We start from the raw sequence: 113,727 nt of genomic DNA on the forward strand, positions 1-113,727 counted from the left end.
GGTTAAGCTATCTAGCGAGCCGACTATCTTATCATAATGATTGGGATTGTCAAGCTTTTTTATAATTTGTTTCAGTAGGTTATTCAGGTTATTTATATGTAATTACATATAAGCTTTCCTGCTTTGCCTTAATGAGGTGCGTATTATAGACGCTTTATTTATGAAGTCAAGAGGTTATTTTATTTAGTTTGAAAGTCTTGTCTAACTACCTAAGTAGTCGCTTTGAATCTTTAGACTAATCGCTAGCTCTTCTAAGTGGTAAACCACTTATCCAAACTGCCTTCCCTTTCGACTGGGTGGCATTATACGTGGTTTGAAGTGTGGGTCAAGGGGGTTTGGAGATTTAAATTAATATATATCCTAACCCCTTGATTACTTACGATTTAACGCTTCCACTTCAACTTTGCTCTTACATTTTACTTTTTAACGTAGTAAAAATACCTGATAGCGCATAAATGATACCAATGGCTAGAATACCTACAGGTATGTCATATAGCACGATGCTCATGACCAATACACCGATAATCAAGACTACAAACGGTACTTTCTTCTTGTCGAACTCTTTAAAGCTATAGTATTTAACGTTACTAACCATGAGCAAGCCGCAAATAACTACCCAAGCCGCGAATAAGAACATCACTAGTGTGTCGTATTCGCCTATCCACTGATTGTGATCGATGGCTACCATAACAGCCGCAGTGACCAGAATTGCAGCCAGTGGACTGGCTAAACCAACAAAGTATTTTTTGTCAACGATACCAACCTGCACGTTAAAGCGCGCCAAGCGAAATGCACCACAAGCCGTAAACACAAAAGCACAGGCCAGACCGACGCGACCCAGAGGTTGCAGCGCAAAACTATAAATCAAAATAGCTGGAGCCACACCAAATGCCAACATGTCAGCTAACGAGTCGTACTGCTCACCAAAGGGGCTTTGCGCATTAAGCATACGCGCAACCCGCCCATCTGCACCATCTAGGATGGCAGATAAGAAAATGGCTAGCGAGGCTTTATAAAACTCGCCTTGGGTACTGGCCAAAATCGAATAAAAACCGGATAGCAACGACAAGGTGGTAATCAGATTGGGCGCTAGATATACGCCGCGACTGACCACGCGCTTGCCTTCGGCAACTTCTGCTTCAATCACCTCAAAAGTCAGACCATCATAATTATCATTGTCCGCTAAGCGAATGTTAAATTCATGCTCATCAACAAAAGGCGGCGACGTTGCCGCATTGTCCTGTAACAGTGGCTCTTTTACCAAACCATCATTCAGATGCTCGCTATTTGATTGACCTTTAGGTGGTTGCTCAGTAGTCATCTTAATACCCTCATTCACCGACATTGCTATTCATTGACACCGCTATCTACTGACGTCACTATTCGCCGACTAGCCAGCGAACGTTGGTGGCACTATCAGGCGTTAGGTCTGGCGCATCAGCCACTTTTAGTACTGGCTGTAAGAAACGTAGAATTTCACGAGCATGGTTATCGAACTGCCACGGCGGATTAATAACCAGCATTCCCGTGCCATTAAGACCCACGGCGATATCATTTGGATAGATATTCAGCTCACAAACCAACTGACGTCTCATTTCAGTACGTTTTAACTTCTTATAGAACAGCTCTACCGCCTCGATATTTTTAATCGGAAACCACAACGCATAAGTACCCTGTGGCCACTTATTATAAGAGTGCACCAATAGATCAATCAGACGGGTAAAGTCTTTGTGTTCTTGCTCGTAGGGAGGGTCTAAGAATATCAGACCGCGACGTTCTTGTGGTGGAATAACCGCACGAATACCTTCAAAGGCGTCACGATGATGAATACCGATTGGCAATTTATGCAGCTGATAGTTCAGAGCATCGTACTCACTGGCTTTGGCTTCAAAAGCTTCACCGCGTACGCCCGCATCAGGGTTCTTTTCGACATGATGGGCGATCCACCACGGTGAGCCAGGATAGACTTTTTTGTCGTAAGTGAAACGGGCTTGCTTGATCCCTTCCATATACTCTTTGACAGCAGGTGGCGCTTTTGCGACATCGGCGTTTACTAACGCTTGGATGCCACCTTTAGCTTCCCCTGTTTTGCGAGCCTCTTCACTGGCAAGTGAATACAGGCCACGACCGCCATAAGCATCAAGCACATAAAAAGGTTTGTTTTTTTGCCCCAGTTGATTGAGCAATTGTACCAATAAAATGTGTTTAACCACATCAGCAAAGTTACCAGCGTGGTAGGCGTGTTTATAGTTCATAAGTTCAAAAGTTTAAATAAGAAAAATTGCATCTATGGTAGCATAGGCAGAGTAAAAGATAACGATGGTTTTGGTAAAAAGGCGTTGATTGACGCTGTATTGCAAGCGAATTGACTGTTTACTGATAACGGCGAGACGAAATGACAAAGATTATTAGCAATCTTGAGGTGACACAGTTGGTGGTCGATAATCCTATTGGTCAGGATAATCCGCCCATGCTTTTTTTGCCGACTCTGGACAATGGCGCGAAGCCACCAAGTCAGCACATCCTAAACATGTCGGACTTTGACGTCAATTGGTCAGACAAGCTAACAGATGCGCAGCTTGATAAGTTTGTAGATGACGGTTGGATAGTTATTGATGATATCTTTAAGGATAAAGCACTATTAGCATTGCAGGCAGAAAGTGGCTTTATCGACTACCGTGATGCCGAGCTGACGGCTGGTATTCGTGTGAGCAATATTCGTGGTGACCGCATTCGCTGGATCACCGAAAATTTCTTTGCAGGCTATTATTATTTGCAAAGTATCAATGCGCTTGCCGCCTTATTCAATCGCAGTTTGTTCGCCGGTATTCGCCATAGTGAAGCACATTACGCCTGTTATCCTGTAGGCTTTGGCTATCAATGGCATAGTGACAATCCGACTGGTCGTGATGAGCGCGTTATTTCAGCAGTATTTTATCTTAATGATGATTGGAGCGATAGTGATGGCGGCGCTCTAGAAGTCGTTGATAAACATGGCATTCATCATAATGTCATGCCAGTTGCCAATAGATTAATCATATTTGACAGTGACTTACAACACCAAGTACAAATCGCCCATCGTCAACGCTACTCTATCGCGACGTGGATGCGCCGAGATGGTTTGGTGCCGTTTGTTGAGGGCTAGAAAAAGTATTATTGACCACTTACTCCTAACTTATCAAAAACGGTTGTAGTTGTAAGCTAAATTTTTAATCCAATCTACGCGCATAAAAATATACGATTTGAAGTAAATTAATAATTTAACTAAAAATAAAAGGTTTATCCATGTCTGACGCCAATAAACAAACCCTTACCCATCAACAAGCGACCCTAGACTTAAGTATCGCCCTACTTGAGCGTCCATCCGTCACACCCGATGACGATGGCTGCCAAGATATACTATCGTCTCGACTAAAACAGGCCGGATTTGACTGTGAGTTTATGTATTTCGGTGATAGAAAGCAAAGCGGTGAGCATGCCGAGGTCAAAAACCTTTGGGCACGCCGTGGCACAGCCGATCCAGTCATTTGCTTTGCTGGTCATACCGATGTCGTACCAACCGGCGATATAAATAATTGGACCTATCCACCATTTACGCCAACCATTGCTGAGGGCTATCTATGGGCGCGCGGTGCCGCTGACATGAAAACGGGCATTGCCGCTTTTACTATCGCCGCTGAACGCTTCGTTGCCAATCATCCTGAGCACAATGGCTCTATCGCCTTTTTAATTACTTCAGATGAAGAAGGCCCGTCCATCAATGGTACAGTCAAAGTCATTGAAGCCTTAGAAGCGCGTCAAGAAAAAATTACTTATTGCCTCGTTGGCGAGCCATCAAGCACTGATACGCTAGGCGATATTATCAAAAATGGTCGCCGTGGCTCATTGGGTGCAGTACTCACCGTCACTGGTAAGCAAGGCCATGTCGCCTATCCGCATCTGGCGTCCAATCCTATCCACGCCGCCATGTCAGCCTTAGCAGATTTGACAAACGCCACTTGGGATAACGGTAATGATTACTTCCCTGCGACTTCCTTGCAAATCTCGAACATCAATAGTGGTACAGGCGCCACCAACGTCATTCCAGAAACGCTTGATGCTGTTTTTAACTTTCGCTTTTCAACAGAAACTACCGAAGATGAGCTAAAAGCAAAGACCCATGCGATATTTGATAAATATTTTAAAGACAGCAAAGCCAGTTATGATATTCATTGGAAATTATCTGGTCAGCCGTTTTTAACGCCAGAAGGTAAATTGGTCTCAGCGTGTCAACAAGCGATTAAAGCCGTCACTGACGTTGACGCTACTCTATCAACCTCTGGTGGCACTTCTGACGGACGCTTTATCGCTCCGACTGGTGCGCAAGTGGTTGAGCTTGGCGTGCGTAATGCCACGATTCATCAGGTCGATGAAAAGGTAGAAGTAGATGACTTGGGTAAATTGGCGCAGATTTATGAGGGAATTTTGGAGAATTTGTTGTTAGGTGATGATTAATCTACAGGAAAGTGGTTATGAAAATTAATAAATCTCATTTACTTTTGGCACTCGTAAGTTTTGGTTTATTAGTCAGTGGTTGTGACAATATCGAAAAAATACAGCCTGAAATATATGCAGAAAAGGTAGGTTCTAAAAAACTAACTGACCCAGATAACAGTAATGATCTCGATAAAGTGCCAACGCCGCAGAGCGAAGTCAACTTTTCAGCTAATTCTGCAGCTAAAACACAATGGTCTACATTCAATAGTGATGAACAAGTTAATGAGATAAAACGTATTGTCGTTAGTTACGGCGGTGAGTTACAAGGCTTAGGTTATAGTGATGCTAAAATCCTAGAAACTGCTGATATTTATGTCTCAAATGCTGATATATCAGACGCTAAACGCTTACAGTTGACTAAAACATTATCAAAGTTGGTAGGAGCACCTATCGTAATAAACATTTTAGACAGTAGGGTCATCGATGCGATGGGAAGCTTGGAAACTTTAGAGCTATCAGCAATTAACCAAGCTCAGGTAGCAGATTTTTCGATTTATAATGACGAACATGTTAACGAAGTTGCACGCATTGTAGAAATGCATGGCGCTAAATTGCAATCTGTCGGTTACTCAGGTGATTCAGAGCTTAGCCTCTCAATTAGCTACTATCCCAAAAAACTGACTAAGTCTGATTTTGAAAATTTAGAAAGAGAGTTAAAGCAGCTAACGGGTGTTAATGTCACCGTGTTTAAAAAGAGTGTGAGTATTAAGCCGCTTTGATGATTACATTTTTATGCTAATTGGTGGGTTACGATTGAGCTAACCCACCCTACATCACATACAATATTGCGTGATAGAGTTGCGACTCTACTCAATACCAATATAGAGATCTACCTGCCCATACTCTAAATTACCGCCAATATAATGCTCAAAATCGACCTTATAAGTGCGTGTATGCTCACAGCTTGGATTATTAAAGTATTCCCAAGCCTTTTCCCATGCATTCATCACAGTGTTAGGCATATTGCCTTTTTCTGAAAATACCAAGTATTTTCCGGCAGGAATACTCACTGTGACCACATCGCTCGCATTAGTCGTATCGTCACTGTCGGCTTTCCAACTCGCCACAACATCAAAAGCGCCCACTAAATCATCGCTCTCGTAGTTATGAAAGACGCCATAAATATCTTCACCTTCAGAAAGGCTTTTCATATGGTTCTGATAAAACTTTTGCCATAATCGACCCAATTTGGCCGTGTCATGGCTGATTTCAGCATTATTAGTGGTACGAGCACTGATGCCTTTGCAAACTATCGCGTCGGACAGCTCTTTAACTTGTGAAGTCATGATATCGCCTATGCTGTGTATTTATTCGATTTTTATTTGAGATAAAGTTAAAACTCTACTATCTAAAGCCATACTTAAATCACTTGCTTAACTTTGCAGCGTTCGTCTAATCCGCTTCATCAATCCAATTCATCTGAATGGCTTCTAAGATGCCTTCATTGGATTTTTGTGGATCATCATCAAAGCCTTCAAGCTCGGTCACCCAGCGATGCAAATCAGTAAAACGTATGTACTGTGGATCAGTCTCTGGGAATTTTTCGTAAAGCTCGATAGCGATATCTAAGCTGTCGGTCCATTTTAGTTTTTGCGGGATCATAGTGGCTCCTTAACTTTTATAATTTTAATAAAAAATGTGATCGAATTAACGGTTGATTTAATAGCCCCTATCCTATCAAAATTCGTCCTATGATTATAGGCAAGTTCGTTAAGCACTCTCTGTTACTTTCGACGACTCAGCAGATTTGGTAGACTTAATCGCCACTTGGTGCTTATTCCACGTCGTAATCACCTCGGTCATCCGCTCCCCTGTCATATCCAATACCTCAGGCGCACATTTCCCTTTTTTATTGGTCAATACAAACTTAGTCATACCAACGCCCATCAACTGGTTTTTTACAAAGAAACGCGTTTCAAAATAGATATATTTTTTATCCCAACCGACCAGCACGCTATTGACTGTCAACTTACTAAGAAACTTAATCTCTTTAAGATAGACCATCTCTTGCATGGCGATGACCCAAGCTAAATTTTTAATACCTTTTTGATGACAGCATGCCATTAGCCAACGGGTAACGTTCAGCTCAATAAAAGACAAGTAGCGATAATTGGGTAGATGATCCCGAAAGCCCATGTCATGTGGCAATACTCGATAATGCCGAATCGTCGGTGCAGTCAAGGATTCAATACTCAGCCGCTCACTCACTGATTGCTGCTTGAGTTGCTGTTTTAGCAAACTGACCATAATAAAAAAGCGTATCAACATATTCATAAATAACCCTCTTAACTTTTATTTTGTACAAACTTATTTTGTATAAATGTACTTGGTATAAACAATGATTGAGTATAAATGCTGCCTACCTTAACGCAAAAAAAGCCACCTCAGTGACTTTTTTATTTGAAATCTTATATTTGAAAGCTCGTATTCAAAAACCGATTCTAGCGATTAATGAGCACCATTGATACTACGTACCATCTCTTCTACCATTTTCTTGGCATCACCAAAGATCATCATAGTTTTGTCCATGTAGAACAAGCTGTTATCAAGCCCTGCATAACCCGTGCTCATCGAACGTTTGATAACCATCACTGTTTGAGCTTTGGTCACTTCCAAGATGGGCATACCAAAGATTGGCGACGTTGGATCCTCTTTTGCAGAAGGGTTGACCACGTCATTGGCACCGATGACCAAGACCACATCCGTACTGGCGAAGTCTGAGTTGATCTCATCCATCTCAAGGATGTCATCGTACGGCACATCCGCTTCAGCCAATAGCACGTTCATGTGCCCTGGCATACGACCAGCGACCGGATGAATCGCAAAGCGAACATTGACACCTTCTTCTTTTAATAGCTCATATAGCTCTTTTACCGCATTCTGTGCACGGCCTTGCGCCATACCATAACCCGGTACGATCACCACGTTGCTGGCATTGGCCATCAAGAAGCCAGCATCTTCTGCTGAACCAGCTTTATAATTCTTTGGTGCACCATCATCGCCACCTGCTGCCACAGCTGCCGTACCCATTCCACCGAACAATACGTTAAGTAATGAGCGGTTCATGGCTTTACACATGATATAAGACAAGATTGCACCTGACGAACCAACGAGCGAACCGGCGATAATGAGCATCGAGTTGCCAAGGGTAAAACCAATACCGGCCGCCGCCCAACCAGAGAACGAGTTCAGTAAAGACACAACGACTGGCATGTCGCCGCCGCCGATTGGGGCAATCCACATCCAACCGAATACCACCGCCAGTACTGCCATCGCGTAGAAAGCAGGCAATGAATCAGTCATAAAGTAGACGATACCAAAGCCAATCATCGCAATGAACAAGATAGCTTGCACGGGTTTGACCCAGCCGCCGACCAATGTTTTGGCCCAACTCTTCGCTGCCAATTTACCAAAGGCGAAGACAGACGCTGAGAAAGTAATCGCACCAATAAAGCAACCGATGAACAATTCTAAACGGGCAACCGTACCATGTTGTTGTTCAGTATGAAGTACCGTTGCTAGAGCAATGGCAACAGCTGCCAAACCAACGAATGAATGCATTAAAGCAACCGTTTCTGGCATCTGAGTCATTGCGACCGTTTTTGCCTTCCACATACCGACGATAGCACCTAACACCATGGCACCAACAATCAACCAAAGCACAGGGCCTTCCGCTAAGAAGAATGTCGTTGCAACGGCAATCGCCATGGCCACCATACCAAAACGGTTACCACGAATGGCGGTTTTTGGGCTAGATAGACCACGTAAGGTCAAGACAAAAAGAATGGCACCGATTAGATAAAACCAGTCAGCATTGGCTGCAATCATACTTGTTAAATCACTCATGCGTCGCCTCCGCTTTCAGTCGTTACCACTGGGGCTTTTTTTGCTTTGGGTTTAAACATTGCAAGCATACGCTCAGTCACGGCAAAACCACCAAATATGTTAATGCTGGCTAAAAATACGGCAAACGCACCTAGCAAACTGGTTGGGGTAAACATAGCGCCGTCAATATTGACAGTCTGTAGCATCGCACCAACGATGACAATACTAGATAAAGCATTGGTCACTGCCATTAATGGCGTGTGCAATGCAGGCGTGACACCCCAAACGACGTAATATCCTACAAAAATAGCGAGCACAAATACGGTAAAAATCGCTACAAATGGTGTGCTACTCATGGCCGCACCGGCTGGCGCTGCAGCTAAAACAGTGGCAATCATCTAATCCTCCTAAAAATTTATTCGTGTCTGGCAAATGTATGGTGACAAATAGTGAAGTGACAGGCGGTTAAAACCTAGCGCTTAGCGAGGCGTACCTGACTCTCATGCGTCACTGCCAGTGCGCCCTGAATCTCATCTTCCATATCTAAGTTCAGTGCCAGTTTAGTTGCTGGAGCGTCATCTGTAGCGGCAGGAGCAATTAAGGTTGTGATAAAGTTAACAAGGTTATTGGCATATAAATCTGAAGACTGTGCTGCCAGTTGCGATGGGATGTTGGCCGCCCCAACAATACGCACGCCATTGGCCGTGGTGATGGTTTCATCAGGCACACTGCCTTCGACGTTGCCGCCCGTGCCAGCTGCCATATCGATCAGCACTGAACCGGCTTTCATTTTGGCAAGCGTGGCTCCGTGCACCAAGCGTGGTGCGTTACGACCAGGAATTTGCGCAGTCGTGATGACAATATCAGCATTGCTTAATGCTTTGTCAACCACTGCTGCTTGGTCTTTGACATATTGCTCCGATGGTGTCCAAGCATAACCACCTGTGGACTTAGCTGTCTCAGCTTCTTCTGCACTCATCGGCACATCAAGCCACTTACCACCTAATGACTCTACTTGCTCACGAGCAGTCGGACGTAAATCACTGGCTTCAACGACGGCGCCTAAACGCTTCGCCGTTGCAATGGCTTGCAAACCTGCAACACCGACACCTAAAATGACGACTTTGGCAGGTTTAACCGTACCGGCTGAGGTCATAAACATCGGGAACGGACGCGAATATTCGTTGGCAGCTAGTAGTACTGCTTTATAACCAGCAAGGTTGGCTTGTGAAGACAATACATCCATATTTTGTGCGCGCGACAAGGTGCGTGGTAATAGCTCCATGGCGAAGGTAGTAACGCCTTTAGCCGCATAAGTATCTAGCTGGCTATTACGATAGGGGTCGAGCATACCAACGACGATCTGACCCGTTGTTAGGCTCTCTGTCACCGCAGCAGGCAAGTCATTCACCGTGGTAATAATCTGAGACTGGGTGACTACCTCGGCGCTGCTATTGGCAATATCGGCACCAGCAGCCTGATACAACTCATCAGCATAATATGCTGCTTGACCTGCACCTGACTGTATGACGACTTCAAACCCAAGCTTACGCAATTTTTTGACCGCGTCTGGGGTTAGCGCTACGCGACTCTCGCTCGCGATATCTGCACTGATTACACCGATTTTCATACCGTCTCCTTACTTACGTCTTAATGACTACCTTTAATACCCTCAACGCACATTTAAAAAGCACAGGGGACAAAAAAACCTTTGGTCACTATTGGTTTAACATTAACCACCAAAGATTATCAATTTAATAAATGATAGCGAATTTGCCATCATGCCTTTTTATTATAGAGATAACGTCCGCTAACTTTCATTGCCTAATGATGACCCACAAGTAAAATAAAAAGTTAGGCATTTACACCATCTGCATAACTTTTATTGTTATATTAAAAAATTTTACTTTTTAAAGAACTCGTTAGACCTTATGATATATAGGCTGAGGGAACTAACTGCGACCTATAGAATAATTGCGAGCTGCCAGTATAGCTTAAAAAACACAAAACTGTGCCGAGTAAGTCAAGTTAAACCTGTGTATATCGTATAATGAGAAAGCTTGACACCTTAATAGGTTGGTCATCATAGATTGATCATGGATTCACTATAATAAGGAATAACTATGTATTTTGTACTCTCCCCTGCCAAATCTCTCAATGAGAAAGACGCGGTGCCAGTCAACTTAGGTAACTACTATAGTCAGCCTGAGCTGATTGAGCACTCACAGGCGCTAATGAAAACATTAAAATCGAAAGAGCCGATTGATTTGCAAGAGCTGATGAGCATCTCCGACGATTTGGCCCAGCTAAATGCTGAGCGCAACCAACAATGGAGTTGGAGCAAAGACAAGCCCTTTACCGATGACGCGTCTGGTAATACCGCTAAACCGGCTGGTTATTTATTTGATGGCGATGTCTATACGGGCCTTGATATGTATCATATGGATAAAAATACCGCCATTTATGTCAATGAACATCTAGGTGTTTTGTCGGGGCTTTATGGGATATTGAAACCTCTCGATTTGATTCAACCATATCGCTTAGAGATGGGCACTAAACTAAAAAACGAGCGCGGTGATAATTTATATGAGTTTTGGGGCGAGGAAGTTACTGATACCATCAATGCGCGTATGGCTGATAGCGATGACAAAGTATTGATTAATTTGGCTTCCAATGAGTATTTTAAAGCGGTGAAAAAAAAGGCGCTAAATGCTGAAATTATCACACCACGATTTGAAGACGAGAAAAATGGTCACTATAAAGTGATTAGCTTTTATGCCAAAAAAGCGCGTGGCCTTATGGTAAAGTATGCGGCAGATAACAAACTGACCAATGCTGAGCAGCTTAAGCAATTTGATTTGGCGGGTTATTATTATTGTGCAGATGTGTCGGATGATAAGACGTGGGTGTTTAGACGGGATGAGGCGGCTCAATAGTTTTTAAAAGCCCTCCAATTTGCATAAAAAAACCCCGATAAGCCAAAGCCTATCGGGGTTTTATTTGAACTAGGTTAAATAGACTTTATGACAAAGTCATACTTCTGGCGAAAAGCGCTTTGTCGCAGATGACGCACGAAAATAGTACCTATTGTAAATTAAGCGCGTCTAACAAAGAGAAATCGCTTTGTAGCAGAAGTAGAGTTACATCATGCCGCCCATTCCACCCATACCGCCCATTCCACCAGCGCCCATGCCAGCCATACCATCATCACCTTGAGCAAGTTCAGTAATCATGACTTCAGTCGTAAGCATAAGACCGGCAACAGATGCCGCGTTTTCTAGTGCTGAACGAGCAACTTTAGCTGGGTCAAGAATACCCATGTCTAGCATATCACCGTATTCGCCAGAAGCTGCGTTGTAACCGTAGTTACCGCTACCGCTCTTCACTTCGTTCACAACCACTGACGCTTCTTCGCCTGAGTTGGTCACGATTTGACGTAATGGGGCTTCCATTGCGCGGCGTAAGATATTGATACCCGCGTTTTGATCGTCGTTATCACCACGTAGCTCAGACAATGCATTCATTGCACGAACTAGGGCAACACCGCCGCCAGGAACAACGCCTTCTTCGACCGCTGCACGAGTCGCATGTAGCGCATCATCAACGCGATCTTTCTTCTCTTTCATTTCAGTTTCAGTCGCAGCGCCCACTTTGATAACGGCAACGCCGCCAGCAAGTTTTGCCATACGCTCTTGTAGCTTTTCTTTGTCGTAGTCAGACGTTGATTCTTCTACTTGACGTTTGATAGACTCAACACGGTTTTCGATGTCAGCTTTGTTACCAGCGCCATCAACGATAACGGTGTTTTCTTTACCGACAGTGACTTTCTTAGCCGTGCCCAATTGCTCTAGAGTAGCAGTCTCAAGGCTCAGACCAATCTCTTCAGAGATAACCGTACCGCCAGTTAGCGTGGCGATATCTTCTAGCATAGCTTTACGACGATCGCCAAAACCTGGTGCTTTAACCGCACAAGTTTTTAAGCCGCCACGCATGTTGTTCACAACCAATGTTGCCAATGCTTCATTTTCTACGTCTTCAGCAATGATTAGCAATGGCTTGCTTTGCTGCATGACTTGCTCAAGTAATGGCACGATCTCACGGATATTGCTGATTTTTTTATCAACAAGCAAGATGTATGGGTTTTCAAACTCAGCGGTTAAGCTGTCTTGCTTATTCGCAAAGTACGGGCTGATATAGCCACGGTCGAACTGCATACCTTCCACAACTTCTAAGGTATCTTCAAAGCTTGAACCTTCTTCAACAGTGATGACGCCTTGCTTACCGACTTTTTCCATCGCTTGAGCAATCAATTCACCAATTTTAGTGTCTGAGTTGGCAGAGATAGAGCCCACTTGAGCAATTGCTTTTGAATCGTCAGCTGGGGTTGATAGCAAATGGATTTGCTCAACAGCAGCGCGAACCGCTTTATCGATACCGCGCTTAAGATCCATTGGGTTCATGCCGGCAGCAACAGACTTCATGCCTTCTTGCAAGATTGACTGAGCCAATACGGTCGCAGTCGTTGTACCATCACCAGCGACATCGTTGGTGCGGCTAGCGACTTCACGGACTAATTGAGCGCCCATGTTTTCAAATTTGTTTTCAAGCTCGATTTCTTTGGCAACCGATACACCATCTTTAGTGATGGTAGGTGCGCCGAAAGATTTATCGATCACCACATTACGACCTTTAGGGCCTAAGGTAACTTTTACTGCGTTTGCTAGAACGTTTACGCCGTCCATCATTTGTTTACGGGCATCAATGCCGAATTTTACGTCTTTTGCCATGTTAAATTACTCCACTATTATAAGTATAGAAATACAATTGAATGAGTCGATACAGTATTGTTAAGAACAATTGTCTTAAATGCGCTGAGTATAAACATACTCAAAAAGGACTAGCCTTCTAGCACACCCAATACATCAGATTCTTTCATAATAAGTAGTTCTTCGCCGTCAACTTTCACGGTTTGACCAGCATATTGACCGAACAAGACTTTGTCGCCAGCTTTTACATCTAACGCGCGAGTTTCACCGTTGTCACGAATCTGACCGTTGCCAGTGGCTAGCACTTCACCTTGTGAAGGCTTTTCTTGAGCAGAACCAGGTAACAAGATACCACCGGCCGTTTTGGTTTCTTCTTCTATGCGGCGGACAACAATACGATCATGTAAAGGACGAATATTCATCAATATGTCTCCAATAAGTTGGTTGTTTGAATTAAAAGTTTATTTGGTTTGAGTGTCTCAATACTTATATCTTCAAACGCTATTTTTTTAAACAGCATAATAAGGATAAGTGTTGAGCTTGTTTCAAAAAGTGGGGGCAAGGTGAGTTCGGTTCAAGTGTAAACGCCAAAAATTTACAAGAATTTTTGAGTTAGTAGCGCATTTATCTACGAATAACCAAGAATCGCTCAAAGCGCCCTAAAATAAAGACCTCAATATAAAAACGATAACCCGTCATAGAAGCTTTAACGAGTTGCCATAATAAGCAAAGTCAGAGCCGTTTTTGCCTATTCTAAAGCGCTTTATAGTAAGGTGCTCACAGTAAGTTACTCTTAGTAATAAGATCAACTGTCAGTAACATCGGCTACAAGAGCCACACGTCTGACTCTGCGGTGACCCTTGAAAATGTAACAGAGTATGACCATTATAGTGCTTAATAACATAATAATAGTTATAAACCATCCTACAGATAGAAATTAAGGAATATCCATGAGTTTTTTATCAATCAATCAAAAACCATCAATCGTTAACGCTAATAATACAACGCGCAGTAAATCTAAATTCTTAACCGCCTTAACCACGGGCGCTAGTATTGCTGCCATCGGAGCTTTGAGTATGACTGCCCCTACCCTTGCCAGCGCAAAAACCATTCAACCATCAAGCGCCAATTATAGCTTTACAGTAGAAGACAAATACAAAGGCACGGCTACTCGCACGCTTAATAAATCAGGCAATACGTGGAAATATAATGTCAGTGCACGGGTAGCCGGTGTCGCAAGCGCCGCACAAAATAGTACCTTTACCATCAATGGTAATAATGTCATTCCAACTCAAGCCAGTACCACTTATAAACTTTTAGGAATTGGGCGTACGCATAAATTAGACTTTAACCCAAGCAGTAAAAAAGTCGTCAGTAACTATAAAGGCAAATCAACAACCCTAAATATGGCGCAGCAAGCTTTTGATGATTTAAGCCTTGAGGTGCAAATTCGCCAAGACTTATTAAACGGTAAGTTCTCGGGCAATTACTATATGGCAAAGAAAGATAAAATTGAGAAAACACCCTTTAAAAAATCTGGCAATACCAAAATCACCGTGCCAGCCGGTACCTTTGATACCGTGCGTGTCGATCGCATCCATGATGACAACAGCCGCTCTACCAGTTTTTGGCTCGCACCAAGCTTAGATTATCTACCAGTAAAAGTAAGCCAAATCAACGATGGTAAAAAGATGGATTTAGAGTTGACCAAAGCTAACTAATTACTTATTTCACAATAAATAATTAACACAAAAAAAGCGGCGCTCTGCATGGGGCACCGCTTTTTTATGGGATTAAATGGATGTCTCAAATTGATAAAGAACGACTAGCGAGAACGAGGCTGCTTAACCACGTTATTCATCGAAGGCAGACGTTTGAGTAGTAAAAACAACCAAGTATTAATCAAGAACAACAGCACGAAATCAAGCAAATAAACCATAATTTCAATCATACTGCTGCCATAGACGCGGGTGAATAACACGACTCCACTCGCCCCTAAATATACTAGGGTCAGCATACTGCCAATCAATAACATATAGGGCGAGCGACCACGTAATATCACTGGTGTCAGGATAAAGGCAGGAATCAACCACAGCGCTTGCCAAGCGATACCACCAATGATATCGGGGCTAGTCGGATTAAAAACACTGATCATAATCGGCAAGGCCAGCAACCGATATGCCACCCAAACCAACCACGTTAGCAGCAAGCGTTGGCGCATCGGTGCAATAGACTTGCCAGTGTCAGCAGTATTCTCTACTGGGGCATTGGCCTTGTTCTTAGAGCGGTTAGTAGCCATTAGAAGGTTTTTCCTTATCAGCAATATATCAATGCAGCTTAGCGACCAAAGTTAGCCTGTGATAAAGCCGTCGCTGTGATAGCCAGTCTACGACCTTGCGCAATTGCCAATTCACGCTCATCAGCAGATACCGGTTGATCATGCAACGCGCCGCTGACATGACTCACGCCATAAGGCGTACCACCGCGATTGGTACGATTGAGGGCGGGCTCTGCATACGGTATACCTACGATCATCATGCCATGATGCATCAACGGTAACATCATGGTCAGCAGTGTCGTCTCTTGGCCGCCATGCATCGAGCCGGTCGCCGTAAATACCGACGCTGGCTTGTTTTGTAGATTGCCTGCCAGCCAAAGGGTGACCGTATTGTCCCAAAAGTATTTCATGGGCGCGGCCATATTGCCAAAGTGCGTCGGGCTACCAAGCGCCAGACCGCTACAGTCCTTTAGATCATCCATGGTGCAATACAGATCACCATCATCTGGTATCGCAGGCTTGCTTGCCGTGGTTTCGGGGGCAACGGTAGGCACAGTGCGGATACGCGCGCTTATGCCAGCATCTTCAATTCCTTGGGCAATCGCATATGCTAATGTCTTAGTCGTACCATAACTAGAATAATAGAGTACCAAAACATAAGGGGCGGTCTGACTCATTAGCAAAACTTCCTCATAAAATCATCGACGTTATTGTCTTCAATTATTATCTTTAATAGCATTGGCAGTGTACCAGCGTTTTAATATGCCAGCAGGTTGTTCATTTTTACACAGCCATTGCGATGCATTTTGCAGAATTTATCAGCAAAATGTATGTGCACATTATGCCCGAGTCATTGACTGACATGCAAACAAACCCTGCTTGACATTATAGCGAGCCAAACACGGTAACGGTTGCTGCTGTGCATTTTGACACAATTATTTGGCAGATGCCTGCGACTCATTTTTGTTACACTATTGTCACTCTTATCGCTGCTAAATGGTCGACATGGAAAACCTATTAAAAAAACTCCCGTTCTTACACCAACGCTGGTTTCAGTTCTTACGATTTTTAACCCGGCACTTTTTTGAAGACAATTGCCAGCAAAAAGCAGCATCGCTTACCTATACCACCATGTTATCTATTGTACCGATACTGACGGTACTATTGATGATTCTGTCCTCGGTACCAGCATTGGCTTCGGTCAGAGCACAGATTTATGAGGTGATTTATAGTAACTTACTGCCACAATCGAGCATGCAAGTCAGTGAGTACATTAATAGCTTCGCTGAAAAATCATCTAATCTGACTATCATTGGTGCGATGGTGTTGTTTTTTACCACCATCATGACCTTGACGACCATTGAGCGTGCTTTTAACCAAATTTGGCGGGTAGAAAATCGTTCAGGTGGCATCAAAAGCATGCTGCGCTATTGGACCATCGTTACTATGGGGCCGCTGGTTTTGGGTACAGCCTTTATCGCCTCAAGTGCCGTGCAAAGCCTGAGCTTCTTAAACCGCCAAATTGCAGGTTATGGTATTGATTGGTCTTTTTGGGTACAAGCCGTCTCAATTGGCATAACCATTGCTGGCTTTATAGGAATGTATTGGTTTATCCCAAAAGCCCGCGTGCCAGCGAAAAATGCAGCGATTGCTGGTATCTTTGTTGCCATCGTCTTTGAGCTGATGAAACATCTTTTTGGTACGGTAATGGCCAACTTTACCAGCTACGAGGCTATTTATGGTGCCTTTGCCGCGCTACCTATCTTTTTATTATGGATCTATTTGTCTTGGAACTTAATTTTATTAGGGGTCGAGATTAGCTATACCTTGACGATTTTTGAAACTGAGGAAGTCTACCCGCGCCATCCGCTACTTAGCTTGCTAGACATGTTGAATCTCGTGTATACCCATCACTTAGAGGGTGAAGCGGTCAGCGAACAAGCGCTGCGTAATGTGCTAGGTCGCAAAGAGCTACCGAAATGGTATATCTATATTAATTATCTGCAGGACTGCAATCTCATTACCATGACCGAAGATGATGATTATGTACTCAAAAGAGACTTGAGCAACATGACGTTATGGGATTTTTATCGCACGCTGCCTTATCCGCTACCCATCAAGGATGAGCTGGATGAGATGAATCAAGAAGATCAAAAGCCTTGGCTAAGCTTATTGGTGGCTCGCTTTGAGAATACTGAAGCGTTTGCCAAACAGCAGCTGAACTTGCCATTGGGCACTATCTTTACCAACAGTGAGCCGCGCAAAAAGTCAGCAAATGACAAAGCCAGCGCTCACTCGCAGAATAAAAACAAACTGTTTAGAAAAACGATGACTACTTCAACTCAGCAATTAGCCAAAGACGACTCAGGCATTCATCATGATGCCCCGCGTTTTGACCCTGCGGCTTATGATAAAGACAGCGATCTAGACTGCGACAATCATAACCACGAAATTGTGATTCCTAAAGATACCGACGAACAACCAGCAGCCCTTGACACTGATAGACGTGGCGGTAAAAGCGCTATCATTACTGAAGCAGACAACCCAAAAGCAATATAAATAAACTAATAAATAAGTAGTAAAAATTATTAGTGAGCGTGATGGCGGTTAATGTGCCTTAGCTAATAAATATCTATTAATTGTCGAATAACTATTATTTTGGATACCTTAAGACTTATGGCAGCCGACAACCATACTAAAAATACTCTTTTTACCCGCGCGGTCGATACAGGGCAGAACGGCTTAAAAAACCTCGCACAGTTATGGTCGCTAAAGACGCTAACCGACTTGCCTGATCGCTTGAAAAACCTGTGGGAGCAATTAATTGGCTCTTATTGGTTTATCCCAACCGCTTGTGTGCTTGCGGGTATTTTACTTGCCCCTATCTTAGTCACGATTGATGAGCACTTTGACCGTGAAACCGTTAGGGAGCTGAGTTTTGCCTTTACTGGTGATGATGATGCGGCGCGCGCAATTATGACTGCGATTGCAGGTGCAGTACTTGGGGTCGCAGGTACTACATTTTCGATTACTATTGCCGTACTGTCGATGGCCTCCTCACAATTTGGCCCTCGATTATTACGTAACTTTTTGACAGATACGCCGAATCAGTTTGTCTTAGGCGCGTTTATCGGTACTTTTAGCTATAGCTTATTGGTTTTAAAGTCGATTCATAAGTATGACGTTGACTTTGGTGTGCCGCAGTTGGCGGTGACCTTTGCCATTATTATGGCGATTATCTGTGCCTTATTGTTGGTATACTTCGTGCAACATATGGTGCATGCCATTCAAGCATCGCATGTCATTGAAAATGCCAGCAACGATGCGCTTAAAAACATTCACTATTGGTATGGCGACCATTGCGATATCGAGCATCAGCGTGATATCGAGCATCATGATGTTGAGCAGTTTCACACTTGGTTAGCGACACCCATCTACTCACCAAGCTGCGGCTACCTGCAACAAATTTATTTAGAATCTCTGATTACTTTGACACAAGACTACGGTGGCGTGGTACAACTCCATACCAATCTGGGCCATTTTGTCACTGATAAAAATGTCATCGGCTATTTCTATCAGCGCCCAGCAGACCATCCAAACAACCTGAAAAAGACTAAGATAAACCATCTTGCGGTGATACCGCGTGCACCCGACGGCATATTTTGGCAGCGCTTTGCCACTTGCATACGCCTTGAGCAACGGGTGACGCACTCTAATGACATCGCGTATAGCCTAGGACAAATGACTGAGATAGCGGTACGGGCGCTGTCTCCTGGTATCAACGATCCTAAAACGGCTGTCAATTGCGTGCAATCATTGACTACTTGCATAAGTACCATGATGCGCCGTCAGCCACCAAGTCCATACCATTTTTACTCACCAACGCAAGATAACGACGAAACCTCTGAAAATTTTGTGCCGCAGCAGCGAGTGCCTATCTTGGCTGTTGTCACTCATACACCCAAGATATCGGACTTTATTGATACTTCGCTTGGCGAGATACGCCGTTACGCGACGGCTGACCTGATGGTATTAAAAGCACTCTGTCAGGCGATGGTCGACCTTAACTACGCGCGCGTGAATGGCGCACAGCAGCAAACCTTACTGCATGAGCTGAGCTTGGTGGCGCGTGCAGGCGAGGAAAATTTGAGCTATAGCGAGTTGGTCAACGATTTAAAGGCCATGTGTCAGCAGGCAAAGCAATTTATTCTTAATGACGATGCTACCCATCAATATTTTGCATACGTGAGTGAGTTTGCCGCCCACATCGATAAAGCGTTACAGACAGAATCAAGCTAGCGATCTGAGTTATTAGCAATACCAAATATTAGTAAAATAAGAACAAACCTCCTATTTATAACACGCTCATAAGCTTTTGGCTTAGAGATACTTTTATATTCACCTGAGACTTCTTTCATGGCATCTACTACCAGTCTGACCATCCTTGAAATCAGCGCGATTTTTTTATCAATTACTGCTTTGTTGACCTATGTCAATCATCGCTTCGTCGGGTTACCCACCACCATTGGCGTCATGGTCATCTCCATTCTTTTGTCTATCGGCGCGATATTTTTGGGGTTTTTAGGCTTTGATCAGCTCATTGATTATGAAGTCAGCCTCTTAGAGCAGCTTGATTTTACGGAAGTATTGCTCGATGGCATGCTCTCTATGCTGCTGTTTGCAGGGGCGCTGCACGTCAATATTAGTGATTTAAAACGTTACAAGCTACCTATTGGTATCCTTGCCGGTCTTGGCACGATAGTGTCAGCATTGCTTATTGCTACTGCCCTCTACTTTATGCTGCCGCTATTTGATTTTGGTTTGCCTTTTCTGTGGTGTTTATTATTTGGTGCTTTGATATCGCCGACTGATCCGATTGCCGTGATGGGTATTCTGGCATCAGCTGGCGCGCCAAAAAGCATCGAAACGGTCATCGCTGGCGAGTCCTTATTCAACGATGGTATCGGCGTTGTTATTTTTGTCTTGTTGCTTGGCATTTTATCTAGCGGTGATATTCCAACGGTCAATTATGTGGCACATACCTTGGCTGTCGAGGCTGGTGGCGGTGTTGTCTTTGGCTTGGTGCTAGGTGCTATTTTGTATTATTTACTAAAAAGCATTGATAGCTATCAAGAAGAGGTTTTGTTAACGTTAGCGGGCGTCATAGGCGGCTACGCGCTGGCCAGCCATTGGCATCTATCAGGACCACTCGCTATGGTAATGATGGGCTTAATGGTCGGCAACCGTGGGCGTGAGCTGGCAATGAGTGATAAGACTCGCCATTATATTGATTTATTTTGGGAGTTAATAGACGAGATTCTCAACGCCATTTTATTTGTTTTGATTGGTCTTGAAGTAGTGATAATCGCTTATTCGGGTAACTTATTTATCGCAGGCGGTCTGACTATTATCATCGCCCTACTAGCAAGATTGATCGTGGTTGGTATGACAACCAAGACGTTCAGTCGTCAACTTAACTTGCCAACGGGTGCGTGGAAGGTGCTGACATGGGGCGGATTACGCGGTGGTATCTCAGTCGCCCTAGTACTGCAATTGCCTATGGGCACAGAGCGCGACATTTTATTGGCGCTTACTTATGCAGTCGTAATTTTCTCTATTTTAGTGCAAGGCCTGAGCGTCGGTAAAGTCGCTAGAAGCATTCGCACTGAAGAGAAAACAGTTGAGCTATAAAAAGTAAAACTATAAACAATAAAGCTATCAATTATAAAAGCTTGCGGATAACAAAAACCCAGCACAAGCGATTAACTTTATGCTGGGTTTTTTAATCAGTATCTATAGTCAAGGAATTTCAGAATCGCTACAAGGCGACCGACCGCAGATAGTACACTAAGTACATCTAGGACGGGTAACACTGTAGAGGTTTAAAAGTGCTCTGACTATAAAACTTTATATTAGACCTTTTTGCTTCATATTACGGTATACCACAATAACGATGATAATATTTAAAACAAAAATAGCCAGTTTAAACCAATCAAACGGACGAGCAAGCAGATAATATAACTCTATGGGAATAAATATTCCATAACCGATGACACTAAACCAATACGCCCATGTTTTATCTTGCCACAAGCCATAAGCCTCAATAAAGCGTATCGCTGCATAAATAAATATCAGTAATAAAAATAGAGGCCAGTTTTTACTGGCTTGTTGGGCAATTCGTACCGTACTCTCTACTTGCGGTGCAAGAAGATAACCAAAGTTCTGCTGCCAGGTTGCTGTGGCGGTGGCAAGCCAACGCTCAAGGTCGGTATGCCATAGCCATAACGCGCCTGCCCCGAGTAGCGCGCCAATGCCTTTAGCCACTTCATAGACGGCCACCGCTTTGATCGACTCGCTAGATTCACCGCGTAGCCTATTATCCCGACCGAGCCTTGCATGACGGCTACCCTTCGAGGATGGCTCTAAAGGCTCATCCCGTTGGGGCAAATTAGCCAAAGAACGTCTCCACGACGCGCCCGTGCAGTTGCTGATTAAAGAATGGCGTGTTTTTACCATTGGATAGCATTGATTGCGCCGTGACTTGCCACTCAATATTCGGATCGACCAAGACGGCACCGCCTGCATTTTCGTATTGCGTATTAATACCAGCGATTTTTGCAGGGTTCAGACAGATTTTATCGACTAGCTGCACTAAAGTAAGTACGTCATCATTGACCAGTTGACATGCCAGCGCCATAAAAGTATCAAAGTTTGAGATGCCAGGCGTACAATCGGCAAACGGTGCTTTTTTAGCAGTACTATTCAAAGGTTCATGATGACTACAAATAGCATCAATAGTGCCATCTTTGAGCCCGCGACGGATAGCTTGCTGATCGGTATTACTGCGTAGTGGCGGTAACACGTAGGCTTGAGCATTAAAACCTTCTAAATTGTCATCGGTTAAATACAACTGATGCATAGCTACATCACAAGTCACTGGCAAGCCTTTGTCTTTCGCCCAGCGCATCAGCTCTATCGAAGACTTGCAAGACAATTGACTAAAATGCGCAGCAATCCCCGTTTCTTCTACCATCAATAGCTGTGTAGACAAGGCAACGGTTTCAGCAATCCACGGTATACCTTGTAGTCCGTGATAAGAGGCAATATAACCCTCATGCGCTACCCCATCTCCCGAGAGACTTGGTTCATCAGGATAAAAGAATACCTTCATCCCAAAAGTCGCGGCATATTCTAAGGTACGCAGTAATACCAAATCATTGGCAAAAGGTCGGCGCGCATTAGAGACGGCAATACAGCCCCCTTTTTTGAGTCCCGCAATATTGGACGGACGCTCTCCTTCCAAACCTGCGGTTAATGCACCCAAGATATGTAAATAAATACCGCCATCTTCAAGCGCGCGCTCACGCAAACCTTTCAAGAGCGAGCCATTTTCTAAAATAGGATTGGTATCGGGTGGGATAACCACATGCAAAAACCCATTGGCACGGGCTGCACGCCCTTCTGACTCTAACGTGCCGTGTTGCTGTTGTCCTGGTTCACGTAGACGGGCGCACAAGTCAACCAACGGTGGCAGCAACCACATCTCGCGTCCAGCTTCAAGACTGGCCAGTTTGGCTTTCACAGTATTTGAAAGTGATGCCTTAAAGGTATCAGGAAGATGATCGATTAGCGGTGCATCAGTATTAAGCATAGTGGACATGAGCGTTATTACCGTATCAATAAAATGAAATAAGTGAAAATAAGACAGTGCAGCAGCTATTATTTACCAGCTGCTTGATGAGCGCGTTGACCTTCCATCGCGAGTGACAATACTGCCATACGAATCGCAATACCGTTATTAACCTGCTTTAGAATCACAGATTGGGCACCATCAGCAACGCTAGAGGCAATCTCAACACCGCGATTCATCGGACCTGGGTGCATCACCAACGCATCAGGCTTGGCTAAAGCTACACGCTCTGGGGTAATACCATAGTGCTTATAGTATTCATTCGATGATGCTAGCAGCGGCGAGCCGATACGCTCGTTTTGTATTCTCAAACCCATAATGACATCGCAGTCGGTCACGCATTCATTCATATTTTCATAAACTTGTACGCCAAAACGCTCAATGCCTTTAGGCAACAAAGTACGTGGCGCACAGACACGAATATCTTTGACACCTAACGTTTGCAAGGCACTGATATCTGAGCGCGCGACGCGTGAGTGCTTAATGTCCCCAACAATCGCAACCGACAGATGTTCAAAGGGGCGCGGCGCTTCGCGGTGAATGGTGAGCATATCAAGCATCCCTTGGGTTGGATGCGCGTGCCAGCCATCGCCACCATTGATGATAGCGATATCAGGTGTGACTTCCGTCGCCATAAAATGGGCAGCGCCTGAGGCAGAGTGGCGTACGACAAAGATATCCGCCGTCATGGCTTGCAGATTCCACAAGGTATCGCGCAGGCTCTCGCCTTTTTTGGTACTAGAGCGCTCGATATCGATATTCAGCACATTGGCACCCAGACGTTTTTCAGCCACTTCAAAGGTCGTACGCGTACGAGTGGAAGGCTCAAAAAACAGATTCATCACCGTGTAGCCTTCCAGCTCAGGACGATTGATCAATTGTCCATTATCATCAAAAAATGTCTCAGCTTTGGCAATAATTGCCTGTAACTGTGCTTTATTTAACCCTTCCACGCCCAAAAAATGCCGGATACCACCATCTACATTAAGCTGTGGACGACTCAATGAGGTATTCAATTTTTGATGAATGGTATCGGGATCGAATTTGGCATAATCTGTCGGTGAAATGCTATGGGCTGCACTGCTATCAGTAGAATTTGACATAATGGCAAGTCTTTATCGTTGGTTTATAGAGTCAATAATAACGGGTTTATTCATCTTTGTTTGTTGATTTATAGCGGATACGCACAGATACGGGGACATTTAGACGCTTATTTGCTACAATTTACTGTAATCATATAAGCGATATAAAACTCACTCAGCTACCCTATTAAATAATAGGCATAGACCGGTACCCACCACAATAGAAAACCAGCATTGTAAAACTATCAATAAATAATAATAGCGATAGTGTAGCTGATTTTGTGGTCAGGACAAAGACGCTATGCCACCTATTTGAAGATTTACTTGTTCAGAGAGTAGCTCGTACTACCTGTTAAATTCCTTTAACGCTTATCTTTTCTCAATTTTTCATGCCATTTATTAGGAAGCCTCATGACGACCTTAGCACATTATTTAAACACCAATGCGAACAGTCCTGCACTGAACGACGTCATTACGACGGTCACAGGCGTTGGCAAAACCATTTCGCAGTTACTTAGAAAAGGGGCGTTAGCAGATATTTTGGGTGAAGCCGGCAATCAAAACGTCCAAGGCGAAGAGCAAAAGAAGCTAGACGTATTGGCCAATGATTTATTGTTAGATGCTTTGGCAAAAAATACTCATTGCGCAGGGGTTGCTTCAGAGGAGCTTGATGATGCGACTCCCGCCAATGCCGATGGCAGCCTCTTGGTCTTGTTCGATCCTCTAGATGGTTCATCAAATATCGATATTAATATGGCGGTTGGCACTATTTTCTCTATTCTCCCCTACCAGCGCCAAGGTCAACTCAGTGAAAATAGCGACTTCTTACAAGCGGGCAATCAGCAGCTAGCAGCTGGCTATTTATTATATGGCACCTCCACTGTACTAGCGCTGACCATCGCAAATAACGTCGTTATGTTTAGCTTAGATCCCGATACTAATGACTATATACTGATTGAAGACAATGTCCAAATCAATGCCGATACCAGTGAGTATGCTATCAATGCCTCAAACTATCGCTATTGGCGCGCACCGATGCAGCAGTATATCGATGAATTAATCGCTGGCGAAGCTGGTGTGCGTGGTCGCGACTTCAATACCCGCTGGGTTGCCGCCATGGTTGGTGACGTGCACCGTATCTTATGTCGCGGTGGGCTCTTCACTTATCCATTTGACACCAAGTATGCCAATAAAGCAGGCAAATTGCGCTTAATGTACGAAGCTAACCCGATGAGTTTATTGATTGAGCGGGCGGGTGGCGGTGCAACGGATGCGGTTAATCGCATTCTGGATATTGAACCGACAGATATTCATCAGCGTGTCCCAGTGGTACTTGGTAGCAAAAACGAAGTGGCCTACATTAAAGACTTACATGTAAAGCATGCTGGTCAATAAATTAGCCGAATCAATCTGATAGCCATCAGTACAAACTTTATTAATTATATGGTTTTATACTGATGGTTCAAATTCTCTATATTTTTTAAGCGATCCATTATGGTAGCAAATCCCACCGAGCTGATTACCTCAGATAAGAATACGACGGTCAAGCTGGTAAAGGCACTATTGGCGCAGGCACGCCAGCGTAAAAAACAAGGTCAGACTGTCATTGAAGGGATTCATCTCATTGATGCGGCTCTGCGTAGTGACTACCCGTTTACCCAAATTTTGCTAGCCGAATCTGCCCATAATAACTCTGAGGTTCAGCAGGTTTTAACTCGTCTGCCGACTTATACGCCTATCTTAACGTTATCAGACTCGCTATATGAGAGTATTCGTAGCTTGGGTACGGGTATCGACATCATGGCGCTTATCAATATACCAATCCATGGCTTAACGATAATTAATGATGATTGCCTGATCCTTAATGATGTCCAGGATAGTGGTAATGTTGGTACTTTACTACGCACTGCAGCAGCAGTTGGCATCAAGAACATACTCTGTACCGATGCCACAGCACAAGCATGGTCTCCTAAGACGCTAAGAGCAGGTATGGGTGCGCAGTTTGCCCTAACTATCTATGAAGGTCTCAGCGTGCAAGATATATTAGATTATGTCCAAGTACCCCTATTAGCAACCAGCTCACATACCGATACAGTAATTTACCAACATGACTTAAAAGAACCAATCGCTTGGATTCTGGGTCATGAGGGACAAGGCGTTTGTGATGAACTGATGCAGTGTGCCACCCCTATTGCTCTACCACAGCCTAATGGTCAAGAAAGCCTCAATGTTGCCATTGCAGGCTCATTATGTCTATATGAGACGTTGCGTCAAAGGAAGTACTGTTAACCTTAATTTTGATTGTATGAAGAAATATTAACCAAAAAATAGCTGAATAACTACATATGGTTATCCAGCTATTTTTTTGGTTTTAGAACAATATTCTATCCCTTTTACCGATAGAACTGTCCGTTGATGCTGTTCTTGATACGAATACAAACTAGCCTATATAAGGGTTAGTACGTAACCACTTAGTAGCCAAGTACTTTGTACCTTTTATCACTGGCATACCAGCGTGCAGACTTAAAGGTTCAACACTACCATCAAACTTAGTGTTAGCAAAATATAAAGCCATGCCCTTTTTGGGTCGCACCTCAAGATTTACTTTAGGAAAACTGGTACCACCCCCAGCTTCTACATCAGATAGGTACATCAGTAAAGTACCTACTCGTTGCCCTCCTTTACCGACATTTCTTTGACAATTTTCATTATTAGGGTCAAAAAAATCATAATGTGGACGATATTCAGCACCTTTCCCATACTGTAAAACTTGCAAACCTTCACCGCGAATGGCTGGCCAATGTAATAAAGCCTCTATTCTATTCTCAATTGTCGTTATCAGAGGCGTAGCGCTGCGTTGAAAGCCGCAGCTTAGACTGGTTCTGGCATGATGCGCGGCAAAAGTGCCATCAGTAGGACTGACGACTCTGGATTCCTTCATTTTACCTTCAGTGCTTTTTATAAGTTGGTCACATTCTTGATGACTCAAAAAACTCTCTATGACAGCCACAAGAGGGGGATGAAAAGTTGATGCCAACTTGACCGTCTTATCTGGCAATTCTATCGAATTGTGAGTCATGTCTATGTAGGGAATATTGATAACATCCGACTGTTGTGACATTAACTCGTAAGCAGCACTGTAAAACCCTCTTTCAAAGAGAGTACTGATAATCTTGTTAGGGGGTACGCCGCGCTCGATGTTTTCTGCAATCCACTGTTGCCAAGTGGGTTCTAGCTGTAAAATTGCGTTCATGTTTACTCCTTGTAATCTTATCCCTGAAAGTTTTAGACAAATAATAGTATCGCACATTCGTTTGTTTAACTAAACCAATCTCCTAATAGAACGTGCCCTCATTTTAAAAATGCTGAGAAAAATGAAAAAAATAGCAACCAAACAAGGAAAATAGCGCAGATAATATCGAGATATTGGCCATAGATTGATAAGTTTAGATAAGATTTTTAGACTTTAACGCAGTTATAAAAAAAGCCCTCGAACCAAACTGGTCGAGGGCTTTATAAATCAGTGTATATTAGTAGCGTAGCGAACCATCAATAATAGTTTGAAACGCTCTATTATCAGCTGTTCAGCAAAAATCATTAAACCTTGCTGGTCAGCTCAGGCAACGCTGTAAACAAATCAGCTTCTAAGAAGTAATCAGCAACGCTTGCGATAGGCGCTTCTGGGTCATTGTTGATAGCAACGATGATTTTAGAGTCTTTCATACCAGCCAAATGCTGAATAGCACCTGAGATACCAGCAGCGATATATAAATCTGGTGCAACGATTTTACCCGTTTGACCGACCTGCATATCGTTTGGTACATAGCCTGCATCAACAGCAGCACGTGATGCACCAACCGCTGCGCCTAATTTGTCCGCTAATGGCTCAATGTACTTGGTGAAGTTTTCGCCATTGGCCAATGCACGGCCACCAGAAACAACGATGCTTGCTGAGGTCAATTCAGGACGGTCAGATTTCGCCATCTCTTCATTCACAAAGCTTGCTTTACCAGACTCTTGCACGTTGTCAATCGTTTCGACGGTGGCTGAACCACCTTCGCTCGCGACTGGATCAAACGCGGTCGTACGTACCGTCAATACCACTTTATCTTCTGATGTTTTAACAGTCGCTGTTGCGTTGCCTGCATAGATAGGACGCTCAAAAGTTTGCGCATCTACGACAGCAGAGATTTCTGACAACATGCTCACATCAAGTAATGCTGCAACACGTGGCATGAAGTTTTTGCCAGTCGTTGTAGCAGGTGCAATGATATGGCTGTAATCACCAGCAATATCAGCAACCAATAGCGCTATGTTACCAGCCAATTGATGCTCATAAGCTGCATTGTCAGCCAATAGTACTTTAGCCACGCCTTCAGCTTTTGCTGCTTCATCAGCCACTGCTTGCGCACCACTACCGGCGACCAATACATGGACATCACTACCCATTTGTTTAGCAGCAGCGATAGTGTTTAAAGTTGCCTTTTTTAGACTGGCATTGTCATGTTCTGCATATACCAAAATTGCCATTGTTTTTATCCTTTATTTGTTCGTATCATCTATTCATGTGGTCATCTGTTCATAAAATTATGCATACGCTTAGCTTTTAAATACGTGAGCCGCGTTATGATAGTTTTACGCAGAATACGCTATAACAAAGTACTAGATTACTTTTGCTTCGTTTCTTAGCTTATCGACCAATTCATCAACTGACTTCACTGTAATACCAGCTTTACGTTCAGCAGGTGGCACAACTTTAATAATTTCTTGCTTAGAGGCCATATCAACACCAAAATCAGCTGGCGTTTTTTCATCGAGCGGCTTTTTCTTCGCTTTCATGATGTTAGGCAGTTTAGCGTAACGTGGCTCATTCAAACGCAAATCAGTCGTAATCACCGCTGGCAAGTCAAGGGCAAGGGTCTGTAGACCACCATCGATTTCACGCGTGACGTTAACTTTATCGCCTTCAACTTTAACTTCAGAGGCAAACGTACCCTGACCAATACCCATCAATGCTGCTAGCATCTGACCGGTTTGGTTGTTATCGTCGTCAATGGCTTGCTTACCCAATAGGATAATATCCGTAGATTCAGACTCAGCGATGCTCTTTAGAATTTTAGCGATTTGCAGTGGATAAGGCTTGGCGTCAGTCAATACTAGAACACCACGATCAGCACCCAATGCTAGCGCTGCACGAATTTGTTCTTGTGATTCTTTTGGACCAATCGATGCCACAATAATTTCATCAATCACACCCGCTTCTTTTAGACGAACCGCTTCTTCTACTGCAATTTCATCAAAAGGGTTGATTGACATCTTGGTGTTGGATAGATCCACGCCAGAGTTATCAGCTTTTACACGAACTTTTACGTTATAATCAATGACACGCTTGACCGCTACTAATGCTTTCATACGTTCCTCGTTTATTAATGTTATGAATTAAAAAATTGTCAGTTCAGAACCAAAGGTTCGTCTTTTTAAACTGTCATTCAAATCGTTGTTCAAAATACTACTTAAGGTTGTGACTAGCTTAACAGAAGAGCGTTGATCAAAAACACCAAACCAATGTTAAAAATGTATTAGTCTGTTATTTCCTACTCATAAAATCTGTTAAAGCCAAGCCAACCGTTATTATCAGACCTATCTATCTTGCGTGAGCATAGCCTTAAGGTCAAGACAACGCCGTGAATAATGCGTCATAAATTTGTCACTATTATTAAAAAAATAGTTTATAGACCTATTATTTACGGTTTCATTCTAATAAGCGGCTTAACCTTTTGCCCTTTATAGCATTATCAACGCCTTATTTACTTAACGTTTTGTTATTATTTATCACCTCAAAGCTTTTTATGCGCTTAAAACACTTTATAAAGTGCTTTTCTCAGGCTTAATTAATAAATGACTGTCACGAATATCATCAAACAGCGACCAGTCAGGAGGGGTGTTATCATTTTTAATGACACTCATGTCCCCTGTCGTTTCCATAATTACTGCAAAGACTTCGCTCTTAGATTTGAGTCCATTTTTGCGTAGTACTTCTTGCACATCACTGGTGCTCAGGTTTGCTTCTTTTAAATTATCCGAAAAATATTCCCCATGCGCCATTAATATGATGGCCTGATTGTCAATCAAGGATTTCAACGGTTTGACTTTACGTCTGATAATTGAGATAACCCCTTGAATCACAAATAGCACAGCAACGGCGAACAAGCCTTGTAACAAAGACGGACTATCAGACAATACTGTTGAGGCCAGTATGCTACCAATACCAACTGTCATGGCAAAATCATGGCTCGAGAGCTTAGAAAAACTTCGTAGCCCCATTAATCGTGTAAATAACATGAGTCCTAAATAAAACCCAAGCGCTGATAATGAAATACCCAATACTTGCTGCCATTCAATTGAAAACCATGTCTGCCACTTCATAAAATACCCTCTTTCCTGCATTTTTATTACGTAAATACGTTACATTATCTGGAATCATCGACTGCTTAAACTGCTAATATTTAACGACTATTAGGGTCTGTTGAATATTTAAATGTGGCACTGGCAGTGGCTATTTTTTAGACAATACGCAGTGAAATTCTTGACGCCTAGTCATTCTAGGTTAGATAATTTCGCCATGTATTGGCAAAAAATAGCCCTGCCCTGAAAGGCTGATACTAAAATCACCCCAAACGTTGTTGTAAACCTAGCTAAGGTCTCGACATTATCGTCGGTTTACGCCTAGTTTGGGACGATTTTAGCAATCAGCAGTCCTAATATTTGAATGTTCAACAGACCCTATTTTCGATGTGAAATAAATGGCACAAAAAAAGCAACCTGATGAGAGGTTGCTTTTTTTTAAAGTCTAAACAGTATTTTTATTTTTTTAACAAACAAAGAAATCTGTACATCTTATTAAGATTAACATTGCCGAGAATACTGTTAACAGTGATACTCAACAGCCGTTAAAATTAGATGGCTTCGATTTGCTCAGCTTGTGGGCCTTTTTTGCCATCACCTAAGATGAAAGATACTTTTTGGCCTTCAGCTAGGGTTTTGAAACCGCCACCTTGGATAGCGCTGTAGTGAGCGAATACGTCTTGTCCGCCATTGTCTTGAGCGATAAAACCAAAACCTTTAGCTTCATTAAACCACTTTACAGTGCCTTCAACTTTATCTGACATAAATTTTCCTGACTCTTTAACTGTTGGCGAGACGTGTGTCATCACCGATTAATTGATATATACTCTAGATCTTTTGCTGAATGCGGCGGCTCAAACTCATAATATATCAAGAAGATAGCTTATGTTTTTTGCCTCAAATCCATTGAGTACAGCTTGATTATAACAGTTTTTTTTGACTGCAACATATTAAATTGCAGAGTTTTGTAAACAATATAAGAACCCTTCAATAACCTTTTGTCACCATATTTTGATGGCTTGTTATCTCATATAGACCCTGTTTATTACTTTCAATTTCAATATTCTTGTTATATATATTCAATAATAAAAATTAAGTCTCCCTATCTTTTGCGCACATTTATTGGGTCAAGGGTAGCCAAGGCGAGGTTAGCACCAGTAAGCAAAGGGCAAAAAATATTAAAGAAAACGATTGGCTATACGCGATATATTTAGTTGGTATGACCAAATCTTTGGGTGAGTCTGGGATACCTTTACGCTTTAACAATCTGGTGCCATAGACCCAGCCAAACACCGTATAAATCCCGTATGCGGCAGGCACTGCAACCGCCAAAGGCGTTAGATCGATCACATATAACATTACCACAGAGATAAAAAACCATGAAGTGTCTAGCAGTGAGCTGATTTGAAAAAACTTAGATTGTGGCAGCTTGCCATCGGTGCCTTTGAGCATCTCACCTTCGATCCAAATTAAAACAGCCACGACAGCACTAAGAGTAATATACACGAATTGCGGCGTTAGCCAGTCTGGAAAAGATATTTGCACAACATACAACCTGTAATCTATGGAAAAAATAAGAAGAGAAATAGTCACCGACATAGTCATGTAACTGAACCGACGCTTGCCTACATTGGGTGTGGGTTACTGGTTTTCAACCGCTATAATGAGTGAAAGGTAATATCGAACCATCACGCACTACTGATAGCAATAAAAACCCCGTGCTATCACTTGATAACACGGGGTCTGTTAAGACTTATTAAGCCTTACCATCATAAGTATTGACTTAGTTTTTGTCTTTATCGATGATTTTGTTGCCGCCAATCCAAGGCATCATGCCGCGCAGTTTAGCACCAGTCACTTCGATTTGATGCTCAGCGTTGTTACGACGACGAGCCGTCATTGATGGATAGTTGGTTGCGCCTTCACTGATGAACATTTTTGCGTATTCACCAGATTGGATGCGTTTTAGCGCATTACGCATAGCTTCACGTGATTGCTCATTGATGACTTCAGGACCAGTCACATATTCGCCATATTCAGCGTTGTTACTGATTGAGTAGTTCATGTCAGCGATACCGCCTTCATACATGAGGTCTACGATAAGCTTAAGCTCGTGCAAACACTCAAAGTAAGCCATTTCTGGCGCATAGCCCGCTTCTGTTAGCGTTTCAAAACCCATTTTTACTAGTTCAACAGCACCACCACAAAGAACGGCCTGCTCGCCAAATAGATCGGTTTCAGTTTCATCTTTGAACGTGGTTTCGATGATACCTGAACGACCACCACCAACACCAGCTGCGTAAGACAAAGCTAATTGCTTGGCTTGACCTGAAGCATCTTGATAGATAGCGATCAAATCTGGAATACCGCCGCCTTTGGTGAATTCGTTACGAACGGTGTGACCAGGTGCTTTAGGCGCAACCATGATAACGTTAAGATCGCTGCGAGGAACGACTTGGTTATAATGAATCGCGAAACCATGAGCAAAAGCTAACGTAGCCCCTTCTTTGATGTTAGGCTCAATCTCGTTGTTATAAAGCTCTTTTTGGAACTCATCAGGGGTCAAAATCATAACCACGTCAGCAGCTTTAACTGCATCAGCCACTTCAGCAACTTTTAGACCAGCGTTTTCCGCCTTTTTCCATGAGCTTGAGTTCGCGCGTAGACCAACAGTCACATCGACGTCTGAATCTTGTAGGTTAAGTGCGTGTGCATGGCCTTGTGAACCGTAACCAATAATCGCAACTTTTTTGCCTTGGATAATCGATAGATCGCAATCTTTATCATAATAAACGTTCATAAATAGAGTCCTTTTCCTCAATCATGGCGTGCCATGGATAGTAAACGCTTATGCAGTAGCCATTATCGTAAAATGGTCACTAACATAAGCGTTATGTTAATGGTAGATAGATTATAACTAAAATGATTTTGATTAACTATTCAGATGCTCAGCCACTAAGCGTATTAAATACTCAGTGTTTTTTCTCCACGTGCAATACCAATCACACCCGAACGTACCACTTCTAAGACACGTTCTCGGCCGATAGTATCGATAAAACCATCCAGCTTAGCCGTATCGCCAACGATCTGAATCGTATAGAGATTGGCATTGACGTCAACAATTTGTGCACGGAAAATATCTGCGCTGCGTTTGATCTCTTCACGTACGCTACCCGTTGCGCGAACTTTGACTAGCATTAACTCACGCTCAACGTGAACGGTGTCTGATAGATTAAGCACTTTAACCACTTCAATCAATTTATGCAATTGCTTGGTGATCTGCTCAATTCTTTCAGGGGAAGTAATGGTGGTTAACGTCAGACGCGAAATACTCGGATCTTCCGTTGGGGCGACGTTTAAGGTTTCGATATTATAGCCACGTTGTGAGAACAAGCCGACTAACCGCGACAACGAACCCGCTTCGTTTTCCATCAATACCGAAATCAGATGTTGTTGTTGCATTAGGTACGCTCCCCTTTGGTTAACCACATATCACGCATTGTCTGTCCAGCGATTTGCATTGGATATACATGCTCATTACGATCGACATAAACGTCAATAAATACCAGCTTGTCTTTCATTGCCATGGCTTCTGCAATCTGTGCTTCCATGGTGGCAGGATCAGTAATCTTGATACCAACATGACCATAACTTTCAGCTAGCTTGACAAAGTCTGGTAATGAATTCATATAAGATGACGCATGACGACCCTCATACAGCATGTCTTGCCACTGTTTCACCATACCCAACTGCGCGTTATTTAGGTTCAATATTTTGACCGGTAGATTGTACTGTAAGCACGTCGATAGCTCTTGGATATTCATCTGAATAGAGCCTTCGCCAGTAATACAAACCACATCGCGATCTGGATTGGCAAGTTTGGCTGCCATCGCATACGGTAAGCCAACACCCATCGTACCTAAACCACCCGAATTGAGCCATTGACCCGGCTCTAAATAGGTGTAGTAAAGCGCGGCAAACATTTGATGCTGACCAACGTCACTGGTGATAATAGCGTTGCTGTTGGTCACTTTATCTAGTGCTTGAACGACCGCTTGGGGCTTGATGCCATTGTCAGTGCTGGTGTCATAACGCAGACCATGACGCTTACGCCATTCATTAATCTGTGCCCACCAGTCTAGTAAGGCATGCTGCTCCAACTCTTTATCTTCGCCGATAATTTCCAACATATCTGTAAGTACTGATTTTACGTCACCAACGATAGGAATATGGGCAAAAATAGTCTTGGAGATAGAAGCTGGATCGATATCGATATGAATGATGGTCGCATTCGGGCAGAATTTTTTGACATTATTAGTGACACGGTCATCAAAACGCGCACCCACTGCCAAAATAACATCTGCATGATGCATGCTCATGTTGGCTTCATAAGTACCATGCATACCAAGCATGCCCAAGAACTGACGATCAGAGCCAGGGAATGTTCCCAAACCCATTAGCGTATTGGTCACTGGCAAGTTTAGACGATGTGCAAGTTCGGTCAGCTCTTTGTGGGCTTTACTCCAAATCACGCCACCGCCCGCATAGATAACAGGACGCTGCGCTGATAATAAGGTCTCAACCGCTTTTTTAATTTGGCCGCCATGCCCTTTCACTGAAGGCTGGTACGAACGTATAAACACCTCATCTGGGTACTCGTAGGCATATTTTTCGCTAGGCGCGGTCATATCTTTTGGTACGTCAATGACGACAGGACCTGGACGACCAGACTGCGCAATAAAAAAGGCTTTTTTGACAATCATTGGGATTTCGCTAGCATGGCGTACTTGAAAGCTATGCTTCACGATAGGACGAGAGACCCCGATCATATCGGTTTCTTGGAACGCATCTTCACCGATTAAACTGCTTGGCACCTGACCTGAAATTACGACCATCGGCACTGAGTCCATGAAGGCGGTGGCAATAGCGGTTACTGTATTGGTAGCACCAGGACCTGACGTGGCCAGCACGACACCTGTGTTGCCGGTCACTCGCGAATAAGCATCAGCCATATGGCCAGCTGCTTGCTCATGACGCACTAAAATATGTTCGATGTTGTCTTGCTGAAACAACGCGTCATAAATGTGCAGCACTGCGCCGCCTGGATAGCCAAAAATATATTTGACACCCTCATCCGTCAGCGATTGCACCAGCATCTCAGCACCAGATAGCATCACAGGCTGCTTGCTACCTTCGGCAAGACGTTGTTGCTTTTCTTCAAAATTTTTGGCGGCATTACCTGTTTGGGTATGTCCCGTCATATTCGGACTTTGCGTGGTTTGCGTCACTGTCATCACCTTTTTTTGCGGCGAGAATTTGCGTTATTTTATAAAAGAAAACAACCACGTTTGGGCGTTATTTTAAGTCTTATAAAAATGATTGCCAATCCTTGTCCATATCAAGAATGTGTGCCCACTATATTTAAGTAATTGCATTGTACAACGCAAGAGAATACTCAAACATAGCAATGTATTTGGGGTCAGTTTTGTGACAGGAGTTTATCGATATACTATGACAAGATGCGAGTGCATCTATAAAAGAGGCTTATTACTTATGAGCGATAGTGTTTATAAAAGAGGCGCTGCTATAGCTAAAGTCATGAAATAATTCTAATAGCCAATACTATTTCATAAGATCATCCGATCTTATAATAAGCTAATAAAAAATATCATAACCGAATATTGTCTTGCATTTAATGCAAGCAATACAACCGCAAAAATCCACACTTAGCGTATTTCAAATAATAAGTTTATCTTAGTCATTGTAGACAGATAAGTCCGGAGACAACATATACAGTTATTAATAATAATCGCTATGATCATCATTTTTGCCATATCATTATCACAAAGAAAATAAAACGACGTAAGCTACCGATAAGTAACCCGTAGTTCTCATTCTCAAGTGCCACGGCAATATCATAAAAGCCGCTCACTGACCAATCAACTGCTATTATATTCAATGGTTTGAGTCCTATTGTCAAGAAAAACTTCTAAAACCCACCCCTAACTATTAGTTATTAAATAATGTACATTCATAAGCATTATTTGCTAAAATCAAACGCTACTGTATTCATATTGTTATTTATCGATGTAAATACTGCCCCTAAATAAATGTCTACCTTCATTTTTTACCCCTTAAGAGGATTGCTACTATGGCATACACGTCTACCATACATACCCCTGCCAAGCTGCTTATCAGTATCAGTACTGCGTGTATGATAATGCTGTCAATGAATGCCAGTCATGCTATCCAAGTGTATAAATCGATTGGTACGCATGGCGAAGTGAAGTACAGCCAGCACTCGCCGCAAGAGGGCAGAAATATTGAAGTCATCGAGTTTCGTAGTGACGGTAGACAGAATAATGCAGGCCAGTTAGCAGGAAAGACAGAGGCTAACCAAAACACGCCTACTCAAAGTGCAGAAGAACAGCGGGTGGCCCAACTAGAAGCACGTATCAAGGATCAAGAAGCGCAAGCCAATGCGCAGCGTTGCCAATCACTACGCAATAACTTGACCAATCTAAACGTTGGCGGGCGTATCTATGAGATGGATAGTGATGGCAAACGTGAATACTTAGATGGTCGCGAAATCGAGCTTAAGCGTGAGCGCGTGCAACAAGCCATCACTCAGTATTGTAATGGCTCTACGACCTAGTTTTTATTTAATACGGCACACTACCCTACTTAATTTTTATTGGTAATCAATTGCATGACATGACGAACGGCTGCTGGCATATCTTGCGCTTGTAGCCCGCGCTGTCCAATCAGTAGTGAGCTATTATGCTGGTAATGGTCAGTATCATTCACCAAAGCGTCTCCTGCTAGCCCGTGTAGCAGAACCGCTTGGTGCAAGCAGCGCGCTTCGTCTTCTAGATCTTGTTGTGCCAACATCCCAGCAATCACCCCAGACAATACATCGCCCATGCCAGCGCTTGCCATACCTGCATTACCCAAGCCGCAAACATAAACATGCGCTTGCGAACCCTTCTGCTCTAATATGCTTTGCTCCAGTACCAATGAACCTGCGCCCTTTAGCACCCAATCACCGCCATAAGTGTTAGCACATTGTTTTATAGCTGCCAATCGATCATCTTCTACAATACTAACTTTCTTATCAAGCAATCTAGCCGCTTCACCGCTATGCGGTGTCAAACAAACCTGATGATCTATACTGTGTTGTCGCAGCTGAGCGATGAGTTCGTGCTCCTGACTCTCCATCTGTAACGATGCCAGATGATAAAGGCCGTCCGCATCAATGACCAGTGGCTTCTTCTCTGTTATGGCAGCCTGAACATAATGAATGAAAAGTGCTTGTGCCTTTTCATCACGTCCCAGTCCCATACCAATGGTAACGACGCTAGCTTCCTTAATTAATTTCCTCACCCCTTCTTTATCATGCAAATCGATTGTCATTGCATCTGGTAATGATGTTAATAGGGCGCCATGAAAGGCGTCGTGACAAGCCACAGTAATTTTGCCAGCACCGGTCGCCATGACACTGCTAGCAGATAGAATGGCTGCGCCGCCCATACCTTGTGAGCCATTAATGCGATTACCACCAATGACCAAGACGTGACCATAGCTACCTTTGTAGCTGTTCTGTCGACGAGTATTCAAAGCATGAGCCACAGTTACCAGTGTGGCGGCTGAGTTGCTGAGCTGAGTCGGTATTAACGGTATATCGATCACGCTCCCGCTATAGTCCATGCCATCTTTGGTATGTAAGCCGAATTTACGGGCAATCAAACACAACGTCACATCAGCTTGTATGGCGATGCGCTCAAATACTTGACCAGTAGAAGCCACTAAGCCACTCGGGATATCAACCGAAATTGCCAAAGCATCATTTAGTTGCGTTATCTTGTTAAAGGCGCTAATAGCCTGCTCATAAACACCTTCAGGTGCACGGTCAAGTCCAATACCAAACAATGCATCGATATAAATATCAGCTGGCCAGTCCGTTTCTCTTATCTCACTTTGACTGGCCCTACTATCCTCAAAGCGTTGGTAAGGCACCTTGGCAGATAGGGCTATTTGTTGCGCTTGCTTAGCATCAGATACAACGTCGTGCTTGTCTGCTTTGTTAAAGGCATTCATTAGATTGTCTGTTTCCAGATCATCGGCAGTATAACCGACTGTGAGGAGTTGTACTTGCCAGCCTGCCTGTTGCAGATAGTAGGCAATAAGCCAACCATCACCGCCATTGTTGCCCTTTCCTACCCAGATACTCGCTCGTTGCTGACAACTATTACGTCGATAAACTTTATGATCAGCTGAGGCACGAGCTTGGAGATATTTTTGCTCATAGAGCCGCTCGATATGCTGCGCCATTTGCCAAGCTGCTTGCTTCATCAGTCCTAAGCTATCATAACCCTCTGCAAACCAAGCTTGCTCCATAGCGTAGACCTGCTCGCTGCTATAGAGCGCTATCGGTCTGGTTGTGTCTGCTAAGAATACTTTAGATTGAGCTTTCATAATGTCCTCTATTATTTTTATTGGTGTTTGATCATATTAAAACTTGCTGGTTACTCGCTTATCTCAGCTTAGCAAAAGCTCACTTTGACGTATGTATCAATATGAAATGTGAGTTTATTTGCTTTTATGCTTGCGCTCTTAGCTCACTGGCTTATCATATCGGTATTCACTCTATCACCTGCTATCACACATGAATAATCCTTCTAAAGCAAACTTGCCTATCTCTTCAACTCAGCAGATATCAGCTCAGCCTAACCCTGCGCCCGAAAAAAAAATTAATGTGAATAATAGCCCAACGTTTGCCACTACCGCAGAGGTAAAGCAATGGATTAAGGCCCAAGCACAGTCTTTAGGATTTGCCGACTGTGGCTTCTTATCCGTACATCATCCTTTATTTACTCAACAAATTGAACAATTGCAACGGTGGCTGGATAAAGGTTATGAAGGCCAATTGCAGTTTATGCATAACAATCACCACCTACGTGCGCATCCTGCCCAACTGGTAGAAGGGGCAAAAACCATCATCAGCGTGCGTATGGATTATCTGACTCAGACACCCACTCCGCGGGCAGTCACTGATAACGATCATCCCAACCAAGGTATCATTGCGCGCTATGCCAGAGGTCGCGATTACCATAAAACCATGCGCAGCCGTTTAAAGCAATTGGCTTTAAAGATAGAAGCGATGCTTGCCGAATGGCAGCATCTGGATATTGGGGCTGACTCGGAATTTATTTTTAGACCTTTTAGTGACTCTGCCCCTATCTTTGAGCGTCCTATTGCAGATGCAGCAGGGCTTGGCTGGACGGGCAAGCATACGCTACTGCTAAACAAACAAGCGGGCTCGTTCTTTGTGCTGGGTGAGTTGTTTATGAGTCTTGAGCTGCCAGATGATGAGCCAGTAAAAGAGCACTGCGGCAGTTGCAGCGCCTGTATTGACATCTGTCCAACCCAAGCGATTGTCGCCCCCTATGAGCTCAATGCTTCTGCCTGTATCTCTTATTTAACGATTGAGCATGATGGGGTGATTGATACCAAATATCGACGCGCAATTGGCAACCGTGTCTTTGGCTGTGATGACTGTCAGCTTATTTGTCCGTGGAATCGCTACGCCAACCTTACAACCGTAGAAGACTTCACACCACGGCATCAGCTTGATAACAGCAGTTTGCTTGAGCTATGGCAATGGCAAGAAGCAGAGTTTATGAAAAAAACTGAAGGCAGTCCCCTCAGGCGTACAGGCTATGTGAACTTTTTGCGCAATATCGCCATTGGACTTGGCAATGCTAACCCCAGTATAGAAATCGTCACTCACCTACGATCGAAGTTAGGCTTGCATAACGACATGCTGGATGAACAAATTGATTGGGCACTTAGCGAACAAACTGAGAAATTGAATACTAGAGCGTGTCCTTAATTCAATAGATAAACCTCTAAATGGGCTAAATTTGCTCATGCTAGACACAAAAATGCCTCTTTAATAAGAGGCATTTTTATGTCTATTAAATATGCTAATGCTAATTAAACTTAAGCATTATGGATTAGGAGCTTTAACTGCATCATTACGGCTTAGGAATACGCAATACTTGACCAGGATAGATTTTGTCTGGGTCAGAAAGCATAGGCTTATTGGCTTCAAAGATTTTTGTATAATCACCCGCTGAACCATAAACTTCTTTAGCAATTTTAGAGAGGCTGTCACCAGATTTTACGGTATACATCGTAGATTCAGGGGCATCCTCTTCGATATCGATATTATCAATCACTTTAGCGACGTTCTGAACGTTACCAATAGCGATAATGGCTTTTTCACGGTCAGCCTGAGTTTTAGCATTACCACTGATTTCGGCAGTATCCGTCGAACCATTATATTTAATTTTTAGGTTACTGATATTGAGATTCTGCTGCTGAATGCGACGCAGCAAAATGTTGGCAACCGATTGCGCTGAAGGCTCACTGCTTTGTACTGGAGTATTGGCATCCGCTTTGGTTTCTGCTTTAGCGTCATGCTTGGCATCATCACGGTTAAAGATTTTATCACCGATGTCTTTTGCAAAACTGAACATACCCATATAACTGCTCCTTGAAGTATTTTTATTCATTATTATTTTAACGATAATTTTTTAATTATTACCATTATTTGCTATTGCTAGCGTTCTGATTGCTATTGCTAGCGTTCTGAGTATAGCAAAGATGTTCCATTTGAATAGTAAGAGTATGTTGAGTAATGTTAAATGAGCCAAGCTTATGTTAATGGTATATTGGCTTTGTTATACTAAATGACAGCCATAAAAAAACCGCCTATCTATCAAGATAAACGGTATTGTAAAACTTGCTAAGTGAATAGCGAATTATAGCTGAGCTTGTACGTAGTCGATTGCTTTTTGAACCGTCGTCAATTCAGCTGAATCTTCATCAGGAATAGTAATGCCAAAATCGCTTTCGAATGACATAACCAACTCAACGAGATCCAATGAATCAGCGCCTAAATCTTCCATAAACGAAGCATCGTTATTGATGTCTTCAACGTTCATACCCAGTTGCTCAGCTACTGCCGCTTTTACTCTTAGCTCGGTATCATTACTCATATAGATTACTCCTTTATCATCTATTATTTTTAATAAACTGCGCTAGCGTGATAATTAAACGCTAGCGCCTAGTATATAAAATGGAATTTGCCAGATCAGCATTGCCGTCTGAGTACTCTATGACACGTTATACGTTCTGTCTAATGTCTAGTAAAGCCCTGCTATCATACAGGGCTTTGACGTAAAAGTATTCGTCATTATAACACCCTTTATTATAGTTTACACTCGTTCACACAGTTTTTTATTATAAGTATGTAACGCAGTTTAGCAAACTACATATACATGCCGCCGTTGACAGGAATAACCGCACCAGTGATATAGCTGGCTTCGTCACTGGCTAAGAAATGTACAGCAGCTGCGATGTCTTCTGGCTGACCGAGACGGCTAATTGGCACTGCGTCTAACATCGAGTTTAGTAGGCGCTCATCCAACTCATCAGTCATATCGGTCTCAATCAAACCGGGCGCCACACAGTTGATCGTGACTTGGCGTGAGCCAATCTCACGTGCCAGCGTACGGCTAAAACCTTCGACGCCCGCTTTAGTAGCAGCATAGTTAGATTGACCCGCATTACCCATCTGTGCGACCACAGAGGTGATATTAATAATACGACCACGGCGCGCTTTCATCATACCGCGTACCGCACGTTTACTCATGCGATAAACTGATGTCAAATTGGTATCAATCACATTTTCCCAATCTTCATCTTTCATACGCATTAACAAACCATCTTGGGTAATACCAGCATTATTGACCAATACTTGCACTGCACCATAGACGCTTTCGATCTCTTCAAATAGCTTATCAACCTGTGCGGTATCACGCACATCTAACACACGGCCAATACCACCACTATCATGTAGATAACCGTCAATGAGTTCAGCGCCTTTTTCAGTGGTCGCTGTGCCAATAACAAAATGTCCTTCTTTTGCAAAACGTTTGGCGACGGCCTTGCCAATACCACGACTGGCGCCAGTCACTAGAGTGATCGTACGGCTCATGATAATACCTCCATTAATTTATCAAGACGGGCGGGTTTGTCAGTAGGATAGCTGGTAATCGGTTGCGCTTGACGCTTGGCCAAATTACTCAGTACATTACCGCTGCCACACTCGATTAAAATATTAATTTGTTTATCAGCCAGCTCTTGCATGGTTTTCGACCACAGTACTGGCTCACTTAGCTGCTCGGTTAATGCCTGCTTGATACCCACGGCACTGCTTTCAACGCGCGCATGACGGTTTTGAATGACCGGAATCGTCGCTTGATCAAACTTAATGGCAGCTAAAGCTTCCGCTAAGGCACTACTCGCTGGTTCCATCAATGCACAATGCGATGGCACGCTTACTTTTAGCGGAATGGCTTTTTTGCCAGTATTTTGTACTTTATCAATAACAGCCGTAACGCCTGCCGCATTTCCTGAAACCACAACCTGTCCTGGGCTATTGAAATTTGCCGCGCCAACAACCGCCCCATCAACATGCTCGGTTGCCTGCTCACACAAGTTTTCCACGCGATGATCTTCTAGTCCCAACACTGCTGCCATCGCTGTATCGATACCTACTACGGCCTCTTGCATTAGTTGACCACGCGTATGTACCAATTTCACCGCATCAGCAAGCGATATCACTCCAGCGGCACAAAGGGCGCTGTACTCACCTAAAGAATGACCCGCCAGGTAGCAAGGCGCTTTTTTGAATTTTGGTTGTAGAATGCGCCAAATAGCAATACTAGCTGTCAATAAGGCTGGCTGAGTATATTGCGTTTGGTTGAGCTTTTCTTCATCCTGACAAATTGCCCATAAGTCTTCACCAAGCGCAGCACTAGCTTCAGCGAAAGTATCACGAATCTCTGGATAAATTTCAGCAAGCTCGCTGGTCATCCCGAGGGCTTGTGAGCCTTGTCCGGGGAAAAGTATCGCAATGCGGGCTGGCTGTTTTTTTATCATATCGGGTACAGAGGCCATAACCAATATTCCTTATGTAATTGGAAACATCCCTAAAGAAAATGGGGAGTATTGTAGAATTAGAGGCAGTCTAGAGTTATATTTTTGATTGGAGCACTCAGACAGCTCAATATAAGTAAACTATACACTGACCACTACTATTATCATAGCTGATGGAAAAATGAGGCGTTGAAGTAAGATATCTTTTGGCGTTTAACTTTCGATAGTTTTTAGGCATACCAATTTATAAAAACCACTTATAAAAACGACAGGATAAAAATTTAATAGCAAAAAGCCAAGTTATCCCAACACCTAATAAAGGGTAGCGGAATAACTTGGCTTTCGTTAGCTCAAAATGTATTGCCTAATAATAGCAGTGCAAAAAATCGTAGAGTGCCATCAGCACTATCGTATCGTTGCATCACTGATTAAATAGTCAATCAATTAAGCGTCTTGACTGACCTTGAACAGCTGACGGCCACGGTAAAAACCATCTTTAGTCATGTGATGACGACGATGTTTTTCACCGGTGGTAGCATCTACGCTCAGCTCAGCCACTTCCATACGATGGTGTGAACGGCGCATGTCACGACGAGAACGGCTTTTACGACTTTTTTGAACAGCCATGATATAGCTCCTATACTTAAAAGGGATAAGCTTAAAATTCAGCTTTAGTCGATACTGACAGAGGCTATATAATCACAACAACCTAAGTCTTACGCATCATTAGTTAAATAGATTGCCACGTGCATTAAAATGCTAACTACGTCTAAAATCTATAGTCAATTTGCCTAGTCAGTTTTTATCTGCAAGTAACGTGTTGCTAGAATGCAATAAACGGGACATTATACGCATGTTTCATCGATTAATAAAGCCCTGCTTGCCACTCTTCTGCACAAAGCCGATAAAAGGTGTCCTAAATCCGCTAAATGCAGAACTTTACACTTATAGTTTGCCTTTTAACGACGCTAAAGCAGCAAAAGGATTCTCATTTTCTTCCTCTTCTGGTATTTCACCAAACTGCTCAACAGTCATTTCACAGTCATCATGCTTCGGCGCCATGGGTGTTTTAAGCAAAATCTCATCTTCAATCAGTTTCTTCAAAGGCAATAAACGCTCAGGCGATTGCTCAGTGACCACTTCATCAAGCAATAGATAATCTTGCTCTTCGTTAATTAGACGCACTTGGCTCTCATCATCGAGTAGAGCGATATCATAATCATCGGTCAAATTAATATCTACCGGCTGCAAGCAACGCTGACAAGTCAGCCATACATCACCTACTAATTTGAACGATAGGTGTAAGACATTGCTACGACGATATAGATTAATACTAAGCTGAATGTTTGCCTGTTCATGCTCGGTCGTCAATATAGCGGAAAGACGCTCAAAAGTAGCAGGGGCTATCTCCCCTTCCCATTCAAAGCCAGTGTCTTCCCATTTATTGAGGGAGATGTGTTCGGGCATGCTGGTCGATATCGGCGTTTGTATATTGTCAGCGTTAACCACTGACGGCTTACTATCTGGGGTGCTTGACATACGCGGCCTCATTCATCAAAAACGGTGTATAATATTGCCTGCCATACTAACGGAAAGCACCGAATAGCGCTAGCGCTAGTATGTTAAGATTTTTGGTACTAATTTTAGTGCTAGGGCATATCTTCATTTCAGAAATGGTGGTAAAAATGAGATAAATTGCAGTCAAACAAGAAAAATAGCGCAGATAATATCAGGATATTAACCAGCTATTTGATGATGTTTGGCAAGATTTAACCATTTTTAACCCATTTAAATGACTATCGAGTGAATTGAAGACACGCTTTAGTTCTCAGTTTACATCTATCTTTATATTGCCTATTACTCGCTTATATCTATAGAGCCCTAGTACTCTCTTTTGTCTTATTTGGTCACCCTTTTATTTATGATATCGCCTGCTACTAATCCTAATTTTTCTGAATTATGGTCGTCTATTGACAAAGATCTTCTGCTCCAGTGTCTGATGAATTTAGAAGATGAAGCGTTAAAATCCTGTTGTAGTACGTCAAAACCTAGCATACCCAATGATAAGACAAACGAAAACCTAAAAGAGTTGGCAGTGCAATGGCAAAATATCTCTAAGAGAGTTGACTCTACAGAAGATAGCGAACAAGCAGCGACTAGCTGGCTTATTGATCTATTTAATACCTTATTTGCCGAACAGCAAGTGATATTAGCTCGCGGTGATGGTGAACCAGAATACTTCCCTGCTCAAGACCAGCAGCCAGCACGAATTGAATTCGCGCATGGATTTTTTGCCAGTGCGCTGCATGAGTGCAGCCATTGGTGTGTCGCTGGTAAAGAACGTAGAGGCTTAAGCGACTTTGGCTACTGGTATGCACCTGATGGACGTACGGCCGCTCAGCAGCAAGCGTTTGAGCGTGTAGAGATTAAACCACAAGCCCTTGAATGCTTATTCACTCTTGTCTGTGGCCGCCGCTTTCAAGTCTCTCAAGATAATTTGTTTGCCGACTTCGATACCAGCGGTAGCACTTTTGCTCGGGACGTTTATCTACAAGTTGAAGCTTATATTACTGACCCTCATACACTACCGCGGGATGCTAAAACTTTACTGTGCATATTACTGCAAGTTTGTAACGATAAATCAACCAGTACCTAGCCACTATAAATTTCTATACCTTCCCTTACGGGCATAATTCTAATCCGTTAACGATTTCCTACCCATCGTAACGCCTTGCCAATAAACTTATATGGGCTTTAGGCTATACTGTTAGATAAAGAGTTTCTATTTCAGTCTCAACAGTATGTTAAGTTGATAAAATTTTAATTTATTACTAAAGATATTTTAATAAAAATAATTGATCGACCATTCTAAAAGCCTATAACTCATAATTATAAAATAAGGAATTGTTATGCAAGTACTCTATATCCATCCAGAAAATCCGCAGCCACGTCTTATTGAGCAAGCCGCTGACTTATTGCGTAAGGATCAGTTGATTATCTATCCAACCGATACCAGCTATGCTTTTGGGTGTCGTCTAGGTGCCAAAGATGCGCTAGAAAAGCTCAAGCAAATACGCGCGCTTGATGAAAAGCATCAATTTACCTTGCTATGTCGTGACCTAAGTGAGATTGCCAATTACGCTGCTGTAGACAATGTACAATTCAAACAGCTCAAGGCACACACCCCTGCCCCTATCACATTCATTTTAAATGCCACCAAAGATGTGCCGAAGAAGTTAGCACACGCGAAGAAAAAAACCATTGGTATCCGCGTACCGAGCAACCCTATCGCTCAAGCGCTTTTAGAAGCCATGGATGAGCCTATTTTAACCAGCTCATTAATATTACCGAATCGTGATGACATACTTGATGATCCATTCGAGATAGAAGATTTGTTAGGCAACCAAATAGATGGTCTCATTAATGCTGGTATCAAAACGACCAAACTTACCACTATCGTTGATATGACTAGCGGCAAACCTGAAGTTATCAGACAAGGCGCTGCCAACGTCGATTCATTACTGCTCTAATAAATGAATAATGTGATTAACCAAATTTAAGACATAAAAAAAAGCTCCAATTAATTGGAGCTTTTTTTATCTTACGAGTAGCGTATAAAATTAGTCGCGATCAACCAATTCTACATAAGCCATTGGCGCATTATCACCATCACGGTGACCGCATTTTACGATACGCAAATAACCACCTGGACGCGCTTGGTAACGAGGACCTAACGTGCCAAATAATTTGCCTACCATAGCTTTGCTACGCATACGGCTAAACGCTAAACGACGATTAGCAACGCTGTCTTCTTTAGCCATAGTGATTAATGGCTCGGCAACGCGACGTAACTCTTTTGCTTTTGGTAAAGTTGTTTTGATCAGTTCATGCTCAAATAATGAGTTGGTCATGTTCTGAAACATTGCCTTACGATGACTGCCGGTACGACCCAGCTTGACTCCACTCTTACGATGGCGCATAGTCAAAAATCCTTAAAGTTTAACGGCTACGATAAGAAAAGCGATCATCAACACGTAAATCAGCTGGTGGCCAGTTATCTAGGCGCATACCAAGCTCCAAATCTTTAGACGCTAACACGTCCTTGATTTCCGTTAATGATTTCTTACCAAGATTTGGGGTTTTAAGTAGTTCAGTCTCTGAACGCTGTACCAAATCACCGATATAGTAAATGTTTTCAGCTTTCAAGCAGTTGGCTGAGCGAACCGTTAGTTCAAGATCGTCCACAGGGCGTAATAGCACCGGATCAACCTCTTCTTTTTCTTTCACAGGCTCAGGCGCTTCTTCAGCTTCTAGGTCAACAAAGATAGAAATCTGTTGTTGTAAAATAGTGGCTGCTTTACGAATTGCTTCTTCTGGATCTATAGTGCCATTAGTTTCAAGCTCAATGATAAGACGATCAAGATCAGTACGTTGTTCTACACGTGCGTTCTCAACCTGATAAGCAACACGAAGCACAGGACTAAAACTTGCATCAAGTTTCAAGCGGCCAATTGCTTTCGTATCACCATCTTCACGGCGCTGGTTTGCTGGCTCATATCCACGACCCATTACTACACGCAAACGCATCTTAAGATGACCACGGTCGCTTAATGTACCTAATACCAATTCTGGATTGATAATATCTACATTATGCGGTAACGCGATGTCTGCGGCAGTAATAGTGCCTGGACCTTGTTTATCCAAGGTCAAAGATACTTCATTTTGGTCATGAAGCGTGATGGCCAAGCCTTTTAAGTTCAAAAGCAGGTCAAGCACGTCTTCTTGCAATCCTTCAAGCGTTGAGTATTCATGGTCAACACCATCAATCTCAGCTTCAATGACTGCAGCACCAGGTAATGAAGATAACAAGATGCGACGTAAGGCATTACCTAGGGTATGCCCAAAGCCGCGTTCTAACGGTTCGAGCGTGACTTTCGCAATCGTTTCGTTAACCGTGTCCACGTTAATGGCATTCGGCGTTAGAAACTCAGTTGCATTTAGCATCATGATGTCACCTCGATTTATTTAACTGGTTTAATTAACGCTATTTAATCAATGTTATTATTATAACATTGATTAATACGTCAGTTATTTAGAGTATAGCTCAACGATCAAGCTTTCGTTGATTTCAGCAGGTAGATCAATACGATCAGGTGCTTGTTTAAAAGTACCTTGTAGTTTGCTGTGATCAACATCTAGCCATTCTGGAATACCACGTTGTGTCGCCAGTTCAATAGCGTTTTTGATACGTAGTTGTTCGCGAGACTTCTCTTGGATAGCGATGACATCACCATCTTGTAGCTGAATTGATGGAATGTTCACACGAACAAACTCATCACGGCCAGCTTTTTTTACCATAACAGTACGATGACTGACTAGCTGACGTGCTTCAGCGCGCGTTGAGCCAAAGCCCATGCGATATACCACGTTATCTAGACGACTCTCAAGCATTGCTAGTAGGTTTTCACCTGTAGCGCCACGCTTACGAGCAGCTTCTTTATAGTAGTTAGCGAACTGACGCTCAAGTACACCATAGATACGCTTAACTTTCTGCTTTTCACGCAGCTGTAGAGCATATTCTGAGGTCTTGTTACGGCTTACACCATGTTGACCTGGTGGACGACCAGCTTTCTTAGTTTTAACGTCGTATGGTTTAACGCCAGACTTAAGACCTAAGTCCGTACCTTCACGACGTGATAATTTTAGTTTTGGTCCAATATAGCGGGCCATTGTTATGTCTCCTATAAGCTTTTGGGATAAAAAGCTTCGTCTTTAATATTAGACGCGGCGCTTTTTCGGCGCACGGCAACCATTGTGTGGGATTGGGGTTACATCAGAGATGCTGTTGACTTTATAACCCAATGCACCTAGTGCTCTTACCGCAGACTCACGACCCGGTCCTGGTCCTTTGACCAAAACGTCGATATTCTTAACACCATATTCTTGAGCCGCTTTACCAGCGACTTCAGCTGCAACCTGCGCTGCAAATGGTGTAGATTTACGTGAACCACGGAAGCCTTGTCCACCTGAAGTGGCCCAAGCCAATGCATTACCCTGACGATCGGTAATCGTAACAATGGTGTTATTAAAAGACGCATGGATATGGGCTATGCCCTCCGATACTGAACGACGAGCCACCTTTTTGCGACTGCGAGTGTCTTTTGCCATCTTTTAGCTTCCTAAGTTAATTATCTTTTGAGAGGGCGTGTCGGACCCTTACGAGTACGAGCGTTGTTTTTGGTGTTCTGACCTCTAACTGGTAGGTTACGACGATGGCGGATGCCACGGTAACAACCGAGATCAACTAAACGCTTGATATTCATTGACACTTCACGACGAAGATCACCTTCCGTCATGTAATTTGCAACTTGTGCACGGATAGCATCTAACTGTGTATCATCTAACTGACTGACTTTAGTAGTAGGGGCAATGCCAACTGCTTCTAAGATTTTCTGAGCAGTGGTACGGCCTACACCAAAGATGTAAGTTAATGAAATAACAGCATGCTTATTATCCGGAATGTTTACGCCGGCAATACGAGCCATTGATTTCTCTCCATTAAAGAAAAATAAGCTTTATTTATCAATAAGGCTTTAATTTTCAGATTTTTTGCTGTCAATACTAAAGCTTCTATAATTATTATCGCTGTTTTGACTTGTGAACAAGTCCGTTCATTGACGCTATTATAAAAGTTTTTGCATAAACTACGGCAAGTGGCGGATGATATCGCATCCGCCGTTGTTTTTCAAGTATTAATTTAACTAGTAGGTTGAGCGTGTTGCTTTACCCTACTCAAATATTAACCTTGACGTTGCTTGTGGCGCGGTTCTGCTGTACAAATAATATGTACACGGCCTTTACGGCGTACAACTTTACAGCTACCACAAATCTTTTTAACTGATGCTTGAACTTTCATAGCATACTCCTTTGAGATATCGTACCGCTCATTTAAGGTTGAGTGGGCGATTGAATTAACGTCTGATCATGATATTGATGGGTCATCAAATGCGCTTGAATTTGCGAGATGAAGTCCATTACCACAACCACCATAATCAGTAGCGACGTACCACCAAGTTGAAACGGTACACCAAACGATGACTGGACGACCATTGGCATTAAACAAATAACCGTAATATACATCGCGCCAATAAAGGTCAGTCGGTTTAATACATGATCGAGATAACGCTGAGTTTGTTGTCCTGGGCGAATACCTGGGATATACGCACCACTACGTTTAAGGTTTTCTGCCACTTCACGCGGACTAAATACCAAAGCCGTGTAGAAATAACAGAAGAAAATAATCATTGCACCGAACAGTACTAAATATAGCGGTTGCCCTGGGGACAATACCAATGCCATATTTTGCAATATTTTTTGTACAAAGGTAGGATCAGTTGATTGACCAACCCACTGCCCTAAACTTGCTGGAAATAACAATAGCGAACTGGCAAAAATGGCTGGGATAACCCCTGCCATGTTAAGCTTCAACGGCAAATGTGATTGCTGCTGCGCATAGATCTTACGACCTTGCTGTTGCTTCTGTGCATAGTTTACTGGTACACGACGCTGGGCACGTTCAATATAGACGATACCCGCGGTAACCGCGATACCTAGCAGTACAAAAATAAAGAGCACAATCAAGTTCATTTGACCTTGATTGACCTGTTCAATAGATTGCGAAATCATACCTGGCGTACCAGCCACAATACTGGCAAAAATCAGCATTGAAATACCATTACCTACACCACGCTCTGTAATCTGCTCACCAAGCCACATCAAGAACATAGCGCCTGCGACCAATGAAGTCACGGCTGGAATATAAAAAGTCAAACCAGAAGATAGGGTAAGATTTTGGCTGATTAAGCCAGCACACATTCCTAATGACTGTACTAGGGCTAAAGCAAGTGTCCCTTGACGGGTATACTTATTTAGCTTGCGTCGTCCTGCTTCACCTTCTTTTTTGAGGGCTTCAAGCGATGGCAACACTGCAGACATCATCTGTACGATAATAGATGCAGAGATATATGGCATGATGCCAAGTGCCATGATGGACATACGCTCTAGCGCACCACCTGAGAACATGTTAAACATGCTCAGAATGGTATTTTCGTTGCGCGAAAACAGATCAGCCAAATTAACGGGGTTAATACCCGGTACCGGAATGTGTGACCCTAAACGATAAACAATCAATGCGCCGATTAAGAATAATAAACGCGTCCATAGCTCATCATACTTACGTATAAAAGCAAATGGATTGAGCGGTATACCAGCCGATGACATTGATTGTTTTGACACGTTACTACTCCTCGATGCTACCACCAGCAGCTTCGATTGCTTGCTTAGCGCCTTTAGTCACTTTGATACCTTTAAAGGTATAAGCTTTGGTCACTTCGCCTGATAACATTACACGAGCACGCTTCATATCATGACGGATAAGGTTGGCAGCTTTAAGTGTTTCAATGCTGACAACATCGCCTTCAATTTTGTTCAATTCAGACAGACGAACTTCAGCAGTCGTCATTGCCATTCTACTGGTAAAACCAAATTTTGGTAGACGGCGATATAAAGGCATTTGACCACCTTCAAATCCTGAGCGTATGCTAGAACCTGAACGAGATTTCTGACCTTTTACACCACGACCACCAGTCTTACCAAGACCTGAACCGATACCACGACCACGACGTTGGGCAGTTTTCTTTGCGCCAACACCTGGTGATAATTCATTTAATCTAAGACCCATTACGCTTCCTCCACTTTTACCAAGTAGTTAACGCGATTGACCATACCACGAGTTGAAGGAGTATCTTCTACTACAACAGAATGATTAATACGGCGTAAACCCAATCCTTTCAAGCATGCTTTGTGGCTCTTTAGGCGATGGGCACCCGATTTCAATTGAGTGACTTTCATTTTTTTCATCGTAACTCACCTAGTCTAAGTTAACCCAAGATTTCGTCTACAGATTTACCACGTTTCGCTGCCATCTTCTCTGGAGTTGACATATCACGTAAACCGTTAAACGTAGCGCGAACCACGTTAGCAGTATTGGTAGAACCATAACATTTAGTCAAAACATCTTTGACACCAGCAACTTCTAACACAGCACGCATTGCGCCACCAGCGATTACGCCAGTACCTTCAGATGCAGGCTGCATGTAGACTTTACTAGCACCATGACGTGCTTTGATCGGATGATACAAAGTTGCATCGTTGAGCTCAACAGTAATCATATTGCGTTTAGCAGCTTCTAGTGCTTTTTGAATAGCAGCTGGCACTTCACGTGCTTTACCACGACCAAAGCCAACGCGGCCATTGCCATCGCCCACTACGGTTAACGCAGTGAAAGAGAAAATACGACCACCTTTAACTACTTTTGCAACGCGATCAACGGTAACTAAGCGTTCTACTAGACCGTCAGTCTGTTCATTTTTATCATTTTTATCATTTCTAGCCATGATTAAAACTCCAATCCGTTTTCGCGAGCCGCTTCAGCTAAAGCTTTTACTCGACCATGATATTTAAAACCACTACGGTCAAAGGCAACTTTAGTAATACCAGCTGCTTTTGCGCGTTCTGCGATTAATTGGCCTACAGACGTCGCTGCATCAGCATTACCAGTCGCGCCTGAACGCAAGCTGCTGTCTAAGGTAGATGCCTGAGCAATCACTTCACCACCGTTCGGAGAGATAATCTGGGCATAAATATGTTTCGGCGTACGGTTAACCGTTAGACGATGTGCGCCTAAATGACGGATATGTGCGCGGGTTTTCTTTGCTCGACGTAGACGAGCTGCTTTTTTATCAAACATTTCAACTCACCTTATTTTTTCTTGGCTTCTTTGCGAATCACATGCTCGTCACTATAACGAATACCTTTACCTTTATAAGGCTCTGGTGGACGGAAAGCGCGGATATTAGCCGCTGCTTGACCAAGCTGCTGTTTATTGTTTGATTTCAAAACAATTTCAGTTTGCGTTGGGGTTTCAGCCGACACACCTTCAGGTAGCGTATATTCTACTGGATGTGAGTAACCAACGTTTAGCGTTACTTTATTACCAGTAGCTTGAGCACGATAACCAACACCAATTAGTTGAAGACGTCTTTCAAAGCCTTCATTCACGCCTGTAACATAGTTGTTAAGCAAAGCGCGCATGGTGCCAGTGTGCATCATGGCTTCTTTTGAATCGACTGTAGGTGAGAAAATGATTGCATCATCTTCCTGTTTCAGCTCGACCAATTCATGCAGGCGTAAAGACAAATTGCCGTTCTTGCCTTTAACTTCGACCTGCCGATCGTTCAAAGTAACACTTACGCCGTTAGGCAGTGCTACTGGGGCTTTAGCCACACGAGACATAGGAATATTCCTTAAAAAATTAACTTACTTCTATTAGCGAAAAAACTAACAGGCTAAAAAGCGTGTTAGTTTAGCATAATTGATGGCGTTAGACACCTATCAATTTGAAATAATTTATAATTACTCAATTGATAGAAGTCTAACAAGCATCAAATAGACTTTATCGTCGTGTAGCTTACGCTACAAATGCAACGATTTCACCACCGATACCAGCAGCGCGTGCAGCACGATCGCTCATGATACCTTGACTGGTTGATACGATAGCAACACCCATACCTTGTTTAACAGTAGGGATAGCGTCTTTACCGCGATGCTGGCGTAAACCAGGACGGCTGAAACGTTGAATCGTTTCGATAACAGCTTTACCTTCGAAGTATTTTAGTTCGATAGTTAGTGTGGCTTTATTGTTGTCTTGTTCAGTGACAACAGCGTTCGCTACATAACCTTCGCTAACCAGTAAATCAGCAATTGATTTACGTAGTTTAGAGCTCGGCATTGCTACCGATACTTTGTTAGCCATTTGTGCGTTACGAATACGGGTTAGCATATCCCCAACGGTATCTTGCATACTCATATAGTTACTCCTTACCAGCTTGCTTTACGAACACCAGGCACATCGCCTTGCATGACACGCTCACGCAGCATATTGCGTGATAAGCCAAACTTGCGGAAGTAACCGTGAGGACGACCGGTGATAGCACAACGATTGCGCAGACGTACTGGTGATGAGTTACGTGGAAGAGCTTGTAGCTCTAGCATCGCTTCCATACGAGTTTCGTCACTTGCAGTCATATCACTGATAGTTTCTTTTAGCTTGATACGCTTTTCAGCATATTTAGCAACCATTTTTTCGCGCTTCAATTCGCGGTTAATCATGCTCTTCTTTGCCATAACGTCTTTACCTTATTTAAATGGGAAGCCGAATGCTTTAAGCAACGCGCGACCTTCTTCATCAGATTGAGCTGACGTGGTGATTGTTACATCCATACCGCGGATACGATCAATCTTGTCAAAGTCTACTTCTGGGAATACGATTTGTTCTTTGATACCCAATGAGTAGTTACCACGTCCGTCAAAGGCTTTAGGTGAAAAACCACGGAAATCACGAATACGAGGAATTGCAATGGCAATGAGACGATCTAAAAATTCGTACATTTGCTCACCGCGTAGCGTTACTTTACAGCCAATTGGCCATTCTTCACGAATCTTAAAGCCAGCAACTGATTTACGCGCTTTAGTGACCACAGGTTTTTGACCAGCAATAGCGGTCATGTCGGCTACTGCACCTTCAAGCAATTTCTTGTCTTGAGACGCGCCGCCTACACCCATGTTAAGTGTGATTTTAGTGATTTTAGGCACTTGCATCACGTTCGCTAAACCAAGGTCTTCTTTGATTTGCTGCTTTAGTTCATCGTTATATAAAGATTTTAATCTTGCCATTACCATTACACCCTTAGTGTCTTACGCAGTCGCCACTACTTCACCGTTCGAACGATAGACGCGTTGTTTATTGCCGTCTTCGCCGAACTGATAAGTAATACGATCAGCTTTTTGGGTTTGCGCATTTAATATTGCGACATTTGAAATATGCAGAAAAGCTTCTTGCTTAAGAATGCCACCTTCAACGCCAGTCGCCTGATTTGGCTTCTGATGTTTAGTAACAATATTAATGCCTTCTACTTTAATACGATCATTTTTTACAGCTTGTACAGTACCTTGTTTGCCTTTATCTTTACCAGCAATCACGATAACTGTATCGCCTTTACGTAATTTTGACATGGATTACCTCACAATACTTCTGGTGCTAGGGATACAATTTTCATAAACTGATCACCACGTAGTTCACGAGTTACCGGTCCAAAAATACGAGTTGCAATCGGTGCTTTGTTTTGGTTCAACAATACCGCAGCATTGTCATCAAAACGCAGAACAGAACCATCAGGACGACGAACGCCTTTTTTGGTACGTACAACTACCGCATTCATCACGTCGCCTTTTTTAACACGACCGCGAGGAATGGCTTCTTTAACCGTTACTTTAATAATGTCGCCAACTGATGCATAACGACGATGAGAGCCACCCAGTACTTTAATGCACTGAACTCGCCTTGCACCGCTATTGTCTGCAACTTCCAGCATTGACTCAACCTGAATCATAGCGTTACTCCACACGTATGAGCAATAAAAACCAGTTGCTGCCGCTAGCACAGTATGAGTAGTCGGCATTTTAATATAAATAACCGCTGCTACTCTTAATGTGAGTGATATACGCTCGGCGCAATCAGCATCCTTAAAAAGGCGGCTATTTTAACAGCTTCTGGCTTTTAATGCAATTTACTTAGATTTTTTCTACTTTTTCAACCACATCAACTAAAGTCCAAGACTTAGTTTTTGAGATTGGACGCGTTTCTTTGATGCGGACAAGGTCGCCTTGTTGGCAAACGTTATTCTCATCATGAGCTTTGATTTTTGTAGAACGACGAAGCTGCTTGCCATACAAAGGATGACGAACCAGACGTTCAATCAAAACTGTGATGGACTTGTCCATCTTGTCGCTGACAACTCTTCCTGTCAATACGCTAGCATTAGCTGTTTGATTGTTATCGCTCATGAGTCGCCTCGTTGTTTCTCGTTAATCAAAGTCTGAATCTGAGCAATCGTGCGACGATTGCCTCTGACTTCATGGGTATTACCCAACTGACCAGTTGCTTTAGCCATACGAATACGGAAAGCATCAAGTTGCTTTTCATCAAGTAACTGGGTCAGTTCTTCTAATGATTTATCACGTAATTTACTGATCTTCATTACATTATCGTCCGCTTAACAATGGTAGTTTTAAAGGGCAGTTTTGCTGCAGCAAGCGTGAAAGCTTCACGTGCAAGCTCTTCTGGTACCCCTTCAATTTCATATAGCACTTTACCAGGTTTGATTTCGCATACCCAATACTCTACAGGACCTTTACCTTTACCCATACGTACTTCTAATGGTTTATTAGTAATTGGTTTGTCTGGGAATACACGAATCCAAATCTTACCACCACGCTTAATCTTACGAGTAATGGTACGACGTGCCGCTTCAATTTGACGGGCTGTCATACGACCGCGCGTCAATGATTTTAGACCAATTTGTCCGAATGCAACGGTGCTTCCACGATGAGCTAGCCCAGTGTTACGACCTTTGTGCATTTTACGAAACTTGGTACGTTTTGGCTGTAACATAGTTTAACCTCTGTCTGAGTTTCGACGGTTTCCGTTTCCACGACCACGGCGTTTTGGCGCACGAGTCTGCTCTTCTTTGACCGGATTATAAACACTGTTCATACCGTCAAGGATTTCTCCGCGGAAGATCCAAACTTTTACACCGATGGTGCCGTAAGTTGTTTCTGCACGTACTGACGCATAGTCAATATCAGCGCGAAGTGTATGTAATGGCACACGGCCTTCACGATACCATTCACTACGAGCAATCTCAGCACCACCAAGACGGCCAGACAGCTCAACTTTAATGCCTTTAGCACCAGAACGCATGCTGTTCTGTACGGCGCGTTTCATCGCACGGCGGAACATAACACGACGCTCAAGCTGACTTCCGATACCATCTGCTACCAAACGTGCATCAAGATCAGGTGACGTGATTTCTTCAATGTTGACCTGAGCAGGTACGCCCATAATTTTGGTCAATTCTTTTTGAAGTCTTTCGATATCTTCGCCTTTTTTGCCGATAACAATACCAGGACGCGCAGTGGCGATGGTAATCTTAGCGGCGCCAGTAGGACGCTCGATCATGATGTTGCTGATCATAGCGTTGTCTAGCTTTTTGCGTAGATACTCACGAACTTGAATGTCGTTGATGAGGTATTCTGAGTATTGTTTAGGGTTAGCATACCAGTTTGCGTTATGCTTTTTGACAACACCAAGACGAATTCCGATTGGATGTACTTTTTGACCCATAACTTATTCTCCTACCTTTATAGTGATGTGACAGGTACGCTTACTGATACGATCAGCGCGACCTTTAGCACGTGGTAGGATACGTTTTAGCGTAATGCCTTCATCAACGTATATAGTTGATACTTTAAGCGTATCAATGTCTAAACCGTTGTTGTTTTCGGCATTGGCGATGGCTGAGTTAAGACATTTCTTAACAAACACAGCACCTTTTTTATTACTATACGTTAGGATATCCAAAGCACGCTCGATAGATTTGCCACGAACTTCATCAGCAACGAGTCTAACTTTTTGTGCCGATATGGCGGCACCGCGTAATTTTGCAGTTACTTCCATGGTAAGCACCTTATTTCTTAGCTTTTCTGTCAATGCCATGACCACGATACGTACGAGTCGGGGCAAATTCACCTAGTTTATGACCAACCATCTGTTCGCTCACGATAACCGGTACATGAGTACGGCCGTTGTGAACAGATAAAGTTAGGCCAACCATTTGTGGCAGAATCATCGAGCGGCGCGACCAAGTCTTAATTGGCTTGCGTGAGTTGGTGTCTAATGCATTCTCAACTTTAGCAAACAAGTGCGCGTCTATGAATGGACCTTTTTTCAATGAACGAGGCATGAAATTCTTCCTTTATTTCTTCTTGGCGCGACGGCGGATGATCATGTTGTCAGTACGCTTATTATGACGCGTTTTAAGTCCTTTAGACTTCTGACCCCAAGGGCTGGTTGGATGGCGACCTTTGTTACGACCTTCACCACCACCGTGTGGGTGATCAACCGGGTTCATAGCGACACCACGAACAGAAGGACGAATACCGCGCCAACGTGAAGCACCGGCTTTACCAAGTGATTTCAAGTTGTTTTCAGTGTTCGATACTTCACCAATAACAGCACGGCAATTCACATGAACGCGGCGAGTTTCGCCAGAACGCATACGTAGAATAGCATAAATACCGTCACGACCTAGTAATTGAACACTAGCACCCGCAGAACGAGCCATCTGTGCACCTTTACCGATTTTAAGCTCGATATTGTGAATCACAGTACCCAATGGGATGTTTTTCAACGGTAAACAGTTACCTGGACGGATAGGTGAAGTTTCACCTGACATCACGGTATCACCAACTGCTTGTTTTTTAGCAGCAATGATATAGCGACGCTCACCATCAGCATACTTAAGTAAGGCAATATGTGCAGTACGGTTAGGATCGTATTCAATACGCTCTACAGTAGCTGGGATATTGTCTTTGGTGCGTTTAAAATCGATAATACGATAATGTTGCTTATGACCACCACCGATGTGACGAGTCGTTATGCGACCATTATTGTTACGACCACCTGACTTACTTTTTGATTCGAGAAGCGCTGCATAAGGACGACCTTTATAAAGGTGTGGATGCACCACTTTTTCAACAAAACGACGGCCTGGTGATGTTGGCTTTGCTCTTACGATAGGCATGAGTGTAATCCTTATTCGTTATTCGCTGTTTCACTAGTAGAAGCAGTCGTATTCGCGACCTCTTCACCAGCATCAGCCATTTGTACATCTTGACCAGCTTTTAAGGTAACATAGGCTTTTTTGTAGTCATTACGACGGCCGATGCTTTTACCAAAACGCTTTGTCTTACCTTTAACGTTCAAAGTGTTTACTTTTAAAACTTCAACACCTTCAAACATCATCTCAACTGCTTTTTTAACTTCAAGCTTAGTAGCGTTAGAGTCAATTTTAAATACTTGCACACCAAATGAGTCGCCAAGCATTTGAGATTTCTCTGAGAATACAGGTCCTCTTAGGATCTGATAAAGTCTTGCGTTATTCATGCTAGTGCTTCCTCAAATTGTTTCGCAGCTTCAACTGACATGATCACTTTATCAAAAGCGATCAAACTCACTGGGTCCACTTCGTTTGTACCAAGTACATTGACGTGTGGAATGTTGCGAGCGGCTAAGTATAAGTTTTCGTCAACGTCTTTGGTAACGATTAGTGCACGAGGTGCGCCCAAATCATTTAACTTGGCGATAAGCTCTTTGGTCTTAGGCCCAGAAACGCTCAACTCTTCAACCAAAATCAGACGCTCTTGGCGAATCAATTCGGCTAGGATACACTGCATAGCACCGCGATACATCTTACGGTTAACTTTCTGTGACCAATCTTGTGGTTTGGCCGCAAATGCACGACCGCCCCCACGCCAGATAGGGCTACGAATAGAGCCTGCACGAGCGCGACCAGTACCTTTTTGGCGCCATGGCTTGATGCCACCGCCAGAAACTTCGGCACGGGTTTTTTGTGCACGTGTACCCTGGCGAGCACCAGCAAGATATGCGGTGACGACTTGATGCACTAATGCTTCGTTGAATTCACGACCAAAAGCCGTATCAGAAAGCTCAACCGCCGCACCTGTAACTGTTTTTAAATCCACGTTAATCCCCTTGCTTAGGCTTTGACTGACGGACGTACGATGACATCGCCACCGGTGGCACCAGGGATAGCACCCTTGATGACAATTAACCCATTTTCAACATCAACCGATATCACTTCTAGGCCTTGAACGGTAACGCGTTTGTTACCCATCTGACCTGGCATTTTTTTGCCTTTGAAGACTTTACCTGGTGACTGGTTTTGACCAGTTGAACCGATAGCACGATGTGATACTGAGTTACCGTGAGTGGCATCTTGCATGCTAAAGTTGTGACGCTTTACGCCGCCTTGAAAGCCTTTACCTTTACTCTGTCCTGTGACATCAACCATCTGACCTTGTTCGAACAAGTCAGCTAGGATCTCACCGCCAATCTCACGACCTTCAAGATCGCTGTCATTGGCACGAAATTCCCAAACACCACGACCAGCTGCAACACCAGCTTTAGCGAAGTGACCTTTTTGTGCAGCGGTTACGCGGCTGTCACGACGGGTACCTGTGGTGATTTGGATGGCTTGATAGCCATCTACATCAGTATTTTTTACTTGAGTAATGCGGTTTGCATTGACCTCAACCACTGTTACAGGGATAGATGCGCCTGTTTCAGTGAAGACACGGGTCATGCCGCATTTTTTACCGACTAAACCGATCGCCATTTTAGACCTCTTTATATCTTATATTAATGGGTTGGGTGTGTAGTGTGCATTAACCCAAAGCAATTTGAACGTCAACACCCGCCGCTAAATCTAACTTCATTAGCGCATCCACAGTTTTGTCAGTAGGTTGAACGATATCAACCATACGCTTATGAGTACGGATTTCGTACTGATCACGAGCGTCTTTGTTAACGTGTGGTGAGGTTAGAACGTTGAAGCGCTCAATGCGAGTCGGCAACGGTACAGGACCACAAACTTGCGCACCGGTGCGCTTTGCAGTATCAACAATCTCTTGTGCAGATTGATCAATCAGACGATGATCAAAAGACTTAAGACGGATACGGATTCTCTGGTTAGCCATGCCAGCAAGCTCCTAATATGTGCTTTCGTCATTCTTGCTTTGCAAAGATATGACCAAAAGCCGTTTGGTTAAATATTCACTTAAAGCGGCCTTCTGTTCTTAACCAGAATGAGTTCTTTATCCGAACTTATAGCATGCCAAAAGTAAAATAGTTTAAAGCCCCGCCGACCCTTCCATAATAGGATGTCAGCAAAGGCATAATGAAATAGTGCTAGAAACGATGCTCTAGCTGTCATAGCGCCAGCTTTATTATTGGCTGCGCATATATAATTCAGTGGTGTATATTATACATAGTATTTCGTTCATTGCAAGAGCAATATCCACGGCATTTAAAGATATTACGCTTTATAAACAACACCATTCATACTCAATAATAGGTGTTAAATCCCCTACTGATGTACAAATTATCAGTCTAAAACAATATCGTACTGCTCTTGTGTATAGAGGTTTTCTACATCAAAAGTAATAACTCTACCTAACAGATACTCTAAATCCGCCACCGTGTCCGACTCTGAAGTGAGTAGTAAATCAATGACTGCGGCATGAGCAACTACTGTAAACTTCTTCGGTGAATTATAGGTGCGCGCGCAGCGCATGATTTCGCGGAATATCTCAAAGCAAACGGTCTCAGCAGTTTTGACAAAGCCACGCCCTTGACAGGTTGAACACGGCTCACACAGTTGCTGCCCTAATGATTCACGGGTACGCTTACGGGTCATCTCTACCAAGCCAAGCTCACTAACCTGAGTAATCTTAGTCTTGGCATAGTCTTGTGCCAGTTGTGACTGTAAACTCTCCAGCACGTCATCTTTATGCTGCTGCTCCAGCATATCAATAAAGTCTAAGATAATAATGCCGCCCAGATTGCGCAAACGCAGCTGCCGAGCGATGGCATGCGTGGCTTCTAAGTTGGTCTTATACACGGTATCTTCTAATGAACGTCCCCCAACAAAAGAGCCCGTATTAACATCAATCGTGGTCATCGCTTCGGTCTGATCAATAATCAGATAACCACCTGACTTTAAATCAACGCGACGTTTTAAGGCATCTCGTAAATCGTCTTCAACACGATGGACGTCAAATAAGGATTGCTCAGCGGTATAATGCACGATCCTATCGTAAACGAAAGGCACGAACTCTTTGGCGAAATGCCTGACCTGCTCATAGATTTGTGCATTATCGATAATGACCTTTTCAGTATCGGTATGTACCAAGTCACGAATCGAGCGTAGTGGCAGAGCCAGCTCTTGGTAAATAAGCTCTGAGCTTTGATGATGGTTGATCTCTTGACGCCGCGCGCAGATAGTCCGCCAAAGCTGTAATAAATAATAAATGTCTTCTTCCAGCTTATCGACAGGCACGCGCTCGGCAGCCGTACGGGCAATCAGCCCACCTTTTAGGTTGACGGTTTGCATCAAACTATTCAGCTCAGTCTTGAGACGGTTGCGCTCTTCTTCGCCATCGATACGCTGCGAGATACCGATATGATCGCTCGATGGCAGATACACAAGATAGCGTGATGGCAGAGAAACATTGGTGGTTAAGCGTGCGCCCTTACTACCCAGCTGGTCTTTGGTCACTTGTACCAAGATACGTTGGCTTTCGTGCAAGCGGTGTTGGATAAGGGTTTTAGAGACAGGAGAGACATCAGCACTTTGCACACTGACCACTGGTGGGCTGACTTCTAGGCCATCAATGCCATTTTCTACCACAGTGTTGTCTGTACCGGTATCAGGGTTCTTATTGCGCTCTTCATCTGTCTTATTCTTATTTTCGGCGACTGGACGCGGTTCACGCTGCATATCATTGACGTGTAAAAACGCTGTCCGTGACTGACCGATATCGACAAAGGCCGCTTGCATACCCGGCAGGACACGCACGACGGTACCCAAATAGATATTGCCGACCAGACCCAATTTATGATGGCGCTCAATATAGATTTCGCCTAGGACACCGTTGTCTAACACGGCGACACGTGACTCCATTGGACTAATATTAATCAGCAGCTCTTCGGACATAATTTTTTCTCTTATCTTTCAGCTTTCTTATTGGGCGTTCATCGCCTACTGGCTTCATAGTGTAACAAATGCGACTTGCTCTTGCCCATTACCCTAGCGTGTCGTTATGTGCAGACAAGCAGTTAAGGGCTTGTAGCGTATTAATAAAATTGTCCCTGCCCTTCTGACTATCTAATGAATGCCACTCTCGGTGATATTTTTAATCAATGCCAGCGTTTGCGGCAGTGGCAAGCCCACGACATTGGTATAGCTGCCGTTAATACGGCTCACCCAAGCCGCGCCCAACCCTTGAATACCATAGCCACCTGCTTTATCAGCAGGTTCGCCACTTTCCCAATAACGGCTCATCATCTCCATCGTCAGCGGGATAAAGGTGACTGCTGTGCGCTCGGTGATTTGCTGTTGTTTGATGATTTGGAATACTGTCTCATGGTCTGCTGTATTGGCACCCTTGGAAGCTAAAGGCACACGAGATACGTGAGTAGCTTGTACCGCTGTCCATACTTCATGGGTATTATCTGACATTTGCTGCCACATGCGATAGGCGTGCTCACGGTCAGTTGGTTTTACCAGTACCGTCTGACCATCTGGCAGTACACCAATGGTGTCTGAGGTCAAAATGATAAGCTGCTCAGCGAGATTGGCCTTGCTCGTTTTAAGTGTGTCGTTTAGCTGTTGTACTGCGGCGGCAGCTTTGGTAGCGACCATGCGCTCGATATACTCTGTAGGCGACTCATTACTTTGTGGCGTTTCATCGATATCGACGCTCATAATCGTAAAATCTAGCTGCGCTTTGGCTAGCAGCTCACGACGACGCGGCGAACCAGATGCTAAAATAATATCCATCGCTATTCTCTTATTTTATGATTGCTATAGTCGATACTAAATAAAATAGATACACAACCTTATGATGCGTGACTGGTACAAATTTTTCTTGCTTGCTGTATCTACGCAGACAGAGGCGGCAAAAAATCTATATCAGTCATGCTGTATCTTTTTTATATTCAACTGACTGTATCATCTTGCTGATAAAGACATAACGGAAAGGCACTCCACACTAATTATCGAATGGAGGCTTAATTGGTTAACGCACAAATTTGCGTAACGCTAATAGCACTAGCGGCCAGCTGACTATGCTCATCAATAAAGACAAGGCGGACTGCGCCACAAAGATATCTTGAATAAACATCTGTAGCATCCACAAGCTCAGCTGAAACAGTAGCAAGCTTAATGAGGCGATAAGCCATGCATTGACAGTATTTAATTGTCTGACATAGATACTACTGATTTTGATGACCAGTGCCACCATGACCGCCGCAAAGGCTTGCTGACCTAAATGGGTGTCCATCAAGAGATCTGCGACTAAACCAATAGTAAACGCGGTAAAGATACCAACGTAACGCGGTTGAAACAGCAACCAAAAAATCAGCACCATGATCATTACCATGGGACGCAAGGTAGCCATACTAGGACTTAATGGATAGACATTGAGCGATGAGGCAACGATGAAGCTTGCAACAATGGCAAAGAGCAAGAGCCCAATTGGGTGCTTAGAGTCAGAATACGCCATGGATACTTACCTTTAGGAATGTTTGGCGGCGGCTATTTAGCAGAGAATAGGGCTAAAAAGGTATGGGTATACATGATGCTATTGGTACAGCAAGGCCAAGTGGCTAAGTGCATAAATGGCTCACTAGGTATGATGTGAGTGTCAGCTGCCATTGCCATTAGTACCGAGGTTGTTTTTGCCTATTAGTTTGTCTTGTAGCACTAATACGTACGCATTATCGATAAAGTTGGCTGCTGGCGTGACTTCAATACTTCTAAAATTATCAGCTTGGGTATCTTTGATATGAGCGATACGACCAACTCGATAGCCTGCTGGAATACGCCCGCCTAGACCTGAAGAAACCAGCTCGTCACCCACGCGCACGTCTGAGGTTTTGAATACATAATTAAGACTTAACGAGGTGGGTATGCCTTGACCGGTCACAATCGCCCGCTGACCCGTACGCTTGACCGTGACCGCTACCGATTGCTGCTCATCAGTAATGAGCAGTAAGCGACTGGTATTGGGATAGACATTGATAATCTGTCCCAATATACCGTCTTCGTCGATGACTGTCTGTCCGACTTGCACGCCATCTTGCGCACCTTTATTAAGCACGACGATTTGGCGGAGTAAGTTGGTGTCGGTACCGATAACCTGTGCCAAATTTAGCTCAAACTGTTCAGGCTTGGTGGTCGACAAGATACCCTGTAAGCGCGCATTTTGTGCCAAGATATAGTCTTGCTGCTGAAGCTTGGCTTGCGCGTGGATCAATTGTGACTTTAACTGCATGTTTTCGCGGCGTAGCGCTTCTTTTGATTGTAAGCTGCCACTTGCCCAATGTTTGGCATAGCTGGGCAATAAGGACAACTCATAGATAGGCTGCATAGCGGCGTGGCTGGTGTTGCGCACTGGATTGAACCATTCTGGATTTTTGCTATCGAACCACATCAGTATTAACGCTACTATCAATACAATAGCAGCCTTACGAAGTGCAAGTGGCTGGCGTGCAAAAATACTTGGCGTCATAAGTCATCTAATTAAGGGTTTCTAATGTGAGCAGTAGCCAGCGCTAGTGATAACAATCACATTGTTATCAGCATTTACGGACAATGCTTGTAGCTGGCATTCATTAATGCGATTAAAGGCAGCACAACTGGCTACCTTTAATTTATCGTTTTTTACTTTTATCGTTGCAGCGACTGTTCACTGCTAGTTTTAATGGTCATTGGAACATCAATATAGTCAGTGAAAAGTAATATCGACACAATCAACAACGAACATCAACAATAAAAACTGTTTAAACAAAAATCATGTTTAAGCTTTTATTATTGATAAAGTCGAGAGCGATACCACCACCACGACTGACACAAGTCAATGGGTCTTCAGCGACCGTCACTGGCAAACCAGTTTCTCTTGAAATAAGTTTGTCTAAATCACGCAATAGCGCACCGCCACCAGTCAAAACAATACCACGCTCAGCAATATCTGATGATAGCTCAGGTGGTGTTTGCTCAAGTGCTGCTTTTACCGCGCTAACGATACCGCTTAGTGGATCGCTCAGGGCTTTTTGCACTTCTTCTGAATTGACAGTAAAGGTTTTGGGTACGCCTTCTGCCATGCTACGTCCGCGTACTTCAACTTCTAGCTGGCTGTCTTCGTTCAGCGCTGAGCCTACTTCTTGCTTGATACGTTCAGCCGTCGTTTCACCAATCACACAACCATGCGTACGGCGTACGTGAGTGATAATGGCTTCATCAAATATGTCGCCACCGATACGAATCGACTCAGCATAAACGCAGCCTGATAGCGCAATAACGGCGATCTCAGTCGTACCACCACCGATATCAACCACCATTGAGCCACTCGCTTCGTGCACTGGCATGCCGGCACCAATCGCAGCTGCCATCGGCTCTTCTAGCAAGAGCACTTTGCTCGCGCCCGCTGATGATACCGCTTCACGGATGGCTTTGCGCTCAACGAGGGTTGATTTGCAAGGCACACAAACCACGACGTTAGGCTGTGCCATAAAACGCTTCGCCTTTACCTTGCCGATAAAGTGCTTAAGCATTTTTTGGGTCACTTCAAAGTCAGCAATCACGCCGTCTTTTAGCGGGCGAATCGCCGTGATATTGGCAGGGGTACGACCCAGCATCTGCTTGGCATCGAGGCCAACTGCAGCGACGGTAGGGTTATGGGTACGATTGCTTCGTAGCGCGACCACCGTAGGCTCATCGAGCACCACGCCTTTACCAGGAATGAAAATAAGAGTGTTCGCAGTACCAAGGTCGATTGCGATATTATTTGATAAAAATCCAAACAGGTTCATGACTAATATATCCAGCGCTTTACAAATAAGGCGAATGAGATTGACTGAGGGGTTACTCGTCAGTGTTGAGCAGGTCGTCGTTAGACATTACTTACGGCGAAAGTGAGGTATCGCGACAAGTCAAACCTAAGCAATAATGATGCAATGACAAAACTGAGCTAAATTATACCGATTTAGCTCAAAAAAAACACAGATATTTGCATCAGTAAGTCAGGATTTTAGTCTTAAACGCTAAAAGTTGTTACAAAGTTTGAAATAGCGGCACATAGCTGTGCATTTAATGAAACACCATTTAATTCAATAACAAGGCTCGACAGGCATATAGTAATTTTGCTCAGCAGCGAGTGCCTACTGTAACGTATTTCTGACTGTAACGGGTGAGCGATTGCCAATGATTGCATAACTATACGGTCAATTTTACCATGATTGTCTGGGCTATCATCATGCTGTCTGTACAAATGCCCGCGACTTGGTTGAGATTGTGCAGCAATCAAGCGTCAAGCTCTGTAAACTTGGGTCAGATGCTTTATAATAAGCTCATAATCACACTCTTGTTTTAGTAACCAATTTCAGTAACCAATGTTAGTAGCTAGTTATAACCGTTACTTTTCATAGCTATTTTATTTTAATAATTGGTATTACTAGCGGCTTTATTAATCGCTCGTTTTAACCGCTACTTTTGAACCTATTTACTCTATAGTCAAGGAATTTTAGAATCGCTACAAGGCGACCGACCGCAGATAGTACATTGAGTACATCTAGGGCGGGTAACACCCTAGCGGTTTAAAAGTGCTCTGACTATAACAAAAACTGTCCTGCACTGGAGAAACTATGTCACAGCAACCAGCAACGTCTGACAGCAACGTCAGCCGTGAAGAAATCCTAGAAGTTGCCAGCCTTGCGCGCTTAGGTGTCGATGAGACGACAGCCAATAGCTATGCCGATGAAATCAGTAAAGTCTTAAAGCTGATGCATACTCTTAGCAACGTTGATACGACTGATGTCAAACCACTATCAAATATTCATGAAGTTTGCCAAGACTTACGTGCCGATATCGCCAAACACGATATCAACCGCGCGCGCAACCAATCGGTCGCCCCCGCTGTTGAAGACGGCTTGTATCTGGTACCACAAGTGATTGAATAATTTATTCTATTTACTTCTGCCTTTATTTTATTCTATTTAATGCTATTAACATTTTGACGGACGACACCTTATGTCTGAACTTCATCTATTGAGTACCCAGCAGCTTATTACGGGCTTGCAAGACAAACAATTTAGCAGCGCGGAATTAACCGAACACTATATCAAGCGCATCAACGCCTTAGATAGCAAGATCAACAGCTTTATCACTAATACTTCTGAAACTGCCCGCGCACAGGCGCAAGCAGCTGACGAGATGCGTGCTCAAGGCGACAAGCGTCCTCTGCTTGGTGTACCGATGGCGCACAAAGATATCTTTTGTACCCAAGGGGTGCTGACCACTTGTGGTTCAAAGATGCTACATAACTTTGTCTCACCTTATGACGCCACTATCGTGTCAAACATCGATAAAGCGGGGATGATTAGCTTGGGCAAGCTCAATATGGATGAGTTTGCGATGGGCTCGGATAATGAGAGCTCATATTATGGCGCGGTGCACAACCCTTGGAACCTTAACCATGTCCCTGGTGGCTCATCGGGTGGTAGTGCTGCCGCTGTTGCCGCTGGCTTCGTCCCTGTCGCAACCGGTAGTGATACGGGTGGCTCTATTCGTCAGCCTGCTTCATTCTGCGGCTTAACGGGTATCAAACCTACTTATGGCCGAGTGTCACGCTTCGGTATGATTGCCTATGCTTCAAGCCTTGACCAAGCTGGTAGCATGGGTCGTAGCGCTAAAGATTGTGCCTATCTATTACAACCAATGATTGGTCACGATCCACGCGATGCAACTTCTATCAAGCATGATATGCCGAACTACGTGCAAGACCTTAATGACGCAGAAGCTGCTGCTGGTGATAAGCCATTTGCTGGTCTACGCATTGGTGTCGCTAAAGAATACTTTAGCAAAGGGCTTGACGCTGAAGTAGAAACCACCGTACGTGCTGCGCTAAAGAAATATGAAGAGTTGGGCGCAACGATTGTGGAAGTGAATATCACTGACCCTGATATCACGCTGGCGACTTATTATATGCTCGCCCCTGCTGAAGCCTCTTCAAACCTGTCACGCTTCGATGGTGTACGTTTTGGCTATCGCTGTGAAAACCCAACCGATCTCATCGATCTGTATACGCGCTCACGCTCTGAAGGCTTTGGCCCTGAAGTACAGCGCCGTATCTTGACCGGTACTTACGCGCTATCTGCTGGTTATTTTGATGCTTATTATACTAAAGCACAAAAAATACGTCGCTTAATCGTCAAAGACTTCGAAGACGCCTTTGCCAACTGTGATGTCATCGCCAGCCCAACGGCACCAACCGCTGCTTATAAGCTCGCTGAAGATCTTGACCCTGCAACGATGTATTTGGGCGATGTCTATACCATCGGTGTTAACTTAGCCGGTCTACCAGCGCTCAGTCAGCCTGTTGGTCTGACGTCTGAAGGCTTGCCTGTTGGCTTACAATTAATAGGTCAATATTGGCAAGAAAGCAAGCTGTTGGCCACTGCGCATCTATTCCAGCAGCACACCGACCATCATTTGCAACACTCTACCATCGCGAAGGAGACGGTATAATGAACACAGCAACTACTACTGATAATAATGCCGCCCGCGAACATGAGGTTCGTAAAGAGCTGTTCGTCGATGGTTATGAAGTGGTCATCGGTATTGAAATCCACTGCCAGCTCAATACGGAAAGTAAGATATTTTCTAGCGCACCGACTGACTTTGGTCATGAGCCAAACAGCCAAGCCAGTATCGTAGATTTAGGCTTGCCCGGTGTCCTACCAGTTCTAAATGCTGGCGTGGTCGATCGTGCGCTAAAATTCGGTATCGGCGTCAACGCTGAGCTGGGTTTATTTAATACCTTTGACCGCAAAAACTACTTTTATCCTGACTTACCGAAAGGCTATCAAATCACCCAAATGGCCAATCCTATCGTTGGCGAAGGCTATATCGATGTCGTGGTCAATGAAGGTGAAAAGAACGAATATCCAAAACGTATGGGCATCACCCGTGCGCATTTAGAAGAAGACGCTGGTAAGTCAGTACACGATGCCGTCGATGGCATGACGGGCGTGGATTTGAACCGTGCTGGTACACCATTAATCGAAATCGTCTCTGAGCCTGATATGCGCTCGGCTCATGAAGCACTGGCCTATATTAAAGCCATTCACCAGCTGGTCACGTGGCTTGGTATCTCAGACGCGGTCATGGCAGAAGGTTCATTCCGCTGTGACTGTAACGTCTCTATTCGTAAGCCGGGTGCAGAATTGGGCACGCGTACTGAGCTCAAAAACTTAAACTCGTTCCGCTTTATCGAACGCGCCATCAATCGTGAAATCGAGCGTCAAATCGACATCATTGAGGACGGTGGTAAAGTTGTGCAAGCAACGATGCTCTATGACCCAGAGCGCGACGAAACCCGTACCATGCGTACCAAAGAAGATGCCAACGACTATCGCTACTTCCCTGATCCTGACCTGCTACCAGTGCGTATCGAGCAACATACTGTCGATAGCATTCGTGCGGCAATGCCGGAGCTACCAGTTGCCCGTCGTGCACGCTTTGAGGAAGCGCTTGGTCTATCAGAATATGATGCCCGTATTTTGACGGGTAGTCGTCAGCTTGCCGATTACTTCGAAGATGTCGTCGCTGAGATTGGTGAGAAAGATGCCAAAATGGCTGGTAACTGGGTCATGGGCGACCTACTCGGTGCGCTAAATAAAGACGACGACAAAGACATCATCGACTCTCCTATCAGCGCCAAGCAATTGGCAGGTATGCTAGCGCGTATCAAAGACGATACACTATCTGGCAAATTGGCTAAGAAAGTCTTTAGCGCGCTCTATGAGCGTGAAGCCGGCGATACTGATGATGCAGCTGACAAAATCATCGAAGAAAAAGGGCTTAAGCAAGAAACCGATACAGGCGCTATTAAAGCCATCGTTGAAGAGGTCATTGCGAAAAATAAAGCCATGGTGGATGAGTATCGTGGCGGTAAAGAAAAGGCCTTTAACGGTCTGGTCGGACAAGTCATGAAAGCCAGTCGCGGTAGTGCCAACCCACAGCAAGTAAACCAAATCTTAAAAGAGCTACTGGGTTAAGGGTAATTGCTAATTGGTTTTGCCGATAGGTTATGCTGACTGTAATACGTAAATTGGGGTCATAGATTTTGGCTAAAATAAATAGCCCTTGCAATATGCCTAATTTTGCGTAAAATAGTCAGTCATTCGGGGCGTAGCGCAGTCTGGTAGCGCACTACACTGGGGGTGTAGTGGTCGCAGGTTCAAATCCTGCCGTTCCGACCAAACATAGATTTAGGGCAGACCGTCATTGACCGTCTGCCCTTTATTTTGGGCGTTTTTCAGGTTTTCACTGTCTTATAGGTGTATGGCGTTCCATATAGAATGTTGGTATTATTGTTGGTATCGAGCAGTACCAACAGCGACAATACCAACAAAGGATGACCCCATGCCCCTAACCCACACAGGTATTAATAAGCTACAGCCTAGCCCCACTGCTATTGACACAAAACGACCTGATAAGCACAGTGACGGTAACGGGCTGCAATTATGGGTGCGTTATACGGGCGTTATGCGTGGATAAACTAGGCTGGCATGAGAAACAATACATATTACCTGACAGAGCAATAGGCAGTGATGGTAAGCAGGGATTGCTCATGGCATGCGTGAACGACCCAAAAGAATGCACCGAACCACGTACAATAAGATAATTTGTGAATATATGAACCTGATGGATAGATTATTAGGGGCACATCGTAAAATGCTTAACTTTTAAACTTGCCTAATGATTTAGATAGATTATATAGTGATCGTGTTTGAACCAACTTTAAGGTAATAGGTATTATGAGAGTATTAAACCAATTATTAACATTCCTATCAGGTGTAATAATTTTAACGGCTTTTACTTTTGGAGTAGCAAATGCCAATAATAGATATGCTATTGCACAAGAAGCCAGCGCAAAACCTAGTGCAGAAGCAATTAAAGCAGAAGCAGAAGCAACTGTAGAAGATATGATAAAAGATATAACAAAAGATATGACAAAAGAAAAAGCAGCTAGAGCAGAAGCGTACGCAAAAGCACGTGCAGCTTGGGCAAAATCCAATGCAGAAGAAAAAGCAGATAGGGCAAAATCAGAAAAGAGGATTGAGCTGAAAGAATGGAGGAAATAATAGCCATTAAGAAGGAGTAAGTGCGAATTGCGGACGCACAAAAATCACTTAGGCAGCGGTCACTACTGGTGAAGCTGTGAACAATTACACCGCCCTACCGTGTTGAGAAATGTTGAAACGGCAAACAGTGAAAATAATTACAAAATAATAGTAAGTGAAGCAGTAAACAGCCAAAAAAGGTCATTATTAAAAACGATTGTTGGTATTATTGTTGGTATCGTTAATATATTAAATAACCAAACCTATGTATTACAGTGCATACAGCCTTTACTTTACTTCCTGCCGTTCCGACCAAACATAGTAGTAATAGAGAAAAGCCAATCATTGTTTTCAATGGTTGGCTCTTTTTTGGGTTTACTATAATGGATAATTACGATTTAAATCGTATCAACCAAGTCACTTGGTCTAGCAAGATGAACACTAAGAGAAATCTGAAGTTCCAACCATCACAAAATCATCAGTCCAAAAAATATTCAACAAACTACCAAAATGGTCGTTTGGTGTATTAAGGTTTTTAATCGTTATTCTGATACCTTTATTATCAAATACACCAAATATTCAGCTTAATTTTTATATTATTAATATCATGATTTAGTAATCGGACAATCAAGCACTACCCTAGCTGATACCTGTCATCTATAGACTTTTATAGAGCGAGCAGTTAGGGTAAATGCTACAACATTATGATGGTCTAGCCTATGTCCGAGCCTATTGCTCAACCCTTATCCACGCTATATAACTCACCTTGGGAAGCATACAAACGACCTTATGTTCGTGATTTGGCGTATGTGCTTGCCTGCCCTAACGTCTTGACCAAATGGCTGGACTTCGCGTCGCATCAAAATACGCATGAGGTTGAGGTACATAGCGCCAACTTTTGGCAATCGCAATTTGAGGCGTATGAACCACGTTTAAAAGAACTTGATAGCACCAATGCTTATCAGGTGCTGACTCGCTATTTACTCAAGCGGCCTAGCCCTAATCGCTTGGGTTTTCACTTTGAAGGATTACTGTCATTTTGGCTAGAGGATGGCTTTGCGCGCAAGCTACATCCGTATGAGACCCTAGCCAGTAACGTCCAGTTGTATAACGGTAAGCAGACGACTGGTGAGCTAGATTTGATTTTATACAATCATCAAGACAAGCTCACCGAACACTGGGAATTGGCCATTAAGTTTTTTATGGGATCAGCGCCGTTTGCTCCTGAGAACTGGGTTGGGATTAATTCCAAGGACAATCTACAGCGTAAAATGACCCATATGCAAACCAAGCAGTTTCGTACCGTATGGGTAGATACCGAAAAGCATGGACAAGTTAAAATTGATAAGCGTTATGGGATAATTAAAGGACGCTTCTTTTTGCCAATCAATACCTGTAATTTTACTTATCCGCCTTGGTTAGCGCCAAGCTTTCCTATACATAAATGGTGCGATAACACCGATATGACTAATCTTGCGACGCTTGATATAAGGGCATTACGAGCTGCCCATTATATCGAATGGTTTACTAGGCGCGACTGCTATGATGGACGACAGCCGCAGGTAGCTTGGTCAAACGACGCAATGCCTATGCCTACGACAGGACTATACTTCGAAGGTCATAGTCCGATCGTCATTTATCCTGAACAGCGCGGCAAAACGCATGATAAATTTTAGTAACGTCCACCGCATTATATGCACATTGACGCTTTAGCCATCTGCTTTATTAATGCAATGCAATGAAGCTACCAAGCATAGCGTCCATACAAGCTAATCTCACTGCGTTTGGCTTTTTCTGAATCGAGACTGTCGGTCAGCAATTTGATGCCAGCATAACGACTGTCTACAGCAAGACCCAATGCTTGCGTTTGCGGCTCTATCAAGCCCGTCACCGTAATGGGGAAAGCATCGTTGGACGTTTGGTAGCCTGCGGATAATTGATATAAGTCTTGAATGTCATTCACTTGACCATGTAGACCGAGCTGCCATTGACTGTCTAGCTGATGCTGAAGGCTACCTTCCACTCGCCATGGCAATGTCTGTGTGACATCATCAGTGCTAAGCTGCCCTTCAATCGTATAGAGAGGTCTGCCGTTGACGTCATAATCCAATGCATAACGAGTGCTTGGCATGTCTTTCCAGTGCATACGTCCAAGGATATCGTAGCCACTCAGAGACAACTGCGTACTATCAGACAACTGACCTGTGAGCTGCAAATCGAGCGAATAACCATATCCCGAAGGTTTCGCGGGGTTCCAGTCTAGGTTTTCCTCCCCTAAAGCCGGTTCATCATAGTAATAATCGATGTAAGCGTTGGTTTTATCCAAACTGTCTCGTATGTCTGTTACCTCATTATTTGGCAACACTCTGGTGCTTAAATCGCCAACTATCTTACCTTCTAATGCATGCAGTCCTTGCCAGAGATTGGCACGAGTCGTCAATTGCCAGTTAGGCATGAGCTGCTGCGTCAGACCAATATTAGCACCGAATCTTTCATTGTGCTTGGCTTCCAAAAATAACGGATAATCTTGACTGGTACTTGAGGGCTGTTTATTTTCATACTGCCAATAAACTTCGGCAGTCTCTTTGCTAAACGTCATTAAATAATCATAACGCCAACCTAGACCGTAGCTAATCGCACTGCCCGCAGGACGAATCTCAAGCGACGTCCGACCTTGGGCATAAGCATGATCACCCGAGTCCAAAGGGGCACTCCAATCGTCTAAAAATGCTGAGATAGGCTGTGTTGGGCTATGAGCCGTTGCCATCACACTCCACTCTATCTGTGCGTCTGATTGTTTGGTCTGACTGTCTAGCAACCCTGTCGCTTGGGGGTAGAAGTAAAAATTCGTATCAGCAGCTGGTATATCTGCACTATCAGCAACCGCAGCGCTGGATATCATCATAGCGGCAATCGCTGGCGTAGTGATTAACTTGGTACGGCTGTATAAATGCGATGCTAAGCTTTTAGGTAAAAAACCATAGAGAATTGAAACGTTATATGGCATAAATTTCTCACGTTTATTAGAGAGCATAAAAAAGAGACAGTAATCTGTCTCTTTTTTTGTTGCTATACCTCAATCGCTACTAACAACGGTTGAGAGTCGATGTGACACATGATTTGATTATAGAATAATTAAACTGTCATCAGTAAATTTGGCAGTAACTTTGCCATCATTATCCATCAAATCACCGTAGTCTTTACCGTTAACCATGATATCGCCAAGCTTACCCATTTTATCTTTGATAAAATCACCATTGGCATCGACATTTAACTTGATCGATGCTTTATTTTGCTCAACGGTAAACTGGGTGCTAACCACATCATAGTTATTATCTAAGCTTGACTTACCTGTTACAAATAGCTTCTTACCCTCTACGCTAGCAGTCAGACCTTGTAGCTCAATAACATTACGAGCAGTACGTTTAAGATTGGCTTGGAAATCAAGTGGAATCGTCGTTGTGCTCTCTTTCGTTACCTTGCCCTTAATCGCCAATACTATTTCCATACCTACGTATTTATTGGCGGCTTCTTCGATATCACCGACTTCATCGATTATGATAAATTTCTTTATATCAGCGTCATTGGCAGTCGCGTTCAGTGTAATCTCTACATCAGTCATCGGTTTTTGCTTGGTCATCTTGCCCGTTATAGCAAACTTATAAGGGATTGTTCTAACCACCAGACTGTTATCTGCTAGCTTTCTGCTGACATCCAGTGCGGCAAATTCAAAATCTTTTGCTTCAATCACGCTATCATTAGCCGTCAACTTCAGGCTGCTTAATTTGATGACCGCCTTTTCTAGTGTGATGCCTTCTCTATTTGCATCATTGATATCAAACTCATCATTGACCATGACTTTATCACTGAATTGACCACTGACTGTTGCGCCTTTAGTATTTGAGCTGAGGGCAACGATATCAGTGCCAGTGCCAATGTTAATACTCTTGAAACCCAAGCTGCCGTTAAAGTTATCTGTACTGGTGTTTGAGCTTAACGCATCTTCAAAGCCATCAAATGCTACCTTAAAACTGTCTTGATTGACGACAACAGGTCCGTACAAACCTGTTTGTGGGTTATACACATAATCGTATTCTTCAACATCTACTTTGGTTGTACCATTCAAGGTAAACTTACCGTCAGTACTTAGCATTGCGACAAAACCATTTTCGGGCGTTAAAGTGATATTGCCTAATGCGACCTCAAATTTTGCATCATTGGCTAATGCTAAGATATCAGCTGCCGTGAGCTGTGATATATCATTCTCTTCCATATAGTATTTTAGATCACTTGGGATATCGAAGGTATAACCCAGACGTGTATCTTGCTTTTCTGTAAGGATATCACTTACATCTTCGTAAGCATCTGTAACCGCTTTATTGTCACTGACAAATAGCTTGGCGGTACGAATCATCTCTTTCGCTTGCTCGATCTCAGACAAACTATTATCGACAGGCGGCTTAACTGGCACATCTGGCGTATTAGTACCATTACCAGAAGAAGAAGAATTATTGTTGTCATCACCACAGCCTGCTAACGCTAACGTGCTGGCTAACGCTAATGCGCTCAATTTAAAAAATTTCATAACACAGTCCTTTATAGAGTGATTTTAAAAACGAGAAGCACCAAAATCTTTATCTAATTAAGCAAATAATGCCTTAATTTAAAAAAGCGCCTCTTAGTTTAGAAAACTTAAGTTTGCTTTAAAATAAAATAATAATACTCTTATTTAAACAACTTATCTATAAAGTAAACGGATATAACAGCAATGTTACACAAAAAATTAAATGCCGTTGTTGCGACTAATCTTGACTGTCCGCCAAAGATACTTTATCAATAATTTTCAATCACTTGCATCAGCTCGTACCTGAGCATATCTGCGCTTGGCATGCGCTCAGCGTGAAAGCGCACGATAGCAATGCCAGCACTGGCTAAAGCTTTGTCCTTTTTATCGTCCGCCTTTTGCCGTGCCTTACTACTATGCGTCCAATCATCCAGCTCGATTGCCAGCAATGTGGTCTGGGCATCAACATCAACGATCACATAATCCACACTTTGACGGCAAATACGATTGAACCAAAAGCTACGCTCAGAGGTCTCATCACTATTGGCTTCAATGATGCGTGACAGCTGAACTTGCACAAAGATATGATATTCTGGTAGCGCATTTTTTAACTTATTAAAAAATATTACCTCGGTATCGGTCATAATGGGCATTGGGGCAAATGGCCAAATAGCCAGCTCATCGCCGCGTACTGGCTTTGGATCAGGCTCGGCGCTTTCACGTCTTGCTAACAGCTTTGGTAACGTAATCAGCCCTAAGAATCCAACGGCCAACATTAAAAATATAACGCCAAATGACATGGTTTTACCTTATACAGTAGGAGCGTGAGAGGCGGTATAGCGTGACTATTATGAGCTTTAGGAAGTCAGTATTTGCCTATCACAACAGGGCAACCCTTATAGGTTGACAGGTTATACAGAAAGAAATAATAAACGGTATGCATGGTAGCTAAGCCTACCTCAATGGGCAAACACTAAAACAAAAAACACGACAATAGATGTCGTGTTTGAATAAAATTAGCTAGAACGAAAAAGAACCTAATTAAGAGAGTGTTGATTATTGAGCAATAATGATCAGTTACAGCAAGATGGACGCTAGTATTTTAACGCCAGTAAAGTACCCAAGCGCTCGTCGTATTTACCTTGGGATCACTATTGATTTTGTCTTTTAGTGCCAAGGCAGCGACTTTACCACGTTCAGGACCGACGACGACTCGGACGCCACGACTGGTAGCGCTAGTCTTCACTTGATAGCCTGCTGACTTGAATTTTTTGGCCAATTCATCGGCTTTGGCTTGGTCATTCGCCAGGGCAACTTGTACCCCAAAGCTACCTTTAGCGTCTGTCTCTTTGACTTCTTTACGGGCTTCACTGAGTTTCTGCTGCGCTTCACGTTTGGCATCAGTCGACTTCTTGGCGAGCGCCTCTTCTTTTTGACGCTTCTCTTCACGAGCCTGTTCGGCTGCTGCTGCTTCACGTGCTAAACGATCTACCTGCTTACGCGATGGAATAGTAATACTCTGACCCAGTTGTAACGATGTCGATGGCGAAAGATTATTCGCTTGTGCTAAGACTTCTACAGGCATGTTGTATTGCCGCGCCAGTTTTATCAACCCATCACCTCTTTTTACTTGATAGTCAGAAGGCGATTTTGGTGGTTCATTCTTGGCAGCTTCTGCTGCTTGTTCAACCGCTTGTTTCTTTTTCTCAGCCATAGTCTGAGCCTCAGCTTGCTTTTTTGCTTCCGCTTGGCGTTTGGCTTCAGCCTGTCGCTTTGCTTCCGCTTCTTTTTTGGCAGCGGCTTGTTCTTTTAGCGCGGCCTGTCTTTTGGCTTCTTGTTGCTGGGCTTGAGCGGCCTGTTGCTTGTCATTGTCGCTCGTAGCGACAGTTGCTTCATTATTGGTACTAGGCTGTGCGCTTGAGGGTTGAACCACATTTTGAGCAGCTGCTGAACTGTTGTCATCTTCGGCAGCAGGCGCGCTATTGGCTATATACTGCTGATTTTCCGCCCGCGATTTTGCCAAGGCTTGCGCCTCCGCAGTCTCTTGCTCCGTCAAAAACTGCTGCGCCCGCTTTTCTTGCTCAGCTACCCGCGCCGCCCGTTCTTTTTGCTTTTGCGCTAGGATACGTTTTTCAGTGTCGATGTCAGTGGTGAGTGGCTGCGGTGCCGCTTGCTCGGCGCTGGGCTTATCGACCATCGCGGTCACGGGCTCAGGTTTATTACCGTCACCAATTTGTTGCACCATGGCATATAGCATTACGCTACCACCGATAATCATCCCAATGCCCAATAAGGCTTGTCTCGAAAAGTTCATCCGTTTACGTCTCTTAGTTGGTAATAAGGTTGATTGGTCGGCACGGTTATTGTTAAAACCCTATCGGCTAATATCCTACCAGTGGTTTTGATAAGTAGTTTTGATAATTAGCCGCTGCCGCCCGTTACTGCCATCATCTCTCAAAGATTATGTCATATTTATAACAGCACGTTTTTATGAAAACGCTTTTTTATGAAAATACCTTTTATAAAGCATCTTATAATAAATCTATTTGTTTGCAAAAGCTCTTTGATTATAAAGTATATTTTTCATGCTGTCTGCTCTCACGCTGCTGTTAAGATAAGGGTCTATTGAACATTCAAATGTGGCACTGGCAGTCCTAATACTTGAATGTTCAATAGACCCTAACATTAAACTGGTCATATTTTCACTTAATTTCTCATTCTTCAAACGCTGCCAATACCTCACCAATGGTATGGAACGAACCACAAACGACAATGAGGTCTTGCGCCTGACTGCCATTTATAACGGCATCGGTCGCTTCTGATAAACGTTTAAATTCATGTATTTGTGCACTATCCACATAGTTGCTCAAGATACGTTGCAGCTGCTCGGTGCTCGCCGCACGCGGATAGTCAATCTCAGCGATGAACCAGTCGCTAATCGGCAAGCCTGATTCGGTCAAACGTTGAACGACCTTGTCGATATCTTTATCCGCCAGCATAGAAAAGAGCATTTTGATAGTTGCAGGTGCGCTATTGGTTTGTTCATCACTATTTTGCTGCGCCACATGTTGCTGCCAGAGCGGTAGTAATTGCGCTAATAAAAACTCAACGCCTTGCTCATTATGTGCCACATCAAACAACCAGTGACGATTCTCTAACTCTCGATAGTCAAAGCGCCCTGCAAGCTTAACGGTCTGTAGCGCCTGCTCAATAGCAGCGATATCGACAGCCAATGAACTGGCCAGCACTGCTGATAAGGCATTGGCAGTATTGGTTAGTGACAGTGCTGGTCTTGGCAACTGTAGAGTAACAGCAGCATTACTATATTGCCAAGTAATTGCATCGATCTCGCGATAATGGAAGTCTTTGCCAACTTGATAACAAGTCGCCTGATTCTTATCGATAGCCTGCTGCACACTGGTTGGCATGTCGGTAGCGCCGTAAATCAGAGGCATATCATTGCGTAAGATACCTGCTTTTTCGCGGCCAATATCTTCGACATTGTCACCAAGCCAATCGACATGATCGATGCCAATATTGGTAATGACTGCCATATCAGGGTCAATAATATTGACGACATCTAAGCGACCACCGAGTCCCACTTCTAGCACCCATACATCACAGTCGGCTTCGGCAAATATCAATAATGCAGCCAATGTGGTCATCTCAAAAAACGACAACGTCAAAGCGCACTGTAATCGCGCCGCTTCTACTTTGCAAAAAGCGTTGATTAGTATCTCATCGCTGACCATTTCGCCATTGATACGTACACGCTCGTTAAAAGCACTCAGATGCGGTGATTGATAGAGAGCTGTCTTGTAACCCGCTGCTAGGCACATCTGTGCAATCACTGCCGTCGTCGAGCCTTTACCATTGGTGCCTGCTACGGTAAATACATAAGCATCGTCTTTCGCTGACTGCACCACGCCTAATGCTTCAGCAACTGGCAACACTCGCGACAAGCCCATATCTATCGCTGATACGTGTATCTGTTGCATGTAATCTAACCATATCGTTATGCTGGCTTTATCATTGGGGCTAGTGGAATTAGAAACTTGAGAATCAGACATGGCGCAAACCTATATTTAATTTTATGAAAATAGAGACTGTATATTTGCTAACTAAAAACCAAAAATAGCACTTACCGTCATATAACGATAAATGCTATTAAAGAGTTTTGCATATTTTAGAGATATTAGCACGCTGCTAAGCAGTTATAAACTGAATCAGCTGCTCATGCTCATTATCCTGTGCTAAGCATCAACATTAGGAACGCCACATAATTTCGCTAGCAAGCGATAAATGGTATCGATTAGCTGATGACGATGTACCACTTCATCGACCACGCCATGCTCTAACAAGAACTCAGCACGCTGGAACGGCTCTTCTAATGTCTCACGAACTGTTTGCTCAATCACGCGCTTGCCAGCAAAGCCAATCATGGCTTTTGGTTCTGCCAGATGAATATCACCGAGCATCGCGAGCGATGCCGTCACACCGCCATAAACAGGGTTGGTCAGCACCACGATATACGGCACGCCAGCAATTCTTAAGCGTTCAATCGCTGCTGCGGTACGAGCCATTTGCATCAAAGACAATAGTCCTTCTTGCATACGCGCGCCGCCTGAAGCTGCAAAGCAAAGTAACGGCTTTTTCTCTTCAAGCGCTTTTTCCGCCGCTTGTACAAATCGATCGCCAACGACTGACCCCATCGAGCCACCCATAAAGCGGAAATCAAAAGCACAAGCCACGACATCAAGATTGCGCAGCTTACCATACATAGCAATCAGCGCTTCAGATTCGCCTGTTTTTTCTTGCGCTTCACTCATGCGCTTTGGATATGGCTTACTATCGACGAATCTCAGCGGATCTTTTGCCGTAAATTCTTGCCCAAGCTCACCATCTACTTGATCCAATATCCAATGCAGACGCTCACGAGCACTCATCGGTAAATGATGATCGCAGTGCGGGCACACATAACAGTTAAAAATCAGCGCCGTGTTAGTAATCATCGAATGACAATTACTGCACTTGGTTGACGGCTCAGTCTCTACTGCTGTCAAAGGCGCTGTCAATTGCTGCTTGATACCCGGTATCGGGCGATTAAACCACGATTGCCCAGCGGTGTTCCCGTTCGGCTCGGCATTGGTTTTTTCAGTATTGTTCGGCGTAGTCATGTCAGGTTTTGTTATTGTATCAGTCATATTATTTGCCATCATCAAAGGCTTATCGACAAGTTGGCTCATTCCCTTGTCCTTGAGAGTTTAATGGTTGTCTAGACCAAACGTCAAATACCAGCATAACATGAGCCGTTATGCGACACGTTTACGTACCTATCTTTACGTATCTATCTTTACGTATCTATCTTTACGTATCTATCTTTACGTATCTATCTTTACGTATCTATCTTTAGGTACATATATGACAGTCTATTGTACTTATTGATACCTATTATGCTTATCGATATCAAGCAATCTATAGAACGATCAATAAATGCTATTTTAACAACCACTATTATAATTATATTAGTTTACACTCGTAAACTAAATTTAGCAAAGTCATTTAACTTTGTGTTTATAAATACTAAGTGCTTATAAATACTAAGTGCTTATAAATACTAAGCGCTCATAAATACTAAGCGCTCATAAATACTAAGTCTTTATAAACCGTAAATTAAGGTGGCTACGCTATTGACCATTTCTCAAGTTAAGACCATAAAACCCATACAGTATTGATGGCAGATGTTAAATGATAGATATTGGATGGATAGCGACGCTAAATACGTTCATTCCGCGAATCAAGTCCACGACTCACTCTACTGATAATTTTTATAAGCGATCGGTATATCAGGCAATCACTATATAAATCTAAGCGCTCAAGCTATCCAACGCGCCGCGTAGTTCATCCATTTTACTCATGATTTTTTGCTGAGCAGCAGCAACAGCAGTCGCATCACTTGCATCTATATCAGCAAAGTTTTGCACCAACGCACTACCGACAATAATACCATCGGCATGCTCACCAATCGCTTTGGCAGATGCCGCATCACGAATACCAAAACCCACGCATACTGGCAAATCGGTCTCGGCTTTAATCGCTTGCACTTGAGTCGCTACATCATTTGTATCGAGCGTTGCTGAACCGGTGACGCCTTTTAGCGAAACGTAATAAATATAGCCGCCACAATGGGTTAATACTTGCTTACGGCGCTCAGGCAAAGTGGTCGGTGATAATAAGAAAATCTCATTTATCGAGTTGTCAGTCAAATGCTGGGTAAAGCTGCCCGCCTCTGCTGGCGGCAAATCAACCATCAATATGCCATCGACGCCTGACTGCTCACACAGCGCAACGAAGTTATCATAACCAATGATTTCAACTGGATTGAGATAGCCCATTAAAATAATTGGTGTTTGCGTGTCTTGCTGACGAAATTCTTCGACCATTTTTAGCGCATCACGAGTACTAGTGCCTGCGGCTAAAGCGCGCTCGCCAGCCAAGGCAACTGTTGGGCCATCTGCCATCGGATCAGAGAATGGTAAACCGACTTCGATCATATCGGCGCCGTGTTTCACTAAGTCGTGCAACAGACCTACCGTAGTGGTCGGATTAGGATCGCCTGCCATAACATAAGGAATCAGGGCTTTTTTATTTTGTGATTTTAAGGTTTCAAAGGTACTTTCAATTCGGGTCATAGTGATCTCTTATAATTTTGTTAAATAAATTTTTAGCTTATATAAGTGTATTCTTACCAGCCAATATCCATTAAATTATCAGGATTGTCCTGCGACAAATATTTAATATCATCAGTTCTTTGCTTATGAAAAGTATTCATAATATTTAGAATTTCACGCTGCTCTATGTAGTATAGACCGTTTAAAACATTGTACCTCTCGCACAGTGGAATATTTTTATTAAATATTAGACCTTGCACCCTGTTCCCTCGGTTTTTCATCTTTCTACTATATATTTCTGTGTAATCTATCCAAAAACCAATAGTGCTTCCTTGAATTCGGTTAAGATAAAATGCTTTAACGTCATCATAATTTATGACTTTATCGTGCTGAAAATTTTTATTAGCTATATAAAACTGAGACGTCAATTGGATATTGTCTTTATCGATTATAAGTATGGGGATATGCTTCCAAGTCCATTTTTTAGCAATCCATGGATTTGGCACAGCGGAATTCTTAGTGATCCTATATATCCAGTAAGATAGTAAAAACAAACCTAAACAACACATTATCCATACAACCTTAATGTCTTGTATTGATTCATATAGACTCATTGTCTCAAAACTAGCCCACCAACTCATAAAAAATAAAATAATAGTAACTTGTATTATTACAAACATCATTAAGTAGAGAATATAGCTCTGCCAAAAACTGACACTTTCAGTAGGCACACCCACACTTATTGTGACTGGCGCTGTTAGCACCGCTTGGTCTGGATACTTGCCCAACTGGCTAGGCTTACTAGGTATTAAGCGGTTCAAATTCATGAAGGCATACTATGGATAATTAAAAAATAGTTATCAATTAGCGTATTGAGATTTATGATACCTAATCGAGTTAATACGCTGCTAAACTTTCTTATACAACCATCTAAACCACTCTATTCTTACTACATCTCAATCCCTTCTGCTTTCATCACTGAATGCAGATCTTTGTCACCGCGACCTGACATATTAACGACGATCGTCTGGTCAGGTGTCATGGTTTTCGCCAGTTTCAATGCATAAGCGACGGCATGAGCAGTTTCAAGCGCAGGAATGATGCCTTCTTTGCGCGTTGCCTCATGGAAGCCTTCTAGCGCCTCTTTATCCGTACAACCAACATACTCAACACGCTTCATGTCTTTTAGGAAGCTATGCTCTGGGCCGACACCAGGATAATCAAGACCCGCTGAGATAGAATGCGTCTCTTGAATCTGACCATCATCATCTGCCATTAGGTAAGTACGGTTACCATGTAGCACACCGATACGGCCAGCAGCCAATGGTGCTGAATGACGACCTGACTCGATACCATCGCCTGTTGCCTCGACGCCATACATCTTAACTTCAGTATCGTTTAGGAAGTCAAAGAACAAACCAATCGCGTTTGAGCCACCGCCAACACACGCAACCAAGGCATCAGGCATTTTGCCTGTTTTTTCTAGATGCTGAATGCGTGCTTCTTTACCGATAATCGCTTGGAAATCACGAACCAACAGCGGATAAGGATGCGGGCCTGCCACAGTACCGATAATGTAATAGGTGCTATCCACATTGGTCACCCAGTCACGCATGGCTTCGTTCATTGCGTCTTTGAGCGTACGTGAGCCAGAAGTGACTGGCACAACTGTCGCGCCAAGCAAGCGCATACGATAGACGTTCATCTTTTGACGCTCGACATCGTCAGCACCCATATAGACGATACACTCTAGTCCTAAGCGTGCCGCAATCGTTGCCGTCGCGACGCCATGCTGCCCTGCACCGGTCTCAGCGATGATACGTTTTTTACCACACATTTTGGCAAGCAATGCCTGACCAATGGTGTTATTTACTTTATGCGCACCGGTATGGTTTAGATCTTCACGCTTAAAATAAATTTGCGCACCGCCAATCTCATCACTGAGACGCTTGGCATGATACAGCGGCGTTGGACGACCGACATAATTGACCAAATCGTTGTGATACTCTTCCCAGAATGCAGGATCGGCTTTGACTTTGGTGTATAACGCTTCTAGCTCTTCTAGTGCTGCCATCAAGGTTTCAGAGACAAAACGACCGCCATGCACACCAAAGTGCCCACGGGCATCAGGATACTGATTGAAGTCTTGGACATCAGTTGGATTGGTAAAAGTATTGACGGCTTGTGCCGTGGCTGATAAATCTTTGTTAGCGACATGACTCATGATAATTCCTACTGTAATAAGTGGTATTTTTTAATATAAATAGTGGAGAACGAAAAAATAAGATTTAAGCAGAAAATCGGAATAACGACCAAACAAGGATAAAGGTGCTTTATGAATCGCTTAGATGGCGTCAGTGACCGTCACGCTTTGCCATCGATCGCGTTTGACCGCTTTCATAAAGGCGCGCATTTTGGCAGCATCTTTTTTGCCTTTAGCCGCCTCGATACCACCGCTGACATCAACAGCGTAAATGGGTAACTCTGTCGTCGCAGCGACGTTTTGAGCATCAAGACCGCCCGCTAAGACAATCGGTAACGAGCTATGGTGAGGAATAAGGCTCCAATCAAAGCGCGCGCCTGTACCACCATATTTATGCTGATGATAAGCATCGAGCAAAATACTACTTGCCCCTGCCGCTGCAAAGCTATCAATACGCGCGCTTACGCTAGCAAGGGTATCTTTCTCCGCATTGATGCGTAAGGCTTTTATCCAGCGTTTATTGACCGCATTTGCCAGTTGTTGGCACTGCTCAGGGCTTTCATCACCGTGGAATTGAATGATATCAAATGCAACATGGTTCGCCAGTTCAACCAACTCTTCGTGTGACATATTAACCACCAAGGCGACGACGCTGACAAAGGCAGGAACGGCGATGCTTAAGGTTTGGGCTTGTTCCATGGTCACAGCACGTGGACTGGGCGGATAAAATACCAAGCCGACCGCATCGACACCCAATTGGGTGGCAGTATGAATATCAGCTACGTCGGTAAACCCGCAAAACTTCACGTGCATGGTGTGACCTTAAAATACAGCAGCCATAGATTGGCTGTCATAGCGATTAAGCATAAAATGATGAGGATTTGTTACTCAATGAGTAAATCAATTGCATCCAAAAACTTATCCTAGCATACTTTTATTCATAGTTTTGTTTATGATTGCGATTGATTAATATGAGGATACTTAATGTCTAACACTGCGTCGGCAACTACCACTACCATTGATGACAACGATGGCAATAATAATAGCAACGATGATAATACCAGCCTAACCTCTGCCCATTATTTGATGTGGTTTCGCCGTGATCTACGCCTACATGACAACACCGCTTTAGCAGCGCTTTGTGAGCGTGCCCGTGATAATGACGCATCAGTAAGCGCTGTGTTCTTCCTCACCCCTGAGCAATGGCAAACGCACGACATGTCCTTGGTTCAACTCGATCATATCGCCCGTACCTTGCCAATATTGGCAAATGACTTGCACAAACAGTTAAATATCACCTTGCATGTACAGGTTTGCGATAGTTTCTCTGATTGTGTGGATTCATTAGACGCCTTATGTGCAGCCAATAATATTAGCTGCGTCATGGCCAATCATGAATATGAGGGCAATGAGATTGAGCGCGACGCACAATTGAGCCAGCTGCTTGCAAAAAGTGACATCGAGTTTATACGCTGGCATGATCAATGTATTTTACCACCGAAAAGCATCACTACCAATGACGACAGTATGTATCAAGTATTTACGCCATTTTATAAAAAATGGCGGCATACCTTGGAAGTTAGCAACATACAACTGCATAAAGCTTTAGCAATCAATAGTGATAACGCTACTTTAAAAATATCGAAACAGACCGTCAATAATGCCAACACGATAGAAGCATTAAGCCAAAAAGTGGTTAAGGATTATCAACAGTCATTAGCAAATAATACCCAGCTCAGTCATATTGATAGCGAGGCACAGCTTACTAACGCACGTGCTGCCTATCCTGCTGGGGAAGTGGCCGCTTGTCACCGCTTGGATCAATTCGTTGCAGATGATATTCATAACTATGATGTGAGCCGCGATGTGCCAAGCTTACATGCCACCAGTCAGTTGTCAGCGTATCTGACAATTGGGGTCATCAGTCCCAGACTTTGCTACCTACAAGCGGCTAAAGCACAAGAACAATTGCATGGTAATGATGGCGACAATGAAGACATTAATCGCTGGATCAGTGAGCTGGCGTGGCGAGACTTTTATCGCCATGTATTAGACTATAAGCCAGAACTTATCCAGCATCAAGCTTATAAAAATGAGACCGATGTTAAGATTAATTGGTCATACAATGAGGATGATTTTGATGCGTGGTGTACGGGCAGGACGGGTGTGCCCTTAGTCGATGCCGCGATGCGTTGCTTAAATGCGACGGGCTTTATGCACAATCGCTTACGCATGGTCACCGCGATGTTTTTGACCAAAGACTTATTGATTGATTGGCGCTTAGGCGAGCGCTATTTTATGCAGCAACTGATAGACGGCGACTTTGCCTCAAATAATGGCGGCTGGCAATGGAGCGCATCGACCGGTACGGACTCTGCGCCCTACTTCCGTATTATGAATCCCTTTAGCCAAGCCAAAACTCATGACCCTGATGGGGAATTCATAAAGGAATGGTTACCTGAATTAAAGGATATGCCTGCCAGCATTTTGCATAGCGAAGACAAGATACGTAAAGCTATCAACACAGACGATAGGTTTAGGCGGTTAGATTACCCCGCCCCAATGGTCGAACACAAAGCGGCACGGCAACTGGCGATTACTGAATTTAAAAAATAAGTATTGAATTAAAAAACAGTCATGAGTTTAAAAAAGTCGTAAAGCTGATATGTTTGAGAAGAAAGCGTTAGCTGTTTACTTTGGCTTTATTTTGCGGCGCACTGCCAGTTTGTACCAAACTACTTTGTGCCGCCTTAGCGTTACCAGTATCGATAGCTGGCTTTACTATTCGCGTCTGAATCGTATAAATGGCATACGCTAGACAAGTAAAGCTTATAATGAGCAGCACCCAAGTCGCAAAAGATAGCGACTCCGTTTCTTTGCGGTGTTTGGTTAATTTGCGCTTCTCATGAGCAGACGGCTGATTATTAGGAGTTGTCATATATGCCACCTCTTACATTATATAAGCTTAGTATTAACGACAGCATTTATAAAGCTATCGTTAATAATAAATAAGTCCTGCTATATAATATAGTAACCTTATTACCAATAATTTCAAGCAACATCTGCTAATCGGCGTAGCAATTCATTAAAGCGTTTTCATTTAACTACCCGTACTAAAACATTCTCTCTCCAAAACCTTTTATTAATAAAACCTAAGCATTAAGCCGTTGGCAATTGGCACGCCCCTGCGCCCTGCGTGGTGACCGTGACCACAGCTCCTGTCAACGCAAACAGCTGTTGTATCTGCGTTTGAGCGTTTTTTAGTGCCATGTTCATGACATCGCCGCGACAAGCACGCTCAAGCACTTCTTTTTTTGCCATACTCTGTGCTTGCTCCCAGATTTTAGGATCCACTTGCATCATACCAAAAGCCCCAGTTTGCCAATCATAAATCTCGATATCATCTAGATAAACCGAAAATATCTCTGAGGGTGGCAAAGTAATATCAATCTGCGGCATCATTGAGACTGGCGTGTTCGCGTCGCCCTCCTCTGTTTCACCTACATTAGTATTAGACTGAATATCAGGTTGTACCACTTGTACCATCTCAGGTGTCAATGCGCTTAAATCAATCCCTGCTTCTACGCGGCCGCGGGCGATAAACAACCCTTTTTGTTCATCTTGCCAAAGTTTCATCCAACTCCCTGGGCGCTCGCTTGTGATAACGGTATCTACACTAAAGGCGACCGTTTGTAGCCGATTGAGCTGCTGGATTTGCGTGACCACACCCTCACGAGTAATGGTCTCTATTGGCGCCTCTTTATTCAGATTTTGCACAGTATAAATCGCAAAAACGATGGCGGCCAGACCAATAAGTAATACCAGCCACGACATCAGAGCAATGGGCTTTTTTACTGGCTGAGCAGTGGTGTTATTGCTGGCAGAAGAACGTTTATCAGGATTGATCATTTAAGCCACCTTAAGGTTTCATCGTTTATTGTTAGAGTTTTATCATGTGTTTATCAAAAGCTTTATTTATGGACACGTCTTATATAAAAGCCTCTTCTAGAAACTGTGTTTGATCATTCGCTTAATCAGCTTTTTATGAATAGAGTCCGTAAATATGGTGTGACTTAGATGATGTTTTTGAACCATTACTTCAAGTAATAACTACCAATCCTCTACATAATTGTTGACAAATATCCCTACATAAAAAGAGTAGAGATCTTTATACAAATGTCTTTAAAATCAGTAAATCATCAGATGATTGAGGTGAGACTGAGCTGTTTCTACGATGTTCGCTCTGAAAAAACAAAAAGTCATTGCGTCTTAGGCAAACTTTACCTAACATAGTCAGATTGCATGAACAAAATGCCAGCATATATTTATTCTTCAGGCTTTTAGTCTGAATATTTGTGTTTGCATAGCCCGATATATTGATGCATCAACTACAACTACGCCCTGCTGTGTGCAGGATGTGGTTACTAAAGTGCTTTTTGTAAAAGCCTTCTTTCGCTAGGCAATGTCCTAGCCTATTACCAAGTAATAAAGGTAAGCTTGCGGCGGTTCTGAGACTTTCAGCAACATGCTCAACATCCTACTACTTCTTATTTTTTATCGTTGATAAGGTTACGCTTTATTTATGAAAGCCAGTCAATTTTTGTTTGCTACTCTAAAAGAAACCCCAAGTGATGCCGATATCGCTTCAAGCCAATTAATGGTGCGCGCCGGTCTTATTCGTAAAATCGCTTCTGGGTTATATATTTGGTTGCCCATGGGGCTACGCGTCTTGCAAAAAGTCGAACGTATTGTTCGTGAAGAGATGCAGAATATTGGCGGGCAAGAAGTGCTCATGCCAATGACTCAGCCAGCAGAACTCTGGCAAACGACCGGTCGTTTTAATGATTACGGCCCTGAGCTATTGCGCTTTAAAGACCGCCATGATCGCGACTTTGTGCTTGGTCCGACCCATGAAGAAGTCATCACTAATCTTGCGCAAGGCGAGCTACGTAGTTATAAACAGCTACCGATTACTTTCTTTCAAATTCAAAACAAATTCCGTGATGAGATTCGTCCACGCTTTGGTGTGATGCGCGCACGCGAATTTACTATGAAAGATGCCTATTCATTTCATGTTGATCAGGCCTCATTGGCCAAGACCTATCATGATATGTATGACGCTTACACGCGCATCTTTACCCGTTTGGGTTTAGATTTTCGCGCGGTACAAGCAGACACTGGCTCTATCGGTGGTTTTGCGTCGCACGAGTTTCATGTCTTAGCAGATAGCGGTGAAGATGATATCGCCTTTTCAGATTCTTCTGATTATGCAGCGAACGTTGAGCTGGCAGAATCGGTGAGCACTGCTGAGCGGCAGCCACCCAAAATGGAACGCGAAGACGTGTTAACTGAAGAGATGACCAGTTGTAAAATGGTTGCTGAACATTTGGATGTTCCATTAGCCACTACGGTTAAAACCTTAATCGTCCATGGTCATAATGAGAATGATGAGCCACAGCTTATAGCGATCGTACTGCGCGGTGATCATCAATTAAATACGATTAAAGCGGAGAAAATCGAAGAAGCCAACGTCCCTTTGACTATGGCCTCTGATGAAGAGCTAAAAGCCGCAGGTTTGCATAAAGGCTATATCGGTGTTGACTTAGATATGCCGGTGTTTGTCGATCGTTCAGCAGCAGCACTATCAGATTTTGTCTGCGGTGCGAATGAAGTCAATAAACATACCATCGGTATGAACTGGGCACGTGATACTCGCATCACACGTATTGTTGATGTGCGTAACGTGCAAGAAGGCGACCCTTCTCCTGATGGTAAAGGCAGTCTAAAAATCAAACGCGGTATCGAAGTGGGTCATATCTTCCAGCTCGGTGATAAGTACTCGCAAGCGATGAATGCGACCGTATCTGGTGAAGATGGCAAGCCAGTCACTCTAATGATGGGTTGCTACGGTATTGGTGTCAGCCGTATTATCGCTGCTGCTATCGAACAGAATAACGATGAAAACGGTATCATGTGGCCAAAAACGCCGACCGTTGACGATTCGATTGCACCTTTTGAAGTCGCTATCATACCGATGAAGTCAAAAGAAGAGACCGTCATGCAGACCGCTACTGCCCTGTATGACGAGTTAAAGGCTCAAGGTATCAACGTGCTACTCGATGACCGTAACGAGCGTCCTGGCGTTAAGTTTGCTGATCTTGAATTGATTGGTATTCCGCACCGTATCGTCGTCTCTGATCGCAATCTTGCAGAGGACAAATACGAGTACGTCAATCGCCGTGAGACAGAAAAGCAGATGCTAAGCCGTGAAGAAGTAATAGCAAAAGTAAGCGGCAAATAGTTTTACTCGTAAAAACTGTGCCATAAAAAGCGCCTATCTCATTTAATGAGATAGGCGCTTTTTTACTTCTAAAAAATGAAAATTGTTATTTGATATTATATTTTTTAGCAATCACCTTACTACGTTTCTGACTCTCATTAGCGGTGCAAACATTAGCGCCAATCTGGGCGTACACCACAGAATTATTCATTGGACCGTCGTATTCAAAGTCACACTTATCGCTGCGACTCTTTAACCATATACGTTGTTCTTTGTCCAACTGCTGTTGTTGTGTCGTATTCAAAGTACGATAAGCACTCATATAAATTTTATTAAGGCGATTTTTTTCGACTATAATCGCATCATTACCACAATCATAAGCCACTTCCATATAAGCATCTTCACAGTTATATTGATTTTCAATAAACTCCGCTTGTGCCGATTGCATGAGAGAGATAGACAAAGCAGCTGCCGCTAGCGCCGTCAAAAAACCAGTTGCCCATTTCATCTTGACCTCCCAAGCAAAGCAAAATAATATCTGCCTAAATAAGTATATAAACGCATTTGATGAGTATTAGCAAGTACTCTTAGTCTACTGACGAATCAAGCGGCTTGGCTGTGGTAATAAGCGGATATCACTCACACGGCAAGGATTGATATCGATACCGCCGCGGCGCGTATACCACGCACGAACCATCAACTCGCTTGGCTCATACTGTTTGCTTAAATCAGCAAATATCTGCTCGACACACTGCTCATGAAAACCATTATGCTGGCGGAAACTTAAGATATAACGCAGCATGCCAGCGTCGTCGACTGTCTTATCACTGGTCATCGAAACCGCCAATGTACCCCAATCTGGCTGATTGGTCACCGGACAATTACTACGCAGTAAATTAGAATAAAAAGTATAAGGCTGAGCACTGGCAATTTCTGAATGAGCATTCGTTCTAGCATCGCTCAATAAAGATGCATCAGGATGCTCGCATAATGCAATCTTTTCGCTAGTATTGGCAAGCGCGTCATCAATACACGCACCCTCAGGCTGAGCAATCAATAACTCTGATGTCTTATCATAAAGATTATCATCTAAGCCAAACAGCTCAACTTGCACTTCTGCTTGTACGCATGCCGATAAGTCTTTAGCAATCAGCGTTTGCACAGCTTCCCAACTAGGGAATTCGGTAAAGTTGATACTGTTCAAATACAGCTTAAGTGATTTTGACTCGACGATAAATGGCGAGCTAGCAGGAATACCAAAACGTGCGATAGCCACTTGCGAGAGTCCTTGCGGATTCAACCAAGACATCTCAAATGCCTGCCACCAATCGATGCCAACCATCAACTTATCATCTTGCCAGCCAATGGCATCACGCCCCATACTGCGGGCAATAGGATATAAGGTTTCTGGACTATACTCAGTTGGATAGTCAGTAGTTTGCTCACCCAAGATACCGTGAATACTCATAAGTTACTTACCTTTCATGCTTAAATATAATGAAATAACAACCAGTCATTTTACAGCAATGGGCTATTTTATGGGAATCATTTGCCAGTCTGATGCAGAATCTGTCTTTACATAGTTAAAGCGTACTCGGTAAGCAGCAGTATCGCTATCGTTCATTTTGAAATAGAAATCTACCAATAAGCTCTCATTGGTAATCCATTCAACCTCTACCTTGTGAACCATTGGATTATCTTTGCTACCATTATAAAATTTTAAATGTTGTCGGAATTTATCGTAATCCCTGTTATTTTTTTCGTCATACTGGTAAGCACCGCTCTTATCTTTTTTCCAGATCATGACATTTTCTTCTCCTGGAAACTCAACTTTAACTGTAGCTGCATAAGTCATACCTGGTGAAAACGTCAAATGAGATCCTTCAAACTCTTGCTTGAAGCCTGAATTTAAATCAATCAATACTGTATTGTTAATCTCATAGATTTGCCCAGATAGATAAAGCCAGTTCTTATCTGCATCATAATGGTCTAAAAGATAAACATATCTAAGCTCTTTTTCTCCTTCTGCAAAATCGTCCGTCAATACTATAGGACTTGTATGATTGGGCAGTGTGATAATAGTTTTATTTAACTGACGAGAAACATATTTTGATAAGTGCCATTTCTTAATGAGTTTCTGATTATAAATCATCAAGCTTTTATCTAAGCAATCTTGATAAATCCGCTCATCCTTACTATTGCAATCCTTACCCCAGTTAGGATAAATGGGCTTGTCTAGTGCTTTCCAAACATAGTCATCCATTGTCGCTTTGGGCAGTTCTGCTTGCGCTGGCATTGATAGCATTGATAGCATTAGCAGTATTGCACTCATCATACAGATGCGAATTGAATGGGCTACTGGTAGAGTTACTTGCATATGAGAGTTAAACCTTTTTATTATTTTTTAATCGTTGGTATTAGCATCAGCTGAAACTCTCTGCCATTTACCTTCTTTATTGTCAGCCGCATAAATATAGCGCACGCGAAATGCTACCGTGTCAGTGGGATTGACTCTGTAATAAAAATCAACGTTGATTTTATTATCGCTTGTCCAACTGATATCTCGCGCTTCGTACACCTCATGTTTTTTGTCCTCATTATCATTTTGCTCATATAATTCATTACTACCAAATACCATTGTATAGCGTCCGTCATTGTTAGCTTTTTGACGATCCCATAACATTATATCTTTAGCCATACCTCCTCACTTGTCGATGGCTCTAAAGCTAAAGGCGCTGCCTGTGCATCTAAGGCTGCTATTGTGGTCAATATAAATAGTCCTGCGACAGTCAATGCTGTTTTTATATAACGAGAAATAGCGATCATTTATATATCACCTGCATGTAGCTGCCACTTATCCGTTGAGGCATTCTTAATAAAGGTATAACGCACTCGAAAAGCTGCGGAATCCTTTTCATTTAGCTTATAAAAATAATCTGCATAAAATTTACTATCATTCAACCAAGTAAGGGTTTCGGCATCATAAACCAGCTTGGCTTTGTCCGCTTGATAAAAATTTTTATGACTGTCGTAGTTTTTTGAATCGTCACTACTGCTATAGACTTGTTTATAGTAGCCTTCATAGTAACCACTATCTTGCAGTGCCCAAATATTAATGTTTTCAGTAGCGCCCATCTCGCTTTCAAACCCTACGATATATCTCATATCAGGCGAAACACTTAGCTTCCTAAAATCAAAATCTTGCCAAAACCCAGTCTTCAAATTGACCACTGTCAGAGTTTCTGATTCATAAAAGCTTTGATGTATGGTCAGTAATTGCCGCGATTTATCATAATATTTTAATGAATAATAAGCATTGAAATCGGTCTCAAAAGGACTGGAATAATCAACCAATACTAGTGGGTGTTTACGATTAGGCACGTCAATATAAATCGCATTTCTTTCTCGAATAACTCTGTCGTCAATCCCCCACTGCTTACTAAACGCATTATCAACATCTTCTCGCAAGTTATAAAGGCAATTTTGTAGAGCCGCATGAGTCTCATATTTGTAATCATGATTACAGTCATATTTATAAGATGCAGGATCTAGAGGCTTCTCCATAACCACCCAATCATAATCATCGGTAGTCGCGAACGATGCCGCGATAGCAGTAATGGAAAAGCTACTTAATGCAGCTAGTATAAAAAACTTGTGTATTAGTGAAGTTTTAAACATAAAAAAAAGCCCAACAATGTTAGGCTTTTATAATAAGACTATCGGTATACTGATGACAAGTTACCGAGGTGATAAATTAACTACAAGCGCACACGCGAGCCATCGCTTAGTAAACGATAAGAGATGACATAAAACACCACGCAAAATACAAAAATCGCTGCCATTGAATACCAGACGTTGACATCAGAATAGCCCAAAATTCCGTAGCGGAACGAATTCACCATATAGACAATGGGATTGAGTAACGAGACGTTTTGCCAAAATGTTGATAACCCTTCCATTGAGTAAAAGACGCCGCCCAAAAAGGTAAGAGGCGTTAATACAAAGCTCGGAATAATAGAGATATCATCAAATGAGCGGGCAAAAACGGCATTAATAAAGCCGCCCAGCGAAAACAGTATCGAAGTACCAAGCACGGTAAATATCGTCACAAATAAATGTTCAATACCAAGATCGGTAAAGAACAGCGCGACGATAGAGACAATAATAGCAATGGCCAAACCACGGAAGATACCACCGCTGACGTAACCCATTAAGATAGCATGCTTGGAGACAGGAGAGACTAACAGCTCTTCAATACTCGCGGTAAACTTGGCACTAAAAAAACTAGAGACCACATTAGAGTAACTGTTGGTAATCACGGCCATCATAATAAGACCAGGGACGATGAACTGCATATAAGGTACACCGCCCATCTCGCCTACTCTATCGCCTATCATTTTACCAAAGATAACGAAGTAGAGCGTCATAGTAATGACGGGTGGCAACAAAGTCTGTGGCCAAATACGCAAAATTCGGCGTACTTCTTTTAGCAATATCGTCCGAAAAGCAATCCATTTTTTGGACCATGACATACTGTCATTAGGGTCTACTACTATTTTCTGATTCATAGTCCTGACTCCTTCATACTGTCTTGATTCTGAATATTTTGGTCGACAAGGCGCATAAACAGCTCTTCTAAACGGTTAGACTTATTACGCATACTGGCAATAGTAATACCTTGCTCGGACAATTGCGTAAACACGCCATTCAATGACTCACCTTCTGTTAAGGTTACCTCAAGCGTGAGATCATCTGGTTGCACCACTTCAGTCACGCCCGTCAGTTGCAAGGGATGCTCAAGCGGCGCCGAGACGTCAAAGACAAAGGTCTCGACCGACAACTGCGCCAGCAAATCCTTCATATCTGTATTGATTCGAATCTCACCATGATCCAAGATAGCGATGCGCTTACACAGCTGCTCAGCCTCTTCAAGATAATGGGTCGTCAGAATAATCGTGGTGTTCTCTTCGACATTAATCTGCTGCATAAACTCCCACATAGAACGGCGCAGCTCAATATCGACCCCTGCGGTTGGCTCATCGAGAATCAATAGCTTAGGCTTATGAATCAGCGCTCGGGCAATCATTAAACGACGTTTCATACCGCCTGACAGCTCCCGCGACTTACTATCACGTTTATCCCAGAGACCCAATGCTTTTAGCAAGCGCTCAGCGCGTGGCTTTGCCTCTTTGGCAGAAATACCAAAATAACCTGCTTGGGTTATCAGAATATCTTCTACTTTTTCAAACATGTTAAAGTTAAATTCTTGTGGGACGACGCCAAGATACTGTTTAGCCACCGAAGGATTGGCTAATAAGTCGACACCAAAAATATTTACACTGCCGCTGGTTGGCTTAAATAATGAACTAATAATGCCAATCATCGTCGATTTACCAGCACCGTTCGGTCCTAGTAGCGCAAAAAAACCACCTTGTGGCACCGTTAAACTGACATCTTTTAATGCCGAAAACCCGTTATCATAAGTTTTGGATAAGTTCTGAATAGATAGCGCTGGTACTTCAGACATGAATACCTCTTTATTTGTTATAAAATTTACATCAAAACTGCTTTGTAGAATATTTTAGCAGGTACGATTTAATGTCTTAAAGTGAGGCTATCAACACCACATTTCAACTGCATTATGTGAGAAGTACCATATTAATAATACTCATCATCAAAAAAAACGCCTACCTCATTAAATGAAATAGGCGTTTAATCAATGAGTATCTTAAAAATTCAATAGGCTATGTATCACCGCCCATAATGGCTTGGTAATGATTAGCTGGCTTCACCAACCATATAGTCTACTGCATTTTGAACTTCTTCATCAGGAATATCCGCACCACCTTTAGCAGGCATCGCGTTGAAGCCGTTGATCGCATGGGTATATAGAGTATCTTTACCTTTTGCTATACGTGGTCCCCAAGCCCCTGCGTCCCCTAACATAGGTGAACCAAGCAAACCTGAAGCATGACAAGTCTGACAAACAGCGTTATAAACAGCAGCACCATCACGAGGGCCATCCCCTGCCGAAGGACCTGATGAGCGTGCGGTTACATCACAAACTTCATCGTCTTCGAAACATACTGTAGCAACAGGCTGAATACGCGCAATCAAATTAGGATATAGGGCAATGAGCTTTTGTACTTGCGGCGTATCTTGCGGAATAGGCTCTTCATCAGCCGCAGGCGCTGCAGCGGCCATCTCTTCCGTTGCCGCAGCGTCATCTGTGGTGCCGTCTGCTGTCACGCTCGCATCAGCTGCAGCAGTGTCATCTGTAGTATCGGCAGCAGCTTGGGTATCATCACCGAGCTGTTGTGGCGCATTTTCGACCACCTCTTGCGCTTCTGCTACATCAGAGACAGTTACAGGGGTATCTGCAACATCTTCCGCTTGGCTCACCGCGATACTAGCAATTCCTAGAATGGCAGCTGCCGATAACATCACTACTTTTCTCATTCGTCACGTTCTCTTATTACAGATACAAGGACTCGCATGACTTGGACATTCTGTTTATCCTCCTTTGACGACACCTCGTCATCAATAGCAAACAGCCATCCCGCCTGCAAGCGCACTTGTAATCGGTGATTATAAATATGAATTGTCCCTGACATTATAAGGGAAAAGGCAGGTAAATTGCCATGCCTGTTTAATGACTATCTTGTTTTTTCTTAAAAAGCGTCAATAGCAGCCTTCGCTCATTGGCTTTCTGGCTTTTATTTGTTAGACTAGGCGGTCTTTATTTTTCGACAGACTGCCCTGTCAATAATACTCAATTAAACGTAGTATGCAGTATTGAGCAACCTAGCAGTCAACTCGTATTATGCGCTCGTAGCTCAGTTGGATAGAGTATCGGTCTCCGAAGCCGAGGGTCGTGGGTTCGATTCCCGCCGAGCGCACCACTTCTTATGAATGATATTTCATCTCTCCCTAGCATTACCTCCTAATACTTCTAGCACCCTACCTACTAACACTTCCAAAAACCTTTAACAGCAACGCTCTGCGTCTTTAGCTGTTATTAACTATGATGTATTAACACCTATAAAATGTTGTACATATCGTTGTCAACCTCTATTCAATATATGTCATCTTCTAATTGAGCCGCAATTTGCCTTCCTACTTGCCTGCCTGATTGCCTATTTATAAAACTGTATGACTGACACTACTCTGCATCCTGTAAGTTTGCAGTTAATTGGGCACGGTTGGGGACTCGGTGGTAATTAATCACGGGTACGTCGCCTAGACGCCGTTGACCAGCGGCCACTTTTTTATCAATAGTAATCATCGCAATCTTTTTGTTTTGCTCGCTGATAACTAGATGATTGGCCTTACGGTTAACGCGATAGTCAGGAAAATAGTTATTAATCAATACCGCTGTTTTTTGTAGGTCGTCATTACTAGGTTTTTTCGCGCCTTTGGGTGATTTATTATCAAAGGTCTCATCCGCTTTTGCGCCTCGCGTCTTTGCGACCAGCCAAAGGGCTGCGACCACGGCTAGCAATATGACAAGCCACCAAATTCCATCTATCATATAAATATGCATCCATTGTAAGCAGGGGTTATGCCATGTTAGCAGAATTACCACCAGCGTTAATAGCTGAAGTAGCGCTTGCCGCCAAACTATTGGACTCAAAACAACGCATCTGCATTTTAACGGGCGCAGGGATTTCAGCAGAAAGCGGTATTCCCACTTTTCGAGATAAACAAACAGGATTGTGGGAGAACTACGGCGTTGAGGATTTGGCGACACCCGAGGCGTTCACTCGCAACCCAAAGCTGGTATGGTCGTGGTATCAGTGGCGCAGACAATTGGTCGCGGACAAAAAACCGAATCCTGCTCATGAGGCCTTAGCGCAGTGGCAATACCATAGCCAATCAACCGACCAGCAGGTAACACTCATCACCCAAAATGTCGATGACTTACATGAGCAGGCTGGTAGTAGCGTGACTCATTTGCATGGTAATCTGTGGGCCAATCGTTGTAGTCAATGCGATGCACCCTATAAAAAGCAGTCTAGAGGCTCATATAGCAGCGCTGACACTATGGATTATAGTGAGACGCTAATTAACTGCCCACATTGCGAGGGCTATATCAGACCAGATATCGTTTGGTTTGGCGAAGCACTGCCAGTCCAAGCATGGCAAACCGCTGAAGAGGCGGCGGCGAATTGTGAGGTATTTATCAGTATTGGCACATCGAGCTTGGTCTACCCTGCGGCAGGGCTTGCACAATTGGCCAAGCAAAATGGTGCTAACGTTATCGAAATAAATCCTGATCCAACGCCGAACGCCATCGTTGATATTACCTTGGTAGAAAAAGCCGGTGTGATTATGCCGTTGTTAATCAAAAAAATCACAGCGCTGTAATCGCTTGACCCTAGAAGCATCTCGTATAAAAAGAAAAGGCTTAACAATTGACATCAACCGTTAAGCCCTAGCGAATAAAAACTTCTTCAATCATTGCTTATTGCAAAGCAAGATCCACCTTTGCTACATATTCCTTTTTTAACTCATCGCTGATAAACGAAGAATGAAAGGCGTTCTTTACCAAAGTAACCACATCGTCTTCTGTCAGCGGTAAGTTTTCGCATATATTTATAAAGTTCTGATTCATGTAGCCTTTGAAATACGCTGGATCGTCAGAATTTATGCTGACATTTAGACCGTAATCTAGCAGTTCTTTGATATTGTGCTCTTGATAGGTTTCAAACACCTTGAGTTCGATATTAGAGTTCGGACAAACCGTCAACGGCATTTGCTCGTCTTTTAAGCGTTGCATCAGCTCTGGGCTTTTTATCGATTGCACGCCATGATCAATTCTATTTATCTCTAATAAATCCAAGGCTTCATAGATATAAGTAAAGTCTGCCTCTTCACCAGCGTGGGCAACCAATTTAAAGCCCGCTTCTTTGGCTTTTTGGAAAACGTCCTTAAACTTGGCAGGCGGATTGCCCAATTCTGCAGAATCAAGACCAACCCCAATGATGTCATCTTTAAACGCCAGCGCCTCCTCTAAGGTCTCAAACGCCTCTGCTTGCGATAAATGTCGTAAAAAACACATGATGATGCAAGAAGTGATGCCATATTGTGCTTTGGCATCGGCAAGCGCTTCTTTGATGCCAGTAATAACGGTTGCAAAAGGTACGCCCCTTGCCGTATGCGTTTGTGGATCAAAAAATATCTCCGTATGAATGACGTTGTCTTCAACACACTTAAGAATATATTCCCACGTTAAATCATAAAAATCATCTTGAGTGATGAGAACATTGGCACCCGCATAGTAGATATCTAAAAAGGTTTGTAGATTGGTGAAGTTGTAGGCGCGGCGTACGTCTTCTATGTCTGTGTAAGAAATCTCTATTTGATTCTTTTTCGCCAATCTAAACATCAGCTCCGGCTCAAGTGAGCCTTCGATATGTAAGTGCAGCTCCGCTTTTGGCAGTTTCTTTATTAACTCAATCATAGTGTTCCAGTAGTGGTTTTTTATCGAGATGCCTCTTGGTCAGCACCCGCTGTTTTAGAGTCAGTATTATATTTCAATTTACCGTAAAACCCTATGGACAAACGCTAAGCTGTTTTTGCCACTAATAAGAACTATTTTATAAAGACTGATTTATAAATGCCAGTTCATAAAAACTATTTCAAAAATACTACCGTATCAGACAGCTCATTACCTGCGGGGTCATGCTCAAGATGATAGTACTGACGCAGGACTTGTCCAACTTCGTCTAACAATTCAGCCAAGCTCTCTTCAGTGTTTTTATTAGCGATGCCAGACACGGCTTTTTCACACATTGCCCGCCAGACTGTGGGGCTCACGTGAGTGCTGATACCACGATCCGCGACTATCTCTAATTGGTGCTCGCAGATATTGACATAAACCAAGACGCCGGTGTTCTCTTCGGTGTCCCACACTCGATACTCGCTAAATAAATCCACCGCCCGCTCGCGACAGTCGATATGGAAAGCCTCCTGAATCGGTAAATGATTTTCTATAATTAAAAACACCTCACCGCGATGTCCACGCTCAGCGCTAGTCACCTTATCTGTCAGACGAGCTTTGGCTGCGGCTGTCAGCCATTTGCTATGTAGCAAAGGGACAAACAGTACTTGACGCCACCAGCGCGCAAAGCTTGTCTGTGACGAGTTGTTTTGTGCCATTATATTATTTCCTCAAGTAAATCATTACTGACGGTCATTTAGTGTGTTTTTCTATTTAGCACCTACTAGCGATTTACCACGAACCGCCTGCGCCGCCGCCACCGAATCCACCACCGCCGCCGCCAAAGCCGCCGCCACCGAATCCACCACCGCTACCGCCGCCCATGCCGGGCAAGAAAATCATGCCGCCCCCTCTACGACCGCCACCACCGCGTCCGCCACGACCACCGCCGGAGCCACGCGAGATTAAGAATAGCCATATAAATATCGCCATGATTAAGGTCATAAAGAAGCCGCCGCCCAGTGCCAGCGAGCCAGCAAAGAAACCACCAGCAGTCAAGATAGAGCCAAAGATGCGACCAAAAATACTGGTGATAAAGCTACCAAATATCATCGCCATGACGAATAAAAAAACAGGCGATGGGCTGTCACCAACATCGTTTTGACTTTGACTGCGTTCAGCCGCTTGTGCATCAGCGCGCGCCAACACTTCAGGATCAGCACCAAGACGCGCTTCAAGCGCCCCAACGCCTGCTAATATCCCAGCACCATAGTCGTTTTGCTTAAACAGGGGCGTGATGTCTTCACGAATAATACGATTGACGGCGGCATCTGGTAGCACTCCTTCTAATCCATAGCCGGTTAAGATATACATGTCACGATCATTGACCGCCACAACCATTAGCAAACCATCATCGATGTCTTTATTGCCAAGTTCCCACTTCTCTGCAACTTGTAAGGCATAGTCAAATATTGGCACGCCATTGGTTGTTGGCACAATGACCACAGCTGCTTGCGCCAAGCCTTGCTGATAAATCGACCGTAGCTGCGCCTCTAATCGTTGTTTTTCTTGCGGGTTCAAGATATTGGCTTGGTCAACGACAGGACTATTTAATATCAGCTTATCCGCATCGACGTTTTCAGCGCTTGATTGGACAGCTGGCTTAGCAGGCGCTCGTGTTGCTGGATTTTCACTATTAGCCGTGTCACTGTTAGCCGCATTAGGATTGATTGCATCATTGCCAAGTAGGGCGCCATTAATCGCTTCGTTACCTAAAACCGCCTCGTTAATCGCTTCGTTAGACTCGCCTGCTTTGGCTATCGCCACCAAATCCTCGACGCTGCGATTTTGTTGGATACTCGAGGTGCTATTTGAGCCACTATCACTAGCCACTGCCGTATCATTGGGTGCCGCATACAGCACTGGCGCACTACTGATGCTCAGCGTAAATAGTAATACTGATAAGAGTGCTTTTGAATGATTCATCTAATCTATACCACCTCAAGTGCCGTTTTTGCTGAATGCATAGTTGCTACGTTAATTAATACTACATTAATGGTTGCTACGTTAATGACTACTAAACTTCTCTGCTGACTCATCTGCTATGTTTTAAGCATTAACGCCAAAAGTAAAGCGTCAAACACCGCTTTACCTCAATCATCACTTATCTTTATGCTGCAAATGTATTTTATGCTACCAATATTATGCGTCTTACTTTACTGAGCAGTCGCTGCATCGTCGTCGCCAAAATCGACGCTGGGTGCGGTTGAAATAGCGTCCTCGTTGGCAACGCTAAAGTTTGGCTTGGCATCTAAACCAAATACTTTGGCGGTGATATTGGTTGGGAACTGACGTACCGTCGTATTATAGCTTTGTACTTCTTGAATGTAACGGTTACGAGCAACGGCGATACGGTTTTCCGTGCCTTCTAGCTGTGCTTGCAAATCTTGGAACAAGGCATCTGACTTTAGCTCAGGATAACGCTCAGAGACCGCCATTAGACGTGACAAGGCACCGGTCATCTGCTCTTGTGCAGCCGCATAACGCTCCATCGCTTCAGGATCATTGAGCACCTCAGGGGTCACGGTAATACCACCCGCACGTGAGCGCGCTTCAGCAACTTGGGTAAACACCTCTTGCTCTTGCTCTGCGTATTGCTGTACGACCTTGACCAAGTTTGGCACTAAGTCTGAGCGGCGTTGGTATTGGTTGACCACTTCTGACCACGAAGCCGTTACCTGCTCATCTTGAGCTTGCAGATTGTTATAACCACAACCCGTCAAACCAACGGTAGAAGTCGCTAATACTACTGATAGCAACATGGGTTTTACAATGGATTTACGCGTCATCGTTGTCTCTCCTAATAGTGATAAATAACAAATACCTAGTAACACGTTTTTTTATAACGGATATAACCGTTTATTTAACCATCTTGTGCCGCTACTTATCCAGTCTATCAACTGCTGGCCACCTTTAAAATATAGATAATGCTAGCAATGAGTGACGGTTAATACTAATAGCCTACAAGATATCCTGCCAATAATGGCGATATAAGCCACCTTTTACAATTCATCGTTACCAAAACACAACCGCAAAGCATGTTTGCCCAATGCTTCACATTGATAATACCCTCGATTCATAATGATAGTCATTATTACTCAGTTGATAGCCATTATTACTCAATAAGCCCACACAGCATTTGTCTACTGCTAATATCTTATTATTCCTTAAACTTTGCTATAGCAAATAAAATATGAATATATCCTTAATAATATGAAGAAATTTCTAGTAATTGCGCCAAAAATATGGCAAATTGCAGTTACGTAGCCGTACGGTTTGAATACATTTGGTAGTGGACTTATCGTTCGTTTAGTATTAAAGGATTATGAACGTCTCATTAACTCTGTTAACGGCCTGCCACAATCTTAGATGACAAGTTGATAGATCTTTACCAGTGTAGCCAATCGATACGACTCATAGCAAGTTGAATGCTATCACTTTAACGATAAGTATTTAATTACACAACCGACTGTTTTATCCGCTGGTCCATTGATAACAGCTCTTACGTCGATGATGTAATGACAAGATGTACCGCATAATAAATACAGCAAAGGATTGCAACTGCAGCTCATTTTAAAATTGACTCTAATGAGCGGTATACACATGGTCAGTGTTGCGAATAGGCCAAGCGGATAAATACAGACAACTACAGTCCATTCTGAGTGGCTAAGTACCGATAAGACTTAACTGAGATATTTAAGTCTGTGCAGGCAAGATAAGTGAACCACTAACATGATTGGTTGACGCCGGCATTAATAGCCACTTCGAGACAGTATTAGGAATATATATATGGAAGGTTTAGTCAATTTAGTAAACGGAATTATCTGGAGTCCTGCACTGATCTATCTGTGTCTGGGCGCGGGTCTGTTTTATTCCATTATGACGCGCTTTGTACAAGTACGTCTATTCGGTGAAATGATCAAGCTACTGTTTACTGGTAAGTCCAGTGCTGATGGTATTTCGTCATTTCAGGCACTTGCCGTCTCGCTCGCAGGACGTGTGGGTATGGGGAACATCGCTGGGGTAGCTGCTGCTATCGGCTTCGGTGGCCCAGGTGCAGTATTTTGGATGTGGATTGTGGCCTTCTTAGGCGCTTCTACTGCCTACGTTGAGTCAACGCTTGCACAGATTTATAAAGAAAAAGACATCGTTACTGGCGAATATCGTGGTGGCCCTGCTTATTACTTTGAGCGCGCTTTAGGCCAAAAGTGGTACGGCATCCTCTTCGCTATCGCTTCTATTTTATCTTGTGGTATGTTCTTACCAGGCGTTCAAGCCAACGGTGTTATCAATGCTTTTGCTCAGGTAATGGGTGAAGGTACTATGATGAACATCGGAGCCTTAGAAGTAGGCTCTATGCGTTTAGTTGCCTTGGTAATCATTCTAGTGGTTTTAGGTATCATCATCTTTGGTGGTATCAAGCGTATTGCAACCTTTACTGAATACGCAGTGCCTTTTATGGCACTAGGTTATATCGCTCTAGCCTTGATTATCATGTTCAGCAATGTCAGCTTGATTCCAGATGTATTTGGTATGATCGTTGGTGATGCCTTTACCGCACAAGCCGGTTTTGGTGCTGCTATTGGTTGGGGTGTCAAACGTGGTATTTACTCTAACGAAGCTGGACAGGGCACAGGTCCTCACGCTGCGGCCGCTGCTGAAGTTCAGCATCCCTCACAGCAAGGCCTAGTACAAGCATTCTCGGTCTATGTCGATACGTTGCTCGTTTGTTCTGCGACTGCCTTTATGATTTTATCTACTGGTATGTACAACATTCAAGGCACGCTTCCAGATGGTCAGTTCATCGTACAGAATGTTGCCGCTGGTGTGGAAATCAGTTCACCAGCCTTTACGCAAATGGCAATGGAATCTGTTTATGGTACTTATGGCAATACCTTTATTGCTATCGCCGTATTCTTCTTCGCCTTTACGACCATCTTAGCGTACTACTACATCGCTGAAGTGAACGTCACTTACTTGACTCGCTTTATCGGTCGCGGCGCTCACAAGACTGGTCTGTTCTTAGTAAAAGTGCTTATCATGGTGATGGTCGCTTACGGTGGTCTTAACTCAGCAGGCTATATCTGGGCTATTGGTGATATTGGTGTTGGCCTCATGGCTTGGCTCAATATTGTTGGTATCTTGGTTATCTTCTTTGTGGCTCGTCCAACGCTTACTATGCTTAGAGACTACGAAGCACAGCTTAAAGCGGGTGTTACGGACTATACTTTTGATCCTGCCAAATTCGGTATCAAAAACGCCCCTTATTGGGAAGAGCGTCATCTTAAACAGCAACAAAGAATGGCAGCAGATCCATTACGTAAAGAGCATAAATAACGTTCTTTGATGTGCCTACTGTTCACTCTTATTAAGCAAAAGTAAAAAAGCCCGAGACCATTGTCTCGGGCTTTTTGGTTTATAAGTTTGGAGTGATTAAAGTAAAAAACAGCAAAGGCAAACATAGCTTTAATAACGGCTTTGAGCGTATTTTCTTATGAGCGTATTTTCTTATGAGCGTATTTTCTTATGAGTGTAAGCATCTATAGTTAGTGAAAAGTAATATCGAACCATGAGGCACTGCTGATAGCGTCGCGCTTTTAGGGTATTTTGACTATATGGTTAAATGACAGAAGCATCATGGCATTATGTATGGACAAAAAAATGCATGCACAAAAAAAGCCCAGCGCAGCGGCTAGGCTTTTTAGGTATTGCTAGTAGCTTATGTTAGTCGGCGTATAAAAGTGCTTATACTTACCTAAACATAAGCCAGATAGTACAACTTACTCAGGCATTAATACGGCATCGATGGTATGTACCACACCATTAGTCGCCATTATATCAGTACCAGTGATGTTGGCCGTTCCGCCGGTCGCATCAGTAATGACATTAGCATCGCTGATAGAAATCGTTGCGCCGTTAGCGGTTTTGATATCAGTACCATAAGGGATATCAGCGGCTTTAACTTCCATATCTACTACGTGGTAAGGAAGTACTTTTTTGAGTAGATCGGTGTTAGCGAGTAACTCTTCTTTAGTCACGCCTAACTTCTCTAGTACTGGAGCAAAAGCGTCGTCAGTTGGAGCAAATACGGTGTATTTGGTGTCTTCCATCAACATAGTATCAAGGCCAGCGGCTTGAAGCGCTGCGGTCAAGATAGTTAGGTTCTCATTGCCCGCTGCTATTTCAGCAATCGTTTGAGTCGCCATGGTATCTGCCATTGGGTCAGCCATAGGCTCTGCTTCTACAGCTGGATCAACCATGACTTCAGGCTCAGCCATTGTTTCAGTCGTGGCTTCAGGCTCTACCGGTTCAGTAACAGCTTCTTTGTCATTACAAGCGGCTAGTGACATTGCTGCGGTAACGACGGCGATAGATAGTAAATTCTTCTTTAACATGGGTATATCCTTGTAGATGTTAATTAGTTTATGGGCTTAGTTAATAAAGCGGCTTATTAAAGTGACTTGTGCATTAATGAAGATAACAGTCAGCGATTAATAAGTCTCAGTAATCAACTGGCCAACTCTAAACATGTATTAAAATTAGTTCTGCCATATCAATAAATACGATTTTAACTGATTAATCTGCAATTCATGCTTATTTAGGTAGCAACACTGTATTGATCACGTGTACTACCCCATTATTGATAAAATAACGTTTATAAAGTAACGTTTAAACAAAAATTGAAGTAAAGATTAGCGTTAAAAATATCTTTAATAATCAGCTTGCACAAACGATGGCTGGTACGAGTACCAGCGTCATCATATAAAAAGACAAAAAGTGAGCACTGCTTTTAATAAGTACTGATTTCAATAAGCACTGCTTTTAATAAACATTGCTGTCAACAATCATGACATCAAAAGTTATTTTGGCATCAATACTCTATCAACCACGTGCACCACACCGTTGGTAGCGGCAATATCTGTTTTGACGATATTAGTTGTACGACCCATCTCATCCATTAGTTGGCCTTTCGGGGTCACCATCAAGGTATCATTGCTCAAGGTCATGACATTGCCAGGCTTCACATCTTTGGCATACATCGCCATATTGCCGTTGATCACGTGATAGCCTAAAATTTTGGTCAACAGTGGCTTATTAGCAAATAACTGCGCTTTGGTCATTTTGGTTTCGGCCAATGCTTGCATAAACGCGGCATTGGTTGGAGCAAATACCGTATAGTTGGCATTAGGATCAGACAAGGCACTCGCGAGGCCTGCCGCTTGTACTGCTTCAACTAATAGCGAGAAGTCTGGGTTGCTTTGGGCAATTTGTACCACATTCATTTTTGCCATAGATTGACTATGCATGGGTGCTTTAATCTCTGCGCTTTTAGTAGGCATCATATTATTACAAGCCGTTAAACCCGCGATCGAAAGCGCTAATGTACCGATAGTAGCAATTTTGGTAATTTTCATAACATTGTCCTTAATGATTGAATCATTCTTGATTATTGTATTACTAATTTACGAGTAGATAATTAACTCTTAAAATTCGCTGGCACTGGCATAGGTAAGTATTAATAATGATTACTAAATAAAAATAATTAACATTTGCTTGTAAGCAGTTCTTACTAAAAGTCAATACTTCTGAAATCAAATTAACATATAGAGCATCCTTATTAGTTCACTTTTACGCTATTTTTGTCATGAGTATGTAATTTATGTCAGTCTTTTAGGTGGCTTAATAGACTTTAATTTTAAAAACAAAGCTTTATGTAATCTTTAAGCGAAATGATATTCATTTGTCCCCTAGTATTTTATGTCATACACTTTAGTCCATGTCGTAGTAGCATGAGCAAGCGAATGCTGAGGAGACAACATCACGCTTTGGTATCGCCAAAACAGCAATCGCTACAATCCCTCGAGACGACGAATTTTCATGCTAAAATAACGTATATTTCTCTCTTTTTAAGCGTGTAATTTTTATTTATTACTTTGAATGGCTCCCAACGCTTTTCTTCTTCCCTATCATAATATTGACGATATAAGCAGTCCTTCTATGACACTACAAACCGCTACTCAAGCAGATAATACCTCAGCTGACGATAACACCACTCCGAACGATTTTGTCCTAACGCCGCCTGAGGTATTTCCTTACAAGGCACAGCAGCTCACCGCTCGCGAGCGTATTACCAAGCAAATGGCTTTACGGATTTTGATGCTCGATGGCGCGATGGGCACGCATATCCAGAATTATAAGCTGGAAGAAGCTGATTATCGCGGGGCGCGCTTCGCTAATATTGAGCAGGACGTACGCGGTAATAACGATCTGTTGGTACTCACGCAGCCGCAGATGATCAAAGAGATTCATAGCGACCACCTGACCGCTGGCGCAGACATTATCGAGACCAATACCTTTAATGGTACGCGGCTGTCGATGGCCGACTACGATATGCAGTATCTGGTGCCAGAATTGAACAAGACGGCTGCCAAGATTGCCCGTGAAGCGGCTGACGAATACACTGCCAAGACGCCTGACAAGCCACGCTTCGTCGCTGGAGTCATAGGGCCAACGTCACGAACTTGCTCGCTATCTCCTGATGTCAACGACCCTGCTTTTCGTAACATTACCTTTGATGAGTTGGTGCTTAATTATCGTGAAGCCACACTGGCGCTCATGGAAGGCGGTGTCGACCTCATCCTAATCGAGACTATTTTTGATACGCTCAATGCCAAAGCTGCCATCTTTGCAGTGACAGGGGTGTTTGATGATATCGGTTTTGAATTACCGATTATGATTTCGGGGACGATTACTGATGCGTCAGGTCGTACACTATCTGGTCAAACGGCAGAAGCCTTTTATAACTCGATTCGCCATGCTAAGCCCTTAACCGTCGGTTTTAACTGTGCACTTGGTGCTGATGCCCTGCGTCCGCATATTCAAACGCTGTCTAATATCGCCAATACCTATGTCTCCGCGCATCCGAACGCCGGTCTGCCGAATGAGTTTGGTGAGTATGATGAAACAGCCGAGGAAACCACGGCCCTGCTAGAGGGCTTTGCCAAAGCAGGTATCTTAAACATCGTCGGTGGCTGCTGTGGTACGACGCCTGAGCATATCCGCCAAATCGCTAATATGGTGGCAAAATATCCACCGCGCGAAATTCCTGAGATTGCGCCTGCCTGCCGCTTATCTGGACTTGAGCCCTTTACCATCACGCCTGAGAGCTTATTCGTCAACGTCGGTGAGCGTACCAACGTCACCGGTTCGAAGAAGTTCTTACGTTTGATTAAAACCGAAGCCTACACGGAAGCACTTGATGTTGCCCGCGATCAAGTCGAAGGCGGCGCGCAAATCGTCGATATCAACATGGATGAAGGCATGCTCGACTCCAAGCAGGCGATGATTCACTTCGTCAACTTGGTCTCAGGCGAGCCGGATATCAGCCGTGTACCCTTAATGATTGACTCGTCTAAATGGGACATCATCGAAGAAGGTCTCAAGCGCACACAGGGCAAATCTGTCGTCAACTCTATCTCCTTAAAAGAAGGTCATGCTGAGTTCGTTGAACGCGCCAAACTGTGTATGCGCTACGGCGCCGCTATTATCGTCATGGCCTTTGATGAAGACGGACAAGCCGATACTTATGAGCGTAAAACTGAGATTTGTCAGCGCAGCTATGATGTCTTGGTCAATGAAGTCGGCTTTCCATCAGAAGATATCATCTTTGACCCGAATATTTTTGCGGTCGCCACCGGTATCACTGAGCACAACAATTATGGCGCAGACTTTATCAATGCGACCAAATGGATTACCGATAACCTGCCCAATGCCATGGTATCGGGCGGCGTCTCTAACGTCTCGTTTAGCTTCCGTGGTAATCCGATTCGTGAAGCCATCAACTCCGTATTCCTTTATCATGCAATTCAAAATGGCTTAACCATGGGTATCGTTAACCCTGCCATGCTTCAGCTGTATGATGACATCCCTAAAGAAGCACGCGATGCCATCGAAGACGTGATGCTCAACCGCAATCAAGGCGAAACCGGTCAAGATGCCACTGAGCGCCTGATGACGGTCGCTGAAAACTACCAAGACGGTGGTAAGAAAAAAGACAGCACTGTCGACATGAGCTGGCGCGAAGGCACGGTAGAAGCCCGTATCGCGCACGCATTGGTCAAAGGCATTACTACCTTTATCGAAGCCGATACCAAAGAAGCGTGGGAGAAGTACCCCAAACCCCTCGATGTCATCGAAGGGCCACTCATGGACGGCATGAATATCGTCGGTGATTTATTTGGCTCGGGTAAAATGTTCTTACCGCAAGTGGTCAAGTCGGCACGGGTGATGAAACAATCGGTAGCGTGGCTGAACCCGTACATCGAAGCGGAAAAAGTCGAAGGCGAGGTCAAAGGTAAAATCCTTATGGCGACCGTCAAAGGCGACGTCCATGATATCGGCAAAAACATCGTCGGCGTGGTACTCGGCTGTAATGGCTATGACATCGTCGATCTAGGCGTGATGGTGCCGTGTGATAAGATCCTCGATACCGCTATTGCCGAAAAAGTCGATATCATCGGGCTATCGGGTCTGATTACCCCAAGCCTCGATGAGATGGTCTATGTCGCCAAGCAAATGCAAGAACGCGGCATGACCCTACCGCTGATGATTGGCGGGGCAACGACGTCTAAAGCGCATACTGCGGTCAAAGTCGAGCCGCAATATCAAAACGATGCCGTCATCTATGTATCCGACGCCTCACGTGCAGTCGGCGTGGTCACCAAGCTGCTCTCTAAAGAGAACCGTGTACAGTTAATTGATGATACTCGCGCCGAATACATTAAAGTGCGTGAGCGTCTGGCCAAGCGCCAGCCCAAAGCCGCTAAGATATCGTACGCTGAGTCGGTTAAGATTGGCTTTCAATATGACTGGGAAAACTATACGCCGCCTGTCCCTAATAAGTTAGGACAAGTAATATTTGACGACTACCCTATCACCAACCTGCTGCCTTATATTGACTGGACACCGTTCTTTATATCTTGGGGACTGACAGGTAAATATCCCAAAATTCTGCAAGATGATGTGGTTGGTGAAGCGGCTCGTGATCTGTTTGGTAATGCCGAGGACATCCTACAAAAGCTAATTGATGAAAAGTTAGTCGTGGCAAAGGGCGTGTTTAAATTGATGCCAGCCCGTCGCACGGCTGCCGACACTGTCACCGTCTATGATCAAGCGCCGACTGAGGGCGGCACAGCAGAATATCAGTTTGAGCACTTACGTCAACAAAGTGACAAAGCCAGCGGCAAGCCAAACTTTAGCTTGGCTGACTTTATCTCGCCATCAGAGTCGTGTACTGATTACTTGGGCGGCTTTACGGTATCGATGGTGGGTACAGAGGCACTCGCTGAAAAGTATAAAGCGGCTGGTGATGACTATAACGCTATCATGGTGCAGGCTTTGTCAGACCGTTTGGCAGAAGCTTTTGCGGAGCATTTGCACGAGCTGATCCGTAAAGACTATTGGGGCTATCAGGCTGACGAAAACCTAACCAATGATGAGATGATCAAAGAAAAATACGTCGGTATCCGTCCAGCACCTGGCTACCCTGCCTGTCCGGAACACACGGAAAAAGGTAAGCTATTCGAATGGTTAGGTACTACCGATGCGATCGGTACGACATTAACGGAAAGCTATGCAATGTGGCCGGGCTCATCGGTCAGCGGCTTTTATTACTCGCATCCTGATAGTGAATACTTCAACGTCGGAAAAATCGGCCGTGATCAGTTAGAGAGTTATGCTGAGCGTAAAGGCTGGGATATGAAGACGGCTGAGAAGTGGTTAAATCCGAATTTGTAAGATGGTTTTGAGTAGGATTGGTTTTAAAGCCAATCCTACTCTCTGCTCTTCCAACTCAAGGTTTGTACAATTATAGAGTTCTCAATGCATTCATCTTATATACCCCACTCTCAACTTGAAATAAGCAAATCAAACTGAAGAGGCGGATTACCAAGTTTTTTGTTGAGTACAAAGCA

118 protein-coding genes and 2 tRNA genes are annotated in these 113,727 nt (G+C 43.5%); 27 read left to right on the forward strand and 93 right to left on the reverse strand.

Annotated elements, in window-relative coordinates; genetic code table 11:
- Positions 1 to 409 precede the first annotated feature (409 nt).
- Complete coding sequence (gene pssA / locus AAEY79_RS07485) at positions 410 to 1,321, reverse strand: CDP-diacylglycerol--serine O-phosphatidyltransferase (protein ID WP_025652240.1); 912 nt, start codon at positions 1,319 to 1,321, stop codon at positions 410 to 412.
- 58 nt (positions 1,322 to 1,379) lie between these two features.
- On the reverse strand, positions 1,380 to 2,255 hold the full coding sequence (locus AAEY79_RS07490; RefSeq protein WP_025652239.1) for a 23S rRNA (adenine(2030)-N(6))-methyltransferase RlmJ: 876 nt from the start codon (positions 2,253 to 2,255) through the stop codon (positions 1,380 to 1,382).
- Between the two features lie 140 nt (positions 2,256 to 2,395).
- Here AAEY79_RS07490 and AAEY79_RS07495 point away from each other — a divergent pair, with 140 nt between their 5' ends.
- From AAEY79_RS07495 to AAEY79_RS07505, 3 genes are all read left to right on the forward strand, one after another.
- On the forward strand, positions 2,396 to 3,145 hold the full coding sequence (locus AAEY79_RS07495) for a 2OG-Fe(II) oxygenase (RefSeq protein WP_201582272.1): 750 nt from the start codon (positions 2,396 to 2,398) through the stop codon (positions 3,143 to 3,145).
- A gap of 140 nt (positions 3,146 to 3,285) precedes the next feature.
- Positions 3,286 to 4,494 carry a succinyl-diaminopimelate desuccinylase gene (gene dapE, locus AAEY79_RS07500; protein ID WP_201582273.1) on the forward strand — a complete coding sequence of 403 codons (1,209 nt, stop codon included), beginning with the start codon at positions 3,286 to 3,288 and terminating at the stop codon, positions 4,492 to 4,494.
- A gap of 17 nt (positions 4,495 to 4,511) precedes the next feature.
- Complete coding sequence (locus tag AAEY79_RS07505; protein ID WP_201607064.1) at positions 4,512 to 5,255, forward strand: hypothetical protein; 744 nt, start codon at positions 4,512 to 4,514, stop codon at positions 5,253 to 5,255.
- 87 nt (positions 5,256 to 5,342) lie between these two features.
- On the opposite strand, the gene AAEY79_RS07510 is transcribed toward AAEY79_RS07505, so the two are convergent.
- The 6 genes from AAEY79_RS07510 to AAEY79_RS07535 form a co-directional block, all read right to left on the reverse strand.
- Positions 5,343 to 5,822: a GyrI-like domain-containing protein gene (locus AAEY79_RS07510; RefSeq protein ID WP_025652235.1), complete on the reverse strand. Its 480-nt coding sequence runs from the start codon at positions 5,820 to 5,822 to the stop codon at positions 5,343 to 5,345.
- A gap of 106 nt (positions 5,823 to 5,928) precedes the next feature.
- Positions 5,929 to 6,138, reverse strand: a complete 210-nt coding sequence (gene iscX, locus AAEY79_RS07515; protein WP_010196865.1) for a Fe-S cluster assembly protein IscX — start codon at positions 6,136 to 6,138, stop codon at positions 5,929 to 5,931.
- Positions 6,139 to 6,246: 108 nt separating this feature from the next.
- Positions 6,247 to 6,810, reverse strand: coding sequence for an acyl-CoA thioesterase (locus tag AAEY79_RS07520; protein ID WP_201567431.1), 564 nt, complete (start codon positions 6,808 to 6,810; stop codon positions 6,247 to 6,249).
- A 174-nt stretch (positions 6,811 to 6,984) separates the two neighbouring features.
- Positions 6,985 to 8,382, reverse strand: a complete 1,398-nt coding sequence (locus AAEY79_RS07525) for an NAD(P)(+) transhydrogenase (Re/Si-specific) subunit beta (RefSeq protein ID WP_101212071.1) — start codon at positions 8,380 to 8,382, stop codon at positions 6,985 to 6,987.
- Entirely contained in the window at positions 8,379 to 8,759 is a 381-nt protein-coding gene (locus AAEY79_RS07530) for a proton-translocating transhydrogenase family protein (protein ID WP_025652231.1), read from the reverse strand. The genes AAEY79_RS07525 and AAEY79_RS07530 overlap by 4 nt, the downstream gene beginning before the upstream one ends.
- A 74-nt stretch (positions 8,760 to 8,833) precedes the next feature.
- Positions 8,834 to 9,991, reverse strand: coding sequence for an NAD(P) transhydrogenase subunit alpha (locus tag AAEY79_RS07535; protein WP_101212072.1), 1,158 nt, complete (start codon positions 9,989 to 9,991; stop codon positions 8,834 to 8,836).
- 493 nt (positions 9,992 to 10,484) lie between these two features.
- Here AAEY79_RS07535 and yaaA point away from each other — a divergent pair, with 493 nt between their 5' ends.
- On the forward strand, positions 10,485 to 11,297 hold the full coding sequence (gene yaaA / locus AAEY79_RS07540; RefSeq protein WP_201567429.1) for a peroxide stress protein YaaA: 813 nt from the start codon (positions 10,485 to 10,487) through the stop codon (positions 11,295 to 11,297).
- A gap of 204 nt (positions 11,298 to 11,501) precedes the next feature.
- Here the strand turns inward: yaaA and groL are convergent, their stop codons facing one another.
- Together groL and AAEY79_RS07550 are read right to left on the reverse strand one after the other, a co-directional pair.
- Positions 11,502 to 13,148, reverse strand: a complete 1,647-nt coding sequence (gene groL, locus AAEY79_RS07545; RefSeq protein WP_025652228.1) for a chaperonin GroEL — start codon at positions 13,146 to 13,148, stop codon at positions 11,502 to 11,504.
- A 110-nt stretch (positions 13,149 to 13,258) separates the two neighbouring features.
- Positions 13,259 to 13,552 carry a co-chaperone GroES gene (locus AAEY79_RS07550; protein WP_025652227.1) on the reverse strand — a complete coding sequence of 98 codons (294 nt, stop codon included), beginning with the start codon at positions 13,550 to 13,552 and terminating at the stop codon, positions 13,259 to 13,261.
- Between the two features lie 525 nt (positions 13,553 to 14,077).
- On the opposite strand from AAEY79_RS07550, the gene AAEY79_RS07555 reads away from it, so the two are divergent.
- Complete coding sequence (locus AAEY79_RS07555) at positions 14,078 to 14,848, forward strand: DUF3108 domain-containing protein (RefSeq protein WP_025652226.1); 771 nt, start codon at positions 14,078 to 14,080, stop codon at positions 14,846 to 14,848.
- Between the two features lie 104 nt (positions 14,849 to 14,952).
- Here the strand turns inward: AAEY79_RS07555 and AAEY79_RS07560 are convergent, their stop codons facing one another.
- Positions 14,953 to 15,426: a hypothetical protein gene (locus AAEY79_RS07560; protein ID WP_025652225.1), complete on the reverse strand. Its 474-nt coding sequence runs from the start codon at positions 15,424 to 15,426 to the stop codon at positions 14,953 to 14,955.
- 38 nt (positions 15,427 to 15,464) lie between these two features.
- On the reverse strand, positions 15,465 to 16,082 hold the full coding sequence (wrbA, locus tag AAEY79_RS07565; RefSeq protein ID WP_025652224.1) for an NAD(P)H:quinone oxidoreductase: 618 nt from the start codon (positions 16,080 to 16,082) through the stop codon (positions 15,465 to 15,467).
- 328 nt (positions 16,083 to 16,410) lie between these two features.
- Between wrbA and AAEY79_RS07570 the strand changes: the two genes are divergently transcribed.
- The 3 genes from AAEY79_RS07570 to AAEY79_RS07580 all read left to right on the forward strand — a co-directional run bounded on the left by AAEY79_RS07570 (position 16,411) and on the right by AAEY79_RS07580 (position 21,096).
- Positions 16,411 to 17,964: a YihY family inner membrane protein gene (locus AAEY79_RS07570; protein ID WP_352287946.1), complete on the forward strand. Its 1,554-nt coding sequence runs from the start codon at positions 16,411 to 16,413 to the stop codon at positions 17,962 to 17,964.
- Between the two features lie 117 nt (positions 17,965 to 18,081).
- A complete protein-coding gene (locus AAEY79_RS07575; RefSeq protein WP_350588399.1) occupies positions 18,082 to 19,704 on the forward strand; it encodes a DUF2254 domain-containing protein in 1,623 nt (540 codons plus the stop codon).
- 117 nt (positions 19,705 to 19,821) lie between these two features.
- Positions 19,822 to 21,096: a sodium:proton antiporter gene (locus AAEY79_RS07580; protein ID WP_025652221.1), complete on the forward strand. Its 1,275-nt coding sequence runs from the start codon at positions 19,822 to 19,824 to the stop codon at positions 21,094 to 21,096.
- Positions 21,097 to 21,312: 216 nt separating this feature from the next.
- Here the strand turns inward: AAEY79_RS07580 and AAEY79_RS07585 are convergent, their stop codons facing one another.
- The 3 genes from AAEY79_RS07585 to AAEY79_RS07595 are packed head-to-tail and all read right to left on the reverse strand — an operon-like array spanning position 21,313 to position 24,198.
- Positions 21,313 to 21,861 (reverse strand): DUF2127 domain-containing protein, encoded by a 549-nt coding sequence (locus tag AAEY79_RS07585; RefSeq protein ID WP_025652219.1) that lies wholly within the window; start codon positions 21,859 to 21,861, stop codon positions 21,313 to 21,315.
- Entirely contained in the window at positions 21,854 to 23,065 is a 1,212-nt protein-coding gene (locus tag AAEY79_RS07590; RefSeq protein WP_025652218.1) for a dihydroorotase, read from the reverse strand. Before AAEY79_RS07590 ends, AAEY79_RS07585 begins: the two co-directional genes overlap by 8 nt.
- 59 nt (positions 23,066 to 23,124) lie before the next feature.
- Positions 23,125 to 24,198, reverse strand: coding sequence for an aspartate carbamoyltransferase catalytic subunit (locus tag AAEY79_RS07595; protein ID WP_201582282.1), 1,074 nt, complete (start codon positions 24,196 to 24,198; stop codon positions 23,125 to 23,127).
- A gap of 390 nt (positions 24,199 to 24,588) precedes the next feature.
- Here AAEY79_RS07595 and AAEY79_RS07600 point away from each other — a divergent pair, with 390 nt between their 5' ends.
- Both AAEY79_RS07600 and AAEY79_RS07605 read left to right on the forward strand, forming a co-directional pair.
- Positions 24,589 to 25,572 carry a class 1 fructose-bisphosphatase gene (locus tag AAEY79_RS07600; protein WP_025652216.1) on the forward strand — a complete coding sequence of 328 codons (984 nt, stop codon included), beginning with the start codon at positions 24,589 to 24,591 and terminating at the stop codon, positions 25,570 to 25,572.
- A gap of 99 nt (positions 25,573 to 25,671) precedes the next feature.
- Positions 25,672 to 26,466, forward strand: coding sequence for an RNA methyltransferase (locus tag AAEY79_RS07605; protein WP_037025324.1), 795 nt, complete (start codon positions 25,672 to 25,674; stop codon positions 26,464 to 26,466).
- Between the two features lie 151 nt (positions 26,467 to 26,617).
- Here the strand turns inward: AAEY79_RS07605 and AAEY79_RS07610 are convergent, their stop codons facing one another.
- The 10 genes from AAEY79_RS07610 to AAEY79_RS07655 form a co-directional block, all read right to left on the reverse strand.
- The gene (locus tag AAEY79_RS07610; protein ID WP_201617397.1) at positions 26,618 to 27,430 is read right to left on the reverse strand and encodes a 2OG-Fe(II) oxygenase; all 813 of its coding nucleotides are present in this window, start codon (positions 27,428 to 27,430) and stop codon (positions 26,618 to 26,620) included.
- A gap of 344 nt (positions 27,431 to 27,774) precedes the next feature.
- Positions 27,775 to 28,707, reverse strand: coding sequence for an electron transfer flavoprotein subunit alpha/FixB family protein (locus AAEY79_RS07615; protein WP_173240536.1), 933 nt, complete (start codon positions 28,705 to 28,707; stop codon positions 27,775 to 27,777).
- Between the two features lie 132 nt (positions 28,708 to 28,839).
- Positions 28,840 to 29,589 (reverse strand): electron transfer flavoprotein subunit beta/FixA family protein, encoded by a 750-nt coding sequence (locus tag AAEY79_RS07620; RefSeq protein WP_010196801.1) that lies wholly within the window; start codon positions 29,587 to 29,589, stop codon positions 28,840 to 28,842.
- Between the two features lie 453 nt (positions 29,590 to 30,042).
- Positions 30,043 to 30,603 (reverse strand): DUF421 domain-containing protein, encoded by a 561-nt coding sequence (locus AAEY79_RS07625; protein ID WP_201567425.1) that lies wholly within the window; start codon positions 30,601 to 30,603, stop codon positions 30,043 to 30,045.
- Positions 30,604 to 31,133: 530 nt separating this feature from the next.
- Positions 31,134 to 31,346, reverse strand: coding sequence for a cold-shock protein (locus tag AAEY79_RS07630; protein ID WP_010196799.1), 213 nt, complete (start codon positions 31,344 to 31,346; stop codon positions 31,134 to 31,136).
- Positions 31,347 to 31,701: 355 nt separating this feature from the next.
- On the reverse strand, positions 31,702 to 32,127 hold the full coding sequence (locus AAEY79_RS07635) for a hypothetical protein (RefSeq protein WP_025652209.1): 426 nt from the start codon (positions 32,125 to 32,127) through the stop codon (positions 31,702 to 31,704).
- Positions 32,128 to 32,365: 238 nt separating this feature from the next.
- On the reverse strand, positions 32,366 to 33,382 hold the full coding sequence (gene ilvC, locus AAEY79_RS07640; RefSeq protein ID WP_010196778.1) for a ketol-acid reductoisomerase: 1,017 nt from the start codon (positions 33,380 to 33,382) through the stop codon (positions 32,366 to 32,368).
- A 164-nt stretch (positions 33,383 to 33,546) separates the two neighbouring features.
- Positions 33,547 to 34,044 carry an acetolactate synthase small subunit gene (gene ilvN / locus AAEY79_RS07645; RefSeq protein WP_025652207.1) on the reverse strand — a complete coding sequence of 166 codons (498 nt, stop codon included), beginning with the start codon at positions 34,042 to 34,044 and terminating at the stop codon, positions 33,547 to 33,549.
- Positions 34,044 to 35,756, reverse strand: a complete 1,713-nt coding sequence (locus AAEY79_RS07650; RefSeq protein ID WP_201567774.1) for an acetolactate synthase 3 large subunit — start codon at positions 35,754 to 35,756, stop codon at positions 34,044 to 34,046. Before AAEY79_RS07650 ends, ilvN begins: the two co-directional genes overlap by 1 nt.
- A 647-nt stretch (positions 35,757 to 36,403) precedes the next feature.
- Positions 36,404 to 36,541, reverse strand: coding sequence for a hypothetical protein (locus AAEY79_RS07655; protein ID WP_157824073.1), 138 nt, complete (start codon positions 36,539 to 36,541; stop codon positions 36,404 to 36,406).
- Between the two features lie 192 nt (positions 36,542 to 36,733).
- Between AAEY79_RS07655 and AAEY79_RS07660 the strand changes: the two genes are divergently transcribed.
- Positions 36,734 to 37,237, forward strand: coding sequence for a DUF4124 domain-containing protein (locus AAEY79_RS07660; protein ID WP_025652205.1), 504 nt, complete (start codon positions 36,734 to 36,736; stop codon positions 37,235 to 37,237).
- A gap of 29 nt (positions 37,238 to 37,266) precedes the next feature.
- Here AAEY79_RS07660 and AAEY79_RS07665 read toward each other — a convergent pair whose 3' ends face one another.
- A complete protein-coding gene (locus AAEY79_RS07665; RefSeq protein WP_352287953.1) occupies positions 37,267 to 39,057 on the reverse strand; it encodes an NAD(P)H-hydrate dehydratase in 1,791 nt (596 codons plus the stop codon).
- A 190-nt stretch (positions 39,058 to 39,247) separates the two neighbouring features.
- On the opposite strand from AAEY79_RS07665, the gene queG reads away from it, so the two are divergent.
- Positions 39,248 to 40,474: a tRNA epoxyqueuosine(34) reductase QueG gene (gene queG, locus AAEY79_RS07670; RefSeq protein WP_201567771.1), complete on the forward strand. Its 1,227-nt coding sequence runs from the start codon at positions 39,248 to 39,250 to the stop codon at positions 40,472 to 40,474.
- A gap of 145 nt (positions 40,475 to 40,619) precedes the next feature.
- On the opposite strand, the gene lysM is transcribed toward queG, so the two are convergent.
- The 6 genes from lysM to AAEY79_RS07700 all read right to left on the reverse strand — a co-directional run bounded on the left by lysM (position 40,620) and on the right by AAEY79_RS07700 (position 45,129).
- Positions 40,620 to 41,129 carry a peptidoglycan-binding protein LysM gene (gene lysM / locus AAEY79_RS07675; protein ID WP_201567773.1) on the reverse strand — a complete coding sequence of 170 codons (510 nt, stop codon included), beginning with the start codon at positions 41,127 to 41,129 and terminating at the stop codon, positions 40,620 to 40,622.
- A 279-nt stretch (positions 41,130 to 41,408) separates the two neighbouring features.
- Positions 41,409 to 41,645: an acyl carrier protein gene (gene acpP / locus AAEY79_RS07680; RefSeq protein WP_025652201.1), complete on the reverse strand. Its 237-nt coding sequence runs from the start codon at positions 41,643 to 41,645 to the stop codon at positions 41,409 to 41,411.
- Positions 41,646 to 41,917: 272 nt separating this feature from the next.
- Positions 41,918 to 42,652, reverse strand: a complete 735-nt coding sequence (fabG, locus tag AAEY79_RS07685; protein WP_240990841.1) for a 3-oxoacyl-ACP reductase FabG — start codon at positions 42,650 to 42,652, stop codon at positions 41,918 to 41,920.
- Entirely contained in the window at positions 42,643 to 43,611 is a 969-nt protein-coding gene (fabD, locus tag AAEY79_RS07690; RefSeq protein WP_025652199.1) for an ACP S-malonyltransferase, read from the reverse strand. Before fabD ends, fabG begins: the two co-directional genes overlap by 10 nt.
- Positions 43,612 to 44,034: 423 nt before the next feature.
- On the reverse strand, positions 44,035 to 44,217 hold the full coding sequence (rpmF, locus tag AAEY79_RS07695) for a 50S ribosomal protein L32 (protein ID WP_010196743.1): 183 nt from the start codon (positions 44,215 to 44,217) through the stop codon (positions 44,035 to 44,037).
- A gap of 318 nt (positions 44,218 to 44,535) precedes the next feature.
- Positions 44,536 to 45,129, reverse strand: coding sequence for a DUF177 domain-containing protein (locus AAEY79_RS07700; RefSeq protein ID WP_025652198.1), 594 nt, complete (start codon positions 45,127 to 45,129; stop codon positions 44,536 to 44,538).
- 382 nt (positions 45,130 to 45,511) lie between these two features.
- Here AAEY79_RS07700 and AAEY79_RS07705 point away from each other — a divergent pair, with 382 nt between their 5' ends.
- Positions 45,512 to 46,246 carry an elongation factor P hydroxylase gene (locus AAEY79_RS07705; protein ID WP_201566329.1) on the forward strand — a complete coding sequence of 245 codons (735 nt, stop codon included), beginning with the start codon at positions 45,512 to 45,514 and terminating at the stop codon, positions 46,244 to 46,246.
- Between the two features lie 253 nt (positions 46,247 to 46,499).
- Positions 46,500 to 47,120: an L-threonylcarbamoyladenylate synthase gene (locus tag AAEY79_RS07710; RefSeq protein WP_025652196.1), complete on the forward strand. Its 621-nt coding sequence runs from the start codon at positions 46,500 to 46,502 to the stop codon at positions 47,118 to 47,120.
- 90 nt (positions 47,121 to 47,210) lie between these two features.
- Here AAEY79_RS07710 and rplQ read toward each other — a convergent pair whose 3' ends face one another.
- The 33 genes from rplQ to AAEY79_RS07875 form a co-directional block, all read right to left on the reverse strand.
- Entirely contained in the window at positions 47,211 to 47,570 is a 360-nt protein-coding gene (gene rplQ / locus AAEY79_RS07715) for a 50S ribosomal protein L17 (protein ID WP_025652195.1), read from the reverse strand.
- 19 nt (positions 47,571 to 47,589) lie between these two features.
- Positions 47,590 to 48,597, reverse strand: coding sequence for a DNA-directed RNA polymerase subunit alpha (locus tag AAEY79_RS07720; RefSeq protein WP_201566328.1), 1,008 nt, complete (start codon positions 48,595 to 48,597; stop codon positions 47,590 to 47,592).
- Between the two features lie 81 nt (positions 48,598 to 48,678).
- Entirely contained in the window at positions 48,679 to 49,320 is a 642-nt protein-coding gene (rpsD, locus tag AAEY79_RS07725) for a 30S ribosomal protein S4 (protein ID WP_010196731.1), read from the reverse strand.
- Between the two features lie 48 nt (positions 49,321 to 49,368).
- Complete coding sequence (gene rpsK, locus AAEY79_RS07730) at positions 49,369 to 49,758, reverse strand: 30S ribosomal protein S11 (RefSeq protein WP_010196728.1); 390 nt, start codon at positions 49,756 to 49,758, stop codon at positions 49,369 to 49,371.
- A 20-nt stretch (positions 49,759 to 49,778) separates the two neighbouring features.
- On the reverse strand, positions 49,779 to 50,135 hold the full coding sequence (rpsM, locus tag AAEY79_RS07735) for a 30S ribosomal protein S13 (RefSeq protein WP_021813384.1): 357 nt from the start codon (positions 50,133 to 50,135) through the stop codon (positions 49,779 to 49,781).
- Between the two features lie 254 nt (positions 50,136 to 50,389).
- The gene (gene rpmJ / locus AAEY79_RS07740; RefSeq protein WP_010196721.1) at positions 50,390 to 50,506 is read right to left on the reverse strand and encodes a 50S ribosomal protein L36; all 117 of its coding nucleotides are present in this window, start codon (positions 50,504 to 50,506) and stop codon (positions 50,390 to 50,392) included.
- Positions 50,507 to 50,538: 32 nt separating this feature from the next.
- Positions 50,539 to 51,870 (reverse strand): preprotein translocase subunit SecY, encoded by a 1,332-nt coding sequence (gene secY / locus AAEY79_RS07745; protein ID WP_198015437.1) that lies wholly within the window; start codon positions 51,868 to 51,870, stop codon positions 50,539 to 50,541.
- A 19-nt stretch (positions 51,871 to 51,889) separates the two neighbouring features.
- A complete protein-coding gene (rplO, locus tag AAEY79_RS07750) occupies positions 51,890 to 52,330 on the reverse strand; it encodes a 50S ribosomal protein L15 (protein ID WP_010196716.1) in 441 nt (146 codons plus the stop codon).
- Complete coding sequence (gene rpmD / locus AAEY79_RS07755) at positions 52,330 to 52,509, reverse strand: 50S ribosomal protein L30 (RefSeq protein ID WP_025652192.1); 180 nt, start codon at positions 52,507 to 52,509, stop codon at positions 52,330 to 52,332. Before rpmD ends, rplO begins: the two co-directional genes overlap by 1 nt.
- 20 nt (positions 52,510 to 52,529) lie before the next feature.
- Complete coding sequence (rpsE, locus tag AAEY79_RS07760) at positions 52,530 to 53,045, reverse strand: 30S ribosomal protein S5 (RefSeq protein ID WP_010196711.1); 516 nt, start codon at positions 53,043 to 53,045, stop codon at positions 52,530 to 52,532.
- 2 nt (positions 53,046 to 53,047) lie between these two features.
- Positions 53,048 to 53,398, reverse strand: coding sequence for a 50S ribosomal protein L18 (gene rplR / locus AAEY79_RS07765; protein ID WP_025652191.1), 351 nt, complete (start codon positions 53,396 to 53,398; stop codon positions 53,048 to 53,050).
- 11 nt (positions 53,399 to 53,409) lie between these two features.
- Entirely contained in the window at positions 53,410 to 53,943 is a 534-nt protein-coding gene (gene rplF, locus AAEY79_RS07770; RefSeq protein WP_025652190.1) for a 50S ribosomal protein L6, read from the reverse strand.
- Between the two features lie 175 nt (positions 53,944 to 54,118).
- Complete coding sequence (rpsH, locus tag AAEY79_RS07775) at positions 54,119 to 54,517, reverse strand: 30S ribosomal protein S8 (protein ID WP_010196706.1); 399 nt, start codon at positions 54,515 to 54,517, stop codon at positions 54,119 to 54,121.
- Positions 54,518 to 54,528: 11 nt separating this feature from the next.
- Positions 54,529 to 54,834, reverse strand: a complete 306-nt coding sequence (gene rpsN, locus AAEY79_RS07780; RefSeq protein WP_010196705.1) for a 30S ribosomal protein S14 — start codon at positions 54,832 to 54,834, stop codon at positions 54,529 to 54,531.
- Between the two features lie 12 nt (positions 54,835 to 54,846).
- Positions 54,847 to 55,383, reverse strand: a complete 537-nt coding sequence (gene rplE, locus AAEY79_RS07785; protein WP_025652189.1) for a 50S ribosomal protein L5 — start codon at positions 55,381 to 55,383, stop codon at positions 54,847 to 54,849.
- Positions 55,384 to 55,404: 21 nt separating this feature from the next.
- Positions 55,405 to 55,722: a 50S ribosomal protein L24 gene (gene rplX / locus AAEY79_RS07790; protein ID WP_010196703.1), complete on the reverse strand. Its 318-nt coding sequence runs from the start codon at positions 55,720 to 55,722 to the stop codon at positions 55,405 to 55,407.
- Positions 55,723 to 55,730: 8 nt separating this feature from the next.
- The gene (gene rplN, locus AAEY79_RS07795) at positions 55,731 to 56,099 is read right to left on the reverse strand and encodes a 50S ribosomal protein L14 (RefSeq protein ID WP_010196702.1); all 369 of its coding nucleotides are present in this window, start codon (positions 56,097 to 56,099) and stop codon (positions 55,731 to 55,733) included.
- A gap of 181 nt (positions 56,100 to 56,280) precedes the next feature.
- Complete coding sequence (rpsQ, locus tag AAEY79_RS07800) at positions 56,281 to 56,553, reverse strand: 30S ribosomal protein S17 (protein WP_010196699.1); 273 nt, start codon at positions 56,551 to 56,553, stop codon at positions 56,281 to 56,283.
- Positions 56,550 to 56,747, reverse strand: a complete 198-nt coding sequence (gene rpmC / locus AAEY79_RS07805; RefSeq protein ID WP_352287958.1) for a 50S ribosomal protein L29 — start codon at positions 56,745 to 56,747, stop codon at positions 56,550 to 56,552. Before rpmC ends, rpsQ begins: the two co-directional genes overlap by 4 nt.
- Positions 56,747 to 57,160, reverse strand: a complete 414-nt coding sequence (gene rplP, locus AAEY79_RS07810) for a 50S ribosomal protein L16 (RefSeq protein ID WP_010196693.1) — start codon at positions 57,158 to 57,160, stop codon at positions 56,747 to 56,749. The genes rpmC and rplP overlap by 1 nt, the downstream gene beginning before the upstream one ends.
- Positions 57,161 to 57,163: 3 nt before the next feature.
- The gene (rpsC, locus tag AAEY79_RS07815) at positions 57,164 to 57,892 is read right to left on the reverse strand and encodes a 30S ribosomal protein S3 (protein WP_010196691.1); all 729 of its coding nucleotides are present in this window, start codon (positions 57,890 to 57,892) and stop codon (positions 57,164 to 57,166) included.
- A gap of 3 nt (positions 57,893 to 57,895) precedes the next feature.
- Positions 57,896 to 58,225, reverse strand: a complete 330-nt coding sequence (gene rplV, locus AAEY79_RS07820; RefSeq protein ID WP_010196689.1) for a 50S ribosomal protein L22 — start codon at positions 58,223 to 58,225, stop codon at positions 57,896 to 57,898.
- Between the two features lie 10 nt (positions 58,226 to 58,235).
- On the reverse strand, positions 58,236 to 58,511 hold the full coding sequence (rpsS, locus tag AAEY79_RS07825; protein ID WP_021813372.1) for a 30S ribosomal protein S19: 276 nt from the start codon (positions 58,509 to 58,511) through the stop codon (positions 58,236 to 58,238).
- Positions 58,512 to 58,523: 12 nt separating this feature from the next.
- Positions 58,524 to 59,351 (reverse strand): 50S ribosomal protein L2, encoded by an 828-nt coding sequence (gene rplB, locus AAEY79_RS07830; protein ID WP_025652187.1) that lies wholly within the window; start codon positions 59,349 to 59,351, stop codon positions 58,524 to 58,526.
- An 11-nt stretch (positions 59,352 to 59,362) separates the two neighbouring features.
- The gene (rplW, locus tag AAEY79_RS07835) at positions 59,363 to 59,713 is read right to left on the reverse strand and encodes a 50S ribosomal protein L23 (RefSeq protein WP_025652186.1); all 351 of its coding nucleotides are present in this window, start codon (positions 59,711 to 59,713) and stop codon (positions 59,363 to 59,365) included.
- On the reverse strand, positions 59,710 to 60,312 hold the full coding sequence (gene rplD / locus AAEY79_RS07840; RefSeq protein WP_025652185.1) for a 50S ribosomal protein L4: 603 nt from the start codon (positions 60,310 to 60,312) through the stop codon (positions 59,710 to 59,712). Before rplD ends, rplW begins: the two co-directional genes overlap by 4 nt.
- 14 nt (positions 60,313 to 60,326) lie before the next feature.
- On the reverse strand, positions 60,327 to 60,965 hold the full coding sequence (gene rplC, locus AAEY79_RS07845) for a 50S ribosomal protein L3 (protein WP_025652184.1): 639 nt from the start codon (positions 60,963 to 60,965) through the stop codon (positions 60,327 to 60,329).
- A gap of 49 nt (positions 60,966 to 61,014) precedes the next feature.
- The gene (gene rpsJ, locus AAEY79_RS07850) at positions 61,015 to 61,326 is read right to left on the reverse strand and encodes a 30S ribosomal protein S10 (RefSeq protein ID WP_010196670.1); all 312 of its coding nucleotides are present in this window, start codon (positions 61,324 to 61,326) and stop codon (positions 61,015 to 61,017) included.
- Between the two features lie 407 nt (positions 61,327 to 61,733).
- Positions 61,734 to 63,344, reverse strand: a complete 1,611-nt coding sequence (locus AAEY79_RS07855) for an Rne/Rng family ribonuclease (RefSeq protein ID WP_101212092.1) — start codon at positions 63,342 to 63,344, stop codon at positions 61,734 to 61,736.
- Positions 63,345 to 63,515: 171 nt separating this feature from the next.
- Positions 63,516 to 64,190, reverse strand: coding sequence for a nucleoside triphosphate pyrophosphatase (locus AAEY79_RS07860; RefSeq protein WP_025652182.1), 675 nt, complete (start codon positions 64,188 to 64,190; stop codon positions 63,516 to 63,518).
- A gap of 238 nt (positions 64,191 to 64,428) precedes the next feature.
- Positions 64,429 to 64,914: a rod shape-determining protein MreD gene (mreD, locus tag AAEY79_RS07865; RefSeq protein WP_101212093.1), complete on the reverse strand. Its 486-nt coding sequence runs from the start codon at positions 64,912 to 64,914 to the stop codon at positions 64,429 to 64,431.
- A 141-nt stretch (positions 64,915 to 65,055) separates the two neighbouring features.
- Positions 65,056 to 65,922 (reverse strand): rod shape-determining protein MreC, encoded by an 867-nt coding sequence (gene mreC / locus AAEY79_RS07870; RefSeq protein ID WP_025652180.1) that lies wholly within the window; start codon positions 65,920 to 65,922, stop codon positions 65,056 to 65,058.
- A 271-nt stretch (positions 65,923 to 66,193) separates the two neighbouring features.
- Positions 66,194 to 67,222 carry a rod shape-determining protein gene (locus AAEY79_RS07875; RefSeq protein WP_084212307.1) on the reverse strand — a complete coding sequence of 343 codons (1,029 nt, stop codon included), beginning with the start codon at positions 67,220 to 67,222 and terminating at the stop codon, positions 66,194 to 66,196.
- Between the two features lie 831 nt (positions 67,223 to 68,053).
- On the opposite strand from AAEY79_RS07875, the gene gatC reads away from it, so the two are divergent.
- The 7 genes from gatC to AAEY79_RS07910 all read left to right on the forward strand — a co-directional run bounded on the left by gatC (position 68,054) and on the right by AAEY79_RS07910 (position 74,211).
- A complete protein-coding gene (gatC, locus tag AAEY79_RS07880) occupies positions 68,054 to 68,368 on the forward strand; it encodes an Asp-tRNA(Asn)/Glu-tRNA(Gln) amidotransferase subunit GatC (RefSeq protein WP_025652178.1) in 315 nt (104 codons plus the stop codon).
- 70 nt (positions 68,369 to 68,438) lie between these two features.
- Entirely contained in the window at positions 68,439 to 69,935 is a 1,497-nt protein-coding gene (gatA, locus tag AAEY79_RS07885; protein ID WP_025652177.1) for an Asp-tRNA(Asn)/Glu-tRNA(Gln) amidotransferase subunit GatA, read from the forward strand.
- A complete protein-coding gene (gene gatB, locus AAEY79_RS07890; RefSeq protein ID WP_201578295.1) occupies positions 69,935 to 71,467 on the forward strand; it encodes an Asp-tRNA(Asn)/Glu-tRNA(Gln) amidotransferase subunit GatB in 1,533 nt (510 codons plus the stop codon). Before gatA ends, gatB begins: the two co-directional genes overlap by 1 nt.
- Before the next feature lie 127 nt (positions 71,468 to 71,594).
- A tRNA-Pro gene (locus tag AAEY79_RS07895) sits at positions 71,595 to 71,671 on the forward strand.
- Positions 71,672 to 71,834: 163 nt separating this feature from the next.
- Positions 71,835 to 71,969: a DUF4102 domain-containing protein gene (locus AAEY79_RS07900; RefSeq protein ID WP_201575517.1), complete on the forward strand. Its 135-nt coding sequence runs from the start codon at positions 71,835 to 71,837 to the stop codon at positions 71,967 to 71,969.
- 260 nt (positions 71,970 to 72,229) lie between these two features.
- Positions 72,230 to 72,556 (forward strand): hypothetical protein, encoded by a 327-nt coding sequence (locus AAEY79_RS07905; RefSeq protein WP_201575519.1) that lies wholly within the window; start codon positions 72,230 to 72,232, stop codon positions 72,554 to 72,556.
- A 698-nt stretch (positions 72,557 to 73,254) separates the two neighbouring features.
- The gene (locus tag AAEY79_RS07910) at positions 73,255 to 74,211 is read left to right on the forward strand and encodes a DUF1853 family protein (protein ID WP_350587725.1); all 957 of its coding nucleotides are present in this window, start codon (positions 73,255 to 73,257) and stop codon (positions 74,209 to 74,211) included.
- Between the two features lie 68 nt (positions 74,212 to 74,279).
- On the opposite strand, the gene AAEY79_RS07915 is transcribed toward AAEY79_RS07910, so the two are convergent.
- The 10 genes from AAEY79_RS07915 to AAEY79_RS07960 form a co-directional block, all read right to left on the reverse strand.
- Positions 74,280 to 75,542: a DUF5723 family protein gene (locus tag AAEY79_RS07915; protein WP_157908401.1), complete on the reverse strand. Its 1,263-nt coding sequence runs from the start codon at positions 75,540 to 75,542 to the stop codon at positions 74,280 to 74,282.
- A 117-nt stretch (positions 75,543 to 75,659) separates the two neighbouring features.
- Positions 75,660 to 77,120: a hypothetical protein gene (locus AAEY79_RS07920; protein WP_350587726.1), complete on the reverse strand. Its 1,461-nt coding sequence runs from the start codon at positions 77,118 to 77,120 to the stop codon at positions 75,660 to 75,662.
- A gap of 248 nt (positions 77,121 to 77,368) precedes the next feature.
- Positions 77,369 to 77,899 carry a DUF2726 domain-containing protein gene (locus tag AAEY79_RS07925; RefSeq protein ID WP_350587727.1) on the reverse strand — a complete coding sequence of 177 codons (531 nt, stop codon included), beginning with the start codon at positions 77,897 to 77,899 and terminating at the stop codon, positions 77,369 to 77,371.
- Between the two features lie 302 nt (positions 77,900 to 78,201).
- Positions 78,202 to 79,413 (reverse strand): LysM peptidoglycan-binding domain-containing protein, encoded by a 1,212-nt coding sequence (locus AAEY79_RS07930; RefSeq protein ID WP_025652172.1) that lies wholly within the window; start codon positions 79,411 to 79,413, stop codon positions 78,202 to 78,204.
- 400 nt (positions 79,414 to 79,813) lie between these two features.
- Positions 79,814 to 81,169 (reverse strand): bifunctional tetrahydrofolate synthase/dihydrofolate synthase, encoded by a 1,356-nt coding sequence (folC, locus tag AAEY79_RS07935; RefSeq protein ID WP_350587728.1) that lies wholly within the window; start codon positions 81,167 to 81,169, stop codon positions 79,814 to 79,816.
- A gap of 183 nt (positions 81,170 to 81,352) precedes the next feature.
- Positions 81,353 to 82,315: an acetyl-CoA carboxylase, carboxyltransferase subunit beta gene (gene accD / locus AAEY79_RS07940; RefSeq protein WP_025652170.1), complete on the reverse strand. Its 963-nt coding sequence runs from the start codon at positions 82,313 to 82,315 to the stop codon at positions 81,353 to 81,355.
- 651 nt (positions 82,316 to 82,966) lie between these two features.
- A complete protein-coding gene (gene trpA, locus AAEY79_RS07945) occupies positions 82,967 to 83,791 on the reverse strand; it encodes a tryptophan synthase subunit alpha (protein WP_201617452.1) in 825 nt (274 codons plus the stop codon).
- 53 nt (positions 83,792 to 83,844) lie between these two features.
- Entirely contained in the window at positions 83,845 to 84,597 is a 753-nt protein-coding gene (locus AAEY79_RS07950; protein ID WP_350587729.1) for a hypothetical protein, read from the reverse strand.
- A 122-nt stretch (positions 84,598 to 84,719) separates the two neighbouring features.
- Positions 84,720 to 85,994: a tryptophan synthase subunit beta gene (gene trpB / locus AAEY79_RS07955; protein WP_201575537.1), complete on the reverse strand. Its 1,275-nt coding sequence runs from the start codon at positions 85,992 to 85,994 to the stop codon at positions 84,720 to 84,722.
- A 120-nt stretch (positions 85,995 to 86,114) separates the two neighbouring features.
- Complete coding sequence (locus AAEY79_RS07960) at positions 86,115 to 86,786, reverse strand: phosphoribosylanthranilate isomerase (RefSeq protein ID WP_025652165.1); 672 nt, start codon at positions 86,784 to 86,786, stop codon at positions 86,115 to 86,117.
- A 171-nt stretch (positions 86,787 to 86,957) separates the two neighbouring features.
- On the opposite strand from AAEY79_RS07960, the gene AAEY79_RS07965 reads away from it, so the two are divergent.
- Positions 86,958 to 88,589, forward strand: coding sequence for an FAD-binding domain-containing protein (locus tag AAEY79_RS07965; protein ID WP_350587730.1), 1,632 nt, complete (start codon positions 86,958 to 86,960; stop codon positions 88,587 to 88,589).
- A gap of 67 nt (positions 88,590 to 88,656) precedes the next feature.
- Here the strand turns inward: AAEY79_RS07965 and AAEY79_RS07970 are convergent, their stop codons facing one another.
- Positions 88,657 to 88,911: a hypothetical protein gene (locus AAEY79_RS07970; protein WP_025652163.1), complete on the reverse strand. Its 255-nt coding sequence runs from the start codon at positions 88,909 to 88,911 to the stop codon at positions 88,657 to 88,659.
- Positions 88,912 to 89,132: 221 nt separating this feature from the next.
- Positions 89,133 to 89,882, reverse strand: a complete 750-nt coding sequence (locus AAEY79_RS07975; protein ID WP_350587731.1) for a DUF4230 domain-containing protein — start codon at positions 89,880 to 89,882, stop codon at positions 89,133 to 89,135.
- Positions 89,883 to 90,555: 673 nt separating this feature from the next.
- Between AAEY79_RS07975 and AAEY79_RS07980 the strand changes: the two genes are divergently transcribed.
- Complete coding sequence (locus AAEY79_RS07980) at positions 90,556 to 92,274, forward strand: proline--tRNA ligase (protein ID WP_101211300.1); 1,719 nt, start codon at positions 90,556 to 90,558, stop codon at positions 92,272 to 92,274.
- A gap of 85 nt (positions 92,275 to 92,359) precedes the next feature.
- Here AAEY79_RS07980 and AAEY79_RS07985 read toward each other — a convergent pair whose 3' ends face one another.
- The 9 genes from AAEY79_RS07985 to AAEY79_RS08025 form a co-directional block, all read right to left on the reverse strand.
- A complete protein-coding gene (locus AAEY79_RS07985; protein WP_201566314.1) occupies positions 92,360 to 92,761 on the reverse strand; it encodes a lysozyme inhibitor LprI family protein in 402 nt (133 codons plus the stop codon).
- 84 nt (positions 92,762 to 92,845) lie between these two features.
- Complete coding sequence (queF, locus tag AAEY79_RS07990) at positions 92,846 to 93,721, reverse strand: NADPH-dependent 7-cyano-7-deazaguanine reductase QueF (RefSeq protein WP_201575543.1); 876 nt, start codon at positions 93,719 to 93,721, stop codon at positions 92,846 to 92,848.
- A 63-nt stretch (positions 93,722 to 93,784) separates the two neighbouring features.
- The gene (locus tag AAEY79_RS07995) at positions 93,785 to 94,630 is read right to left on the reverse strand and encodes a hypothetical protein (protein WP_350587732.1); all 846 of its coding nucleotides are present in this window, start codon (positions 94,628 to 94,630) and stop codon (positions 93,785 to 93,787) included.
- A 27-nt stretch (positions 94,631 to 94,657) separates the two neighbouring features.
- A complete protein-coding gene (locus AAEY79_RS08000) occupies positions 94,658 to 94,951 on the reverse strand; it encodes a hypothetical protein (protein ID WP_201582303.1) in 294 nt (97 codons plus the stop codon).
- A complete protein-coding gene (locus AAEY79_RS08005) occupies positions 94,936 to 95,079 on the reverse strand; it encodes a hypothetical protein (RefSeq protein WP_156915615.1) in 144 nt (47 codons plus the stop codon). The genes AAEY79_RS08000 and AAEY79_RS08005 overlap by 16 nt, the downstream gene beginning before the upstream one ends.
- A complete protein-coding gene (locus AAEY79_RS08010) occupies positions 95,080 to 95,931 on the reverse strand; it encodes a hypothetical protein (RefSeq protein WP_101211296.1) in 852 nt (283 codons plus the stop codon).
- Positions 95,932 to 96,011: 80 nt separating this feature from the next.
- On the reverse strand, positions 96,012 to 96,785 hold the full coding sequence (locus AAEY79_RS08015; protein ID WP_025652155.1) for an ABC transporter permease: 774 nt from the start codon (positions 96,783 to 96,785) through the stop codon (positions 96,012 to 96,014).
- A 32-nt stretch (positions 96,786 to 96,817) separates the two neighbouring features.
- Entirely contained in the window at positions 96,818 to 97,780 is a 963-nt protein-coding gene (locus tag AAEY79_RS08020) for an ABC transporter ATP-binding protein (protein ID WP_025652154.1), read from the reverse strand.
- 251 nt (positions 97,781 to 98,031) lie between these two features.
- A complete protein-coding gene (locus AAEY79_RS08025; protein WP_227687539.1) occupies positions 98,032 to 98,697 on the reverse strand; it encodes a cytochrome c5 family protein in 666 nt (221 codons plus the stop codon).
- Between the two features lie 381 nt (positions 98,698 to 99,078).
- Here AAEY79_RS08025 and AAEY79_RS08030 point away from each other — a divergent pair.
- A tRNA-Arg gene (locus AAEY79_RS08030) sits at positions 99,079 to 99,155 on the forward strand.
- Positions 99,156 to 99,415: 260 nt separating this feature from the next.
- On the opposite strand, the gene AAEY79_RS08035 is transcribed toward AAEY79_RS08030, so the two are convergent.
- Positions 99,416 to 99,784: a hypothetical protein gene (locus AAEY79_RS08035; RefSeq protein WP_201576569.1), complete on the reverse strand. Its 369-nt coding sequence runs from the start codon at positions 99,782 to 99,784 to the stop codon at positions 99,416 to 99,418.
- A gap of 35 nt (positions 99,785 to 99,819) precedes the next feature.
- Here AAEY79_RS08035 and AAEY79_RS08040 point away from each other — a divergent pair, with 35 nt between their 5' ends.
- Positions 99,820 to 100,620: an NAD-dependent deacylase gene (locus AAEY79_RS08040; protein ID WP_352287972.1), complete on the forward strand. Its 801-nt coding sequence runs from the start codon at positions 99,820 to 99,822 to the stop codon at positions 100,618 to 100,620.
- Positions 100,621 to 100,717: 97 nt separating this feature from the next.
- Here the strand turns inward: AAEY79_RS08040 and AAEY79_RS08045 are convergent, their stop codons facing one another.
- From AAEY79_RS08045 to AAEY79_RS08060, 4 genes are all read right to left on the reverse strand, one after another.
- Positions 100,718 to 101,716, reverse strand: a complete 999-nt coding sequence (locus tag AAEY79_RS08045) for an adenosine deaminase (RefSeq protein WP_201582307.1) — start codon at positions 101,714 to 101,716, stop codon at positions 100,718 to 100,720.
- Positions 101,717 to 101,889: 173 nt separating this feature from the next.
- Positions 101,890 to 102,414 carry a TPM domain-containing protein gene (locus AAEY79_RS08050; RefSeq protein WP_201582312.1) on the reverse strand — a complete coding sequence of 175 codons (525 nt, stop codon included), beginning with the start codon at positions 102,412 to 102,414 and terminating at the stop codon, positions 101,890 to 101,892.
- A gap of 73 nt (positions 102,415 to 102,487) precedes the next feature.
- Positions 102,488 to 103,681, reverse strand: a complete 1,194-nt coding sequence (locus AAEY79_RS08055) for a TPM domain-containing protein (protein WP_350587736.1) — start codon at positions 103,679 to 103,681, stop codon at positions 102,488 to 102,490.
- A gap of 230 nt (positions 103,682 to 103,911) precedes the next feature.
- Entirely contained in the window at positions 103,912 to 104,544 is a 633-nt protein-coding gene (locus AAEY79_RS08060) for a LemA family protein (protein WP_201576561.1), read from the reverse strand.
- A 1,000-nt stretch (positions 104,545 to 105,544) separates the two neighbouring features.
- On the opposite strand from AAEY79_RS08060, the gene AAEY79_RS08065 reads away from it, so the two are divergent.
- Complete coding sequence (locus tag AAEY79_RS08065; protein WP_201575549.1) at positions 105,545 to 107,092, forward strand: sodium:alanine symporter family protein; 1,548 nt, start codon at positions 105,545 to 105,547, stop codon at positions 107,090 to 107,092.
- A 443-nt stretch (positions 107,093 to 107,535) separates the two neighbouring features.
- On the opposite strand, the gene AAEY79_RS08070 is transcribed toward AAEY79_RS08065, so the two are convergent.
- Together AAEY79_RS08070 and AAEY79_RS08075 are read right to left on the reverse strand one after the other, a co-directional pair.
- On the reverse strand, positions 107,536 to 108,150 hold the full coding sequence (locus AAEY79_RS08070; RefSeq protein ID WP_173240191.1) for a fasciclin domain-containing protein: 615 nt from the start codon (positions 108,148 to 108,150) through the stop codon (positions 107,536 to 107,538).
- A gap of 465 nt (positions 108,151 to 108,615) precedes the next feature.
- Positions 108,616 to 109,170, reverse strand: a complete 555-nt coding sequence (locus AAEY79_RS08075) for a fasciclin domain-containing protein (RefSeq protein ID WP_201575551.1) — start codon at positions 109,168 to 109,170, stop codon at positions 108,616 to 108,618.
- A gap of 583 nt (positions 109,171 to 109,753) precedes the next feature.
- On the opposite strand from AAEY79_RS08075, the gene metH reads away from it, so the two are divergent.
- Entirely contained in the window at positions 109,754 to 113,551 is a 3,798-nt protein-coding gene (gene metH / locus AAEY79_RS08080) for a methionine synthase (protein WP_352287977.1), read from the forward strand.
- Positions 113,552 to 113,727: the final 176 nt, after the last annotated feature.

Source organism: Psychrobacter sp. GW64-MNA-CIBAN-0177, from assembly GCF_040309585.1.
Classification (GTDB): Bacteria; Pseudomonadota; Gammaproteobacteria; order Pseudomonadales; family Moraxellaceae; genus Psychrobacter; species Psychrobacter okhotskensis.

Coding starts and splice junctions, on each gene's coding strand:
- pssA (WP_025652240.1), bottom strand. CDS start 1,321: ATGACTACTGAGCAACCACCTAAAGGTCAATCAAATAGCGAGCATCTG.
- AAEY79_RS07490 (WP_025652239.1), bottom strand. CDS start 2,255: ATGAACTATAAACACGCCTACCACGCTGGTAACTTTGCTGATGTGGTT.
- AAEY79_RS07495 (WP_201582272.1), top strand. CDS start 2,396: ATGACAAAGATTATTAGCAATCTTGAGGTGACACAGTTGGTGGTCGAT.
- dapE (WP_201582273.1), top strand. CDS start 3,286: ATGTCTGACGCCAATAAACAAACCCTTACCCATCAACAAGCGACCCTA.
- AAEY79_RS07505 (WP_201607064.1), top strand. CDS start 4,512: ATGAAAATTAATAAATCTCATTTACTTTTGGCACTCGTAAGTTTTGGT.
- AAEY79_RS07510 (WP_025652235.1), bottom strand. CDS start 5,822: ATGACTTCACAAGTTAAAGAGCTGTCCGACGCGATAGTTTGCAAAGGC.
- iscX (WP_010196865.1), bottom strand. CDS start 6,138: ATGATCCCGCAAAAACTAAAATGGACCGACAGCTTAGATATCGCTATC.
- AAEY79_RS07520 (WP_201567431.1), bottom strand. CDS start 6,810: ATGAATATGTTGATACGCTTTTTTATTATGGTCAGTTTGCTAAAACAG.
- AAEY79_RS07525 (WP_101212071.1), bottom strand. CDS start 8,382: ATGAGTGATTTAACAAGTATGATTGCAGCCAATGCTGACTGGTTTTAT.
- AAEY79_RS07530 (WP_025652231.1), bottom strand. CDS start 8,759: ATGATTGCCACTGTTTTAGCTGCAGCGCCAGCCGGTGCGGCCATGAGT.
- AAEY79_RS07535 (WP_101212072.1), bottom strand. CDS start 9,991: ATGAAAATCGGTGTAATCAGTGCAGATATCGCGAGCGAGAGTCGCGTA.
- yaaA (WP_201567429.1), top strand. CDS start 10,485: ATGTATTTTGTACTCTCCCCTGCCAAATCTCTCAATGAGAAAGACGCG.
- groL (WP_025652228.1), bottom strand. CDS start 13,148: ATGGCAAAAGACGTAAAATTCGGCATTGATGCCCGTAAACAAATGATG.
- AAEY79_RS07555 (WP_025652226.1), top strand. CDS start 14,078: ATGAGTTTTTTATCAATCAATCAAAAACCATCAATCGTTAACGCTAAT.
- AAEY79_RS07560 (WP_025652225.1), bottom strand. CDS start 15,426: ATGGCTACTAACCGCTCTAAGAACAAGGCCAATGCCCCAGTAGAGAAT.
- wrbA (WP_025652224.1), bottom strand. CDS start 16,082: ATGAGTCAGACCGCCCCTTATGTTTTGGTACTCTATTATTCTAGTTAT.
- AAEY79_RS07570 (WP_352287946.1), top strand. CDS start 16,411: ATGGAAAACCTATTAAAAAAACTCCCGTTCTTACACCAACGCTGGTTT.
- AAEY79_RS07575 (WP_350588399.1), top strand. CDS start 18,082: ATGGCAGCCGACAACCATACTAAAAATACTCTTTTTACCCGCGCGGTC.
- AAEY79_RS07580 (WP_025652221.1), top strand. CDS start 19,822: ATGGCATCTACTACCAGTCTGACCATCCTTGAAATCAGCGCGATTTTT.
- AAEY79_RS07590 (WP_025652218.1), bottom strand. CDS start 23,065: ATGTCCACTATGCTTAATACTGATGCACCGCTAATCGATCATCTTCCT.
- AAEY79_RS07595 (WP_201582282.1), bottom strand. CDS start 24,198: ATGTCAAATTCTACTGATAGCAGTGCAGCCCATAGCATTTCACCGACA.
- AAEY79_RS07600 (WP_025652216.1), top strand. CDS start 24,589: ATGACGACCTTAGCACATTATTTAAACACCAATGCGAACAGTCCTGCA.
- AAEY79_RS07605 (WP_037025324.1), top strand. CDS start 25,672: ATGGTAGCAAATCCCACCGAGCTGATTACCTCAGATAAGAATACGACG.
- AAEY79_RS07610 (WP_201617397.1), bottom strand. CDS start 27,430: ATGAACGCAATTTTACAGCTAGAACCCACTTGGCAACAGTGGATTGCA.
- AAEY79_RS07615 (WP_173240536.1), bottom strand. CDS start 28,707: ATGGCAATTTTGGTATATGCAGAACATGACAATGCCAGTCTAAAAAAG.
- AAEY79_RS07620 (WP_010196801.1), bottom strand. CDS start 29,589: ATGAAAGCATTAGTAGCGGTCAAGCGTGTCATTGATTATAACGTAAAA.
- AAEY79_RS07625 (WP_201567425.1), bottom strand. CDS start 30,603: ATGAAGTGGCAGACATGGTTTTCAATTGAATGGCAGCAAGTATTGGGT.
- AAEY79_RS07630 (WP_010196799.1), bottom strand. CDS start 31,346: ATGTCAGATAAAGTTGAAGGCACTGTAAAGTGGTTTAATGAAGCTAAA.
- ilvC (WP_010196778.1), bottom strand. CDS start 33,382: ATGAACGTTTATTATGATAAAGATTGCGATCTATCGATTATCCAAGGC.
- ilvN (WP_025652207.1), bottom strand. CDS start 34,044: ATGCAACAACAACATCTGATTTCGGTATTGATGGAAAACGAAGCGGGT.
- AAEY79_RS07650 (WP_201567774.1), bottom strand. CDS start 35,756: ATGCTATCTGGTGCTGAGATGCTGGTGCAATCGCTGACGGATGAGGGT.
- AAEY79_RS07660 (WP_025652205.1), top strand. CDS start 36,734: ATGGCATACACGTCTACCATACATACCCCTGCCAAGCTGCTTATCAGT.
- AAEY79_RS07665 (WP_352287953.1), bottom strand. CDS start 39,057: ATGAAAGCTCAATCTAAAGTATTCTTAGCAGACACAACCAGACCGATA.
- queG (WP_201567771.1), top strand. CDS start 39,248: ATGAATAATCCTTCTAAAGCAAACTTGCCTATCTCTTCAACTCAGCAG.
- lysM (WP_201567773.1), bottom strand. CDS start 41,129: ATGGGTATGTTCAGTTTTGCAAAAGACATCGGTGATAAAATCTTTAAC.
- acpP (WP_025652201.1), bottom strand. CDS start 41,645: ATGAGTAATGATACCGAGCTAAGAGTAAAAGCGGCAGTAGCTGAGCAA.
- fabD (WP_025652199.1), bottom strand. CDS start 43,611: ATGGCCTCTGTACCCGATATGATAAAAAAACAGCCAGCCCGCATTGCG.
- rpmF (WP_010196743.1), bottom strand. CDS start 44,217: ATGGCTGTTCAAAAAAGTCGTAAAAGCCGTTCTCGTCGTGACATGCGC.
- AAEY79_RS07700 (WP_025652198.1), bottom strand. CDS start 45,129: ATGTCAAGCACCCCAGATAGTAAGCCGTCAGTGGTTAACGCTGACAAT.
- AAEY79_RS07705 (WP_201566329.1), top strand. CDS start 45,512: ATGATATCGCCTGCTACTAATCCTAATTTTTCTGAATTATGGTCGTCT.
- AAEY79_RS07710 (WP_025652196.1), top strand. CDS start 46,500: ATGCAAGTACTCTATATCCATCCAGAAAATCCGCAGCCACGTCTTATT.
- rplQ (WP_025652195.1), bottom strand. CDS start 47,570: ATGCGCCATCGTAAGAGTGGAGTCAAGCTGGGTCGTACCGGCAGTCAT.
- AAEY79_RS07720 (WP_201566328.1), bottom strand. CDS start 48,597: ATGATGCTAAATGCAACTGAGTTTCTAACGCCGAATGCCATTAACGTG.
- rpsD (WP_010196731.1), bottom strand. CDS start 49,320: ATGGCCCGCTATATTGGACCAAAACTAAAATTATCACGTCGTGAAGGT.
- rpsK (WP_010196728.1), bottom strand. CDS start 49,758: ATGGCAAAAGACACTCGCAGTCGCAAAAAGGTGGCTCGTCGTTCAGTA.
- rpsM (WP_021813384.1), bottom strand. CDS start 50,135: ATGGCTCGTATTGCCGGCGTAAACATTCCGGATAATAAGCATGCTGTT.
- rpmJ (WP_010196721.1), bottom strand. CDS start 50,506: ATGAAAGTTCAAGCATCAGTTAAAAAGATTTGTGGTAGCTGTAAAGTT.
- secY (WP_198015437.1), bottom strand. CDS start 51,870: ATGTCATCGGCTGGTATACCGCTCAATCCATTTGCTTTTATACGTAAG.
- rplO (WP_010196716.1), bottom strand. CDS start 52,330: ATGGGTCTTAGATTAAATGAATTATCACCAGGTGTTGGCGCAAAGAAA.
- rpmD (WP_025652192.1), bottom strand. CDS start 52,509: ATGAAAAAAATGAAAGTCACTCAATTGAAATCGGGTGCCCATCGCCTA.
- rpsE (WP_010196711.1), bottom strand. CDS start 53,045: ATGGCTAGAAATGATAAAAATGATAAAAATGAACAGACTGACGGTCTA.
- rplR (WP_025652191.1), bottom strand. CDS start 53,398: ATGTTTGATAAAAAAGCAGCTCGTCTACGTCGAGCAAAGAAAACCCGC.
- rplF (WP_025652190.1), bottom strand. CDS start 53,943: ATGTCTCGTGTGGCTAAAGCCCCAGTAGCACTGCCTAACGGCGTAAGT.
- rpsH (WP_010196706.1), bottom strand. CDS start 54,517: ATGAGTATGCAAGATACCGTTGGGGATATGCTAACCCGTATTCGTAAC.
- rpsN (WP_010196705.1), bottom strand. CDS start 54,834: ATGGCAAAGAAGAGCATGATTAACCGCGAATTGAAGCGCGAAAAAATG.
- rplE (WP_025652189.1), bottom strand. CDS start 55,383: ATGGCAAGATTAAAATCTTTATATAACGATGAACTAAAGCAGCAAATC.
- rplX (WP_010196703.1), bottom strand. CDS start 55,722: ATGTCAAAATTACGTAAAGGCGATACAGTTATCGTGATTGCTGGTAAA.
- rplN (WP_010196702.1), bottom strand. CDS start 56,099: ATGATTCAGGTTGAGTCAATGCTGGAAGTTGCAGACAATAGCGGTGCA.
- rpsQ (WP_010196699.1), bottom strand. CDS start 56,553: ATGAGCGATAACAATCAAACAGCTAATGCTAGCGTATTGACAGGAAGA.
- rpmC (WP_352287958.1), bottom strand. CDS start 56,747: ATGAAGATCAGTAAATTACGTGATAAATCATTAGAAGAACTGACCCAG.
- rplP (WP_010196693.1), bottom strand. CDS start 57,160: ATGTTACAGCCAAAACGTACCAAGTTTCGTAAAATGCACAAAGGTCGT.
- rpsC (WP_010196691.1), bottom strand. CDS start 57,892: ATGGGTCAAAAAGTACATCCAATCGGAATTCGTCTTGGTGTTGTCAAA.
- rplV (WP_010196689.1), bottom strand. CDS start 58,225: ATGGAAGTAACTGCAAAATTACGCGGTGCCGCCATATCGGCACAAAAA.
- rpsS (WP_021813372.1), bottom strand. CDS start 58,511: ATGCCTCGTTCATTGAAAAAAGGTCCATTCATAGACGCGCACTTGTTT.
- rplB (WP_025652187.1), bottom strand. CDS start 59,351: ATGCCTATCGTAAGAGCAAAGCCAACATCACCAGGCCGTCGTTTTGTT.
- rplW (WP_025652186.1), bottom strand. CDS start 59,713: ATGAATAACGCAAGACTTTATCAGATCCTAAGAGGACCTGTATTCTCA.
- rplC (WP_025652184.1), bottom strand. CDS start 60,965: ATGGCGATCGGTTTAGTCGGTAAAAAATGCGGCATGACCCGTGTCTTC.
- rpsJ (WP_010196670.1), bottom strand. CDS start 61,326: ATGGCTAACCAGAGAATCCGTATCCGTCTTAAGTCTTTTGATCATCGT.
- AAEY79_RS07855 (WP_101212092.1), bottom strand. CDS start 63,344: ATGTCCGAAGAGCTGCTGATTAATATTAGTCCAATGGAGTCACGTGTC.
- AAEY79_RS07860 (WP_025652182.1), bottom strand. CDS start 64,190: ATGGATATTATTTTAGCATCTGGTTCGCCGCGTCGTCGTGAGCTGCTA.
- mreD (WP_101212093.1), bottom strand. CDS start 64,914: ATGGCGTATTCTGACTCTAAGCACCCAATTGGGCTCTTGCTCTTTGCC.
- mreC (WP_025652180.1), bottom strand. CDS start 65,922: ATGACGCCAAGTATTTTTGCACGCCAGCCACTTGCACTTCGTAAGGCT.
- AAEY79_RS07875 (WP_084212307.1), bottom strand. CDS start 67,222: ATGAACCTGTTTGGATTTTTATCAAATAATATCGCAATCGACCTTGGT.
- gatC (WP_025652178.1), top strand. CDS start 68,054: ATGTCACAGCAACCAGCAACGTCTGACAGCAACGTCAGCCGTGAAGAA.
- gatA (WP_025652177.1), top strand. CDS start 68,439: ATGTCTGAACTTCATCTATTGAGTACCCAGCAGCTTATTACGGGCTTG.
- gatB (WP_201578295.1), top strand. CDS start 69,935: ATGAACACAGCAACTACTACTGATAATAATGCCGCCCGCGAACATGAG.
- AAEY79_RS07900 (WP_201575517.1), top strand. CDS start 71,835: ATGCCCCTAACCCACACAGGTATTAATAAGCTACAGCCTAGCCCCACT.
- AAEY79_RS07905 (WP_201575519.1), top strand. CDS start 72,230: ATGAGAGTATTAAACCAATTATTAACATTCCTATCAGGTGTAATAATT.
- AAEY79_RS07910 (WP_350587725.1), top strand. CDS start 73,255: ATGTCCGAGCCTATTGCTCAACCCTTATCCACGCTATATAACTCACCT.
- AAEY79_RS07915 (WP_157908401.1), bottom strand. CDS start 75,542: ATGCCATATAACGTTTCAATTCTCTATGGTTTTTTACCTAAAAGCTTA.
- AAEY79_RS07920 (WP_350587726.1), bottom strand. CDS start 77,120: ATGAAATTTTTTAAATTGAGCGCATTAGCGTTAGCCAGCACGTTAGCG.
- AAEY79_RS07925 (WP_350587727.1), bottom strand. CDS start 77,899: ATGTCATTTGGCGTTATATTTTTAATGTTGGCCGTTGGATTCTTAGGG.
- AAEY79_RS07930 (WP_025652172.1), bottom strand. CDS start 79,413: ATGAACTTTTCGAGACAAGCCTTATTGGGCATTGGGATGATTATCGGT.
- folC (WP_350587728.1), bottom strand. CDS start 81,169: ATGTCTGATTCTCAAGTTTCTAATTCCACTAGCCCCAATGATAAAGCC.
- accD (WP_025652170.1), bottom strand. CDS start 82,315: ATGGCAAATAATATGACTGATACAATAACAAAACCTGACATGACTACG.
- trpA (WP_201617452.1), bottom strand. CDS start 83,791: ATGACCCGAATTGAAAGTACCTTTGAAACCTTAAAATCACAAAATAAA.
- AAEY79_RS07950 (WP_350587729.1), bottom strand. CDS start 84,597: ATGAATTTGAACCGCTTAATACCTAGTAAGCCTAGCCAGTTGGGCAAG.
- trpB (WP_201575537.1), bottom strand. CDS start 85,994: ATGAGTCATGTCGCTAACAAAGATTTATCAGCCACGGCACAAGCCGTC.
- AAEY79_RS07960 (WP_025652165.1), bottom strand. CDS start 86,786: ATGCACGTGAAGTTTTGCGGGTTTACCGACGTAGCTGATATTCATACT.
- AAEY79_RS07965 (WP_350587730.1), top strand. CDS start 86,958: ATGTCTAACACTGCGTCGGCAACTACCACTACCATTGATGACAACGAT.
- AAEY79_RS07970 (WP_025652163.1), bottom strand. CDS start 88,911: ATGACAACTCCTAATAATCAGCCGTCTGCTCATGAGAAGCGCAAATTA.
- AAEY79_RS07975 (WP_350587731.1), bottom strand. CDS start 89,882: ATGATCAATCCTGATAAACGTTCTTCTGCCAGCAATAACACCACTGCT.
- AAEY79_RS07980 (WP_101211300.1), top strand. CDS start 90,556: ATGAAAGCCAGTCAATTTTTGTTTGCTACTCTAAAAGAAACCCCAAGT.
- AAEY79_RS07985 (WP_201566314.1), bottom strand. CDS start 92,761: ATGAAATGGGCAACTGGTTTTTTGACGGCGCTAGCGGCAGCTGCTTTG.
- queF (WP_201575543.1), bottom strand. CDS start 93,721: ATGAGTATTCACGGTATCTTGGGTGAGCAAACTACTGACTATCCAACT.
- AAEY79_RS07995 (WP_350587732.1), bottom strand. CDS start 94,630: ATGCAAGTAACTCTACCAGTAGCCCATTCAATTCGCATCTGTATGATG.
- AAEY79_RS08000 (WP_201582303.1), bottom strand. CDS start 94,951: ATGGCTAAAGATATAATGTTATGGGATCGTCAAAAAGCTAACAATGAC.
- AAEY79_RS08005 (WP_156915615.1), bottom strand. CDS start 95,079: ATGATCGCTATTTCTCGTTATATAAAAACAGCATTGACTGTCGCAGGA.
- AAEY79_RS08010 (WP_101211296.1), bottom strand. CDS start 95,931: ATGTTTAAAACTTCACTAATACACAAGTTTTTTATACTAGCTGCATTA.
- AAEY79_RS08015 (WP_025652155.1), bottom strand. CDS start 96,785: ATGTCATGGTCCAAAAAATGGATTGCTTTTCGGACGATATTGCTAAAA.
- AAEY79_RS08020 (WP_025652154.1), bottom strand. CDS start 97,780: ATGTCTGAAGTACCAGCGCTATCTATTCAGAACTTATCCAAAACTTAT.
- AAEY79_RS08025 (WP_227687539.1), bottom strand. CDS start 98,697: ATGTTATCGGCAGCTGCCATTCTAGGAATTGCTAGTATCGCGGTGAGC.
- AAEY79_RS08035 (WP_201576569.1), bottom strand. CDS start 99,784: ATGATAGATGGAATTTGGTGGCTTGTCATATTGCTAGCCGTGGTCGCA.
- AAEY79_RS08040 (WP_352287972.1), top strand. CDS start 99,820: ATGTTAGCAGAATTACCACCAGCGTTAATAGCTGAAGTAGCGCTTGCC.
- AAEY79_RS08045 (WP_201582307.1), bottom strand. CDS start 101,716: ATGATTGAGTTAATAAAGAAACTGCCAAAAGCGGAGCTGCACTTACAT.
- AAEY79_RS08050 (WP_201582312.1), bottom strand. CDS start 102,414: ATGGCACAAAACAACTCGTCACAGACAAGCTTTGCGCGCTGGTGGCGT.
- AAEY79_RS08055 (WP_350587736.1), bottom strand. CDS start 103,681: ATGAATCATTCAAAAGCACTCTTATCAGTATTACTATTTACGCTGAGC.
- AAEY79_RS08060 (WP_201576561.1), bottom strand. CDS start 104,544: ATGACGCGTAAATCCATTGTAAAACCCATGTTGCTATCAGTAGTATTA.
- AAEY79_RS08065 (WP_201575549.1), top strand. CDS start 105,545: ATGGAAGGTTTAGTCAATTTAGTAAACGGAATTATCTGGAGTCCTGCA.
- AAEY79_RS08070 (WP_173240191.1), bottom strand. CDS start 108,150: ATGTTAAAGAAGAATTTACTATCTATCGCCGTCGTTACCGCAGCAATG.
- AAEY79_RS08075 (WP_201575551.1), bottom strand. CDS start 109,170: ATGAAAATTACCAAAATTGCTACTATCGGTACATTAGCGCTTTCGATC.
- metH (WP_352287977.1), top strand. CDS start 109,754: ATGACACTACAAACCGCTACTCAAGCAGATAATACCTCAGCTGACGAT.